A 108793-nucleotide genomic window follows, 5' to 3' on the forward strand; every position below is an offset into this window, starting at 1 on the left:
CATCTGGCTAGGCATGCAGCGAATAGTGGACTTCGTTGCCGGCATCAGGTACATGCGCGAGGTCGAGCAACAGACTTGTGTGTAATGGAATGCGTTTACCCCTCCATGGGGCGACTAAGTGTCTGATTTGGGTCAAAATTGTGAAGATGGTTCACTGCTTTCGTGCGAGCAAAAAGGATTTTTTTCTGTCAGGCTCTGGGTGGGCCGTAAGGGAAGCACGTGGGACGGGGGACGGCAAGCGGATCGGTTTGGTCGCTTTTGCCGTAGAATGTCCGACTTGTTTTAATTTTGCGACCATTCATGGCGAAGACCGCATCGAAAGATACCGCTGCAACGGCCGCCGAGGGCGCTGACAGCACACCGCTGCCCGAGAACTACGAAGCGGCGCTGGCGGAGCTGGAAGGACTCGTTGCGCGGATGGAAGGCGGCAGTCTGAGCCTCGAGGAATCGTTGTCCGCCTATCGGCGCGGCGCGACCCTCGTGACGTTTTGCCAGCAGCAACTGGAAAAGGTCGAGCAGCAGGTACGGGTTCTCGATGGCGAGACCCTCAAGCCGCTGCCCATGAGTGGCGCAGGCACAGCCGCTACAGAGAGCGGGGACGACCTATGACTTTCGAACAATGGATGCACTCGGTACTCGGGCGCGTCGAGACGGCACTTGAACACTATCTGCCGGCGCCTTCTGTCGAACCGGCGCAACTGCATGAAGCCATGCGTTATGCGGTGCTGGGCGGCGGCAAACGGGTGCGCCCTTTGCTGTGCCACGCGGCTGGGGAGCTGACGGGCGCACGCGCCGAATGTCTCGATGCGGCAGCGGCGGCGCTGGAAATGATCCACGTGTACTCGCTGGTGCATGATGACATGCCGTGCATGGACGACGACGCGCTACGGCGCGGCAAGCCCACCGTGCACGTTAAGTATGATGAACCGACGGCGCTGCTGGTGGGCGACGCGCTGCAGTCGCAAGCTTTCGTTGCGCTGACGGCCGAGGTGCTGGCGCCGGCGCAACAGGCCGCGCTGGTGCGCGAACTGGCGCTGGCGAGCGGTTCGGTCGGCATGGCCGGGGGCCAGGCCATCGATCTGGCGAGCGTCGGCCATAAGCTGACGCGGCCGCAGCTCGAAACGATGCATCGCATGAAGACCGGCGCGCTGCTGCGCGCCGCGGTGCGCATGGGCGCACTGGCCGGCGAAACGCCCAGCGCGGACGCGATGCGTTCGCTCGACGCTTACGCGGCTGCGGTAGGCCTCGCGTTTCAGGTGGTGGACGATATTCTCGACGTCACGACCGATTCCGCGACGCTCGGCAAAACGGCAGGCAAAGACGCGAAGGACGGCAAGCCGACCTACGTGTCGATCATTGGGCTCGAGGCGTCGCGCGAACTCGCAGCGCAACTGCGCACCGATGCCCACGCTGCGATTGCGCCATTTGGCGCGCGTGCGCAGCGTCTTGCCGAACTGGCTGATCTGGTGGTGAACCGGGTTAGCTGAACGCGAAAGCCCGCCGCCGCGCGTTCGTTACGACGAATGCGTGAATGAAGTGCGGGCGCGTAAGTTTTCCTACAATGGAACGACGATGTACGACTTGCTGAAAACCATCGACGACCCGGCGGCCTTGCGCCGCCTCGATCGCCGCCAATTGCAACCGCTTGCAGACGAGTTGCGTGCCTTCGTGCTCGACAGCGTCTCGCAGACGGGTGGGCACCTGTCGTCGAATCTTGGCACGGTCGAACTGACGATTGCGCTGCACTATGTGTTCGACACGCCGCGCGACCGGATCGTCTGGGATGTCGGCCATCAGACCTATCCGCACAAGATCCTGACCGGTCGCCGCGACCAGATGCACACGCTGCGGCAGTACGGCGGCATCTCCGGTTTTCCGCGCCGCGACGAATCGGAGTACGACACGTTCGGCACCGCGCACTCCAGCACGTCGATCTCCGCGGCGCTTGGCATGGCGATCGCCAGCAAGCTGCAAGGCCAGAACAACATGGGCATCGCCGTGATCGGCGACGGCGCGATGACGGCCGGCATGGCCTTCGAAGCCATGAACAACGCGGGCGTCGAAGACGACGTGCCGCTGCTCGTGATCCTGAACGACAACGACATGTCGATTTCGCCGCCGGTGGGCGCGCTGAATCGCCATCTGGCGCGCCTGATGTCGGGCCGCTTCTACGCCGCAGCGCGTGCCGGTGTGGAGCGCGTGCTGCGCGTCGCACCGCCGATGCTCGACCTCGCTCGCAAGCTCGAAGAGCACGCGAAGGGCATGATCGTGCCGGCTACGCTGTTCGAAGAGTTCGGTTTCAACTACATCGGCCCGATCGACGGTCACGACCTCGATTCGCTGATCCCGACGCTGCAGAACATCAAGGAACTGCGTGGTCCGCAATTCCTGCACGTCGTGACCAAGAAGGGCCAGGGCTACAAGCTGGCGGAAGCGGATCCGGTGCTGTACCACGGCCCGGGCAAGTTCAATCCGGCCGAAGGGATCAAGCCGTCCACGGCGCCTAGCAAGAAGACGTACACGCAGGTTTTCGGCGACTGGTTGTGCGATGCGGCCGAACTCGACTCGCGCGTCGTCGGCATTACGCCGGCCATGCGCGAAGGCTCGGGCATGGTGGAGTTCGAGAAGCGCTTCCCGGACCGCTACTTCGACGTCGGCATTGCCGAGCAGCACGCAGTGACGTTTGCGGGCGGCCTTGCAGCGGAAGGCATGAAGCCGGTCGTGGCGATCTACTCCACGTTCCTGCAGCGCGCCTATGACCAGTTGATTCACGACGTTGCCCTGCAGAACCTGCCGGTGGTCTTCGCGATCGACCGTGCGGGTCTGGTCGGCGCGGACGGTGCAACGCACGCGGGTGCTTACGATCTGGCGTTCCTGCGCTGCATCCCGAACATGACCGTGATGGCGGCGTCGGACGAAAACGAATGCCGTCAGATGCTCTACACGGCGTTGCAGCAGCCGAACCCGACGGCGGTGCGCTATCCGCGCGGCGCCGGCACCGGCGTCGCGACGGTCAAGCAGATGGCCGCGCTGCCGCTGGGCAAGGGCGAAGTGCGTCGGGAAACCGCGCAGCCGGCCGGCAAGCGGGTCGCGATTCTGGCGTTCGGCACGATGGTCGCGCCGTCGCTGGCCGCCGCCGAGCAACTGGACGCCACCGTGGCGAACATGCGCTTCGTGAAGCCGCTCGACGCCGAGCTGGTACGCCAACTGGCGGAGACGCACGACTACATCGTCACGGTCGAAGAAGGCTGTGTGATGGGCGGCGCGGGTTCGGCTTGCGTCGAAGCCCTGCTCGCCAGTGGGGTTATGCGACCCGTACTACAATTGGGCCTCCCCGATCGTTTCATTGATCATGGGGATCCGGCCAAGCTGCTCGCGGAGTGCGGTCTGGACAGCGCGGGCATTGCTAAGTCGATCCGCGAACGCTTCCTGGATCACGCTGCCGGAAAGTCGGTCAAGCGCGTCGCTTAACAGCGTCAGTGAGCGCGTCGTAGGGCCGAGCCGGGCGCCGGGTTTGCGGGCGCTATCGCGGCTATAGCAATCTCCAACTTGAATCGGTGGGCCCTCGGGCCCATCATGCAACGCCGGCTTCAGCCGGCGTTCGCCGTTGCGTGCGTCGATCCGCCCGGCGGCCGAGCACCCCAATCTGTCGCTGTGCGACAGGCCCGTAGCGGGCAATTCCCTCGCGGGACTTCCTGCGGAGCGGAAATCCTGGGGCGGCTTGGCGCTTTCTAAAGGACAAGAAGATGAATCAGATGAATCCCGCCTTCGTGATGCCCGACGTGCAGAGTACGGTCGACACCCGCCAGATCCCGATTCAACGGGTCGGCGTGAAGGCCGTGCGCCATCCGCTGACGGTGCGTACCCAGGGCGGCGACGTGCAGCCGACGGTCGGCACGTGGAACCTCGATGTCCACCTGCCCGCCGATCAGAAGGGCACGCACATGTCGCGCTTCGTCGCGCTGCTTGAAGAGAACAAGGCGCCGCTGGAGCCGTCGACGTTCCGCACCATGCTGGCTGCAATGCTCGAGAAGCTCGAGGCCGAAGCGGGCCGGATCGAAGTCTCGTTCCCGTACTTCGTCAACAAGACTGCGCCGGTGTCGGGCGTGCAAAGTCTGCTGGACTACGAAGTGACGCTGACGGGCGATACCCGCAACGGCGTGACGCGCGTGTTCCTGAAAGTACTGGTGCCGGTCACGAGCCTGTGCCCGTGCTCGAAGAAGATCTCGCAATACGGCGCGCACAACCAGCGCTCGCATGTGACGATCAACGCTGAACTGGCTGGCGACGTGCCGGTGGAAGAGTTGATTCGGATTGCCGAAGAAGAGGCATCGTGCGAATTGTGGGGCTTGTTGAAGCGGCCGGACGAGAAGTTCGTCACCGAGCGCGCGTATGAAAATCCGAAGTTCGTGGAAGACCTGGTGCGCGATGTGGCGCAACGTCTGAATGCGGATGCGCGGATTGTCGCGTATGTGCTCGAAGCCGAGAATTTCGAATCGATCCACAATCACAGCGCTTATGCTGTGATCGAGCAGGACAAGCGGGTCGCTCGCTGAGTCGCACTTCTCTGCCTTGATGTGAAAACGGCCGCTTAAGCGGCCGTTTTGCTTTGCTGCGAGGTATTTTCGTTCGATGCGGTTGGCTGCCACGCGTGACTAGCGCTCGCCGTCGCGGTTGCCTTTGCCCTTGGCCGCCTCGCGATTCGCTCAGCGTGCGAGCGAGGTCAGATCCCAGCGCGGCTTGACCGTGAACGCGTAGTCCTTGGCCGATTGGTCAGGCCAACGCTGTAACCGTAACGCGCCGGCGAGCGCGATCATCGCGCCGTTGTCGGTGCAGAGTGCGAGATCGGGGTAATGCACGTCGAAACCGCGTTTCTTCGCAGCGGCGGAAAGCGCTTCGCGCAACTGCCGGTTGGCGCCCACGCCGCCCGCTACCACCAGGCGGTTGAGCTTCGTCTTCTTGAGCGCGGCCAGCGATTTGGCGGCCAGCACATCGACGGCCGCATCGACGAAGCCACGCGCCAGGTCGGCCTTGGCCTGTTCGCAGATATTTGCGCCGCCGAGCTTCTTCACATGCGTCAGCACAGCGGTTTTCAGGCCGCTGAAGCTGAAATCGAGGTCGCCAGAATGCAGCATGGGGCGCGGCAGAACCACCGCTCCAGGCGTGCCGAATTCCGCCAGCCGCGAGACTTCCGGCCCGCCCGGATAGCCGAGGCCAAGGAGCTTGGCGGTCTTGTCGAAGGCTTCGCCGGCCGCGTCGTCGAGGGTCTCGCCCAGTGTCTCGTAGACACCCACGTCTGTGACGCGCATCAGTTGCGTGTGACCGCCCGACACCAGCAGCGCCACGAACGGAAACGGCGGCGGCTCGTCGACCAGCAGCGGCGACAGCAAGTGCCCTTCGAGGTGGTGAATGCCGATGGTGGGTTTGTCCCACGCCATGGCGAGCGCATTGGCGATGCTGGCGCCGACCAGCAGCGCGCCGGCCAGCCCCGGACCTTGCGTATAGGCAATTGCGTCGATCTCGCCGCGCGCCGTGCCGGCGCGTTCCAGCACTTCTTCGAGCAACGGCAGCGCGCGCCGGATGTGGTCGCGCGAGGCGAGTTCGGGCACGACGCCGCCGTACTCCCGGTGCATGGCAATCTGCGAATGGAGTGCGTGCGCAAGCAGGCCGCGCTCCGTGTCGTAGAGCGCCAGGCCGGTTTCGTCGCAGGAGCTTTCGATGCCGAGAACGAGCATGATTCGAGGGCCGAAGGGCGCGGCAACATGCGGCTGAATGGCTGCCCGCGTGGACTCGCGTGCATGTTCAGGCGCCCTAAAAAGTGAAAAGGCAAGCCTGAAAGTATAGCAGTGCGGGGCAGGGGCCGCAGGTACAATGCGCGCCATGGAATCCTTCGATATCGCGGTCATCGGCGCGGGCGCGGCCGGCATGATGTGCGCGGCGGTTGCCGGGCAACTCGGACGGCGCGTCGTGCTGATCGACCACGCGCCTCGCCTCGCGGAGAAAATCCGTATTTCCGGCGGCGGCCGCTGCAACTTCACGAATCTGTACGCGGGACCGGCAAACTATCTGTCGGCGAATCCCCATTTCTGCCGCTCGGCGCTCGCGCGCTACACGCCGCGCGACTTCATGGCGTTGCTCAAGCGCCATCACGTCACGTGGCACGAGAAGCACAAAGGGCAACTGTTCTGCGATCAGTCGAGCGACGCGGTCATCGACGTGCTGAAGCGCGAGTGCGACGCCGGCAATATTGCGTGGCGCAGGCCGCTCGCCGTGGAGCAGGTGCGGCACGACGCAACCGAGGGCTATACCCTCGACACGCAGGCTGGCCCGATCCGAGCCCGGGCGGTCGTGGTAGCGACGGGTGGCCTGTCGATTCCGAAGATCGGCGCGACGGATTTTGCCTACCGGCTGGCCAAACAGTTCGGCCACAAGCTGATCGACACCCGCCCGGCTCTCGTGCCCCTCACGTTCGCGGCAGCCGACTGGGAGCCGTTTGCGGCGCTCTCGGGCGTCTCGGCGGAAGTGCAACTCGCGACCGGCAACAAGAAGACCGGCGCGGAATTCGTCGAAGACCTGCTGCTCACACACCGCGGGTTGTCCGGGCCGGGCGTGCTGCAGATCTCGAGCTACTGGCAGCCCGGCGAACCGATCCACATCAACCTGCTGCCGGAGCGGGACGCCACGACCGCGCTGCTGGAGGCGAAAACCAGCACCAAACGGCAGATCGCCAACCTGCTGGCCGAATGGGTGCCGACGCGCCTCGCCCACGTCTGGCTGGAGACGCACCAGATCCCGGCGGAGGCGCGCATCGCCGATTTGCCGGACAAGACGCTGCGCCGCGTCGGTGAGGCGTTGTCGCGCTGGACGCTCACCCCCAACGGTACCGAAGGCTACCGCAAGGCCGAGGTGACGCGTGGCGGGATCGATACGCGCGACCTGTCCTCGTCGACCATGATGAGCGCCCGCGCTCCCGGCCTGTTTTTCATCGGCGAGGCGGTCGACGTGACCGGCTGGCTGGGCGGTTACAATTTCCAATGGGCGTGGGCCTCGGGCGTGGCGGCAGGCCAGGCGGCCGCGGAATACGCCAGGGCCGGTGCGAGCCCGTCATAAGCGCGAACCGGCTCCAGGGGGCTTGACGCGGGCGTCTCTTTATGAGAAAGGTCTGCTATACTCCCCAACCTTTACGAAGTTCCGTTATTGAAAAATGACGATCATCCGCGTAAAAGAAAACGAGCCATTTGAAGTCGCAATGCGCCGCTTCAAACGCACGATCGAGAAGAACGGTCTCTTGACTGAACTGCGAGCGCGCGAGTTTTACGAAAAGCCCACGGCTGAGCGCAAGCGCAAGAAGGCATCGGCGGTGAAGCGCCACTTCAAGCGGCTGCGCAGCCAGATGCTGCCAAAGAAGTTTTATTGATTCTGACGTCGCTGCGGTTCCTACGGAGCGTCGGCACGCAACCGGTGGCGGCACAAAAGGCTGCCCCGTGCGGACAACCTGGCCTTCACGGCCACCTGGTCAAGCCGCATCTACTCCGCGCATATGCGTCAACCCGCGCGCCAACCCGCTTGAGGAAGCAGTCCCAAGCGGGTTTTTGTGTTGATGCACCGGGCATGGCCAGACCTTTTTCACATTCCAACGCATTCAGGTGAGTAATGAGTCTCAAGGATCGGATCAACGACGACATGAAGGCCGCCATGCGGGCCCGCGAAACCGAGCGTCTCGGCACCATCCGCCTGCTGCTCGCCGCGATCAAGCAGCGTGAAGTCGACGAGCGCATCGTGCTCGACGACGCCGCCATCACCGCGGTCATCGACAAGATGATCAAGCAGCGCAAAGACTCGATCAGCCAGTTCGAGGCCGCGGGCCGCACCGACCTGGTCGAGAAGGAAAGCGCCGAGCTCGCCATTCTCTCGGCCTATATGCCGGAGCAACTGTCTGACGCGGAAATCGCCGCCGAAGTGCAGGCTGCGGTCGCGCAAACCGGCGCTGCCGGCCCGCAGGACATGGGCAAGGTGATGGGCGTGCTCAAGCCGAAGCTCGCCGGCCGCGCCGACATGACCGCCGTGTCCGGGCTGGTCAAGGCTGCGCTCGCGAAGTAATGCGGTTTTCCCGGTCTGTGCGGCCTGTTCCTGGACAGGCGGGCCGCGCAGCCTTCTGGCTTTCAAGGTAGTGCCCCCACTGTGATTCCGCATTCGTTCCTGCAGGATCTGCTGAACCGCGTCGATATCGTCGACGTGGTCGGCAAGTATGTGCAACTGAAGAAGGGCGGCGCTAATTTCATGGGGCTCTGTCCGTTTCACAACGAAAAGAGCCCTTCGTTTACGGTTAGTCCGACTAAGCAGTTCTATCATTGCTTCGGTTGCGGCGCGCACGGTACGGCGATTGGCTTCCTGATGGAGCATGCCGGGCTGACGTTCCCCGAAGCGGTCAACGATCTGGCGCAGTCGGTCGGCTTGACGGTGCCGCAGGAGCCGTCGCCGAATCAGGGCGGCGGAGGCGGCGGGTATGCGCCGGCGGCTTCCAAGGCTGTGACCACCGCGCTGTCGGATGTGATGCAGACCGCATGCGACTTCTACCGCAAGCAGTTGCGCGGCGCGCCCAACGCGATCCAGTACCTGAAAAAGCGCGGCTTGACGGGGCCGATCGCGGCCCATTTCGGCATCGGTTACGCGCCCGACGGCTGGCAGAATCTCGAGGATGCGTTTCCCAATTATCGGGACGAAGCGCTGGTGGACTCAGGGCTCGTGATCGTCAGCGAAAAGGCCGACGCGCAGGGGCAGAATCGCCGTTACGACCGCTTTCGCGAGCGGATCATGTTCCCGATCCGCAATGTCAAAGGTCAGGTGATCGGCTTCGGCGGCCGGGTGCTGGATGGCGGCGAGCCCAAGTATTTGAATTCGCCGGAAACGCCTCTATTTAACAAGGGCAGCGAGTTGTATGGGCTGTTCGAGGCGCGTCTGGCCATTCGTGAACAGCACTACGTGCTGGTGGTCGAAGGGTACATGGATGTGGTCGCGCTGGCTCAATTAGGGTTCCAGAACGCTGTCGCCACGCTGGGTACCGCCTGTACGCCGATTCATGTGCAGAAATTGATGCGGCAGACCGATACGGTCATTTTCAGCTTCGACGGCGACTCCGCGGGCCGGCGGGCCGCGCGCCGGGCGCTGGACGCGTGTCTGCCGCATGCGGCGGACAACCGGACGATCCGCTTCCTGTTCCTGCCGTCCGAGCACGATCCGGACAGCTACGTGCGGGAATTCGGCACGGAAGCGTTTGCCGAACAGGTCGAGCGGGCCATGCCGCTGTCGCAGTTCATGCTTAACGAAGTGCTGGCCGGCAAGGAGCTGGACCAGCCGGAAGGCCGGGCGCGCGCCCTGTTCGACGCCAAGCCGCTGCTGCAGGCGCTGCCGGCCAACGCGCTGCGCGCCCAGATCATGCATATGTTCGCCGACCGGCTCGACGTGCCGTTCGACGAGGTGGCCGCGCTCTGCGAGGTGGATTCCCGGATCGCCGCCGCCGCAAGGCAGGCGCCGGCCCGCAAGGACCGCCGCAGCGTGACCGGGATCGAGGAAAAGACCCTGCGCAACCTGGTGATGCATCCCCGGACGGTCGCCGGGCTGGACGAAGACTCGGAGCAAGCGTTACTGACCATTACACGCCACGGCGAGCTGTTTGAGGAAGTTACGACGCATGCCCGCGCGCTGGGCGACGCCGCGGAGTTCCAGTTGCTGTCGGATCTCTTGAGAAACGGCGCCAATGCCCCGACTTTCGAGGAAATCTTTCGCAAAATTCTGGACTATGATGAAAACGTTCGGGATTTGTTGCTGAAGGATCCGACGGATGCGGCCGTCATAGAGGAACGGCGCGAGCAGGAACGGATTGTCGGCGAGGAGTTGAAGGCGGCGATCCTGAAGATGCGTTACGACGCCTATTGCGAGCGGCTCGAGCAACTGTCGCGGCAATCCAGGCATACCGCCGAGGAATTTGCGGAATTGACGGATCTGAATCAGAAACGGGCTGACATGAAGCGTCAGCTCGGGCTGTAGCAGGGGCGGGCTGGACCTAAGCTATAATAAAAGGTTTTCAGCGGTTTGTTTTCCAGGCAAAAGGCGAAAGGCGATTGCAATGGCAAAGACTACAGGCGGAAAGAAAGCGGCAGGCACAGGCTCTGATGAGCCGACCACGAAGGTCACCGGGGCCAGGTCCGTTTCTTCCGCGAAAAGAGGGTCTGCCGAGGTCGCCGTGAGCGTGACACCTGTTGCCCGGAAGAAATCCTCGACTTCTTCCGCTGCGAAAGCGGCGTCGGTGAGTACGGTGAAAGCCGCCAAGCCGGTCACGAAGCAGCCGAGTACCAGAAGCGCAAGGGAAGCGGTTGCCGCCCAGGACGATGCGGTAGCGCGCGAGTCTTCAGTATCCACGGTTCTACCGGCTGTTGTCCAGCAGCCGCGAGTCGAGACTACAGCCGGTACGGCGAACTCCATGACGAAAAAGCTGAACGAAGTATCCGTCGATGACGACGCAACCCCGAGCGAGGAAACTACTGCAGCTCCGGGCAAAGGCGACAAGGCCAAGGCACGCGACCGCCGCGCGAAGGAAAAAGCGCTGCTGAAAGACGCGTTCGCGTCCTCCCAACCGGGCACCGTCGAAGAGCTCGAAGAGCGCCGCTCGAAACTGCGCGCGCTGATCAAGCTCGGCAAGGAGCGCGGCTTCCTGACGTACGCCGAAATCAACGACCACCTCCCGGACAACTTCACCGAGACCGAGGCGATCGAAGGCATCATCAGCACGTTTAACGACATGGGTGTGGCCGTCTACGAACAGGCCCCCGATGCGGAAACGCTGCTGCTGAACGACAACGCGCCGGCGGCTTCGTCGGACGACGAAGTTGAAGAGGAAGCCGAAGTTGCGCTGTCCACGGTCGATTCCGAATTCGGCCGCACTACCGACCCGGTCCGCATGTACATGCGTGAAATGGGCACGGTGGAACTGCTGACGCGCGAAGGCGAAATCGAAATTGCGAAGCGCATCGAAGACGGCCTGAAGCACATGGTGATGGCCATCTCCGCATGCCCGACGACGATCGCGGACATCCTGGCCATGGCCGAGCGTGTCGCGAACGAAGAGATTCGTATCGACGAACTGGTCGACGGCCTGATCGACGCCAACGCGGAAGACGCGGACGGTTTCTCCGCGCAGGAAGCGGAAGCGATCGAGAGCGAAGACGAGGAAGTCGAAGAGGAAGAAAGCGAGGACGAGGAAGACGACGACGGTGCTGCGCAAGCCACCGCCAACGCCGCGCAAATGGAAGCCTTGAAGCGTGCCTCGCTCGAGAAGTTCGCCATGATCAGCGAATGGTTCGACAAGATGCGGCGTGCTTTCGAGAAGGAAGGCTACAAATCGAAGTCGTATCTGAAGGCTCAGGAAACGATCCAGAACGAGCTGATGACCATCCGCTTCACCGCACGCACGGTCGAGCGTCTGTGCGACACGCTGCGTGCCCAGGTGGATGAAGTGCGTCAGGTCGAGCGTCAGATCCTGCATACGGTGGTCGACAAGTGCGGCATGCCGCGTGCCGAGTTCATCGCACGTTTCCCGGGCAGCGAAACGGACCTCGAATGGGCCGACAAGATCGTGGCCGAGGGCCATGGTTACAGCGGGATTCTCACGCGTAACATCCCGGCGATTCGCGAACAGCAACAACGTCTGCTGGATCTGCAGGCGCGCGTCGTGCTGCCGCTGAAGGACCTGAAGGAAACCAACCGCCAGATGGCGGCAGGCGAACTGAAGGCGCGTCAGGCCAAGCGTGAAATGACCGAGGCCAACCTGCGTCTCGTGATCTCGATTGCGAAGAAGTACACGAACCGTGGCCTGCAGTTCCTGGATCTGATTCAGGAGGGCAACATCGGCCTGATGAAGGCGGTGGACAAGTTCGAATATCGCCGCGGCTACAAGTTCTCGACGTACGCCACGTGGTGGATCCGTCAGGCCATCACGCGTTCGATCGCGGACCAGGCGCGCACGATCCGGATTCCGGTTCACATGATCGAAACGATCAACAAGATGAACCGCATCTCGCGTCAGATTCTGCAGGAAACCGGTCTCGAGCCGGATCCGGCGACGCTGGCTGAGAAGATGGAGATGCCGGAAGACAAGATCCGCAAGATCATGAAGATCGCGAAGGAGCCGATCTCGATGGAAACGCCGATCGGTGACGACGACGATTCGCATCTGGGCGACTTCATCGAAGACACCAACACGGTGGCGCCGGCCGACGCTGCATTGCACGCCAGCATGCGCGATGTCGTGAAGGACGTGCTCGACTCGCTGACGCCGCGCGAAGCGAAGGTGTTGCGTATGCGCTTCGGTATCGAGATGAGCACGGATCACACGCTCGAAGAAGTCGGCAAGCAGTTCGACGTGACGCGTGAACGGATCCGTCAGATCGAGGCTAAGGCACTGCGCAAGCTGCGTCACCCGAGCCGCTCTGACAAGCTGAAATCGTTCCTCGAAGGCAACTGATCGAGGGGCATCCGGCTACTGCCGCGGATACAGGGGCTTTCCGGTCGTTTTGCTGACGCGAAGCGGTCACGAAAGCCCCTTTTTCGTGTAGTATGTCGGCCAATCAGCGAATAGGCCCGGCCTTTTTTAGACCGGGTCTTTTTGTTGGTTTCAAATCATCTTAGGGCCGGACGCCGTGCTGGTTGCAGGCAGCGGACTCATAATCCGCCTCCGAAAGGACACCGTGGGTTCGACTCCCACCCGGCCCACCAGGGCTTTCAGCGGCTTTTGATCTTAAAGTCTGCCCCGCACATTACCCTCCGCTTCGCAATTCACCTCTATCGGGTCGGTCTGACCTTGTCTTCGCGGCGCTTCCAAACGTAGTGCTCCGTCATCACGAGCGCCCTCTGCCCGATGTCGCGCCCGTCATGCGTCGAGAACCCACCCCAACTCAACCACGACCATCACAGGTAGGGTTATCGCGGATAGCAACCATCGAACAGGTGGCTATAGTTCGTAAACTGAAAAAAAATACAGCGAGCGAAAAAAATATCACTTCGCTCCTGGATGTGGAGAAGACATGACGAAACCCGGTGCCAAACGTGACGCCGAAGACAGTCTCGCCATCCGCGCGGCGTGGTTGCACTACGCCGCGGGGATGACCCAGGCGGATGTCGCTGCGCGGCTTGGCGTCAGCAATGTCAAGGCGCATCGGCTCATCACGCGAGCCAATGAGAGCGGCGCCGTGAAGGTCACGATCGACGGCGACGTGGCCGAATGCATTCTGCTGGAAGCGGCCCTTTCTCACCGCTACAGCCTGTCCCAATGCGAAGTCGTGCCGGAATTGCACGAAACCGGCCTGCCGTTGCGCGCACTCGGCATTGCCGGCGCGCACTTTCTGCAACGCGAGATCGCCGCCCGTCAGGGCGGAACCATCGGTATCGGCCATGGCCGCACGCTGGCCGCGCTAGTGGCCGAGATGCCGCGCATGGACGCCGGCAAGGTCCGGTTCGTTTCGCTGCTGGGCGGCGTCACACGCGACTACACCGCAAATCCCTACGACGTGATCCACCGTCTGGCGGAGCGAACCGGCGCGATGTCGTATGTGATGCCGCTGCCGTTTTTCGCCAATACGGCGGAAGATCGCGAAGTCCTGCTGGCGCAACGCGGCGTGCGCGAAGTGTTCGATATCGCCGCGCATGCGGATCTGATGATCGTCGGCATTGGGACGGTGCTGCCCGACGCGCAGCTCGTTGCTTCGCAGATGATCGCGCCGGATGAAATTCGCGAGGTGCGCGATGCAGGTGGCCACGGCGAGGTGCTCGGTCACTTCTTCGATCAGCACGGCAAGTCGGTCGAAACCTCGCTGGCCGCGCGCACCGTGGCGCCGCAACTTGCCGATCTGACCGGGCGGCGCATCGTCGCCATCGCCGGCGGCCTCGAAAAAGTGGACGCGATTCGTGCTGTTCTCAACAGTGGCCTGCTCAGCGGCCTGATTACCGACGAGGCCACCGCGCTCGCCCTGAACGACGGCGCTATCGAGGTGGGGGCGTCATGATGGCCAACCCCGGTGGTGATCTGGTGATCGGCATCGACGCCGGCACTTCGGTGATCAAGGCTATCGCATTCGATCTCGCAGGACGGCAGATCGCGGCTGCCTCGGTGCCCAATCATTACACGACGCATGCCGATGGCGCGGCGTTTCAGTCGCTCGACCAGACATGGACCGATTGCGCGCAGACGCTGCGCAATCTCGGCGCCAAAGTCGAAGGACTCGCGCAACGCACGAGGGCGATTGCCGTGACAGGGCAGGGCGATGGTACGTGGCTCGTCGGCGCTAACAACCGGCCTGCCACCGACGCCTGGCTGTGGCTCGACGCGCGCGCTGCGGATACCGTGCGGCGGTTGCAGCAAAAGCCGGCCAACCGGGCCCGCTTCGAAGCCACCGGCACAGGACTGGCGGCATGCAGCCAGGGCGCACAGATCGCCCATATGGCGGTCACCATGCCCGAGGTGCTGGACCGCGCCGAAGTCGCGCTGCATTGCAAGGACTGGTTGTACCTCAACCTCACCGACGTGCGAGCGACGGACCCGTCGGAGGCGAGCTTCACGTACGGCAACTTCCGCACGCGCCAGTACGACGACGTCGTGATCGACGCGCTCGGACTAACGGCGCGGCGCGGGCTGTTGCCGGAGATCGTCGACGGCACCGAACTCATGCATCCACTGACGTCCGAAGCGGCCGCGGCCACGGGACTTCTGGCCGGAACGCCGGTGTGCCTCGGATTCGTGGATATCGTGATGACGGCGCTCGGCGCGGGCATTCACACCGCCAACGCCGATGGCGCGACCTGCTCGATCATCGGCTCGACCGGCATGCATATGCGCGCGGTGCAGAACACCGCCGTGCGCCTGAACGACGAGGGCACGGGCTACGTCATCGCATTGCCGGTGCCGGGCATGTCGGCGCAGGTGCAGTCGAACATGGCGGGCACGCTGAACATCGACTGGATCCTGAATCTTGCTTGCGATCTGCTCGCGGAGTTCGGCACGGAGTTGTCGCAAAGCGACCGCGTCAAACGCATCGACGGATGGCTGCAATCCAGCCGGCCGGGTGCGCATCTGTACCACCCCTACATTGCCGATGCGGGCGAGCGTGGACCTTTCGTCAACCCCAATGCGCGCGGCAGTTTCATCGGCCTCACCAGTGAAAGCCGTTTCCCCGATCTGTTGCGCTCGGTGGTGGAAGGGCTCGGGATGGCCGCGCGGGACTGTTATGCGGCCATGGGCGGCGCGATGCCTGCAGAGTTGCGCCTGACAGGCGGTGCGATGCGTTCGCGCGCAGTGCGCTCGGTGCTCGGGGCGGTGGTGGGTGCGCCGGTTCGTATCTCGCAGCGCGAAGAGGCCGGCGCGGCGGGCGCGGCGATGATGGCGGCGGTCGCGCTCGGCGCGTATCCCGACATGCAGGCGTGTATCGCCGAATGGGTTACGCCGCTGCTGGGACAACCCGAGGCGCCGGATCCCGCGCTGATGCAAACCTACGCGCGCGCGTTTCCGGCGTACCAGAAGGCGCGACGCGCTCTGGAACCGGTGTGGGAGGACATGGCGCAGCAGGCTAAAGCCAGGTGCAGTCCCGAAGCCTGTGCATCCGACAACGCGGTCGAACTGAGGGCGGTGCAATGAGTGACAGTCAGATGATCGACCTCGTCGTGGTGGGTGGCGGCATCAACGGCGCAGGCATTGCACGCGATGCAGCCGGTCGGGGATTGTCGGTGGTGCTGTGCGAGAAAGACGATCTTGCGCAGGGCACCTCGTCGCGTTCGGGCAAGCTGGTGCATGGTGGGCTGCGTTATCTTGAGTACTACGAATTTAGGCTGGTTCGCGAAGCCTTGATCGAACGGGAAGTACTCCTCAACGCAGCGCCGCACATTATCTGGCCGATGCGCTTTGTCCTTCCCCACAGCCCTGATGATCGCCCGGCCTGGCTCGTGCGTCTGGGCCTGTTCCTGTATGACCATCTTGGCGGCCGCAAGAAGCTACCCGCCACACGCACCCTCGATCTGCGGCGCAGTCCTGAAGGCGCGCCGATCAAGGACCAGTTCCGCAGAGGCTTCGAATACTCGGACTGCTGGGTCGATGACGCACGTCTTGTCGTGCTCAACGCCGTCGATGCAGCGCAGCGCGGCGCACAGATCCTCACGCGTACGGCGTTCGTGTCGGCTCAACGCGAAAACGGCGCGTGGCGCGTCGAGTTGCGCGATACGCGCAACGGTAAAAGCCGCATTGTGATGGCGCGTGGGCTGGTGAATGCGGCCGGGCCGTGGGTGGCGGACATCATCGGTCGCGTGACCGGTGGCCAGTCGACCCGCAAGGTGCGCCTTGTCAAAGGCAGCCACATCGTCACGCCGAAGTTCTGGGACGGCCCGCACTCGTACCTGGTGCAGAACCACGACAAGCGTGTGATCTTCGTCAATCCGTACGAAGGCGACAAGGCGCTGATCGGCACCACGGACGTTCCGTGGGACGGCGCGCCGGAGAGCGTGTCGATCGACGACGCGGAGGTCGATTACCTGCTGGCCGCGGTGAACCGCTATTTCAAGCAGCCATTGCGACGCCTGGACGTCGTGCAGAGCTTCTCCGGGGTACGCCCGCTATACGACGACGGCAACGGCAATCCCTCGGCGGTGACGCGCGACTATGTGTTCGATCTCGACGCCAACGACGGCGCGCCGCTGCTCAATGTGTTCGGCGGCAAGATCACCACGTTTCGCAAGCTGTCCGAGGCGGCGATGCAACATCTGCGGCCGACATTCCCCGCCATGGGACCTGACTGGACCGCGACCGCCACCCTGCCCGGCGGCGAGATCGAGGACGGCGACGTGCCGCGGTTCATCGCGCGTCTGCAACGCGAGTATCCATGGCTCCCGCGCGAATTGACGGGCTACTACGCGCGGACCTACGGTGCACGCACGGCTCAGGTGATCGACTCTGCCCAATCTCTCGCCGATCTTGGCCGTCAGTTCGGGCCGAATTTTTACGAAGCCGAAGTGCGTTACCTGGTGGAGCAGGAGTGGGCCGAAACGACGCAGGACATCCTGACGCGGCGGACCAAGCACGGACTGCATATGAACGCCGAGCAGACGGCAGCGTTCGGCGCCTGGTTCGAAGGACTCGACCGGAAATCCGCGTAAGCCGGACCACGACGACCCACATCAACACGAGATAAGAGACACGAGACGAACATGGCTTTCACGCTCGCACTCAACACGAATCCGCTGGTGAACCGCTTCGCGGAACCGGACGATCTCATCGACGCCATTGCGTACCAGATGAAGATCCGCGACGTGCAGCTCACGCACGAGTTCATCAACCCGTCGTGGCCCGCGGCGGTGACGCGGCGTCTGACGCGCCAGATGCGCGCAGCGATGGCGCGCACCGGCGTGCGCATCACGTCGGGCATGACCGGGCCGTATGGGCGGCTCAACCATTTCGGCCATCCGGACGCTGACGTGCGGCGCTATTACGTCGACTGGTTCAAGACCTTCGCTGATATCACGGCGGAGCTTGGCGGCCACTCAATCGGCACACAGTTCGCCATTTTCACGTATCGCGACTACGACGACGCAGCGAGGCGCGAAGCCTTGATCCAGACCGCGATCGACTGCTGGTCGGAAGTGGCGGAACACGCGAAATCGGCGGGATTGCAGTACGTATTCTGGGAACCGATGTCGATCGGACGCGAGTTCGGCGAGACGATCGCCGCGTGCCTTGCGCTGCAAAAACGGCTGAACGACGCCGACATGGCCGTGCCGATGTGGATGATGGCCGATATCGATCACGGCGACGTGACGAGCGCCAATCCCGACGACTTCGATCCCTACGCCTGGGCGCGTGCGGTGCCGCGCGTCTCGCCGATCATCCATATCAAGCAGTCGCTGATGGACAAGGGCGGCCACCATCCTTTCACCGCCGAGTTTAATGCTCGCGGCCGTATTCAGCCTGAACCGCTGATCGCCGCGCTTCACGACGGCGGTGGACGGGACAACGAGATCTGCCTCGAGTTGTCGTTCAAGGAACGCGAACCGAAGGACCGGCAGGTGGTCGAGCAGATCGCCGAGTCGGTCGCGTTCTGGGCGCCGCATTTCGACACCGGCTTGTCCGATCTGAACCTCTAACGGAACGAGGCTGCGATGCACGGAGCAATGATCGGAGACGCGGACCAAGGCATCGCACTTCGGCCACCTGACGCGGCGACGTCACCGGTCAAGGCGCGTGCATCCGGCCCGCTTTCGTTGTGGTTTCGTAGTTCTGAAGTTCAGGAGGTGTCCTCATGAGCGCAGTTGCATTTACGGTGAATAAACGGCCCCGTCACACTGCTCGCGCAGTGACCGCCGTCGTGGCGCTGGTGGCCGTGGTCGTGGCGATGGCTTTTAGCGTCAAAGTCGTGAAGATCGGCGCAAGCGGCGATGCGGAAGCGAAGGTTTTCGATCCCGCTGCCTATGGCATGGCGCAATTTCCGAAGACGCAGGCGGCGATCGAGAGCCGCGCAGTCAGTGCCGATACGCTGGCCGCGGCAATTACCAAAGATCAGGATGCGGCGGGCAAGCAATACGGTGTGGCAGGCGGCGGCGTAGGTCCCGAAATGTCGGTCAAGTTCACCGGCGTAGCGGATAAGGACGATTCCGGCATCTATACCGTCAAGGTGCCGAACCTGCCCGACTCGCTGAGCATCCGCGTGCAAACCGGTCCGGCCATCAACGGCACCGATCTGCGCGACGCTACCGGCACCATCAGCTTCGAGCAGTTCACCAATCAGATCGACTACCAGAACGCCGGTTACGCGATCAACACGGCAATGAAGAAAGCGGTGCTGGCGAAGGTCGATACCAGCAAGCTGGCGGGCAAGACCATCTCCGTGGTGGGCGTGTTCCAGCTGGTCAACCCGAATGGCTGGCTCGTGACGCCGGTCAAACTGGACGTGAACTGATGAGTGCGCTCCAGAGTGAACCGCTGGCGAGCGACGTGTTGCTGTCGGCGCGTGACGTCGTCAAGTCGTACGGTGGCGTGCATGCGCTGAAGGGCGTCAACTTCGATATCCATCGCGGCAAGGTCACCACGCTGTTCGGCGAGAACGGCGCGGGAAAATCGACCTTGATGAAGATTCTCGCGGGCGTGGAAACCCCCACGTCGGGAACGATCGAACTCGATGGCGAGCGCGTAGCGTTTGCTTCGGCGAACGATGCGCGCGATCACGGCATCTCGATCATCCATCAGGAACTGAGTCTTGCGCCCAACCTGAACGTGCGAGACAACATCTTCATGGGACGCGAGCTGCGCGCCGCGACGGGTGTCAATTTTGCCGAAGAGGCGCGCCAGGCGCGTGCCCTGATGGCAGACCTAGAAGAAGAAATCGATCCATTGACGCGCGTCCACGACTTGCGTCTTGGTCAGCAGCAGGTGGTTGAAATTGCACGCGCTCTATCGGTGCAATCGCGCATCCTGATCATGGACGAACCGACTTCTGCGCTGAGCGCTTCCGAAGTGGAAGTGCTGTTCAAGGTGATCCGCGACCTGACGAGCCGTGGCGTGTCGATCGTGTATATCTCGCATCACCTCGAAGAGGCGTTGCAGATCACCGACTACGCAGTCGTATTGCGTGACGGCAGGATCACGGCCACGGCCGAAGCCAAAGACATCGACCTGGCGTGGATCGTGCGCCACATGGTCGGAGAAAATTTCGATCTCGGCTCGCCGCCGACCGGCTACACGTTTGGCGACGTCGCGCTGTCGATCAAGGACGTCAGCGTCGCCGACGCATCCGGCTCCGATATGTCGGTCGTCGATCATCTCTCGCTCGATGTGCGGGCCGGCGAGATCGTGTGCATCTACGGCTTGATGGGAGCAGGGCGCACGGAACTGCTCGAGGCGGTCGCGGGCCGTTTTCCGACCTGCGGCGGGCAGGTTTTGCTCGAAGGCGAGGACGTCGCGTCGCTGAGCATTGCGGGGCGCATTGCGAGAGGTCTCGTGCTGGTGCCCGAGGATCGTCAGCGCGATGGACTGGTGCCGACGATGAGCGTCGGCAGCAATCTGTCGCTTGCGAGCATCGGTACGTTCGTCCGGGGCATGCTGCTGTCGTTCCCACGCGAACGTGAACTGGTCGATCAGTCGATCCGCAACGTCCGCGTCAAGACGGCCGGCGCGGGCGCGAAGATCGGCTCGCTGTCGGGTGGCAATCAGCAAAAGGTCGTGATCGGCAAGATGCTCGCTACGCACCCGAAAGTCATTTTGCTCGACGAACCTAGCCGCGGCATCGACATTGGCGCCAAGGCCGAAGTTTTTCGCCTGCTGAGCGAGAGCGCCAAACAAGGCCTCGCGGTGGTGTTTTCCACGTCCGAAGTGGGTGAATGCCTGAGCATCGCGCACCGGATCGTCGTCATGCGACGCGGCAAGATTTCCGCAGAATTCGGCACCGATGCCACCAAAGACCAGATCATGGCTGCCTCGGGCGAAGCCGTGGTGATCTGATCGTCGAAATGCCTGGAGACCTAAACATGAATCACTCTGCCAAAACTTCCCCATCGCACCGCACCGGCTGGTTCGGCGACGGTTTCGACCTTGGCAAGATGCTGCTCGAAGGTCGCGCGTTCTTTGCGCTGATCGTGATAGTCACCGTCTTTTCGTTTCTGTCACCCTATTATTTCGCACTGGAAAACTTCCTGACGATGGCCTCGCACGTGGCTATCTACGGCATTCTCGCCATCGGCATGCTGCTTGTGATCATCAATGGCGGCATCGATCTGTCGGTGGGTTCGACGCTCGGGCTTTCCGGGGTGGTCGCCGGCTTCTTTCTGCAGGGTGTGACGCTGAACCTGTTCGGTGTCGTGCTGTATCCGGCGGTGTGGGTCGTGGTCGTGCTGTGCTGTCTGCTCGGCGCGTTCATCGGTCTCGTCAACGGTGTGCTGATTGCGCGTTTCAAGGTGCCGGCCTTCGTCGCCACGCTCGGCGTGATGTACGTGGTGCGCGGCCTCGCACTCCTCATGACCAATGGCCTGACTTACAACAACCTTGGCGGTCGTGAGGATCTGGGCAACGTCGGCTTCAACTGGCTCGGCTTCGATCGACTGTTCAACGTTCCGGTCGGCGTGCTGATCCTGACGGTCATCTCGATTCTCGGCAGCCTCATGCTGACCCGTACTGCGTTTGGCCGCTGGCTCTATGCGTCGGGCGGCAACGAGCGCGCCGCGCAACTCTCCGGGGTGCCGGTGAAGCGCGTGCAGATCAGCGTCTACATGCTGTCTGGCGTCTGTGCGTCCATCGCCGGGTTGATCCTGTCCTCGCAGTTGACCTCAGCGGGTCCGACCGCCGGCACGACCTACGAACTGACGGCCATTGCCGCGGTGGTCATCGGCGGGGCCTCGCTGATGGGCGGCACGGGCAATATCCGCGGCACGCTGCTCGGCGCTTTCGTGATCGGTTTTCTGTCCGATGGACTGGTGATCATCGGCATCTCTTCATATTGGCAGACGGTTTTCACCGGCGCAGTCATCGTGCTCGCGGTGTTGCTCAACGCCATTCAGTATCGCCGCCGTGTCAAGCGCCCAGCGCCGGCCGCCGGTCAACCGACTTCTCCGTTAGGCGGCGGCAAGGCTTGAGTCGCGCTATCGGCCAGCAAGAAGATGCCGGATTCCGGCGCTATTACTAACTGAAAACAGGAGACTTACCATGAAGAGCAAAAGAAGAACTTTGGTACTCGCCGCCGCCGTTGCACTGGCCGCGCCGCTGTTCGCAGGGCAGGCGCATGCGGCGGGCGGACTCGTGACGATCATCGTCAACGATCCGTCCAACCCTTACTGGCTCACCGAAGGCAACGTCGCCGCCGCCGAAGCGAAAAGGCTCGGCTACACCGCGAACGTGGCCGCCTCGAAGGGCGACACCAACGCGGAAAGCCAGCTCATCGACACCGCGATCACCAATAAGTCCGTCGCGATCATTCTCGATCCCGCGAACGCGAGCGGTTCCGTCGGCGCCGTGAAGAAGGCTGTCGCCGCCAACATCCCGGTGTTCCTCGTCAATGCCGAAATCAACCAGGAAGGGCTGGCCAAGGCGCAGCTCGTATCCAACAACGCCCAGGGCGCAGCGCTCGGCGCGCAGCAATGGGTGAAAGACGTTGGATCGAAGGGTAATTACGTCGAGTTGCTCGGCTCGCCTTCCGACAACAACGCTGCGACGCGCTCGAATGGCTATACATCGGTGCTCAGCCAGTATCCGGACCTGAAGAAGGTTGGCTCGCAAGTGGCGAACTGGGACCGTACGCAAGGCTTCAACGCCATGCAGAGTCTGCTTCAGGCGCATCCGGATATCGTCGGCGTGATCAGCGGTAACGACGAAATGGCACTCGGTGCGATTGCGGCGCTCAAGCAGTCGGGCAAGCTCGCGAACATCAAGGTAGGGGGCTTCGACGGCTCGCCGACCGCAGTGGCAGCAGTCAAGGCAGGCGAGTTGCAATACACGGTGCTGCAGCCTGTCGCTACGTTTTCCGTCAAGGCAGTGCAGGAGGCCGACGAATTCCTGAAGACCGGCAAGACAGGCGCCAAGAATGAAAAGCAGCTGTTCGACTGCGTCCTGATCACGAAGGCGAACGTGGACAAGTACACGTCGGCCTTCACGTTGTCGAAATAATAACGCGCTAAACATGTAGGAATCCGAAATATTATTGCGGATTTTGCATGTAATCGACCCGCGCGCCGGCGTGACTCGAAGCATTCCGGCGCGACTCACCTCATTTCGAGTGTATATGTCCGCATGAAGAAACGATCATGACCCATTCCGCTTTCTGGATCGGCACCAGTTGGAAGATGAACAAGACGCTGGCGCAGGCGCGCGCGTTCGCCGAGGGTTTGCTTGACGCCGACGCTCGCGCCAACGCCGACTCACGGCTGCAGCGCTTCGTCATTCCACCGTTCACCGCGATCCGCGAGGTCAAGACAATCCTCGCGAACACGACGGTGAAGGTCGGCGCGCAAAACATGCATTGGGCCGATCGCGGCGCGTGGACCGGCGAGATTTCGCCGTCAATGCTGGTCGATTGCGCGATGGATCTGGTTGAACTCGGTCACTCCGAGCGGCGCGAACATTTTGGCGAGACCGACGAAACGGTGGGGCTAAAGGTCGAAGCGGCGGTCCGTCATGGACTGACACCGCTGATCTGCATTGGCGAGACACTCGCCGACCGCGAACGTGGGCGCGCTCCTGAGGTGCTGGCAGCCGAGGTCCGGGGCGCATTGGCGCGCTTGAGTCCGCAACAGCACGCCGCCCCGATTTTGCTCGCGTACGAGCCCGTCTGGGCCATCGGCGAACACGGCATACCGGCCAGCGCCGACTATGCCGACGCGCGTCAGGCCGAGATCATTTCGGTGGCGCAAGCCGTTCTTGGCCGCCGCGTACCGTGCCTGTATGGCGGCTCGGTCAACCCGGACAACTGCGCCGAACTCGCCGCTTGCGCGCATATCGACGGACTGTTTATTGGACGTTCTGCCTGGGACGTCGCCGGCTATCTCGACATCCTGGACCGCATCAGGGCAGTCCTCTGACCTGACCGCATGCGTGTAACTCAAACATCACGGAGTTGAACATGAAACTTGCAATTGCGGGAGACAGCGCTGGCGCGGCACTGGCCCAGGTGCTGGCCGAATACCTGAAGGACCGTTATGAAGTGTTCGAACTGTCGACCAACGAAACGGACCCAACCGAGTTCTATGCCGAACTGTCCGATCGGGTCGCTACAGGCGTCATCCATGGCGACTACGACCGCGCCATTCTGATTTGCGGCACCGGTATCGGCGTGAGCATTTCGGCCAACAAGGTGCCGGGCATCCGTGCTGCGTTGTGCCACGACACCTATTCCGCGGAACGGGCGGCGCTCTCGAACAACGCGCAGATCATCACGATGGGCTCGCGCGTGATCGGCCCTGAGCTGGCCAAATCCATCGCGGATGCCTTTCTCGCGCAGACGTTCGACGAGCATGGCCGAAGCTCGGGTAACGTGGCGGCGATCAACCAGGTCGATTCGAGGCACCGTCGGTAGACGCCTTTCCGCTCGCCAGATAACACGCGCGCCTTCGGACACGGCGTAATCGGATCGGAGACAGGATGGAGAAGTATCTGCTGGGCCTCGACAGTGGCTCGACCGCAACCAAGGCTGTCGTCTTCGACACCACGGGTCGGACCGTGGCGGTGGGATCGCGGCGGGTCGAGCAGCGGCAGCCGCGCGCCCGTCATGTCGAACGCGACATGGAAGAAACGTGGGCCGCGGCGAGTGGCGCGATTCGTGACGCACTTGCGCGCGGCAAGGTGTCCGCGAGCACCATCGCGGCGGTCGGCGTAACGGGGCACGGCGACGGGCTGTACCTCGTGGATCAGCATGATGCCCCACTCGGCCCTGGCATTCTGTCGCTCGATAGCAGGGCGGTCGCCGTTCGCGATCAATGGCGCGACGCGGGCGTCTTGCCACGGGCGTTGGCGCTAACCGGCCAGCAGCCGTATCCTTACGCCGCGGTTAGCCTGCTTAAGTGGATCCGGCTCAACGAACCTGAGCGTTACGCAAAAATCGGTCATGTGCTGTTTTGCAAGGATTGGCTCCGCCTGCGTCTGACCGGCCTCGCGGCAACCGACCCGACAGAAGCCAGTTCGTCCTTTACCGACGTCCGCACGCAGCAGTACAGCCGCGAGGTGCTGGATCTATACGGCCTCACGTCGATTGGCCGCGCGTTGCCGGAAATCGTGCCGTCTACTGCGTCCGCCGGACGTGTCACCGCGCAGGCCGCCGCGCAAACCGGTCTGATGGAGGGCACACCCGTTGCCTGTGGATTGCACGATGTCACCTCGAGCGCCGTGGGCATGGGCATCACTGAACCTGGCGTGCTGTCCATCACGGCAGGGACTTTCAGCATCAACGAGATCCTCTCCGATCGCCCGCAAGCGGATCCGCGCTGGTCGTGCCGCAACGGCACACGGCCTGGCCAGTGGATGAACATGTCGATTTCGCCGGCGTCGTCCAGCAACGTGGACTGGTTCATGCGCGAGTTTTTCGCTCACGAAGCGCAACAGGCTGAACAACGCGGTTGCTCGCTGTTCGATCTGATCGAAGACGAATTGCAGGTTGCGTTCGCCGAACCGAGTTCCGTGATGTTTCATCCGTTTCTGTTCGGATCGCCTTTCGAACAGGCCGCGAGCGCGTCGTTCTTCGGCATCCGCAGTTGGCACCGTCGCGCCCATCTGGCGCGTGCGGTGCTCGAAGGCATGATCTTCAATCATCGATATCACGTCGAAGCCCTAACCAGTGTGTTTCCCGCGAAGCGGGCGGGCCTGACCGGCGGCGGTTCGGCGAGTCCCATGCTGGCACAGATGTTTGCCGACGTTCTAGGAATGCAGATCGATATTCCCGACAGTCAGGAAGCCAGCGCGCTCGGCGCTGCGCTCTGTGCTGGCGTGAGTGCGGGGGTGTTCGCCTCCCTGCCGGAGGCGGGCGAGCGCGCATGCCGCATCCAGCGGACGCACGGGCCAGACCCGGAAAGTCACGGCCGGTTCAACGATGTGTACGAGCTCTACCTGCAGCTCATTGCAAACATGAATTCATCCTGGCCGGCGCTCGATCGCGCAGCCATCACACACTCATGACGAGCCAGACGATGACTCAACGATCCCGTGAATTTTTTCTCGAACGGCTGACGCAGCAGAGCCGTGTCAGCGTGCTGATTGTGGGGGGAGGGATCAACGGCGCAGGGCTATTCCGTGATCTGTCGTTGCAACAGGTCGATTGCCTGCTGATCGACAAGGCGGACTTTGCTTCAGGCGCGAGTTCTGCGCCGTCCCGGCTGATTCACGGCGGGCTTAAGTACCTGGAAACCGGCGAGTTTCGCCTTGTTGCCGAATCGACGCTGGAGCGCAACCTGTTGCTGAAAAACGCGCCACACTTCGTGCTGCCGCTGGAGACAGTCTTGCCGATCCATTCGTACTTTGGCGGCCTTGTTGCGTCCGCGCTGCGGTTTTTTGGCATCCGGTCGAAGCTTGCCGATCGCGGCGCGATCATTTCGAAACTCGGGCTGATGATCTACGATTTTCTGGGCCGTCATGACCGCACGATGCCGCGCCACCACGTCGCGTTCAGAAATCGTTCGCTTCGAAACTTACCGCTGCTCGATCCCGCGATCAAGGCAACGGTGACGTATTTCGATGCACAGGTGACACAGGCCGAACGATTGAACTACGAACTGGTTGCCGACGGCCTGGCCGCGTGCGACGAAGCCGCAGCAGCGAATTACGTCACGGTCGATCATGTGGACGGGGAGACGGTGTGGCTACGCGACCTGGTGTCGGGGAAGGGCTACGCGGTCAAACCTGCTGTCGTCATCAATGCCGGCGGCGCGTGGATCGACAGTGTCAACCGGTCGCTGGGCATCGAACGAAAGTACATTGGCGGGACGAAAGGATCGCACCTGATACTGAGGCATCCTGAACTCAAGGCCCAGCTACGAGGCCGCATGGTTTACTTCGGCTCCAAGGACGGTCGCATATGCCTCGTTTACCCGTTTATGGGTCAGCTTCTGGTTGGCTCGACCGATCTGCGCGTGAGCGATCCCGACCAGGTTCGCTGTGAGGACAATGAAGTTGACTATATGCTCGGTGTACTGCGGGAGATTTTTCCCCGATTGAAGCTCGACGTATCGGACATCACGTTTCGCTACAGCGGTGTGCGGCCGTTACCTTTTTCCGATGCGGCAAACCCGGGCGACGTGAGTCGCGATCACGTGGTTCATGTCGATCTTCTGCCTGAAACCCGCATTCCCGTGCTTTCGCTGGTGGGTGGCAAGTGGACGACCTTCCGGGCATTCGCCGAATCGGTTGCCGACGATACGCTCAGACGCCTCGGACGCTCACGTAAGGTCAGTACTCGCAACGAACCCATCGGTGGCGGCCTTAACTTTCCACTTGCTCCGGTGGACCGGGCTGCATGGATCGACGAACTCGCTGCGCGCTGCGGTGTTTCGGTGGAACGCGCTAGAACTTTACTCTCGCGGTACGGGACACGTGCGTCCGCGATTGCTGAGTTTTGCTCGCCGGCGAACGATGAGGTTCATGATGAGCCGCTCACCAGTGAGCCAGATTACACGGTCCGGGAAATTCAATACCTCTGTGAGCAAGAAGCCGTCACGCATCTTTCGGATCTACTTTTTCGCCGGACGACGATTGCGCTTTCCGGTCAATTGACCGGCGCGATGCTCGCCGAAACTGCGGCGATTGCCGCACGTGCGCTGGGATGGGAATCGGTTCGCGTACAAGAGGAAATCGAGGCAGTCTGCGATGTCGGTCGACAGCGTCATGGAATGGTGCTTCGCGATGCCGAGCTTGCGCATTAGCCCGGTCATCGAAGGGGGCCTTCCACAGCAACCGAAGGCGTTGTTCATTGGCACGTGCCGGTGATCGGGAATCGAGGCCCGACCCCGGCTCGCAGTCGTCCGTGCCGTTCATGCAGGTACCACACAATAAATCCCCGTTGCCTCGAATACTGTATAAATGTACAGTATCGGCAATAACGCGAGAACGGAGATTCACCGACATGCCTGCTTTATCGTCTCGGGCGCATCATGCCTGACCAACTCTGGTTGCCGGGGCTGGAGGCGCCGCCCGTCCCAACAGACGGCCTGTTCTTCGCAGTCATGCCCGACGTCAATACAGCGGGCAGCATCGCGAAGCTCGCACAGCAGATCTGCGGTGAGACCCGCTCGAAGAGCAAGCCGCTTGCCGCCAACCGCCTCCACGTCACGCTGCAGCATCTTGGGAATTTCGCAGGTGGTCTGCCGCAAGAGCGAGTCGATGCCGCGATCAAAGCCGCCGCGTCAATCAGAATGGAGCCGTTCAGCGTCGAGTTCGACCATGCTTTGAGTTTTGCATCGAAACCTAGGCCCGGACCCGTGGTGTTGGGAGGCGGTGAGGGCGTGGTCGGCCTCCACGCGCTCCACGAGGCGCTAGCACGGGCATTGCAAAACGAAGGATTCGGCGATCGCGCCGTTGTGCCGAACGCGGCGCATTACACGCCACACGTTACGCTCGCTTACGGCATGCCCTGGATCGCGGCCCGTCCCGTTGACGCGGTCAGTTGGAACGTGCGCGAGTTTGTCTTGATGCACAGCCTGCTCGGCCGTACCCGGCATGTTGCGCTGGCGCGGTGGCCGTTGGCAGGATAGGCGAGATACGACGGGGTGGTATCGCTCGCAATCTGGCGGTGGGGGATCCACCGCGCCTACTCATCGTATCGAGGCAGGTGAACTTCGACAGAGCGGCATACGCCAGCAGTACCGACCCGCGTGGCCCCGATCAATGGGGTGAACTGAACTTCATCAACCACATAGCCGCCGCCGCACCAAGCGATGCTACCGCGGTCGTGCTGAACAACGCTGCGGTGCCCATGCCCGCGTCCAGCAGCAGGCCGCCTAAAACCGGACCGCAGATCGCACCGACGCGGCCAATGCCCATGGCCCATCCCACACCGGTGGCGCGCAGGTGCGTTCCGTAAAAGCTCGCACAGAACGAAACGGTGCACATCTGGGCTCCGATGCTTAGCATGCCGGCCACAAAGGCGGTCACGCAGAGCAATGTGCCGGACCCTTGTACTTGCCCCATCAGGAAAATCGCAACCGCACCGCCACCGTAGGCGCAGCCGATGACGATCGGCGGGGCAAAACGGTCTGCGAGTCGTCCGATTCCAACGCAGCCGAATACCGCACCCAGATTCAGCATCGACACGGCGATGACCGCCAAGCCGACGTCGGCGCCCGTGCTTCTCGCCACCAGGGGAATCCAGTTGATCAGAAAATAGGTGAGTAGAAGGCTCAGGAAAAGCGTTGCCCAGAGTAGTAGCGTTCCCAATGCACGACGGTCGGCAAAGAGGCCGGCGATCGAGATGCGCTCCGGTGGCGACAGCGCCGTCAGATCGACATCCCAGTCGCGGTCATTGCCGAGGCGGGTCAGGATGCGCTGCACTTCGGCGTGTTTCCCACGGCGGGCAAGATATTCGATCGACTCCGGAACGACTGCCATGAAAACCGGCATGATCAGAATCGGCAAGGCGCCACCCGCGATGAAGGCGCTTTTCCACCCCCATTGGACAACGAGCTTTCCACAAAGCAGTCCACCAATCACGGCGCCTACGGGGAACCCGCAGAACATCAACGACACGAGCGACTCGCGGCTTCGCTTCGGCGCATACTCGGAGGCGAGCGAGATAAAGCACGGCAGCGCGCCGCCGAGTCCAAGACCGGTTCCAAAGCGCATCGCTGCGAGTGAGTGAATGGAGCCGGCCAGTGGTGTCAGCAGCGTTCCCACCGCGAAGATCAGCACGGAAATAAACAGCCCCGGCTTGCGGCCGATGCGGTCGCCAAGCGGTCCCAGCGTAAGTGCCCCGACGAAGCTGCCCAACAGACCCGCGCCGAAGACCGGTCCAAACGACGATGCCGGGATGTTCCACGCGTCAGCAATATGGGGCGCGACGAATGCAATGGACTGCGTATCAAATCCGTCGATCATTGCAATGGCCGCGCACAACACCATGATGACGATTTGCAGGGAGGAAAGCCGGCTGACATCGATAGCCGACTCGGGCGAGACATGATGGCTGCTGCTCATCGTAATCCTTTTTATATACTGTCGACGCTAGTGCAGCAGTGCCGGAGGAGCGCTGCGATGCATCGGCGGCCCCGTGTGCACGTAGTGCCCGCCGACACTCAATTCCGCTTACGAACCCGTTGATATGGGTGCTCCCCCATTGAGCGCCAATTCGCGCTTGATGACGCGTCGTTCGATGAACCATACGCCCGCATCGTTCCGGTGCAGCGTGTCGAAAAGGTCATTGATCCGCGTTTGCACCGTGCCCTCCGGAAGGCGCTGTTCGACGGTCACCTGTATCGCTGTTGTCTGCACCAGGGTGGCGTCGTCTTCCTCTTCGATCCGCAGGTTGGACCAGATGTGCCTCGTCTTGCGGCCATATTCCGCATGGCGCCTTTCGCAATCGCGTGCGATCGCGTCCCGTCCGATCAACTCTTGCCCTCCAACATGCAATACGCCGCGCGGTGAGAACAATGCCGCCAGCGAATCGCCTTCGCCACGGTCCGCATACCACGCAAAATCGCTCAGCAATCGTTCGATTGCGTGGATATCATCGTGTTCCACAGCTCAATCCTCCTAAGTTAATGACGGCGGTGAAGAGACGTCTAAATAAGGTGCGTTGGTGAATGAGTGTCTCTAGAAGCGGAGTGTCATACCCACGCGTCCGAGCGTTTGCGTACTGCCCGATGAGGTTCCACCTGAGCCGATGATGGTTGCCTGCACGTTTGCCGAATCGCCACCCGCCCATTGCCGCACCAACGTGGCATAGATGAAGGTGTTCCTCGAGAGGTCATGCGCAAGCGTCAGTCCCACTTGATTGGCTTTGTTCTTTTCAAGAACCGCGTTGCCCTGGTCAAACTGATAATCGAGTACGACCTTATCGACGGAGGTGAGCGGGTAATAGCCGCCTACCTCATAGACGTTCACCTGGCCACCGGTATAGGTGTTTTCGGTGTTGGTAAACATGGCGTCAATGTACCCACCGTTGAACACCGCCACGCGGCCTCCCACGCCCCAGTTTCTGATGCCGTTATTGCCGTCGTTGATGCCGGGGAATTTCGTATAGGTGTACGCCGCGTCCAGCGTGACAGTGCCGTTGGTGTAACGCATCCCGTAACTCTGCGTGCTGTCCTGACTGGTGCTACCCGCCTGACCGCCGAATGCATACATCGCGCCGAACCGGAAGCCGCCATAGTTCGTACTCTCGTAGGCAACCGAATTGTTCGTGGTGATGGACCCGGCCGTTCTGTCGAAGTCCATTGCGCCATTGGGCAAACCCAGTTTTGCAAAGGGCCCTTGCTGCGTAAAGTAGACCGGGCTAATACGAAGCTCGGCCCCCCAGCGATCGATGGTCATGTACTTGAACATGAAATCGAACTGGTTGCCCAGCGTGAGTGCACCGAGCTTATCGTCCTGCAAGCCCACCCAGGATTCTTTGCCGAACAATAAGCCGTTCGTCATCGCACCTGTGCCGGAATTGAAGTTATCGACCAGCTTGAAGATGGCCTGTGTCCCGCCGCCCAGATCCTCCACGCCTCGCAGACCCCACACGGTCGGCACCATGGTTCCGCCCTGGAAGAACAGGTTGCCTTTGCCGCTCTGATTGGATGTGTAGGTCAGGCCGGAATCAATAATGCCGTACAACGTCACGCTGCCCTGCGCAAAGACAGATGGGCTCGCAGCAGCACCTAACAGGCAAACTGATACTCCCATCAGGATTCGTGCGCGAGCTTTGCCCCTTCCTGAAAAGCCGGCGCTCGCAGCCCTGTGGCGTTCCGTGTCGCGTCGGCGTTCTCTTCGCTCGGCACGGGACAAAAAAGCAAACATCGGCAATACGAATTTCATTATCACATCGGTCTCCTAACCACATCTAATTTGAGTATTAATATATTTGGGGAAAACATCTCTTCTGTACGCGTAAAGCACGACGCCCTGCGTTCCCGATCGTTCAGGAACGCAACAACACTTCCATGATTGAGATGCAGGCGGTTGCGGGCGCGTTAGCCGGCGTCCGCCTTCAGACCGACGCTTTCGACTGCAAAGACGGCACAGATCTCGTCGACTTCCGACTTATCCCCGCTAATCCCTATTGCACCCACAACGTCGTTGTTTTCATCGCGCACGAGCACACCGCCGGGCACGGGAGCAATGCGTCCACCAGAGATATCACCTAGCGCCGCAAAGAACGCGGGGGCGGCTAGAGCGCGCTCCGCGAGTACGCGGCCACCCAACCCCATGCCGAGCACTCCCCACGCTTTGGCCTGAGCGATCTGCGGGCGAAGAATGCCGGAACCGTCTTCGCGCTTTAGCGCCAGCAAATGTCCTCCGGCATCCAGGACCGCTACCGTCAACGGCATACAGTTGATCGCCCGTCCTTTCTCCAGCGCCAGATCGACGATTCGGGATGCTTGACTCAACGATAGAGCTGGCATTGTTGAACCTTTGAAATAAGTTGATTGATTTGCGCCGGCCCGGTTAGTCGGATGCGTCCTCGGCCACGACCTCTTCGGGACTATCGAACAGACCCGAGTCGACAACAGGAACTTCGACAGGCGGCAGACCGACGAGGAACAGGGTCATCTCGCGCGTCGCGCTCACGCTCAGCGCTTCGTCCGACTCAACCTGCAGTGCGCTTAAATAGCTGATCGCTTGCCCGTGTGCCATCCCATCGCCTTCAAGGACCACAAGCAAACGGCGCCCGCGCGGATCGGAGGAGTGCCACGCGGCGCCGGGCTGTAGCCTGATCATTTCCATCCAGACGCCTCGCTCCGAGAACGCACCCATAAACTTACGGTCGACGCCGCGCTGCGCGCCGAGCGGGAGCCAATTGCAGGATTGTGGGTCGACGACAATGACTTTTTTGTAGCGGGGGTGGGGATATCGCAACTTCGAACCGAACACGTGCTCCCATATCGCACTCAGCGCCCAGTCTTTTTTTCCATTCGGTTTGCGGTAGAACGCCCCTTCAAATTGGCCGATCTCCGCAAGTTCATCCCGGGCCTTGCGGCGCTGTTCGATACTCATGAACCCATAGCCCGATGCTCCGCCAAACTGCAGAACGAGTTGCCGGCGTTCTCCGGGCAACGCATTGCCAAGCGGGTCCTCCTGTGGTCCGTAGGCGAGCCCTTCGGGGAAGTAGCCAATCTCGTTCTCGCGAAGTACGCCGGCGCGGCCGAGATTCATGTCGCCGCGAAGGGGAAGGCGAATCTGATCGAAGTTGTGTCGATGGACCGGCATTGAAAAGTCACCGTCCTGCCTGCCGACGATGTACATGAAATTGTCCGGCGAATCGGGTTCGCCGCTAAGAAGATGCTTGAACAGCACCACGCCGAGCGGGTGGTCGTTCATCCAGTTGCTATCGTCAAACGGTACTATCTTCATCGTATGCTCTGCCTTTAGTTACGTAATGATCTGTCGCGTTGCATCAGGTCAGCTTGTGCGCCGCTTCCGTCACGTTCAGGGGTTTGCGCGAGCGCGGCTGCAAGACAAAGAATCCCATCGTCAATGCCGCAGCGGCAGCGCCGAGCGACGTCATACCTGCGATGATGAACAGGGACGGTGCGCCGATGCCCGCGCCAAGCAGCATGCCGCCCAGCAGCGGTCCGACGATCGCGCCCACGCGCCCGGCCGCCATCGAGCAACCCACACCCGTTGCCCGCAAAAAGGTCTCGTAGAAGCTTGCCGCCAGGGCCACCGTGCACAGTTGCGCGCCAAAGCTGAAGAGCCCCGCCAGGAAGGCGGCTACGCAGAGCGACAAGCCCGAATGCACGGTATAGCCGATCGACGCAATGGCTGCGGCGCCCGCACCGTACGCACAACCAATCACGATCGCCGGGCCGAAGCGATCCGCGAGGCGACCTAGCGCTGTGCTGCCGAGGATGCCGCCAAGATTCAGCATGGAAACCGCGATGACCGCGCTTTCGATGCCGAGTCCGTTGCGCCGCGCCACCATCGGAATCCAGTTGATCAGCAGGTACAACATGAACATGCTCAGGAAGGTCGTGATCCAGAGCAGGATCGTGCCGGGCGCACGGCCCTCGGTCAGCAAGCTCGCGACAGACGATCGACCATGTGCGGTCGCGCCGACTTCGCCGTTCCACAGATCGGCACACCCCATCCGCGTCAGAATGCGGGTAATCGCCGCGTGATCTCCACGCAACGCGAGAAAACGGGCGGACTCCGGAACGAAGAAGGCGAACAGCGGCAGAATCAGGAGCGAAAATGCCGCTCCAACCGTGAAGACGCTGGTCCAGCCGAACGCCGGAATGAGCTTGGCCGAAACCAGTCCGCCAATTACCGCGCCGAACGGGAAGCCGCAGAACATCAGTGCGACGAGCGTGGCCCGGCGTGCCGCAGGGGAATATTCCGAGGCCAACGAAATGAAATTTGGCATCGCTCCGCCGAGGCCGACACCGGTAAAAAAGAGCGCAGCGACGAGTGTCGCAACGGATGTCGAGAACGGCGTCAAAAGCGAGCCTATCGCCACCAGTAAGACTGCGCACAGCAACGTCCACTTTCGGCCGAGCCGGTCACCCGCCCGGCCGAAGACCACTGCGCCGATCAGTCCGCCCAAAAGTCCTGCGCTGAATACCATGCCGATCACAGCGGGCTGAATGTGCCACGCGCTGACGATTTCGGGGGCAACGAACGCTATCGACTGCATATCGAAACCGTCCATCATGGCGACGAGCGCGCAAAATCCGATGACGACTTGTTGAAGGCGGCTGACGGCCCTCGAGTCGATGATCGCCTCCAGATCAAGCGTTTTGTTCAGGTTCACATGTCCTCCTTTTTTTGACGCGAGTACCCGCTAAACGTGGCACTCGCGTCATTCATGCATCTATTCGACAGACAGGGTCGCGCCGCAAAGGCGTCGAAGGGCAATGCCGGATTCCCATCTCCCAACCGGCACCAACATCGGATACCTAAATGTTTGTACCTGGGTTCTGTCTTAACGTGGGTGGCTGTGCAAGCACCCATGTTCCACGCGATGCGCGGATGGTTCGACATTAGTCATGTCATGCATGTTTGTCTCGGTTTGTAGTTTTGTCCGTGGCTCGAGCTATACGGGTTAACCGTTATCTGGTCACACCGTGACGGTGTGCGTATAGTTCACTGAATATAGTTCATCGAAACATGAAGGTTGGCCTCGCAGTAGATCTCCGTATTACAGATCGTTTCGTTCCGCCATGACCCGTCTCCAACGGTGGGGCCAGTGTAGGGAGCCCAACCGCGGCTGTCCATGCAGGGGACTACATTTCTAATATTGACGACATGAATATCTATTCCGTCGACCTCAATCTCCTCAAGGTGTTCGAGGCGATCTATGTCGAGCGCAGCGTGAGCCGCGCAGCGATTCGGCTAGGACTGACCCAACCGTCAGTCAGCCATGGACTCATGCGTCTGCGCTCGCTATTCGGCGATCCTCTGTTTGTGAGGTTGAACGGAGGGGTTGAACCTACGGTAGCGGCTACCCGTATTGCACCGTCGATACAGCAGGCGATGCGCAACCTGCAGGTGACCCTCGACGAAGGGTCGCGCTTCGATCCCAGCAGCGGCCGCCGCACCTTTCTCATTCACATGAGCGATTTCGGCGAAGTCGTCTTTCTGCCGCCGTTGATGCGTGAACTGAAAGCACGGGCGCCGGGCATTCGCATCGAGACCTGCCAGTTGGACGGCATCGAGCTGACCCACGCGCTTGAAAGCGGGCAGATCGATTTCGCGTTAGGCCATCTGCCGATGCTGGCCGATCAGTTCCAGTCCGAATATCTGTTTGCCGAGGAGTACGGGATTCTCGCGCCATCGTCGGGGGCGCCTGACGCGCCGTTCGACGCTGCTTCCGATCAGTCGGAGTTCGTCGTCGTTACGTCGCATCCGGAAACGCTGAAGATTCTTGTCGCACATGGGTTGCAGGACCGCGTGCGGCTGTCGGTTCCGCACTTCATGGTTCTGCCGGCGATTTTCGCGGCGACAGGGTTTGCCGCGGTGGTGCCGCACTACGTCAGCGAAGTATTCGACAAGATCGATCAGAAGCATGCATACCGCTATTCGACGCTCTCGGGCTCACGTCATGAGATGAAGATCAGCGTGTACTGGTTTCGCCGCTATTCAACCGACCCCGGCAACATCTGGTTGCGCGACCTGATGATCGAACTGTTCAAAACGTCCACCCGAGCGCGCAAAGGACAGATGCGATCGGTGCGGTAAGAGAGATACCCATACCAATTTAGTGAAGGAGAGCTTATGAACGACTCGCCTGAAAAACTCTGGCAACCCTCGATGCTCCCGGAGCGCGGCGACGCTGCTGAGCAGGTCATGGAAGATATCCGGCGACGTATTCTCGGAGGGCAGTTAGCACGCGGCGAGAAATTGCCTTCCGAGAGGCAATTGGCCGAAGGCTACGGCGTAAGCGTTTCCACGATCCGCGAGGTGAAGCGCGCACTCCTTAAGGCGGGGCTTATTGAGATCAAGCAGGGCAAGGGAGCGTACGTCACCGCGTCAACTGAGGAACTGATTGCCACGTCGCTCAACTCGATGATTGAGCTGGAGCGGATCGGCATTGTGCAGGTGCTAGGCGTTCACGGTGCATTGAATGGCTACGCGGCCGAACTGGCGGCGACAAAGGCGACCCGGGAAGACGTTAGCGCCATGCGTAAGTCATTGGCTGAAATCGACCACAGCGTTAGTCCGGAGGCCATTGCGGAAGGACTGATACGATTTCTCAATGCGCTGGTGGCCGCGTCCGGCAATCCTTTGCTGATAGCGCTTTGCCGGTTTCTGGCGAGTGTGCAGATCGGTCTGGTGAAGGAGATCCAGGGGCGGCGATTCGAAGCCTGGCGCAAAACGGCTGCACGTCTCGCCAACGAGCGGCAGCGTCTGGTCGATGCAATCGAACTGGGGGACACAGAGGGCGCGCGTGCCGCGGCGCGCGCTTACCACGAACGCTCCATGAAGGTGATCACCGCCCTGCCGAGCGCTAATACACCCCAGGTGTCCGACGTCGCACTCTCGACATTGTTTGTGTCGCTGTTGAAACACCAGTCTCAGTGATGTGCTTCGCGACTGTCACTGAGTCACCTCGACGCACGGACCCACCGATGCCGTCGCACGGTGTCGCAGCCATCGCTCCAGATGCCGAACGATTGCAACGACATTCTCCCTGCCCATAATACTGTGATGATCGCCCGGCACGTAGATCACTTCCAGGTCATCGACCAGCGTGCCCCAACCAAGGTCGGGTTCGGCAAACTGCCGTGAGAAACCGTCATCGCCGCAGCAAAGCAGCACGCGCCCCGCATAGGGCGCCGGACGGTAGCTCCGCAGCGCTTCGTCGTTCGCATCGGTCACGGACAGCAGCGTGCGCAACTGCCGGTCACCCGTGCCCGGTGGTAGCAATCCCTGCTTCATGGCAGCCTCGAGCACACGTGATCCATGCGCGTCTACGGCGACGTCACGCAAGCCGTCCCAATCGAAAGAGAGCGTGGGCATCAGGATGCCAAGCATCACGGCGTCGTCGCTCAGCCACTGTCGGGTCGCCATCTTGCCGTACGTACCATTGCGATAGAGCGGGCGAGCGCTGGCATTTTGCGCGCGTGCGTCAAGCAACGCCAACAGTTCGATGTGCTCGTCCCGGTGCCTGAGTTGCTGGGCCATTTCATAGGCAATGCACCCACCCATCGAATGCCCCACCAGTCGATAGGGCCCATGCGGCTGCACGGATTTCATCAAGTCGATGTAGTCGGATGCCATCGCTTCGATGCGCCGCAACGGCGCCGATTCCCCTTGCAGGCCACCCGCCTGGATGCCATAGACAGGCTGTTCGGCGCTCATGCTACGCGTCAGTTCGGCATAGTTGGTGGTGTGTCCGCCATAGGGATGAATACAAAATATCGGCGTGGACGATCCCGAGGTTCGCATGCCGACCAGCTGATGACTGCGTGGTGTCCGGACGGTCCGCAAAGAGGCAGCGAGCGCCTCGACCGTGGGGCTTTCCAGTAAGGCCGCAGCAGAGAGTTGATGGCCGAAAATCTGCTCCACCTGCAAGATGACGCTCAGCGCGGAAAGCGAACTTCCTCCGAGCTCGAAGAAGTTGTCGTTGAGCGCGATGGACGATATGCCTAACACCTCCTCGAACACCTTGATTAATTGGGATTCCACAGCATCGCGTTGAACCATGATGGATGGATGCCGGTCTCGCGTATCGGCTGGGGGTATGGGGTTCTCAGGACGATCCGCTACCTCAGGCAAGGCTCCCCGTGCCGGCGCTTGTGTGCGTTCTTGCGGCCAGAACCGCCGCTTCTCAAACGGATAACCCGGCAATGCCGCGCGACCGCGCGGCGCGCCTTCATGCAGCTTCTCCCAGGCCGGAACCGCGCCGGCGACCCAAAGCCGCCCAAGGCCCATTGCCAGTGCGCCACGGTCGGACCACCCAGGCGCGTTGGACAGCGTCGGCGCTGCCACCCGGACATGCGCGCCGTTCGGATGTCGCCGGATAATGGAAGTGAAGGTCTGCCCAGGACCTACCTCAAGGAACATGGGGTCCGCTGCTTGCAGCAGGGTCTCCAGCCCCTCGGCAAACCGAACCGTTTCGCGCATATGACGCACCCAGTGGGCCGGATCGGTTGCCTGCTCATGCGTGACCCACGAGCCCGTCACGTTCGTGACGTACGGAATACGCGGCACTCGCAACTCGACTTCACTGACAATCGTCCTGAACTGTTCGAGGATCGGGTCGAGCATGGCGGAATGAAACGCGTGCGAGGTCGCCACACGTCGGCAGCGCAAGCCGGCGTTTTCCAGGCGGATCTGAACCGCTTCGATTTGCGCGTTTGTTCCTGCCAGCACGCACGAACGCGGCGCGTTGACAACCGCCAGATCCACGCCGCTGCTGACGAACGGCGCGACCTCTGCCACCGACGCCTCCACGGCCAACATCGCTCCGCTGGGCAGTTGTTGCACCAGTTGTCCGCGTGCGGCAACCAACTTGAGCGCGTCTGCCAACGACATGACGTCGGCGAGACATGCAGCGACGTATTCGCCGAGACTGTGTCCCATCATCGCACTTGGGCGAATGCCCCAATGCGCCAGTTGCTGAGCCAATGCATACTCCACGACGAACAACGCCGGCTGCGTGATGGACGTTTGCATCAGGCGTTGCTGCGCGTTGCCTGTTTCATCCGGTAGCGGATACAGTACCGTGCGGATGTCGAGATCCATCAGGGGTTGCAGAAGCCGGGCGCAACGATCGACACAATCGCGGAACACCGCTTCCGATTCGTAAAGATCGCGGCCCATGTCGACCTGCTGTAGACCCTGACCGGGGAAGATGAAGGTGATGCGTGCCTCGGCTGCGCACACACCCGTGCTGCTGCGTCCGGATGGTAGGGACGTCAAAGCATCGACGGCGCCGGATACACTGTCGCACACCACAACGCGCCGGTGGCGAAACGGCGTGCGTCCCACCTGGAGCGTGTAGGCGACATCGGTCAGATTCGCGTCGGAATGGCTTTGCAGGTGACGGGCGAGATTGTCCGTCATCGCATTCAATGCAGGCTCGGATTTCGCAGACAACGCGAGTATCTGAAACGACGATTGATCGCGCTGAGCTGGGTTATGGCGTGGCGCCGCCTCCAGGATCACGTGCGCATTGGTGCCGCCGATTCCGAACGAGCTGACAGCCGCGCGCCGGGGCGAAGCGGTGGTGGGCCAGTCGCTCAAGGTATCGTTGACCCAGAACGGGCTGCTCGCAAGATCGAGCTTGGGATTGGGCGACTGGAAATGCAGGGTCGCCGGAATCTTGCCGTGATGCAGCGACAACGCGGCTTTGATCAGGCCGGTGACACCGGCCGCGGCGTCGAGGTGACCGACATTCGACTTCACCGATCCGAGCACACAGAATTGCCGCGCGTCCGTGTAGCGGCGCCAGGTCTGGGTTAGCGCACCGACCTCGATGGGGTCCCCAAGCGGCGTTGCCGTACCGTGAGCCTCGACGAATCCGATGCTGGCAGGATTCACCTTGGCGCGCTGAAGCGCCCGCTCGATCACTTCGGCCTGGCCCTCCGTGCCTGGTGCAGTGAAGCCCACTTTGGCGTTGCCATCGTTGTTGATGGCCGATCCCTTGATGACTGCCCAGACATGATCGCCGTCCGCCAGTGCAGCAGACAGGCGCTTCAGGACCACAATGGCGCCGCCGCTGCCGCGTACCGTGCCCTGCGCACGCGCGTCGAACGGACGGCAGCGTCCATCGGCTGCGAGGATGTGGCCTTCCTGATGCAGGTAACCGCTGCCATGCGGCACCTCGATCGAGACGCCCCCGGCCAGTGCGATGTCGCATTCGCCCAGCATCAGTTGCTGACAAGCCAGATGGACGGCGACGAGCGAGGTCGAGCACGCGGTTTGTACGGTCAAGGCGGGACCGCGCAAGTTGAGCTTGTAGGCGAGACGCGTGGAGAGAAAGTCCTTCTCGTTCAGGATGGTGGTCTGAAACAGCTCCGCAGCGCTTTGCGGATTGGTGTCCAGGTAATGAAGCAGATAGCCGGACCGTCCTGTTCCGCCGAACACGCCGATCGTGCCGGCATAGTCCGGGTTGGCATAACCCGCGTGTTCGAGCGCGTGCCAGCCGGTTTCGAGGAAGAGGCGCTGCTGCGGGTCCATCAACAGGGCTTCTTTCGGCGGGTAACCGAAAAAGGCGGCGTCGAATTTGTCCACGTCGTCGAGCACACCCTTGCGTTTGACGTAGCGCGGATCGCTCAGCAGGGCGGTATCGACGCCTGCTGCAAGCAACTCCTCGTCGCTCAAGTCCTTGACCGATTCGATACCGGCAACGAGATTGCGCCAGAAGTCCGCGACGTTCGCCGCGCCCGGAAACCGGCCGGCCATGCCGATGATGGCAACGTCCGTGTCCGCGGTTTGAACGGCCGAGGCAGGCGACGCTTCTCGCGCTGGTCGAACCGCATGTGTCCGCGAGACAGATTCGCTTTGTTCCTGCGATGCGTCACGCAGATAGTCCGCCAACGTGCGGATGTTCGGAAAGCGGAACAGATCCATCGTCGCTACGCTACGCCCCAATACTTTTTCCAGCTCCATTTCGACGCGCACGAGATCGAGCGAATGACCGCCGACCTCGAAGAAGTTGTCGTCGATGCCTACGGCTTGCAGTTGCAGAACCGTTTTCCACACATCGGCAATCTGCTGCTCGAGCGTATCGCGCGGCGCGAGCATATTTTGCGTGGCTACGCGCTCGCCTGGATCGGGCAATGCGGCCCGGTCGATCTTGCCGTTCGGCGTCAACGGCCATGCGTCGAGTAGCATGATCGCCGACGGGACCATGAACTCCGGCAGTTTTCCTTGCGCATGGGCGCGGATGTCGTTGATCGTCGTGGCGCTCGCGTCGTGCGCAATCGCATAGGCCAGCAGCGACGGCGCATTGCCCGCCGTGCCGCGCGCAATCACCAGCGCCTCGCGCACGCCGGCACACCCGGTTATCACGGCCTCGACTTCGCCCAACTCAATCCGGAAGCCGCGAATCTTCACCTGGTGATCGAGACGCCCCAGATACTCCAGCGTGCCGTCGGGCAGATAACGGGCAAGGTCCCCCGTCTTGTACATGCGCGAGTCCGAACCCTCAAACGGATTGGCGACAAAGCGTTCGGCCGTGAGGTCAGGGCGGTTCAGATAACCACGCGCCAAACCGACGCCTGCGATATGAATCTCACCCGCTATGCCGACCGGTACTTGCTGCAAGTGCGCATCGAGCAGATAGATCTTCGTGTTTGCAATAGGGCGTCCGAGCGAGACGCGTTTCGTATCTGCCGGCAGATGAGCCATGGTCGCGCAGACCGTTGCTTCGGTCGGCCCGTAGGCGTTCAGAAAGCGGCGCCCATGGGCCCATCGTTTGACGATCTCAAGACTGCATGCTTCGCCTGCCGCTGCGACAGTGCGCAGGGTCGGCACGTCTTCCGGCTGCAACAAGGCCAGCACCGATGGCGGCAGTGTGATCACCGTGACCGCGTGGCGGGCGATCGTGTTGATCAGGGCGGAACCGGGCATGACGTCCGCTTTCGGCGCGAGGCAAAGCGCAGCACCCGCGCACAACGCTGTGAATATCTCCGAGACGGAGGCGTCGAAGCTAGGCGACGCAAATTGCAGGACCCGGCTACTCGGGCCTATCTCGAACGCGCTGATCTGCGCCTGCACCATGTTCGACAACCCGTAGTGCTCCAGCATCACACCCTTCGGACGCCCAGTGGAGCCGGAGGTGTAAATGACGTATGCGAGGTCCGTTGGCTTCGACGGCGAGTCCAGATTGTGTGCGGACTCGGCTGCGATGTCTGCCGCGTGCGCATCGACGCACACCCTTCGCACATTTGCACCCGGCGCCAGCGTGGCGGAACGCCGATGCGTAAGCAGCAACGTCAGGCCCGAATCGTCCTGCATGTAAGCGAGACGCTCCGCGGGATACGCGGGGTCGAGCGGCAGGTAGGCGCCTCCTGCCTTCAATACGGCAAGGATGCCCACCACAAGTTCCGGGCAGCGCTCCATGCTCACACCAACCGGCTGTCCCGGCTTCAAGCCATGATGGTGCAGATAGTGGGCAAGCCGGTTGGCGCGCTCGTTGAGTTCCGCATAGGAGATGGCCCCCGCTTCGTGCAATAGCGCGACGGCTTGCGGCATCTGCTCTGCCAGTCCTTCGAAGAGCCGATGCACGGGGGTCTGCAGGAACGGCGTTTCGGTAGCGTTGCACACCGCGTAACGAGTGCGCTCTTGCGTGGTTAGCATCGAGAGGTGCTGAAGCTTTTCTAGCGGCGTGCGGACGGCGCTCGCGATTAGCGCCTGGTAATGATCGACCAGATATCCGATGCTCTCAGCGTCCCAAAGCGCGGTGTTGTACCAGCACACGGCGCGTAGCCGGCCGTCGACCTCTTCGACCACGAAGTCGAGATCGAATTTGACGCCGTGCTGTTCCAGCGGATACGACTCCAAGGGTAGGCCAGCCAGCTCGAGCGAGGCGCCGCCCAGACCCATGCGGGCGGCAGCCACGCCTCGCATATGCGCCAGATGGGACTTCTGATACGTGAACGACACCTGAAAAACCGGGCTTCGACTGGTATCTCGCGTTACGCCCAGCCGCTCCACCAGCAACGGAAACGGGAAATCCTGATGTTCCTTCGCGCCGACCAGCACGGTGCGGACGTGCTTCAGGAAATCAGCGAACGTGCTGTCGCCGTCGGGCCGTGCCCGCAACGCACACGGACTCGCGAAGTAGCCGACCGTGCGCTCGTAGCCTTGCGGCGGCCGCCCGAAACGCGGCGAACCGACAACGATGTCGTCCTGACCGGTATAGCGGTACAGCAGCACGTAAAATACCGCGAGCAACACGGTGTAGAACGTCACGTCCTCGTCACGCGCGAGTGCCCGGATCTGCTGCGTGAGCGCTTCGTCGAGTTCGAACGAATGACCGGCGCCGACATGGGTCTGCACGCGTGGGCGCGGCCGGTCCGTGGGCAGGTCCAGCACCGGGAGCCGGCTGAGTTCCGTCTGCCAATACGCCCAATGCTGATTACCCAGCGAAGAGTCGAGCATGTTTCGTTGCCACTCGACATAGTCGACATAAGCCAGTCCGGTGGGCGGCAGCTCGGCGGTTTTTCCGGCGACACGCGCCTGATACAGCAGTCCCAGCTCGTCCATCATGACGATGAGCGACCACGTGTCGCTCGCGATGTGATGGCTGTTCAAAAACAGCACGTGTTCGTCGGGACTACGAGAGAAAAGGCGAGTGCGAAAGACTGCTCCGCTTTTCAGATCGAATCCCGCGTCGGCCTCTCGCGTCAGGCGGGCATGCAGTTCGGCGGGCGCCCACTGCGAGGCGTCCTCGTGCAGGAAGTCGGGCCGGCCGTGGGCATGAATCATCTGGACCGGCTCGCCCTGCGGCGCCGCATACGTCGTGCGCAAGACAGGGTGTCGGTCGATCAGGTCTTGCAGGGCAACGCGAAAAACATCGACGTCGATCGCATGGCGGATCGTCCAGGCCATGGGCAGTCCATATTCCGCACCGGACGGATTCAGGCTCCACAAAAACCACATGGCTCGCTGGCCGCGAGAGAGGCTGGCCGTGACGGGTTGAGCTTCAAGGCCATTTGCGGCGGGAAGTGCTATGTGCTGTGGGCGTTCTGTTTGCATGTCGAAAGCGATTGCGAATCTTGTGACTGTGTCATCAGCATGACGAATTGCTGATGCGTGGCTGGCGGTGAGCGTGTGTCAGGGAATGCGCCAGCGATGCTGATGCAGGTTGACGGGAGATCGTGACAAGAACCCGTCTGATGCTCGAATGCGTCGAAGCCCTGCCGCGCACACCCTGTGGCCCTGATTCAAGGGGCGGACTTATTCGGCTTGTCCTCTTCAACTTATTACGGCATGGCAGGCACGGACTTTAGGACATGCCCCATATATATAAATTGCCCATCGCGGGACAGCTTATTTTTCATTGGCGGCATCCTGTCCGAGATCTCAGGCCGAGCTCGAGCGCGTCGGCGATGTACGATCGGGACGCGATGTGTCCCGAACCGTGCTTATCATCCTCTTCACACAACCGTCGATGCGACGGCAGGTTCGCCGGATGCCGCAACGAAAACACGGCAGTCGGCAAGGTACTCATGTGAAAGGAACCGCTATGGTCAACAACACCTCTCCGCTCGAAAGCCTCGCGGCATTCGCAATCGTTTTTGCCGTGGGCATTGTGTCGACAGTGGCGCTCGGCAAGTACATCGACAAGGTGCGCCGCGATGCCCAAACGGCTGCTGCTTGCCCGGATTAGAGGGAGATCAGAACGTGTTGGAGAAACAGACCAATGTGTTGAGACAAGCCGTCGACTGGCTGCGGGACGCGGATGGCCTGCTCGTGACTGCCGGTGCGGGCATGGGCGTGGACTCGGGGTTGCCGGACTTTCGCGGTAACGAAGGTTTGTGGCGCGCCTATCCCGCGTTGGCCGCGGCGCGACGCAGTTTCGAATCGATGGCCAATCCGAGTGCCTTCGACGAAGACCCGACGCTCGCGTGGGGTTTCTATGGACACCGTCTGAGCCTCTATCGCGAGGTAGAGCCTCATGCGGGCTTTGCCGTGCTGCAACGCTGGGTGGCCCGTATGGAGCATGGCGGCTTTGTTTTCACCAGCAACGTCGACGGTCAGTTCCAGCGTGCGGGTTTCGCCGCGAACCGCGTTGCCGAGTGCCACGGTTCGATTCACTCTCTTCAATGCACGGTGCCGTGCTGCTCGCGTATCTGGCCTGCCACGGATTTTGTTCCACAGGTCGATGAGCTGGCGTGCCGTCTTACCGGTCAACTGCCACGTTGCCCCGAATGCGGCGCGCTCGCGCGGCCCAACATTCTGATGTTCTGGGACACCGGCTGGTTATCGCAGCGAACCGACGAGCAGGAGGTGCGCCTGCAGCGCTGGATTCCATCGGTGAAGCGGCTCGTGGTGGTCGAACTCGGCGCGGGTACCGCGCTTCCGACGATTCGCCGTTTCAGCGAACGACACGGGCCGCGTGTCATTCGCATCAATGTGCGCGAACCGCAGATTGATCCGGCATGTGGCGTGGGGATTCAGGGCGGTGCGCTCGCAACACTGATCGCGCTTGATGACGTTTTGCGCGAGCAGACGGAATGAAGCGATGCGCGCCCGCTCTTGAGTGAAGTGGGACGGCTCCTGCTTTATGGCTGATAGCGTTCCGCCAGCCTGCGGTAATCCGCGGCGAATTCCTCGCGCAACGACGCCGGCGCGAGGATTTCGACATTGGCACCCAGCGAGCGCAACCACCAGCGCAGTTTCAAACTGGGAACAACCGTGCCGGACACTTTCAACCGGCCATCAGGCAACACCTCGAGCGCCTGGTCGAGCGACATGGGCGTTTCTTTAAGGTGGTTGCCGGCGTTGCCATCGAATGCGATGCTTAGATGCACCGGCGGTTCGGTCAAGAAGTTGAATGCCTGCTCGGCCTCGATATAAGTGCGCAGCTTAAAATCGTCCGGATACGCGAAGTCTTTACCTGACTCGACGGCTTCGATGATCCGGTCGAGCCGGTAGAGGCTCCGTAGCCACTGGCTCTTGCCCTTGTCCTTGCGCGGAATGAAGGCGGGGTCCTGGGCGACCATATACATGACGCCGGCGGACTCCACGAGTGCCAGCGGCCAGAGCGCCTTCGCTTTAACGTCTTCATCGTTGGTCTTGCCTGCCGGGCGATACTTCAACAGCACCTCCCGTTCGAAGAACGTCGCGGTGGCGATGATGTGGAAGATATCCTCGCGCAGCTTCGGGCGAATCAGCGCGAACGTACCGTCGACGGAGTCCACCTTGTCCGGCCACGCCCGATACACCCGGTTATCGATCTTCTCCTGCGACATGCGCAACTCGGCCGCCTTGAAGAGCGGCTCGATATCCTTGGTCACAGCGTCCGGCAGCTTGTTGCCCGCAAAGCGCTGCAGGATGTGGAAGGCCACGGCCTCTGCGGCCGACATCAGGCTCGCACTGTCCCGCGCGCCATGCATCCACTGTTTGCGCTGCCAGAGAATTTCGCGGCCGCCGGATGTCGTCGAAAGAACGAACTTGTCTTTCTGCAGCCCCTCTAGCCGGCGGCGCACTTTCTTCGGATAAGGGATGCGGTGCCCGCGCTCTTCCAGCCGCTCGATCACGCTGGGTGTCGCCATCCAGGGGGGACTGTCACGCTCTGAAGGCAGGACACGCAGAATTGCTTCATCAAGGCTATCGGTCATTAATCTTGTGCTCTCGTTCTTGTTTACGTTGTGCTGACGCCCGCAGCATCAGGTGACATTCTAAGTGCGATCGGAACAATGTGTGGAGCGCAACCCACGTAGGCAAGCTGCCGGCTACCGCCCAATGTCCGGCGCGACGGCGCGGCAATTGATCGGCGGTGCCGGCGAACAGGACCATTTCAGTGCGTGACGTTTCCAACGACCGCACCATCGCGCGGTTCGCGCCCAGACAGTTCCAGCAGAATGCGCCCGGCGCCGGGCGCGAGGGATTGACGAGGTGCAGGACCATATCGGCGCCCTCGGCGTTTGGGCTATGGGCGATCTCCCAGGACACTAAGCCGTTTAGGGCGGGCAATTCATTCATCCGTGCTTTCACGATGGATTCGTCGAATCCCCATAGTCGCAACGCAATGCGCAAGCTTCCGTGGTTGCGGTGTGTGATGTCGAGTGTGGGCATTGTGTCGAAGTGAAACGAGCGTGACGGAACCGACATGGGAATGTGACCTCCAGGCTAAGTGATGGATAGCATTTTGCTGATCGATCGAGTCAAATCGTGTCCCTGTGGACTAACGATCGATTCGATCAGGAATGACGCAAGACCCGCGCGCATGCGCGATACTCGGTCGGCGTTGTTGCGAGATGTTTGCGGAAGAGCTTCGCGAGCTGTCCGCCGCTGCCGATGCCGCAGCGACGCGCAATCTTGTCGACAGGTAAGTCGCTATCGAGAAGTAGGCGGCAACTCATGTTGAGGCGCACATGCAGAAGATAGTCGGATGGCGTTAGCCCCATTTCCTCCTTGAAGCGCCGCAGGAAATTGCGCTCGCTCATGGCGGCAACCTGTGCTGCGTCATCAATCGCAATGGAGCGGTTACCGTTTGCCTCCAGCCATCGCGCCGCTGCCTGAATCTTTTCGCTGACCCTGACCGACGAACTGTCCCGCACACTCGCGGTGAACGGTGTCTCCATGGGCGGCGCGACACAGTCGACGATCTGGCGTGCAATCTCGGCGCCCAGATCTTCCTCGACCACGCCGAGCGCGATATGCAGAGGACGTGTGGGTGTCGCAAAGCGGTCGTCCCCCGGGTTGTTCCACTTGACGGGTTGGGCGTGCTCGAAAGAGCGGCCGCGGGTGAAGGGTTGCGCACATCCGGCGGCTTCGAGCAGCAAGCGGCCCTCGGCGATGGGAAATACGCGTCCGCCGCACGAATACGTCTGGTTTAACCACGTCATCAGGCGTTCGTCGCGCATTGCATTGCGTGCGCCCACTCCGCCGGCAATGAAGAGTGCACGGAGGTTGTCTGCGCGATGACGCACATCCATACTTTCGGTCCAGACAAAGACGGACGAGGACGTGGCGATCCGCCCACCAGCGGCGGACAGCAGGCAGACTTCATAGCGAGGCGCGCCGTCGCGGCCGGCATGGGATAGCGTATTCGCCGACTGGAAGACTTCGATGATCGACGCGGTTTCAGGCAGCGCGAAGCCATTGAACAAGACGATGCCAATGTGCTTGATAGTGCGGGTGTCCGGCAACACGGGTGGCTTTGGCATCATGCCGCTTCGAACGGCGGAAAAACATTCCATCTGATCTTCCCTAAAGATTGCGTGACCTCTGGCTGACCTGGAGCCAGATTGCTTCACCTGGCAATGTTCGGTTCATCCCGATCACGCGAAGTCGGCAAGGCGAGAAGATATCGACCACTTCGGACAACTGCTGTCCCATTCGATTTCTGGGTTTGGCCGTCGTGTTGAGACACGGTTTGTCTCAATCAGGAGGTAGTGGGATTGCCCCGAGTGGGCAATTTCAGCGTGGAGAGAACAAAAAAAAGCCTGCCGGACAGAAGTGCGGCAGGCAAAACATCCAGGAGGTAGGTTCGCCGGGGCGGTGTTCCTGAGAGAACCCCCTGGATGAGTCAATGGACCACATCGACATGATTCGAGTATAGGTTGGCAAGCGGGCGAGATCGACGCACCGGCGTCTACGGACCACGTGTTGGCCGGGCAAGACGAGCCATCTTTCTATATATCCAATCCAGATTCCCGTAAAACGATATGCAATCCTATGAATACGATTTAATTTCACCAGGAGATACTGGGTGGCTACTCAAGCCAGGACGTTGACGGTTTGCGCCGATGTGAGAGGCGATGAACCATGATACGTTTTGATACCGCTTCGCATGCCTATTTAAAGAGAGCCGTATGCTGATTGCCGCTTCCGTCATTTGTGCCGTAGGTATTTCGGCGATCTTTGCCTTTGCGCGGCGGGTCGACCCGCATACCGGCAGTCTGAAGCTGAAAAAAGGCCTGCTCGCCCCTGGGAGGCGGCAGGCGAAGGCTCAGCGGGCGCTACGGGGGTAGCCCCTGAGATGACCAGACACGATCATAGATCGACAGGGACCGACCGCGGTGAGCGTGGCGGACGAGACCACGCATTTGGCAGCATGCGACGCTTAAGAGTATCTGTATCGCAATGTATCGCAGAACGAAAGAGGGCGGAACGCCTACAGATCGTCGGGTGCCCTTCCATCACCGACGGAGAATCGTTCGTGGATGAGCAAGGCCACGCAATTGCTATAGATTTCGGCCACGGCCTGAGACCGATAGTTGAGATTCAGATGATCCAGAAACGCGTTGCCCAAGGTTTTGGCATCGAACGTTCCTGCGCTGACGTTCGCGACACGCGCTGCCAGATCTTTGGCACGGCTGGCGAGAGAAACACGTTGCACCAGGCCGATGAAGTGGCCGTTAACATGCATCCAGAGATGGGTCGATTCGACCAGATGCTCGACCGTGAGCCATCCACCGCTCAGATGACGCTTAACCAATTGAGACACCACGAGATAGGTCAGGAATTCGGCCTGCGCGCCAATGCTGGGATAGGATGACAAAGGCATCATGAAATTGACTCGGTCGGAACGGCCCATCAATCGTTGAACAGAGCGGCTTGCGCGAAGTCGACTGCAGAACGAAGGCTGGTCGGCTCGTGGGGAAGTGGGCAAAGACTCTGGGAGAGCCTCGGCCGACACGCTGAACCTCGAAGGTCCGACGCGATCATAGTGTGAAAAAATTGCGCGGCGACGTGAGCGGCGGAAGAGGCCACGCTATTGACTGAACACGACAAAAGAGAAGGCCCGATCGCGACGTCCGCAGCCAATACCATGTTCCGGCTTGCCGATACCGGCGGCTAAGGCTGACCCCGCACAAATGGATGGAAAGAAAGGCGGCGGATAAGGCCCAAACGTTGTCCTACCCAACGTGCTGCATTGCAGCGTACGCTGCATGATCTGCTTAGCCTACGCTCGTCTTGTGAGCGAACCACACAGCACGGGATGACATGAATATCACTCTTTCCATTCTCTCCAAGCTTTGCTTTGCGTGGGTTTTTGTTTACCTCGTATTCAGCTTTCAATCGGCCTTATGGGCGGGCGCAAGACATAGTCGCGGATGGGTCTCCCTTGAGTTTCAGCCGTATCGTGCCCGCGGCAAGAGGGAAACCGCGAGGGCAAGATTGCTGCGGCGCATGGCGCTGTTGGCGGCTGTGGCATTGCCGCTGGGGATCGTCTCGACGGTGGCGGGCCTGATGACATCGTAGAGATTCCGCGGCCCTTTACGAGCTAACAGCGCGTATTTATCGACGTGTCTACCTGTCGCAGGGGCGAAGAAGGGTTAGATCGCGGCTCCTCTGCAATTTTACGTGTCATTGTCAAATCTTCCCGGATTTTTCAAGTTTTGGCATTCTTGTCGCGCATTTTCGCGTAGACTCCGGTCGTCAAAGTATCCCCGCCGTTCTGTATTGCGCGGCAAGGGAAGTTCATGGAGCTGCGCGCCCGAACTGCCCTCGTCGCTGCTCAGCGGCCGCCCATGTTCATATGAAAATCGCGATACTAGAATCCGATCTCAAAGCACTTGATTGCGCACTCGAAACGTTGTCATCCGCCGGGCACATCTGTTTTGGCGTGGTGAGCGACAAAGCATTACGCGAATTGCTGGGAGAGGTGTCCATTGACCTGGTCATGCTCGATTGGGCCGCTCCGGATTTCGCTCGATACGATACGCTGTGCTATCTCTCCCGCCATAGGTCCGAAACGCCAGTCATTCTGTGCGTCACACCGCTTACGTCGGAAAAGGCGATTCTCTCCGGGATGGAGCGCGGCGCGAAGATCTGTCTCGAGAAGCCAGTGAACACCGACCAGTCCCTCGTGCATATCCACGCCTTGGAATGTCACGGCCATTCGTACCCCGCTTTCGCTACTTCCTGAACTACCCGCACGCTCTCCGGCGAACCGACTGCTGACGATCGTCTCGGCTCAGTGCAACGCACTTTCGGAAAAGCATTGCTGTATCCGTCAACATGATGGTGGATTCAGCCATTCCGCGCCCGGCGTGATCGCAGCCGGATACCATCTGGTGGTCGATTGCGCAGCTAAGCGTCTGTCAAAGCATGTGTCTAATTGCTTGTGACTAAACGTTTGTTATCCTAAGTTACACAACCTGCCGCAACGACGTGTCATTCGGGGTAGCTATAGCCCGCCACTCCGATTCTGCAACTGACGACGTCCTGGATGTGCAAGAAATGGATGAGTTTCTTCCGGCATATTTGATCCGCGAACAAGCAGCGGTGGGCGCACTTGTGACGTTTGGCGTACTGCGCATCATGGGCGCAGCCGTCGCCGTCTCGAAGGGCTGGCGCATCGCGACGGTCGAAAGATGCTTCATTGCGATTGCGGTGCTGTATTGCTTTCCGCAATTGTTCGATCTACTGACGCAGTTGTATCGGGCGCGCGTCGCGGCTGCAGAGTTCGAAGGCAAAGCGATCGGGTGCGCGGTCGCACTCTTCTGTGCGCCTATTCTCAGTCATCGGCTGGGTTTCGAATAACTGCGGATCATTGGGTACATGCCCACACGGTGAGCGCCGAAACGTTATGCTGACGCAGTCGACCGGCGCTTGATCAAGCGATACTCAGTCGGTGTCGTACCAAGATATCTGCGAAAGAGCTTCGAGAGACGCCCGCCGCTGCCAATACCGCAGCGCCGCGCTACCTTGTCGACCGGTAGATCGCTTTCAGCAAGCAGGCGGCAGCACATGTCCAGCCGGACGAACAGAAGGTAGTCAGAGGGCGTCACGCCCATTTCCGTCTTGAAGCGCCGGAGGAAGTTGCGCGAACTCATAGAGACGACTTTGGCGACGTCATCGATCTTGATTGCGCGTTCACCATTCATCTCGAGCCAACGTGCCGAGCTGCGTATTTTCTCGCTGACACCGACTGATGCGTTTCGGCAAACGATCGCCGTGAACTGCGTTTCCAGCAGCGGCTCGATACCGCTGGCGATGTTGTGTGCGATTCCGGCGCCGAGATCGCTTTCGACTACCGCCAGCGCAGCATGGAGCGGATGGATAATCTCGGGAGACGGCCGGGATTTTAGTCCGTCATGCAACACCTGAGTGCGTGGCGCGCCGCGACGCGGATCGGCTGCGGTCGGTCCCAACCCGGCTGCGTCGAGCAGGAGGCGTCCTTCGGCGATTGGAAATATCACTTCCGCGCAGGGGGAAGTGCGCCGCAGCCAGTCGACGAGGCGTCCATCGCGAAGCGCGGCATGCACACCCGTGCCGCCTGCGATGAACAGTGCGTGGAAATGGTCGCCATCATGACGCGTGCCGATCGTCTCGGTCGAGAGCAAGGCGGACGAGGAACTCGATATCCTGCCGCCAGTGGCCGACAACAGGCAGACCTCGTATCGAACCAGGGAACTCCGGGTAGTCTCGCCCACGGCATTGGCTGACTGGAAGATCTCTGCGACCGCGGCTGCGTCGGGCAATGCGAAGCCGTTAAACAGGACAATGCCAATGCGCTTCACTGGGCAGCCGTTCGGCATGACCTGAGATTGCGCGGCACGCTGCCAGTCGCGAGCCGGATAACCTGCCATCTGAGCATCCCCCGAAGATGGTGACCTCCTCCGGCGATAGCGCCGGTGCTTGTTCGGCGGCCATGCTACACACAGAATCCAGACAACATGAATGCATGGCTGAATTGGCTAATACGTTGGCGGGGATGGGCGAATTGGTTAGGAAAGCAGAGTGTCGTTCCGGTGCGCTGGTAGAGGAAATACGCTACCCTGGGCGACCTCGCCATACGGTGATGAAGAGAAACAGCTCGGCGTCGTTAGTAGACTTCGGCCGAACTGAAGCTGACGCCTTTCACATTCCCGGGGGCGGGAAGCGGAGGGCGGTCGAGATTCCACACGATGTTGACGTCAGGATCGTCCCACTGCAACGTCCGTTCATGTTCGGGAATCCGGCGTTCGGTGGTCTTGCACAAAATCTCCGCGACTTCCGATAGCACCACAAAACCGTGCGCAAAACCGGGCGGTATCCAAAGCTGATGGCAATTCGCTGCCGATAGCCGTGCGCTGACCCAGCGGCCAAATGTGGTCGACCAACGTCGCAGGTCGACAGCGACATCGAGCACCTCGCCCGATACGACCCGGATCAGTTTGCCCTGCGGGCGCTGGATCTGATAGTGCAGGCCGTACAGGACGTTGTTGGGTGAAACAGTGTGGTATTCCTGGGAGAAGGTGTAGCCGCGCGCCACCTTTTCGTCGAACTCGTGTTGGTCGAAGCTTTCGAAGAATGCGCCGCGAGCGTCGCTGGAGATGTGTGGCTCGATCAGCTTGACGTCGCGAATCGATGTGTGTTGAACCTTAATGGTCATGACGGCGATCAGGCTGAAAACAGAAAGGCAGCGAAAAGCACTGTGTATGACGCTTGATCTTACCAGGCTGGCTGGGTTCGTTTCCGCCAAATCAGTGGAGTAGAACGCCATACGGCGCAAACGCTACACACCTATTGCAATGCCGCATATTTTCCGGATCCGTGATGCCGTTGGCGGACTAGCGCTAGCAGTCTTCTTCCTATACGACGCGGCTTATGCGCGGCCGATGCATTAATTACCGCATCGGAAAAATTGCCCCGCATAGAGCATAAGCACATCTTCGGGTGAGTGTTCACGCAACGTTCAGCAGCCACGCATAGTCCGCGCAGCCGCGTGTCCAGCGCCTTAGCGTGTGTCCTTAAGCAAAACCATGAGTGGCGCGAACGGCATGGCGTGAACGACCACCTGGGGTCCTGTGGGCTAATCCGCCAACATGTTGGCGCTTTCCGTCAGCCACGTTACGTCATTTGGCGGTCTATGTATGATGCGCTGCAACTCGCAAGAATTATCGTTGCGAATGAGACGTCGCTAAACCGCTTAACGCTGAGGGAGTTCTATGGTGTATGCAGGTCTCGACAATCCGGATAACGGAGCGGCGTCTGCCTCAGGGAAGAGGCGAAGACGCACGGTTCGAGACATTGGCGTTGTGTTGTTCGAAGGATTCTCGTTGCTCACGGCTGGTGTGATCCCAGAGGTATTCCAGGTGGCAAACGAGATCTGCGTTGCCCGATCGAGAGGGGATGTGCTGTATGACGTCCGTTTTTACTCGGCCGACGGGGGCAACGTGGCGTGTTCTTCATCGATCAACGTCTGGACATACGCCTGCGATGCACGAAACGCCATCGGCTTTGACGCTCTGTTTATCGTGGGCGGAGAGGGCGCGCAAAAGGCGGCGCGTGACGAGCGAGTCGTGGGATGGCTCCGGGAGGTCCTGCCGTTGAGCGAGGTGGTGAAGCCGATTGGCGAGGGGCGCTTGCTGCTGGAGGCCGCAGGTGTTGTCAGTTCGGGACAGTCGCACAGCCCGAACGGCTGGCCGCCGAATCCGGCTGGGATTGCGGATGACGATGTGCACGAAGACGCCGATCGTTATGAGCCGGCCAAGACGGCGCTGATGCTGGTCAAGCGCGATCTTGGCATCGACGTTGCGCGGGAAGCCGTTGGGCGCCTCTCGCTCAATGGTTCCCCGATCGTCGCATCGGTATTGTCGGATTCGAGTACACCGACCCGGGCCGAGAAGGTGCGGGCGTCGGCGCGGTGGCTAAAAGAGAATTGTGGCCGGCCCATCTCCGTGAGCGAAGCGGTACGGGTGGCGGCGATGAGCGAGCGGAACTTCCTGCGGTGTTTCAAGCAGGAGATTGGCGTGACACCTTCGGAGTTCCTGTTGCGGACCCGTCTGGAGATGACGTCCCGGTTGCTGGCGGAGACGGATTCTCCCATCGACAGGATTGCGAAACGCTGCGGGTGGATCAACGGTGACCGGCTTGCGAAGATTTTCCGCAAACGGATGGGTCTCACGCCTTCGGAATATCGCTTGCGCACCCGTGGCTCGGTGCCCAGCGACGTCTCAGAGTTGAAAGGACCTTTGACCACGTAGTTTCTATCGATTGAGCGCACGTTGTCGGCTCGCCGGCGCATGAGAATAGGAGTACTTATCGTGTCATCGTTGAAAGATGAAGTCGGCCAAGACAACGGCGCTAGCGAGCCATTCCACAAGGAAGAAGATCGTAGCGGCCGATTGAGGGCGTCAGCGCGTCTCGTGCCGGTCGTTCTGGCCGGTGGAGCCGGTTCGCGCTTGTGGCCGATGTCGCGCGAGCAATATCCGAAGCAACTGATTGGCGTGCTTGGCCCCGACTCGTTGCTGCAGGAAACCGTTGGGCGCATGAAGGGCTTCTCTTCCGAGGCGGGTGTGGCATGCGCGCCGATCATCGTGTGCGGGGACGAACACCGGTTCGTGACGGCGGAACAGCTTCGCGCAAGCGGCATCGATGCGCGCATCGTAGTCGAGCCGATGCGGCGCGACACCGCACCGGCGTTGACGCTCGCTGCTGCAGTGGCATGTGCGGACGGTGAGGACGCGATTGTGATTGCGATGCCGGCAGATCACGCTATTGCCGACGTCGTTGCGTTTCAGCGGGCTGTTGCGCTTGCCATGGAGTACGCGCAAGCCGGCGCGATTGTCACGCTTGGCGTGCCGCCGACGCGGGCTGATACCGGCTTTGGTTATATCAAGCTGGGTGCTGATCTCGGCGCAGGTGCTCAGCGGATTGAGCGCTTTGTGGAGAAGCCCGCATTGGAGCTTGCTACGCAGTACCTCGCGTCGGGACAGTACTGGTGGAACAGCGGGATTTTTGTGGTGCGAGCAAGCGTATGGCTCGAGACCATTGCCAAGCTGCAACCGGCGATGCGTGACGCGTGCGCGTTGGCGTTCGTGCAGGGGATAAACGAAGGTCAATTTTTTCGACCGAGCGCCGACGCCTTCAAACAGTCGCCGTCCGACTCGATCGACTACGCGGTTATGGAACGACTCGGATCGGATGAGGAACTGCCGTCGGGTGTGGTCGTGCCGCTCGAAGCAGGATGGTCGGATCTTGGTTCATGGGATGCCGTGTGGGATGCGCTGGACAAGGATGGGGATGGCAATGTCGGACGCGGCCGTGTGGTGTTCGAAGGGGCGACGTCGAGTTTCGCGCATTCGGAAGGGCGGCTGGTTGCGTGTGTGGGGGTGACTAATGTGGTGGTGGTGGAGACAGCTGACGCGGTACTGGTAGCTGATCGCTCACGCGTGCAGGACGTGAAAGGCCTGGTGTCGCGAATTCGCGCCCAGCAGGCGCCAGAAGCTGAAACGCACCGTAAGGTGCGTCGCCCTTGGGGCTCATACGACTTGATCGATCACGGCGACCGCTTTCAGGTTAAGCGGATCGTTGTGCAGCCGGGCGGTCGCCTCTCGCTGCAACTGCATCACCATCGCGCCGAACACTGGATTGTGGTGAGCGGCACGGCGCGCGTCACCTGTGGCGAAGAGCAGTTTTTGCTGTGCGAGAACCAGTCCACCTTCATTCCGCTGGGCGTGCGTCATCGCCTCGAAAACCCGGGCAAGTTGCCGCTCGAACTGATCGAAGTTCAGTCGGGATCCTATCTCGGCGAAGACGACATCCTGCGCTTTGACGACACATACGGGCGTGCCTGAACGGCGTCTGACCGAGTTCGTATTCATCGAAGGAGGCTCGAAATGCCTGGCTTACAAGGTTTGATCGCTCGGCTAGTGGATGTCGCCCTCATCGTCGCCGGCGCCATGCTGGCGGCGCACGTACGGTACGAAGATTTCGGGCAGAACCGGCTGGATGCCGCTTTCATCACGTTTTCGGCGGCCTTTGCACTCGCGACGTTCCCGGTATTCGGGTTGTACGACTCGTGGCGCGGACGTTCCATGGTGAGCCTCGTGGGCAAGCTGGCGCTCGCCTGGATTGTCGTGCAGCTTTGCGGCCTTGCGCTGATGTTCTGCGTACACCGCACCGATTTCATCTCGCGCCTATGGTTCGCGTACTGGACGGGCATCACAGGTAGCGCGCTGATCGCCTTGCGGGTGACGACGTACAGCGTGCTACGCGAAGTACGCCAGGCGGGGATGAATTTACGCCACGTGGTAGTGGTGGGACACGGTAAGCATTGCGAGGACGTGTTGCGCAAGATCAACGCTTCGCCCTCCGATGGTTTCCTCATTTCGGAGGTGTTCGACTCGCGCAGGATTTGCGGAAGCGTGGAGGGAGACGACGGTCAACAGGACGACCTGAACGCACTGCTGCAATACGTGCGCGCCAACGATGTGCAGGAGGTGTGGCTGGCTATGCCACTCACCGAGGAATCAATAATCCTGCGCGTCGTGAACGGATTCCGCAACGAACTGGTCAACGTGCGCTTCATTCCGGATGTGCAGAGCGTGGCGCTATTCGACAGCGGCATGATCGATCTGATCGGGGCGCCTGCCATTAACCTGATGGCGTCGCCGTTACCGCCGCACGCACTGGTGAAGAAAGACATCTTCGATCGCGTCTTTGCCGCTGTGGCCTTGCTTGCCCTGGCTCCGGCGATGATCGTCATAGCGGTCGCAGTGAAGCTCTCGTCGCGTGGGCCGGTGTTTTTCAAGCAGTACCGCAAGGGTGCGGATGGTCGCGTCTTCCAGATCTACAAGTTCCGCTCGATGCGCCCGCATATGGAAAAGGCGGGTGTAGTTACACAGGCGACCAAGGGCGATCCACGTGTGACCAGCGTCGGCCGGTTCCTGCGGCGCACGAGTCTCGACGAACTTCCGCAGTTCATCAATGTGCTGCGCGGTGAAATGTCGGTCGTAGGGCCGCGTCCGCATGCGATCGAGCACGACGAAATTTATCAGGAAGTGGTGAATGGATACATTCATCGCTATCGCATCAAGCCGGGCATCACCGGCTGGGCACAGGTCAACGGCTTCCGTGGCGAAACCGATCGACTTGAGAAGATGGAGAAGCGGGTTGAGCACGACTTGTATTACCTGCGGAACTGGTCATTTGTGCTCGACATGCGGATTGTGCTTGCGACCGTAGCGAAAGGGCTGGTCGGCAGTAACGTGTACTGAGTGCGTCTTGAAGGCATCAGTGCGGTCGATACAAGTAGACGTTTTCATAATGCATCGTAAAGCGATGTGAGTTTAGGGCTAACGGATGAATTACGCGGAAGTTGTTCTAGTGACGGTACCAGGAAAGTGTCGCGAGAAGATCAAGCGCGCCAATCGGGCCTATCGCCTGCGAGCACTAGCACTGCTGGCATCGTGCGCTGCGTTGTCGGCCTGTTCGGTTGCACCCGGCATGCGGATGCAAACGCCGGCGTCGATCCCGGTTAGTGCCGGAAGCGGTAAGAATCCGCCGGAGCGGGCTGACGTGCCCATCACGGAAATCACGATCGATCTGATCAAGCAGCTAAGAAATCAGGCGACGATTCCCTCCGTCTCCGCGGACGCCGGCCTCTTCGCAACACCGACACCGTACCTGATTGGTCCTGGCGACGTGTTGCAGATCACGGTCTGGGACCACCCGGAACTGGTGGAGGCCCAGGGGCCGCAGGTTTCGACGCCAAGCTCGCGGGCGTACGACCCCGCACCGGGGCACATCGTGGATCAAAACGGTGATCTTCAGTTTCCCTATGTTGGAAAGATACACGTTGCTTCCCTTCAGCCTGATGACGTGCAGAAGAAGTTGACCGCCGCGCTTGCGCAAGTGTTTCGCGATCCGCAGGTGACGGTCAGTGTGGCGTCGTTTCGCTCCAAGCAGGTGTATGTAGACGGCGAAGTGCGCGTACCCGGTTCGGTTCCGGTAAATGACGTGCCCATGACGCTGTACGAGGCGGTCAGTCGTGCAGGCGGCTTTAGTGCGACTGCGGATCAGAGCCACATGGTGCTCGTGCGGGGTGCGAATTCGTACCGCATCGATCTCTCGGCGATGATTGCACGCGGTGAGAATCCGTCTCGCATCATGTTGCGCAATGGAGACTTGCTGCGTGTACTGCCTCGCGATCAGAACGGCGTCTATGTGATGGGTGAGGTGAATAAGCCGCTGACCGCCCTTCCCATGCGAGACGGCTCGCTCTCGCTCAGCGACGCCATTTCGCAAGCGGGCAGTATCAACTCGAATACGGCCGACGCCGCTCAGATGTATGTCATTCGTGGAGCCTTGAACGCGGAGCCGCACGTATTTCATCTTGATGCACGCTCACCGGTTTCGATGGTGCTCGCCAATCAGTTTCAGCTTCAACCGAACGATGTCGTCTACGTCGACGGCAACGGCCTGGTGCGGCTGAATCGCGTGTTGAGTCTGTTGTTGCCCGCAGTCAATGCTGGCCTGACAGCCGCCGTGCTGACCAAGTAATTCGATGCGGGCATTGCTTCGATGCTGCGATCGCTTCAGGCGCGCGATTTGGCAAGCCGCTTGGAAATGCACCGGGATAGTTGAGAACGATCTCGATAGCGAATATTGGATATGGAGCTGAATCATGACACGTAAAGTTGCGTTGATTACCGGTGTGACGGGGCAGGATGGATCGTACCTGGCGGAATTGCTGTTGGACAAGGGATACGAAGTGCACGGCATCAAGCGTCGTGCCTCGTTGTTCAATACCGATCGAATCGATCACCTTTACCAGGACCCGCATGTATCGGACCGCCGGTTCGTCTTGCATCACGGCGATCTTACGGATTCGACGAGTATCGTGCGCGTTATTCAGCGAGTGCAGCCGGACGAGATCTATAACCTCGCGGCACAGAGTCACGTCGCGGTTTCGTTCGAGGAACCCGAGTACACGGCGAACGCAGACGGGATTGGCGCGTTACGTATCCTCGAGGCAATTCGCATCCTGTCGCTTGAGAAGAAGACCCGGTTCTATCAGGCATCGACATCCGAGCTGTATGGTCTCGTCCAGGAAATCCCGCAACGGGAGGCCACCCCATTCTATCCGCGTAGCCCGTACGCGGTGGCGAAGCTCTACGCGTACTGGATTACCGTCAACTATCGGGAAGCCTATGGCATGTACGCCTGCAACGGGATACTTTTCAATCACGAGTCACCGGTACGTGGGGAGACGTTTGTCACACGCAAAATCACACGTGCGCTCTCGCGAATTGCCGTTGGCTTGCAAGACTGTCTGTACCTCGGAAATCTCTCGGCCCTTCGAGACTGGGGCCACGCGCGCGATTACGTCGAGATGCAATGGCTGATGCTCCAGCAAGAGCAGGCGGAAGACTTCGTCATTGCGACGGGGGTCCAGCACAGCGTCCGGACGTTCGTCGAGCGCGCCGCGATGGAGCTCGGCATCGTCCTGCGTTTCGAACGTTCAGGCGTCGACGAGATCGCGGTCGTGGAGGCGGTTCAGAAACCCGAGGTCAAGGTCAAGCCGGGTGACGTGATTGTGCGTGTCGACCCACGCTATTTTCGTCCGACTGAGGTCGAAACCTTGCTGGGCGACGCCACGAATGCGAAGACGAAGCTGGGATGGACCCCGAAAATCTCGTTCGAGAGCCTGGTTAAGGAAATGGTGCAGGGAGACTACCAGGCGGCAAAACGCGATGCCCTGGTCAAGCTCGCAGGCTTCGCGACCTTTGCGTACAACGAGTAACAAAATGAGCAAAGAAATCAGGACCTTTGTGGCCGGCCATAACGGTATGGTAGGGCGCGCCGTTGTTCGACACCTGGCAGCGCTGGAGTTCTGTACCGTTGTCACTCGCAAACGGGACGAACTCGATTTGACCGATAAGTATGCCGTCGAATCTTTCTTCCAAAGCGAGGATATCGATCATGTGTATCTCGCCGCAGCGAAGGTTGGGGGCATCAAGGCCAATTCGGTCTATCCCGCCGAGTTCATTTACGACAACCTGATGATCGAAGCGAATGTGATCGACCAGGCATATCGTGCGGGTGTGGACAGGCTCATGTTCTTCGGTTCGTCATGCATCTACCCGAAATTTGCCGACCAGCCGATTTCGGAGCGTGCGCTTCTGTCGGGCTATCTGGAGCCGACCAACGAGCCCTACGCGATCGCAAAGATTGCGGGGCTGAAACTCTGCGAGAGCTATAACCGGCAGTACGGAACGGATTTCCGTAGCGTAATGCCGACCAATCTCTACGGCCCCGACGACAACTACCATCCGGAGAATAGTCACGTTGTGCCGGCCTTGATACGCAGAATGCACGAGGCCAAAGTGCGGGGCCAAGCGTCGGTGATGGTTTGGGGAAGTGGAACGCCTCGCAGAGAACTGCTCTATGTGGACGATCTGGCATTCGCGGCCGTCAAGATCATGCAGATTGCGTCCGAGGAATGGAAACAGGAGTGCGAAGCGTCGACATCGCACATAAACATTGGGACGGGCATCGATTTGTCGATCGCAGATCTGGCCCGGAGCATTGCCAGGGTAGTGGGATACGAGGGTGAAATCCGCTTTGACCCGTCGAAGCCGGACGGTACGCCCCGCAAGCTGCTGGATGTGCGGCGCTTGCATGCGCACGGAATCAGGGCGACGACAGAGCTTGAGGATGGCCTGGCTGTCGCATACGCGGATTTCTGTGAGCGACACGGAGAGCAGGTATCTGCGTAAAGCGCGCGAAGCGGAATCGTGACGGCCGATGCGAAGGATCTCGCATCGCTTCAGGACTCGCCCGCTACTTCGACAAACAAAACATGTATTCCGTTCGGACGTTGATGATGGTGGGTGGGTTAAGCGTTGAACGAGAGGTTACCGGGAAGACTCGATGATTCGTTCCATTTTGACTATTTGCATCGGAAACATATGCCGTAGCCCGATGGCCGAAGCGTTGCTAGCGAGCGAATTGCCGAATTGCGTTGTGCAGTCAGCGGGTGTAGGTGCTTTGGTAGGGCAGCAGGCCGATCCTCTCGCGCGCGAGTTGATGCAGATGAAAGGGCTGGATATCGAACATCATCGGGCGAGGCAATTGTTGAGGTCGCATTGCATGAGCGCGGATCTTCTGCTTGTGATGGACCTTGAGCAAAAGCGTTACGTGGAAAGATTCAGTCCGTGGTCGAGAGGGCGAATATTTCGTTTGGGTGAGTTTGATAATTTTGACGTCCGCGACCCCTTTGGAAGGGGGCGTGCGGAATTCGTCATCGCGCTGGATTCAATCGAACAGGGCGTGCGAGCTTGGGCGGCCAAGATTGCAACTTCCAATGGATGGAATAAAGAGTCGGAAACGAGAAAGCCTCTTTGTCACGAGTAGCCGCACGCCGGACGTGGTTGCAACCAGCCATTGAGGCCGTTCGATCGGCACACATTCAGTAACTAACATATTTAAGCCAAGCACATGCAAGAAGCAGATGAATTCCTGACCAGCCAGCGCACTTCACCACCCGACGAAGGTACGAGCCTCGGGGAGCATTTGGCTTCGCTACTGGAGTATCGAAATGTGATTCTCGGATTTGCGCTTGGTATGGCGGTGCTAGGCCTGGTGTACGCGCTCATCGCCAAACCAGCATACGAATCGAATATTCTGGTTCAGGTTGAAGAGAACGGCAATTCGATCGGTTCCGCTTTGGGCGATCTGGCCAGCATGTTCGAGTTGAAGACGGCCTCGACCACCGAAATCGAGATTCTGCGATCGCGCATGATTCTCGGCCCTACCGTCGACGCGGTGCATCTGGATATCGACGCCAGACCGAAATACCTGCCGCTGCTCGGCCGGTTTTTAGCATCGCATCTTCCTGTGCCCGTCTCCGCCGCTGCGCGTTTCAACTTGCCGTCGTACGCTTGGGGCCCGGAAGCGATCGAGGTGACGAAGATGGAGGTGCCGTCGGCATATAACGGCGCAATCTGGACGCTCGTTACCCAACTGGGCGGCAAGTACAACCTTCTCTCACCAGACGGCGACCTGGTCGTGGAAAATGCTGAGGTCGGCCGGGAAATCCAGGCTACCACGTCGGCCGGCCCCATCGCCATCACGGTGAGCCGCCTGGTTGGCCGGCCGGGCAGCAAATTCCAGCTGGTTCATTCCAAACGGCTGGACGTCATCAACCGCCTTCAGAATTCGTTGAACATCTCGGAGCAAGGCAAGGACTCCGGAATCATCAGTACCGTCTGGCGTAGCGACGACCCACGCAAGACGCAAGCTGTCCTGAATGAAATCGGGCGATTGTACGTCAAACAAAATATCGACAGAAAATCCGCCGAAGCCGACAACATGATTCAGTTCCTCGATCATCAGCTTCCGGGGCTCAAGGAAAATCTGAAAGAGGCGGAAACCAAGTACAACAACTACCGAACAAAAAATGCCATCGTCGACCTTCCCCTGGAAGCCCAGACGTTGTTGAACGAAGTCGTGCAGGCGGAAGTTCAGAAGAGCCAGCTTGTGCTTCAGCGCGATCAGCTGCTTCAGCGATTTACTCCGCAGCATCCAAACGTCGATGCGGTTAATCGGCAACTGGACACCGTCAATGCGCAACTCGACAGCTTCAATCAGAGACTGAAGGCGATCCCGTCGAACGAACAGGATGTCGTGGGCTTGGCGCGGGACGCGATGGTCTCGCAGGAAATCTATACGACGTTATTGAACAACGTCGAACAGCTTCGTGTCCTGAAAGCCGGCAAGACAGGTAACGTCCGTCTGTTGGATGACGCCGAAAACAATACGGTGCCGGTATGGCCTCGGCCCGGCTTGATCATGCTGGTGGCGACGACGCTCGGCTTGTTCCTGGGAGCCGGCGCAGCGTTTGGACTCAAGGCGCTTCGCAGCGGCATCGAAGATCCGAACGAGGTGGAAGAAAGGTTCGGCCTTCCGGTCTATGCGACGGTTCCGCATAGCGATCAGCAGTCGTCGCTCGGACGTATCGAGCGGTCAGCTGCGACTGATGCTCCCCTGTTGGCGAATTCCTCGCCTAACGATCTTGCGGTCGAAGCGATTCGCGGCTTACGCACCGCGTTGCAATTCGCAGAGTTCGATGCCAGGAACAATGTCGTGATGCTGACCGGCCCGGCACCGGGCGTCGGCAAGTCCTTCATTTCGATCAACCTGGCCGTCTTGATGGCGAACACCGGCAAGCGGATTCTCCTGATCGACGGTGACCTTCGTCGTGGCTATTTGCACCGTTACGTTGGGGAGACACGCGAATCCGGATTGACCGAGCTTATCCGCTCAGGCGGCGACCGTACTTCGATCATTCGGAAGGACAAACTGGTCAAAGGCCTGGACTTCATCCCTACCGGCCAACTGCCGCCGAATGCCGCAGAACTGCTGTTGCATCCGAACTTTGAAGCGGTCTTGAAGGAACTGTCGGCCGAATACGACAACGTGATTATCGACACCTCGCCAGTGTTGGCGGTAACGGATCCGGCCATTATCGGACGGCTGGCGGGGGTCACGTTACTGGTATTGCGCTTTGGCGCAAACCCGGTAAGAGAGGTCGAATTGGCGGTGAAGCAATTGCGGCAATGCGGCAGTCCGCTGAAAGGGGTGGTGTTCAACGACTTCCCGTTGAACACCGGCGGTTACGCATATGGAAAGTACAAGTATGCGTACCAGTACGAGTACGCGCCGCGTCATTGATCGCAAAGCCTGACATGAAAGGCGGGTCATGTCGGGCACACAAACGGGTTCAGCATGTCGGCACAACGTATTGTCAGGGCGTTCTTCGCGCATGGCCTCGGTCAGGCCGTGAGTGTGTTTGCGCAAGTCGTATCGGTTCCTTTGTTTCTGTCCGTATGGGGTGCGGCGAAGTATGGAGAATGGATCCTTATCTCGACGATCCCCACCTATCTGGCATTGAGCGATCTTGGTTTGTCCACCGTCGCGGCAAATGAAATGGATCAACGCGCGGCAGTGGGGGACTACGACCGCCTTCAGGTCATCTACCGGACGCTCACCGCGACGGTTGCGCTGTTTGTCTTTGCCGTATTGATTGCGTCTGGATTGGCATGGTGGACGTTCGGAGGAGGATTTCATGTCTTCCGGTTCATGTCGTCGAACGAGGTGCGGCTCGTCGCGCTGATTCTTATCGGCGACGTCTGCTTAAGCGTTATGTATGGCCCTCATACGGCTGCGTTGCGCAGCGCCAATTGCTACGCGTTGTCGGTTGGCATCCTGAATGTGACCCGATTCATGGCGCTCACGCTCGGACTGGTTGCGCTTTTGATCTTCAAGACGCCCATTGCCGTTGCCTTGGGTATGCTCGCCGCACGGCTGATCGGCTATGTGGCACAGCAGATCGTTAAGAATCGATATTGCTCATGGGCGACCTTGTTCCCGCTCACGATCGATTGGAGATGGCTCAAGAAGTCACTGATCCCGTCTTTGGCGTTCCTGGGGTTTCCGTTGAGCAACGGGCTGAATTTTCAGGGGATCTTGTGGGTCATCGGGACCGCGCTAGGGCCGGCGCAGGTCGCGGTGTTTTCAACGATGAGAGCGCTGACCCGGGTTGCCGTGCAAATGATGAACCTGCTGTCCAACTCGGTGTGGTCAGAGGTATCGAGGCTATTCGCTGTCGGCCGAAAAGGCGACGTAAAGAAGATCAAGCGCAAGCTGACACTCGTGACAATCATGGTGGCGACCGCGGCGGGCATCGCGATGAGCCAGTGGGGTGGACGATTCTATGCAGCGTGGACGGGAAAGCACATAACCTTCGACGCGCCGCTCTTCGACGTGCTGCTGCTCTCGATGGTCGCGAACTCTCTATGGCAATCGAGTTCCATCTTCGTTATCGCGATCAACCGTCATATGCGGTTTGCCTTTGCCTATCTCGTTGCCGCGATTGGGGCTATCGCCATCGGGCTATTTGCCGTTCGACACGGTGGGCTCGTCTCCGTTGCGATTTGCCTACTCGGACTCGATGTATTTCTGGTCGCGTTTGGTGAATACGAAGTCTCTCAAGAATACAGCGAGAAAAGCCATGAAGGTGCTGTTCTTAACGGGTAGTGTCGGGGACTATCACTCGGCTCGCCTTAGAAACATGGGCGATCGTCTGTCGCGCGACGGTGTGGATTTTCAGGTTTTGGTGATGAGCCGCGAATCCGCAGACTATCTTCATCGTAGCGCCCATGGCGTTGGGCACGACCGGTGGGAAAGTCGATGGCGATATCTTGGAGGAAAGGGGGAAAAGCGCACAAGCGTGAAATTTTCGCTTCGACTGTTCATGGAAATCTCGCGAGAAAAGCCGGATCTGATCGTGACGATCGGATACAACTTCCACTACTCCGTTGTCGGACTGGTTTACCGATTGCTCAAACGGCACCCGAGGATTGTGTTTTGCGCTGACAGCAAGTTCGACGATGGCATGCGGCGACCCGGTCGCGAGTTCTTCAAGGCATTGCTTGCACGCATGTACGACGGTGCGATCGTGGCTGGTCGCCGCCAAAGCATCTACTTCCAGTTCCTGGGAATTCCCGTGGAAAATATTCGAGTCGGCTACGACGTCGTGGATAACAGTCTTTTTCGGCAGGCGGCCCAGGTTGCTCGTCAGCGTGAAGCCGAATACCGGGTTCAGTTGGGCTTGCCGGAGAAATATATCGTTTGCGTTTCGCGGCTTGTTGCGCGCAAGCGGGTCGACAAGGTGATCGATGCGTACGCACGCTCGCAAGCGAGGGCGAGCGGGGTTTGCCTGCTCGTCATCGGCTCAGGAGAGCTGGAGCAGGATCTGCGGGCGCACTGTGACCGCTTGGGACTATCGGATTCCGTCATGTTCAGGCAGCTTGTCCCCAATCGCGACATGCCGATCTTCCTGTCGCTGGCAATGTTCCTGGTTCTCCTTAGCGATTACGACCAGTGGGGCCTGTGTCTGAACGAGGCGTTGGCATGCGGGACACCGGTCCTTTGCACGGATCGCTGTGGGGCTGCTCATGAGTTGGTCAGGCACGGCGAGAACGGTTTCGTAACCGACGGGACGGAGTCCGACATAGACCTGGGTATCCGTGCACTACTCGATAGCAGCAATATTGTCAGGATGAAAAGCAAGTATCCATGGAATCTTCCTGACTGGGACTTGCTGCGGTTTTCCGAAAACGTGTTGAATTTCGCGAACGGGTTCTCAAAATGGAAGTGATCAAGATCGTTGTGGCGAATGTCTTCGGCGCCGTCAACAAGGGCGATGCGGCGCTGATCGAAGTATGCATTGATGAAATCTATAGTGCGTTTCCGGGCGCATCAGTCAGCGGTATCGCTTATCAACCATCGACACAGCGTCGTCACCTGCCTCAGGTGACATGGCATGAACGCCTCGGCAATTGCCTGTCGAGAAGCGTGTGGCGGCGGCGCCTTTGCAATGTGGTTCGCCAGGGCGCGACGATCTGCTATGTCCTTTTCGGACGGCCATGGCCATTGGGTCTTCTTATTCCGCGAGAACAACGGCGCGCGATTAAAGCGCTCAAGGATGCCGACATTGTTATTAGCTGCCCAGGCGGGTATCTCGAGGATTCGAACCCCTCGTACTACGCTAACCTGATTCAAATCTGGGCCGCGGCCAGATTCGGAGCAAAGGTCGTATTGGCGCCGCAAAGCGTCGGTCCCATCAGGTCACGACGCGGACAGTGGTTTGCGAAGAAGATTCTCTCGAAGGCGAATCTGGTTTGCGTGCGAGAGAGCGAGTCATACAATTTTGCAGTCCAAACGTTATCGTTGCCGGAGAAGCGTGTTGTTCGGACCGGCGACCTGGCGTTTTGGCATGAATCGACACCGGCCGCCAGGGAACTGCTCAAGACGGAATTTGGCATTGAACCGGATGAGCCGTATATCGCCGTTTCGGTGATCGAATGGGCGTTCCCTCTCGCGGCGGATCAGACGGAGGCCAAGCAACGGTATGTGCGCAAGATTTGCCAACTGCTAAGTATCTTGCATGAGACGCTGGGGGTCCGCGTTGTCATCGTGAACCAGGTTGCCGCCGATTTACCTGTTGGGCGCGAGATCGCGTCGCGGCACCCGGATTTCGTCATTCTGGATCAGAGGGACCGCCCGGTAGCGGATGTAAGAGGAATCATCGCGGGCTCTGCGGTGTTTCTCGGGAGCCGCTTTCACTCGTGCATTTTCGGCCTGCTCGCGGGGCAGCCACTGGTTGCGCTTTCATACTTACCCAAGACAAGCGGCATCATGACCGACCTCGGGCTCAGCGCGCGTGTCCACGATATCGACACCTTCGACGTACAACGAGTCGCAGAAAGAATGATCTTCGATTACAAGGATCCGACCAGCGGACGGGAGGAGGTCAATCGTGCGGTTCAGCGCTATAAGGATCAGTACCCGCGATTTTCTGACTTGTTGCGGGAGGCGGCGTGAAATTGCAGGCCGACATCCATGCAGAAAGTTGTGCGAGCCATCAGGTCGGGTTTGTGACCGCCTCGGCCTCTCGTACGGGTGGGGGGCTGTTCGACGCGATGCGTGGTCTCGCACTTGAACTGCCTGCCGCCGGATTCATGCCTCGCGTGTTCGCCCTGAAAGACGCTCATACGGAGGACGACCTTCCGCAATGGCACGGCACGCAGGTGACGACGTGCGACCGTGTCGGTCCGGCGATGCTGGGCTACTCTCCGGCACTGCGTGCGGCGTTGTTGGCGTCCGATGCACAAGTCATTCATACGCACGGAATCTGGATGCATCCGTCTGCCGACGTCGTCGCGTGGCATCGGCGCCAAAGCAAGCCGTACATCATTTCGCCACACGGCATGCTCGATCGTTGGATTCTCAATCGTTCGAAGTTGAAGAAGTGGGGGGCGCTCGCCGCCTATGAACGTAGCCATTTGAAGCGCGCGGCCTGCTTGCACGCCCTCAATCTTGAAGAGGCTCACGCGATCCGTGCAGCCGGGCTCAAGCAACCGATCGCTGTCGTGCATAACGGTGTGACGATTCCGAGCAATGAGAGTCCCGGGTTACCGTCCTGGTGGAACGCCGGTTTCGCATCGAGAAAGCTATTGCTCTATTTTGGCCGGTTGCACCCTAAGAAAGGCGTAGAGAACCTACTCGCAGCCTGGAAAGAAAGCGTCACCGCCGATTCGGTCAACAAGCGCTGGAACCTGATCATCGGTGGTTGGGGAGATCCGTCCTATATCGCTCAACTGCGAGGCATGGTGAACGAAGGTATAGACGCCGATGGCGTCCATTTCATCGGCGCTCAATTCGGCGACGACAAGGCAAAAACGTACGCGGCGTGCGATTGCGTGATCTTGCCTTCGTTCAGTGAAGGGTTGCCGATGGTGCCACTCGAGGCCTGGTCCTTCAGGAAGCCAGTCGCGCTCACCCGCGAGTGCAATCTGTCTATCGGGTTCTCGCAACACGCTGCGTTCGAAATTCTGAACTCCATTGATGGATTGCGGGAGTTTCTCGGTGACCTTTGCAACGTCAGCGATGCACAGATCGAAAAGATGGGCGGGAACGGCAGATCTCTGGTTGAACGCCATTTCACCTGGAATTCTATTGCCGAACAAATGGCAGGCGTATATGGCTGGCTGATGGGAACTCGTGAAAGACCCGTTTGCATCATCGACTAAAGACTCGCTCGGCGAAGAACTGATATGGAAATCGTAGGTTATATTGCGGTAATTAATCTTCTTTGTTGGGCGATGTGCTTCGCATTTGTAGTGTCAATGCGAATGCCTGTTTACCATCCGATATTTTTGTATTTGATATATCATTTTCTCGGATACGTGATTCGTCCGTTCAATGTATTTCTGATTGGGAAATCATTTCTGTGGAACACTATTGGTTTGATTCCATCGGACGGAACGCTGTGGCTGACGTGTCTCAACATAAATTGCGCGTTGTTTGCTGTGGTCGTCCTGCCGGCGCTCGTTGAACCGCGCAATCTTAGAGAACTCAAGATACCGCCGACTCGATTCGTGATTTCGGACAAGGTTCGATTTTTCTCCGTTTTGATCGTCCTCGTGGCGCTGGGACTGTATTCGACCCACGTTGCATATGGCTCCGCCGGCGTCGATTCGGTTCAATCCTTCGACGTGCAGGTTGACGCGAATGGCGGTCAGCGGTTGGTCGGGGTTTCGGGTTACATGATGGCTTTCGCGGAATTCATCCCGGCGGCGCTGTTGATCCTGATTCTCGCCTACGGAATGACGCCGACGATGGTGGCGGCGACGGGTTCGTTTGTCTTGTTGCGCATTCTTGTCGGAGCACAGCGGTTGTCGTTCGTGATTGTTGTGGTAAGTGCGTTGACGATCGGATTAATGAGGCGTGGTCGGAGAAGCTTTGCCGTTAAAACGATTCTGATAGGGTTCATTTTGGTACTCCTGTTCGATGTCGTGGGTTCGGACCGACTCGCGGCACGAAAAATCCTGACCGGCGATACGAGTGTCGCGGAGATCGTCAATCATTACGAACAGGCGAGATCGGCCGGGGCTGGAACGAGCGATTTTCAGGAGTTCGATGTGTCGTCGGCGATCTATGAGCTGGTGCCCGACAGAACCGGTTTTAACTGGGGAACGCAATACCTTCGCTTGCTGACCTGGCCTATTCCACGTGGAATCTGGCCCAGCAAGCCAACCACAACACAGCGCATAAATCTGTTGAAATATGGAAATTTCTTTGCGTTGACATGGTCGCTGCATGCCGACCTGTATTCGATATTCGGATTTCCTTCATTGGTGGGTGGGATGTTTATCGTCGGATTGTTTTTGTATCGATTTCATAATCGTGTCATCTACACGGCCAATCCGAAGCTGTTCGCATCGTACTGGATTTTCAATGGGTATATTTCAACCTTGTTTCGCGACGGCGGCGTCCCGATGGCCTACTTTTTCGGGTTCTCGTTCGTCGCCATCTATATTCTGGTGAAGGCGGGCAAGATAAGGATGGCGCGAATTGCGCTGCCTGCTCCAAATCGCGACAAGGTACGTCAAGGTGGTGCCGGTTCGACTGCCCGGTTGTCGATTCAAACGCTGTCTGATCGACCGTGACGGGCGGGCTCTTCAGTTCATTAGCTACTGTGACGAGGGCTTTTGCGCGGAAATGAACTTCACCAAACAATCCCGACGGGAATTCCTAAGACTGCTTGCGACCGTCCTCGGCGCGGAGGCGGTGTCGGAAAAGTCTTTCGCATCAGGTTTGGCGTCGGCATCCATGTCGCGCGAAGTCATAGAGGCGGCAGCATACGGTGTATCTGCGCGAGCATCCGCAGAAGAGAATTCCACGGCGCTATTGAAGATTCGCGCCAGAATGCAATCGTCCGATTCGACCTTCGACCTCATCCTGCCGGACGGGAGGCTGGATATCCTGACCGGCAGGTGGCTGCAGGGAGTGAGGGATGTCCGCGTTCGTGGCGGGAGGAGCACCCAGTTGCGCAATATCGCGGTGTCTGAGAAGACGACAGAGTGCGTCCCGCTAGTCATCAATCAGGACTATTTTTTGAATAATGCCGGATCGATTCCAGGATTTGGCGAGTTCACCAGTGGCGACCGCATCCGCTCGGTCGCGGCCAAATCGTCCGTGATAAGGCTAGTGAGTCCGGATGGTGCGGGAAGTTATAGACCGGGCATGCCTATATTGATCTACGGATACAACCAGGATTCTCAGGGTTACCCACCGTCTATTCGATATTTCGAGCGGAACAGTGTCGCGAAGGTCGGTGTGAACCTGATCGAGCTGGTCACGCCGCTGCAATACGACTACGACGCACGCTGGGCGGACATCGCGCAGAACGCGGATTCCGTTGCGGGGAACAACGAGACAGGCGCCGCCCGGGTCTTGAGCCTTGATCGACCCGGTTTTAGGGTAGCGAGAAATATAGAACTTGACGATCTGGAGTTCTTATCATCTCGCGAGCACCGCGACGAGAATGACGTTACGTCTCTGGATGGCAGCCTCTATGCATTTTCCGCTGACAGAGTCGTGTGCAACCGGGTGCGGATCAATGGATACTTTTATCCCTCTGCAAGCGGAACCATCATTGTCAACGATTCGTACATCAGATTCGTCGAAAATGACAAATTGGTCGATTACATCGAATACAACCGATGCGAGATCGGCTTCTTCTCGAATGGTCCTGCCGTTAACCGAATCGTTGTGAACGATTCAACGATAGAAGAGCCGATCCCGATCATCAGTTGCAGGGCCGCGGAATTCAATGACGTGACGTTTCTGGGTGAAAGACGGCCCGCAAGTGCATTCGTAACGTTGAGCTTTTCAACACCAATGGATTCGATTGAATTCAACCGGCCGAGGCTTACCTCGTCCGCAGGTGGCGTACTGCCGTTGACAAGCGGTGGCGGGGTGGTTCGCGTGAAGGTCGCCGCTGTCAAAGGTGATGTTCTATACACGAGCTTTTCCGGCATCAACGATCCCGTCCCTAGAGGACTTTCGGTTGGATCGATTCTTCGGAACGAAAGCGGAGAACCGCTATTCGATGTGGCGGGCGTATGGTTTGAGAATGGCGAGACGGCGATAGGTGTCAAAGCCAGGAACGAGGTGGCGGCAGGCCAGGTCGGCCAGATACTCCTGGCGAATATCTGCAAGAGATTGTCGATTAGCGATCCGGTCATAGTGGGGACATTGGCAAGTGCAGAAGAAAGATTTTCTAGCCCTCGAAGCAATGCCAACTCCTCTCTCGACATCGCGGTTCAGTTGAAGGCCGATGATACGAAAATTCTCGACGCTCACCACAATGACAGCGCGATCGTTGGCAGGTTTGATTTTGGCGCGAGCGCAGAACAACAGACGTTCGACGTAACGATTCATCGGCGAGCTCGGGAATTGATCGTATCGGTCGGTGACGGGGACGGCGTGACCGAACCCGGCGATGGCGGGACACTGCTCCTGAGTGGGCTGGATTACACCGGGCGCGCCGTCTGGCGAAGTTCGATTGACATGACGGCGCCGGGTATGCGGACCATCCGGGAAGATCAAGTAGTGGCGATGGCACAGGACAAAGTGCAATCATTACCTGGCGTGCGGATCGTACGCTTGCGGGCGATGTGTAGCGGCCATCATTCTGCTAGGGCAAAAAACGTCGATTTCAAAATACTATTTTGATGTGGAGATGAGATGGTCAAGTTTTTCGAAAATTTCGTTGCCCGGAAGCTTCTGAGAATTCTGGCGGTCGCTGCGGCCATAGGTATAGTGGGTGCGCCGAAGACTTCGTTGGCGGCATGCACATTGCCCGGTTGTGAGGGGGCCGTCAGTCAGGATCCGGGTGCCCAGTTAAACCGAATTTATGATAGTTCGGATAGCGAGTCGTTGAAAAGTCATTCCAATGCCTACTCAAGATCCGCATCGAGTCCGGACGAATTGGCGACATTGTCCGCAGTCGGTGCGGAGGCGGCGAACCCGTATGCCGTAGTCGTGGGCCGGATGGGGTACGAGCGTAGCAGCACCTACTCCGGGTTGGGTGCAGTATCGAACCTGAGCCGTAGCGGCGGTATGCGCGCAGGTGTCGGCTCGTCGACATCGAGCGCACTGCCTAACGTAAGCGGTCTGTCGACACAAATGCAGGGTGCAAGATCGGGAGGCAACTGGTAGGCGCTGCGTGAAAGGCGCCCTGCGGTAGTTAGCGCAGGCAGTCGGAGTAGACGCCGCGCAATCTGTCGACGTACTGGTTCCAGTTATGCGTGCGGGTAGCGGCAACCGTCGCATGGCTGGAAAATTCGTGGACCTTGTCGGGAGAGTTTGCCAACTCGGCGATAGCGTTAGCCAACTGGGTAGCGGAGCTGGCCGAGACGATCTTGCCGCTACGGTCGTGCTCGATAATCTCTGCTGCGCCGGACTCACGCGTAGCGATAATGGGTAGTCCCGTTGCTAGCGCCTCGCATAGAACGACGGCCAAACCCTCCTCGAGTGAGGGGAGTACGAAGACATCCGCCCAGTTGTAGTACGCGTTGAGTTGAGCATTGTCCACACGAGGAATATGCGTGAAGAGATGTTGATACGGTGCCAATAGCGCTTCGATCCGCGGCTCGATTTGCCCGATCAGTGTGACGTGCAAGCGCTTGTCGTTGATTTGCTTCACCGCTTCGAGGAGGTAGAGCTGACCTTTTCGCAGGCTGATGTGTCCGACACACAATATGTTGAAGCGGTTCGTGTCCTTTTCTTGTTTCTCCAACGGATGGAATCTTTTTACGTTGGCCGCGTACGGAATCACTTTGATGATATCCGGGGGCACCCCTTGCTGGATGAACGACTCCCGCACGATGGAAGAGGGTGCGAGGACATAGTCGTACATTTTCACTTCTTCGATCAGTCTTTGTTGCTGCCGATTGATCCGCGTTATATGTGGAATGCCGCGCTTGTTCTCTTCATCGGTGAGGAGTCTGTCTCGATGAATGGGGTGCGTATTGACTACCTCTCCAATCACGATTGAACCTTCTCGCTTTGTCTTTTCGATAAGCTGTCGTGAAGTACCGTGTGCCATGACGTGCAGCAAGGGTGTCGGTCGCCAATTGAGTCGCACCCCGAGTTGCCAGAGGTCGTGATAGGCGGGGTAAAACAGGTCGCTCAGTCGCTCCTTGAGCAGCTTCGCGTGCGCTCGTACGGCATATTCCTTTGCCCAGATGTTGACGGCTCGACCCCGTGCCAGCGAAAACGTCGATGCGCGTGCCTTATGGGAATAATAAAATGTGTCGAGAATCCCGAGCTCGTCCAGCCGCTCAATGTAGTTGTGAAAATGAAACCGGCCGCACACTGCTACGCTAACCTTCATGATTCAGTTCCCTGTGAAAATGGCCCTGGCCGGTACCACGATGCCGCCGCGATGTACGAAGGTGTTGTCATCCATGTCAACGAGACTCAGGTGTATATTCCAGCTCCTTCAAGGAGATGAGATATTCGTAGAAGCATTGCAGGAAGGTGTAGTTGATTCCGGGCACTCCATCCAGAAAGGCCCTTCTTACGATCATCATGTAGCCAAATTTCAGAAACGGTCGACAAGGTAGTCGATAGAACAGCGCCTTTTGGTGTTTCCGCCGCACGTTAAAGTCCCGCTCAAACAATGCCGACCGTAGCGAGGCAGGCGTGCTCAACCGATTCCTGAGTTGAACGGCCTCCATTGATGAATACACGTTATGCTTCGCGATCCAATGTGTGAGGCCCTTCGAAAACGGAAAGTGATCCAGGTGTTCCGAGAGCGATATGATCTCGCCATCCACCATCATGACCTCGTTTACTTCACGCTCATACCTGACGCGAGATTGTCGAACCAGCCGAATGAAGTACGGGGATATTTGTGCGTGCTTTAGCCAACGGCGCATGAAATAGTCACGCCTTTGGAGGCGCCCTGCAGCAGCCTCAGGGGGCGCAGTTTTGATGACACTGTGGATCTCCGCCGCAAGATGTTTTGTTACCCGTTCATCGGCATCCAGAATAAGGAGCCAGTCGTGTTTGAATGCCAACTGGTGAAGCCCAAAGTTGCGTTGGGAGGCAAACCCGTCAAAGGGCCTGACGTGCACATGAGCACCATAAGCCCTGGCAACGTCAACTGTCTTGTCGTGGCTTTCTGAGTCCAGCACCCAGACGTCATTGCACCATGCAACGCTCTCCAGGCAACCCGGTAGATCTGCTTCTTCGTTTTTTGTCAGTATAAGAACCGAGACATTACATAGCATGGATTCCAGGCTCCCTCTAGGTCGGAAAGCAAGCGTCATGGATGAAACGCGACGCCCGCTCAATCGAAGCTTTGTTCAGGCAACAGGACGGGCGGCACGGCTTCGCTAAAACGACACGGATTCAAGTCTGCTTTTGACGTGGTCCTATCTTCCGGGCCGGCATGCCCGCGTATACGGACCATGATGTCGAAAGCGATCGTGCAACCACAGATCGAGCACCGACAACAGCGCCCTCCGGTATCGTTACTCCGGGTCCAACGAATGCGTCCGCGCAGATCCAGGCAAATCGTCCGACTTCAATAGGCTTTGCGAACAACTGGAAAGTAGGGTCGTTGTAATCGTGGCTTCCCGCGCAGAGGTGGGCACCTTGCGATATCACACATCGTTCACCTAAGGATATTGTTGCCATAGAATAGATGCTTACGCCGTTTGCTACACCGGCAAAATCGTCGACGACGAGGTTCCAGGGAGCCCATATGTCCACCTTGGGGTAGATGTGAACGCCAGTTCCGATCTTGGCGCCAAACAGTCTCAGGAGACAGCTTCGCCAGGCGTGCAAAGGTATGGGGCTCGGACGGAACAGGGCGAGATAAGTAAGGCGCCATGCGACACGTGCAGCGCGATTGCCTAGCGAAAAGGACGGTTGTCGAGCCCCGTCGATTCCTTGCTGAATCATGTGAACGCACTCCCCAAATCGCGAGATCCGTAACCGCAACTTTCTGAAAATAAAGCGTCGCATTGCTACGGGAGTGATTGACCCGTTCGTAGCTGTTCTTCGACGAGACACTTGCAAGGTCGCCATCGGTATTGGCGGATCCACTCGCCTGGAGACGACGGAAGTCGAGAGGCCGCGCTCCGGAAAGCGGCTGTGGAGTCGACATTGTGCCGTGATCTATGGGCCTGCGCGTATGGCGATCGGAGAAGCGGTGATGATTGTCGGACTACGCCAATATCGTGGCCGACCCATGCGATGGGTATCGCGGGTCGCAGCTTAACTCGTTCGCCAAAGCTTCCGGCGACGACGATTGGCGGACTGCGCCAATGTCATGGCTGACCCGCTCGATGCGCATGCTCAAGATACCGTGCAATATGCACTGCAGCATTTTGCAGCGATATCGCGCTGGAGCCCGATGAAAATTCTTCTATATGGCATCAACTACGCACCGGAATTAACCGGCATCGGCAAGTACACCGCCGAGATGGCGGAAACGCTCGCCGCATCCGGCCACCAGGTACGCGTCGTTTGTGCGCCGCCCTATTACCCCGAATGGCGTGTGGCGACGGGATTTTCTGCATTTCGCTATGCAAACGAGTGGCGCAACGGCGTGCATATCTGGCGTGCGCCGCTATGGGTACCGTCGCGGCCGAAAGGCGCACGGCGCATTGCTCACCTGGCGAGTTTTGCGCTATCGAGCTTCCCGACGTTGTTGCGTCACGCGTTCTGGCGGCCGGATGTGGTCGTCTGCATAGCGCCTAGTTTGATGAATGCGCCCGCCGGCTGGCTGGTTGCTCGTCTGACCGGAGCGTATGCGTGGTTACATATCCAGGACTACGAGGTTGACGCGGCATTCAGTTTAGGAATGCTGACAGGATCGTTGCTAAAACGTACGGCACTCGCGTTGGAGCGGGTGCTGCTTAAGCGATTCGATACTGTGTCTACGATCTCGGGAAAGATGGTCGAGCACGCGCTGCGAAAGGGGATCGAGCAAGGCAAGGTGGTGCGCTTCTCGAACTGGGCCGACACCGAATCGATCTATCCGCTTGAGCGGCATAGTTGGCTGAGGGAAGAATTGAGTATCCATGACACCGCGACGGTGGTCCTCTACTCGGGAAACATGGGTGCAAAGCAAGGCCTCGAAGTGCTCGCGGCGGCTGCGATTGCGTTTGCCAAACGCGACGACGTGGTTTTTGTGTTCTGCGGCAACGGCCCCGCACGCGAGGGCATCGCAGCGTCGTGCAGCAATCTGCCCAACTGTCGCTTCATTGATTTGCAGCCGCTTGAGAGACTGAACGAGCTATTGAACCTGGCCGATATTCACGTGCTACCGCAGCGCGCCGATGCGGCGGATCTGGTGATGCCATCAAAGTTGACGGGCATGCTCGCAAGCGGCCGAGCGGTCATCGCGATGGCTAGCCCGGGCACCGAATTGTATGAAGCCGTGTCCCCCCGTGGTGTAGTGGTACCGCCGGGCGAAGCGAGTTCGCTTGTCTCTGCCATTGAAAGACTGGTTGGCAACACGGCCGAGCGGGCGCGCCTCGGGGCGGCGGGTCGGGAATTCGCTCAAGCGGTCTTGTCGCGCGATGCTGTACTGAGCGATTTCGAGGCAAAACTATGCGCGCTGCGTGCCGATGCTTCCGGCTCTTCAGCGTTGGCGGTAAGGCGTTCGGATTCTTGACGTCGTAAGCCGGCTGTCGTGACAAACGGTCGGGATCCTCCCGGAGTCGGATGGCATTGGCTTAGGGTGGCATGACGTATGTGAAGTATTTTTCCTAAAGGAAGATCGATGCCACACCCCCCCTCCCGCATAGAAGACGAAAGCACCCAACTGGTCGAAGCCACCATCGAACTACTGTGGGCGCATCGACATGACGTGCTAAACGGCAGGGTTGCATCAGACCGGGCACATGCTTACGTCGGGTTAGTCAAAAGCGCCTGCGAGGCATTGCCTTTGAGTGCAAAGGACCTGGCACGCTTAAGCGCGGTATGCGAGGCAACCCATCTTGCCGCCGCATCCGCGGCCGCATCCGAGTGCGAGGTCTAACACTACCGCTGCAACCCATCGCCAAAATAAACTCGCGTGTTCAAATGAACCCCTGAGTCTGCGAGGATTTCTTCCCCGGTCGCCCAACGGTAGGCGGTGTGCTGGGTGTTAGGCAAATTGTCGAGTTTGAGCGGGCGGCGCAGCTTGTATCCCAATACGACGTAGTGAGTCGAGATCCCGGGGTGCCCGCTGACGTTGTCGTCATACAGGTGTTCGTACACGCCCACGAGATCGGCATCGGCGCGCTCGACGCCGGTGTGCCCGAGTTCATCGCGTGCAATCCGGCGAAACGCTTCGTCGAGCCGCTCGTTCTTGCGGATGCGGCCGCCCGGCACAAACCAGAACCCCTGTGCCGGCTTGTTGACGCGGTGTCCAAGCAGATAACCGCCGTTCTCGTTCGGAACAATCAGATCGATAGCGACCAAAGGGGTGGCGTCGATCGTCTGCAGGAATTGCTCGATGGGAAGCATGATGACTGTGTGTGAGCTCCTGCTGCGAGTGACCGCTGCAGGGGCGGGTCGGAAGAGTGCGCATCGTGATGGAAAAAAGCCGGCCTGTGAGGAACCTGGCGAAACACGACAAGGTAATTTCGGCATACGACAAACGTTCATTTCCTCACATGGAGCATTGAATTGAACCGTAAAGCGTTTGTGAATCTTTCCGTTCATTTCGGTCAAGTAAAAATTGCACAATTTTCGATTGTGAGCCCATGCGGCGAATTGAATTCACCGTCGCGTTGATTGAATCCGCCAACATGTTGGCAGATTCCGCCAGTGCATAATGGCGACACGGAATCTTTTGTACGATCAATTCAATGAATAAATTCAGCTCCAAGGAAGCTGGAGGACCTACTAAATTCCCGGGGATTCAAATGATGGAGTGCTTTGAGGCGGTTCACAGGAAAGGCGTAGAGCTGCCAGGTGTTTTACAGGGCGTGCGTACGACGAGAAATATCGGAATAGTTTTGTTCAGCGGCTTTGCGCTGCCGGAGGCTGCTGCGGTTCTGGAAATCTTTCAGTCGGCGAATGCGCTCACAGGCGCGGATACGTCTCCGAGCGGCCAGGCACGTTACAAGGTTTGCCTGCTGTCCGCGGTCGGCGGCCGTGTCGACAGTTCGTCATCCGTGTTTGTCTGGACCGAAGGTGTCGAAGAGCGTCGCCATTCGGACGCTTTCCACGCGCTATTTATCAGCGGCGGCGGTGGGGTGCGCAATGCCATACGTGACGAGCGCCTGACGACCTGGTTGCGTCGCGAATGCCCGCGCAGCGAGCTGTTGGTGCCGATCGGCGAAGGGCGCTTGCTGCTCGAAGCCGCAGGATTCGGACGCGCGGGCACGACCCCGCGGCTGGGCGGTCGCGCTTCGGATATCTGTCAATACTGTCCGCCCGACATCGGTGTTTCGACGGTCTTTCCGAGTCCGCTGCAAAGCGCGCTGGCGCTGGTCGAAGAGGATTTTGGCCCTGAAATCGCGCGCCAGATTGCCGACTACGTCCTGCCCCGGCCTCAACGGGCGCGCTTTACGGCGACGATCCGGGAGAACGCGCCCACTTACGTGAGCGAAAAGATTCAGGCGTCGGCTCGCTGGCTGGAGGCAAACGGCGACCGGCCGATCGCCATCGACGAGGCCGCACAGGTTGCCGCCATGAGCGAGCGAAACTTCCTGCGCCGCTTCAAGATCGAAATGGGCGTCACGCCGTCGGAGTACCTGTCGTATGTGCGGCTCGACATGTGCTGCCGTCTTCTGGTGGAAACCGATCTACCGGTCGACAAGATCGCGCGCCGTTGCGGCCTGGGCGGCGGTGGCTGGCTCTCGAAACTTTTCCGCAAACATCTTTCGACAACGCCAACTGAGTACCGCGCCAGCAAGCGTCTCACGAACGCGGCGTCATAACAGACAGCCTCTGAATGGCGGATTAGCCGCCTTAACGCCGCGGATTACGAATCGGGCGTAGTGGGGTGAGTTTTTAAAACGCCTTATTCCATTGATCCAGACACATCGCTTTTCGACCAAAAAAGATTAGAAAATCAGATTGGCATATATGCAATCTGGTAGAAATTGCAGGATGCGATATAAGCCGGAAAATTAATGAAATAAATGGATAAAGCATAAATCATGATGCGCAAACGATTGCGACGTCAAAAATTGTGTGATTCGAGCGTGCCCGTATGGTTCTCTATAAGGAAGGAAGATCAGCGGTTTCGACTATGGTAAGGCGGGTGCAAACGTGCCGCATGCTGCACTGCCAAAATAATGATGGTTTCCGCCACTCGCTGTTGCGCCACTTTTGACTAGCCTATTCTGTCTGCTGGTCGTCCGGCGGACCGGCAAATGTACGAGGTCTGAACGACGAGCAGATGTGCCTCGGAACTTGAGCCTGTTCTCCGTTAGGAGAGCAGGCTTTTTTAATGTTCCGGTGCCAGTGTGTTGCTGCGGGCGGACCGGCGATGTCCGGGCGAACAGCGCTCGGTCGCGGGCTTGAGATCGACACTGGACATCCGCACGGAATTCATCAACCCCACTTGGAATCTCTCATGCTGAAAGTCACAAAGGCAGTCTTTCCGGTAGCAGGTCTTGGCACCCGGTTCCTCCCCGCCACCAAGGCGAGCCCGAAGGAAATGCTGCCCATCGTCGACAAGCCGCTGATCCAGTACGCGGTCGAAGAAGCGATGGCCGCCGGCATCACCGAAATGATCTTCGTCACGGGCCGCAGCAAGCGCGCCATCGAGGATCACTTCGACAAGTCCTACGAAATCGAAGCCGAGCTCGAAGCGCGCGGCAAGGACAAGCTGCTGGAACTGGTGCGCAGCATCAAGCCGAGCCATGTGGACTGCTTCTACGTGCGTCAGCCGGAAGCACTCGGCCTCGGCCACGCGGTGATGTGCGCCGAAAAGCTGGTGGGCGACAACCCGTTCGCCGTGATCCTCGCGGACGACCTGCTGTACGGCAAGCCGCCTGTGCTGGCACAGATGGTCGAGGTGTTCGACCATTACCACAGCTCGGTGATCGGCGTCGAAGAGATTCCGCCGTCGGAGACGAAATCGTACGGCGTCGTCGACGGTAAGCAATGGGAAGATTCGATCATCAAGATGTCGGGCATCGTCGAAAAGCCGGCGCCGGAAGTGGCGCCGTCGAACCTCGGCGTGGTAGGCCGCTACGTGCTCAAGCCGCGGATCTTCGAACATCTGCGCGCGCTGAAGCCGGGTGCCGGTGGCGAACTGCAGTTGACGGATGCGATCCAGTCGCTGCTCGCCGACGAACAGGTCCTCGCCTACAAGTATCACGGCACGCGTTTCGACTGCGGCAGCAAGCTCGGTTATCTGAAGGCGACGGTCGAGTTCGCCCTGCGCCACCCGGAAGTGCGCGCCGATTTCCAGGCGTACCTTGAAGAGCATCTGGCTTTGCGGCAGCCTGTTTAATCGCTGCATCCGGCGCGGCACCTGGAGGCCGGTTAGACGAAGGCCTGCGCGTCCCTGGGACGGCAGGCAAACATCCGGCTCGTAGCGGTTTAGGTTCCCGCGCCGCCTGTGCCACCGGTGCCACCGGTGCCACCGGTGCCACCGGTGCCGCCGGTCGCCGCCCCCGAACCGCCGGCTGAAATCGGCGCTGCGGCACCCGCGGCAACGGCCGCGGCCGCCAGAGTCGCAGCGGGTTGACCATCGCTGGTAATTGCTCCGGCTGCCAGCAGGGCGTCGAGATCCGCGTCCTCTCCAGGTCGACCCGGCGTGAACGATACGGTCAAAAACGAGTTTGTGGACAGCGTGATGCCGTACGTGCTTTTGATCAGTTGTGCTATAGCGTTTTGCGCGTTCGCGATGACCGTGCTGTTCGTCAGCGCGTTCTGGTAGGTGGTGTTGCTCGTGAGACCGGCAAGCAAGCCGTTCAGCGTGGTGCCGAGTTGTCCGGCGAGGTAGCTGAGCAGCAACTGCGTGAGCGACGTAATGTTGTAGGTGCCGGCGCCGGCGGCAAACGAATTGAGCACGATTGAACCGCTTGTCGCCGTAAGCAGACACGGGCCATCGAATTTGAACGTATCCGAATAGGCTCCGCTCGAATTCGACGTCGCGCTGCCCGAGCCGTTCTTGCAGCTCATCTGGACGGTCGCATTCGTTACTGCCGCGCCGATTGCCACGGTTCCCTGAATCGTGCCATTGGCGGAACTGCCGCCTCCCCCGCATGCGACGAGCGCGCCGCTGGCCAGCGCGATCGATCCGAACTGCAGCGTGCGCCAGACACTGGTGTCAAATAGCTTCATCGTTCTCTCCGAAAGAAAGTCACTCACAATGGGCAGGTGGTTGCGCCTGCATCCTTTTTATGTCCTGCAAACCGGCTTCACACGCGTCGGGCGAGCCCACGGTTGCTGCAGCAGAAGGACCGGGCGGTTCACCTTGACGATCCGGTTTCGACTGAACGTCGTCAGGTCTCGCGTAGCGGTCGTACGCGTCGCGCATGCGATAGAGTTGCGTCGAGAAATAGGCTGCGCTGAAGCGTCCGTCGTTCAGGCGATTCTGGTCGGTGCTATAGGGAAAGCTGAGGTTTTCCGCCGCGTCAGGCGTGAGGTAGTTGGTCGAACCCACGCGCGTGCGGAAGTTCAGGGCAAACTGTTCGGAACCGTCGACCTGCGCAATACCGGGCTTCATGCCCTGGCGCGGCGTAAGTGGGAAGCTGATGGCGGCGCCCGCAAAACTGCCGCGACCGCTATGTTCGCCGGAGACGCTGACCGATACGTCGTCGAACCAGCGCGTCAGGGTGATGAGCGGCCCCTTGTCGCCGCCCACATAGCGCGCCACGCCGGCCTCGATCCATACCTTCCACGACGGTTGTACCCAGCGGTAGGTGAGCATCGCGTTCGTTTCGTGCGGCAACGTATCGTGGCCGGGTTCCTGGTGCAGATACGCAAGGCGCAGACGGACGATGTCGGGACGGCCGGGGACGAACGCCGTGGTTTCGTTTTCGATGCCGAGGTAGTCATAGTCGAACTTGCCCACGGCCGCGACGTTCAGGACCTGCGGCAGGAGCCAGAAACTTTGCGTCAATGCGGCGGTGTAGAGGCCGCCGCGCAGGCGGTACTGACTGAATATTCGACCTTCGTCCATGTTCGTCGTGTTGTACAGTGGCGCGATATAGCCTGCATACAGTTCAGCGCCGCGCCAAAGCGGCACGAATCCCGCGACGAGCGCGCCCAGCGAAATGTCGAAGTTTCCATACTCCGTGCCGTATAGATAGCTCGTCACGGGAGAGACCTGAATGCGCATGAGACCGTGGCGTCGTTCGTCGCCGTGCCATGCGATCGAATCGGCGTCATAGCTTGGTTGCATGCGCAACGTCATCGATGCGCTAGCCGCCGCGGGCGAACCTCCGGCGAGGAATTGTGCGTAGGCGTCGCGATCCACCGAGACGTCGGCGAGCACTTGATTGGCCTTCTTCACGACCGCATGGATTCGCTCGATGCCGCGCGGCGCATGCAGGCTCGCCACGCCCAGCACGATGCCAAGCGCGTCGGCCTCATTCTGGTTGTAGCGGTGGTTCTCGTATTCGACGATGAGATCCTGCCCGCTGATTCCCACACGCACGCGTTCGAGGCCCGCGGCAAACAGTTGCGCGGCGATCGAATCGAGCGCGGTGGGATCCTGTGCCTCGGGAATCACCGGTGCGTGTCCGGTGGGCGCGTGGGATGCATCATCGGCCAGGACGGCCGATGCGTAGGATTGCAGCGGCGAGACAAATGCAATCGCCTGTTCGGCGACGTCATTGGGTTGTGCAGCCGCAGCCGCCCTCGCTCTCGCCGGCAGGGGCGCCGGCAAGCTGCGTAGCGGGATGACACCACCTACGTCCGCACTTCCGAGCATCGGTTGCGTCTGCGTGTCAGTGCTGCCGCACAGACCGCCTGCACAGCGCGGCGCACTGAAGCGCTTGCCGAACGGGATCTGAATGCCCACCGAGATCGACGTACGCGGCGCAACGCCGTCCGTCGATTTCAGCGCGCGCGTGAGGGTCCCGATGATATTGGCGTCGGCGAGCCAGCTAATACGTGGCGACTGATAACGCACACCGGCGTAAGGTGTCTTCGAATCGTCTTCTGCCAGCAGCGACAGGCCCGTATGCCACAGCGAGAGCTGGACGCCGCCGAACACCCCATCGAGCCGATCGCCCTCGCCATAGCCGACGGTCAGGTTGAGGGGGCCGAAGGGCTGTGACACTTCACCGTATCGGGAGCGGAAGAAGTGGGTTTGTCCGCCGATATCGGTCATGCCGAACGCAATGGCCGGCTGATAGGTGAAGAACTTCGGCACCTCGAGCTTAACGTCGGCCATCAGGTGACGAAGAATGATGTGATCCGCGCCCGGGTACGGTGCCGGCACGTTCCCCGGATAGTTCGCCAGGCCGCCGGCCAGCTCGACATACGGCAAGACTCCGAACGCTCCCCAGTAGACTTGCGAGCCCGTCGCCTGATTGCCGTATCGCGGGTCGATATAGTCGTTGTACTGGGCTTCGCCCACGCCCTCCGGCAATGCGAATGCATAGGGGATAACGAGGCCGCCTGCCTGGCCCAGCGAGTTAAGCGCGGGATCGACCGCATGCGCCGACGCGGAAAATGCCAATGCCGCGCCGAGTGCCAGCGCGTGCGGAGCGAGTCTAGGTCGATTGGCGTGCAATCTGCTGGATCCTTTTGTACGGACGTGAGCGATCCGGCGCCCGCGTGACGAACTGACGGGATCCGTTCCAATGGTGTCGAGTTGACCTGGCTTACGGAATAGAAGAGGACGCGGCCCCGACGATCCCGCAGCAGGTCTTTCGGCCGCTGCGATGGTCGGGTCTTTAGTAAGGAGTTCTAGTCGATGAATCGATCGTATAGAACGATCAAAACTTCCGCCATCAGGTGTCGGAATACGACACGAAGTTGGCGGCTGTGGCGAGGCTGGGAGCCACCAACTTACCGTGATGATCACGCATGCGATTGGCCGAATATTTCATTGTTTTGGCCAACGTCATGAGACTGAAGATGAGACATTCAGTCCCAGGCGCCTTGAGCAGGGCACGGAGACGATATGGCTAGCGCTTGGTCGGCGATTTTCACTTTTTGCTTTGTCTGGGTCGCGGTCTATCTCTTCCTGAGATTTCTTCACGCGGTATGGACCGTGACCGAACATTTCAACTGGGCGTTGAGTCCGGCGTACCGCTCCCGTCATAAACGGGGGGTAGCGGACCTCGCCCTCGACCGTGCGGCGAAGCTGATGGGTTGGGGAGCAACGGTGGCGTTGCCGGTTGGCACCGTTTCGCTTCTTGCCGCGCTATTCCAATGATGCATGGAGGAGACACCCGCTATGAACAGCGCGTGGAGTTCGTCCATTTCGCGGCGCGCGGGCCCGCCAGCATTCTGATCGCTTTCAAATACCAAACCTGACCAAACTTGACCGGGCGTCCCAGCTTCTGGAAATGCCTCGCTTCAATCCTTACCGAGACTTTCGTGAGGGTGGTGCGAGCGACGCTTGCGACTTCATTCTCACTCCATCTAATCTGCTTATCGGTAGGCCGACGCCGCAACTCGGTGCATATGCCGCAGCCGATCCGCATCGCGGCTCGCCATTGCCTTGACAGGTAGGGCTTCGAGCGAATCACCGCCTCGCCAAACGAACCATGGAACCATGGGAACCCGTGCGTTTTGGCTATTTCATCTGGTTAACCCGCCCTTTCTAGTCGCGGACCACCTGGTTACCTTCGACGCAATCAGGCGGTGGTGCAGTTCGCCTGGCCGGTTCAAATGCGTCTTTGAAGGAGTACAGGTATGGCACGGATCATTGGAGGCATTGCTGCCTCGCACACGCCCACCATTGGTTTTGCTTTCGACAAGAACAAGCGGGACGATCCCGTTTGGGCACCGATCTTCGAAAATTTCGCACCGGTCGCAGACTGGCTCGCCGAGAAAAAGCCCGACGTCATCCTGGCCATCTACAACGACCACGTCACATCGTTTTTCTTCGACCACTATTCGGCGTTCACGCTAGGGGTCGGGCCGGAGTGGCAAGTCGCGGACGAGGGCGGAGGCGCACGCGATCTGCCGGCCATCAAGGGGCATCCGGGCCTGGCTGCGCACATCGGAAGCTCGCTGATGGCCGACGAGTTCGACATGTCCTTCTTCCAGAACCGGGCGCTCGATCATGGCTGCTTTTCGCCCCTGTCGATGCTGTGCCCGCACAAGCCCGAATGGCCGGTGAAACTGGTGCCGCTCCAGATGGGTGTTCTGCAGTTGCCCGTTCCGAGTGCACGTCGTTTCTACAAGCTTGGAAAAGCGCTGCGACGCGCAATCGAAAGTTATCCTGAAGATATCAAGGTCGCGATACTCGCGACCGGTGGCCTGTCGCATCAGGTGCATGGCGAGCGGGCGGGGTTCAACAATGTGCAATGGGACCAGCGTTTCCTCGATCTGTTCGAACACGACCCGGAGCAACTGGCGGAGATGACCGTTGCCGAATACGCCGAACTCGGCGGCTTCGAGGGCGCCGAAGTGATCATGTGGCTGACGATGCGCGGTGCGCTCTCCGCCAACGTCACCTGCAAACATCGCAGCTACTACCTGCCGTCGATGGCAGGCATCGCGACAGCGATCTACGAAGGCGAGGAGGGCGGCACGGATCCTTCGATCGTTGAACGCCACCGGGCTCACATGGAGAGCCAGACAGCCGGCATCGAGAAGCTCGCAGGCACCTACCCGTTCACGATCGAAGTGGCGGTACGGGCTTACCGCATCAACGACTTTCTGCACCGGATGGTGGAACCCGAGCATCGCGCCGCGTTCCTGCGCGACCCCGAGGCCAGCTTCGAAGCCGCAGGCTTGAGCGAGGAAGAACGTGACCTCATTCGCCGCCGAGACTGGCGCGGCCTGCTGCACTACGGCGTGATCTTTTTCATGCTCGAGAAGCTCGGCGCCGTGATCGGGGTCTCGAATCTGCACATCTACGCGGCGATGCGCGGAGAAACGCTGGAAGCGTTTCAGCGCACCCGCAATGCGCCCGGCGCCCTGTACTCGGTAGCGGGCAGGACGGGCGGGAAACTCGATTGGGATAGCGCGGAGAAAACGAAGACCTAAGAGGCGGACGGTCCGCCCGGTATTTAACGACGACGACGGTGGTCACAAAAGCCAACCGGCGCAAGGAGACAGGAGAATACAGATGGCAAACGGAAAGACGATTGATATCAAGGCCTTCATCGACGCGCGAGCTATCTCGCCGTACCAGTGGCTGCTGGTAGCGCTGTGTTTTCTCGTGGTGACGACCGACGGCATGGACGTCGCCATCATGGGTTTCGTTGCGCCCTCAATCATCCACGACTGGGGCATCTCGCGCCCGGCCTTTGGTCTGGTGATGAGCGCCGCGCCGATCGGGCTGGTGATCGGTGCTCTCGCGGCGGGGCCGGCGTCGGACCGCATCGGGCGCAAGTGGGTATTGATTACGTCCATTTTCCTGTTTGGCGTGTTCACCATCGTGACGGCCTTTACCTACTCGCCGGTGACGATGGCGCTGTTGCGACTGCTGGCCGGCATTGGCCTTGGCGCTGCGATGCCTAACACGACGACGTTGCTGTCGGAGTACGCTCCGCAGCGCAAGCGCTCGCTGCTGATCACCATCATGTTCACGGGCTTCAACCTGGGTTCGGCGCTGATCGGTTTTGCCGCAGGATGGCTGATCCCCGAGCATGGCTGGCGCTCTGTGTTGATCTTTGGCGGCGCGCTGCCGTTGGCGTTGATCCCGCTGCAAATCTGGCTGCTACCGGAGTCGGCCCGTCTGCTGGCGGTGCGCGGCGCGCCGGCCGCACGGATTGGCGCGGTCCTCGGCCGGGTGTGCGGCGCACGGTTTGCCGGCGACGAGACCTTCGTCTCCAACGAGCCGCCACTGCCGACGCGCAAGCCGCTCGGGGTGTTGTTCTCGCACGGTTATGGCCTCATGACCGCGGCGCTTTGGGTGACCTATTTCATGGGCCTGCTCGTCATCTATCTGCTGACCGGCTGGTTGCCTACGCTGATGAAGGATGCCGGCCTGACGGTCAGCACCGCGGCCAATGTGACCGCCATGTTCCAGATCGGCGGAACGCTTGGCGCGATTCTGGTGGGCTGGATCATGGACAAGGTCCGGCCGGCACCGGTAATCAGCGCGGCCTATGTGGGCGGCGCGCTGTGCGTGCTGGCGCTCGGATGGATTGGCGCGCTGTCCTCGTCGCTCACCTTGCTGGTGTTCGCCGCGGGCTTCTGCATGAGCGGCGCACAGACGGGCTTGAATGCGTTTGCGCCTGGCCGCTATCCGACGGTTGCACGCGCAACGGGTGTCAGCTGGATGCTGGGAGTGGGACGCTTTGGCAGCATTTTTGGCTCAGCGATCGGCGGCGCGCTGCTCGGCCTCGGATGGCAATTCGGCGCCATTCTGGCGATGCTGGCCATTCCCGCCACGCTGGCTGCAATCGCCATCCTGCTGGCTCAGCGCACGCGCGTCGGCGAGGCGGCTCCCCAGCCGACGACAGCACACTAACCACCTCGGCGCAGACAGCACGCATGGAACGCGTAGCGCTGCGTCGTTAATCGGACCAGTTTTTTGGAGCGACGATGATTATCGACATTCATGGCCATTACACCACCGCGCCGAAGGCGTTGGAGACGTGGCGCAACCGTCAGATCGCGGGCATTGGCAATCCGGCCGAGCGGCCGCAGGTGGCCGAATTGCAGATCGGCGACGATGAGTTGCGCGAATCGATTGAAACCAACCAACTGCGACTGATGCGCGAGCGCGGTCTCGACCTGACCATCTTCAGTCCGCGCGCGAGCTTCATGGCGCATCACATTGGCGACTTCGAGGTCTCCAGCACCTGGGCGGCGATCTGCAACGAGCTGTGTTACCGCGTGAGCCAGCTATTTCCCGATCACTTCGTTCCGGCCGCCATGTTGCCGCAAAGTCCCGGTGTGGACGTTGCCACCTGCATCCCCGAACTGATCAAGTGTGTGGAGCAGTACGGCAACGTGGCGATCAACCTCAATCCTGATCCGTCGGGCGGTCACTGGACGAGCCCGCCGTTGTCGGATCGCTACTGGTATCCGATCTACGAGAAGATGGTGGAGTACGACCTCCCCGCCATGATTCATGTGAGCACCAGTTGCAACGCGTGCTTCCACACCACCGGCGCGCACTATCTGAATGCCGACACTACGGCCTTCATGCAGTGCCTCACGTCGGATCTGTTCCGCGATTTCCCGACGCTGCGCTTTGTGATTCCGCACGGCGGCGGCGCGGTGCCGTACCACTGGGGCCGCTTCCGCGGACTCGCGCAGGAGATGAAGAAGCCGTTACTGCAGGACCATCTGCTGAACAACATTTTTTTCGACACCTGCGTCTACCATCAGCCGGGGATCGATCTGCTGACTCGAGTGATTCCCGTGGACAACATCCTGTTTGCCAGCGAGATGATCGGCGCCGTGCGCGGCATCGATCCGGAGACAGGTCACTATTTCGACGACACGAAGCGCTACGTCGAGGCCGCGCACATCGATGCCGATGAGCGGTACAAGATCTACGAGGGTAACGCGCGTCGCGTCTATCCGCGACTCGATGCAGCGCTGAAAATCAAGGGGCACTAAACATGTATGAACTAGGCGTGGTGTATCGCAACATTCAACGTGCGGACGGCGACGTTGCCACGAAGCTCGGTGAGCTCGGCACGGCGACCGTGCATGAGGCCATGGGCCGTACCGGTCTGATGAAGCCGTATATGCGTCCGATCTATGTCGGCGCGCGTGCCGGCGGCACGGTTGTGACGGTCCTGTTGCAGCCGGGCGATAACTGGATGCTGCATGTCGCGGCGGAGCAGATCCAGCCCGGCGATATCGTCGTGGCGGCTGTGACGACAGACTGCACCGATGGCTTCTTCGGCGACCTGCTGGCGACGAGTTTCCAGGCACGCGGCGCGCGAGGGCTGATTATCGATGGTGGCGTACGCGACGTGCAGGTGCTGACCGAGATGAAGTTTCCGGTGTGGAGCAAGGCCATTTCCGCCAAAGGAACCGTCAAGGCGACGCTGGGTTCCGTGAACATTCCGGTGGTCTGTGCCGGCGCGCTGGTGAATCCGGGCGACGTCATCGTGGCGGACGACGATGGCGTGGTCGCAGTGCCTGCTGCCCAGGCGCAGAAGGTGTTGGAAAAGGCCGCTGCGCGCGAAGCATTCGAAGGCGAGAAGCGGGCCAAGCTTGCCTCAGGCGTGCTCGGTCTGGACATGTACAACATGCGCGAGCCGCTGCGGCAAGCGGGACTGCGCTATATCGATTGAAGAAGGGCGGCAACCATGGCCATGAATGACACCCTGAGTCAGCCGATCACCGGCATCTCTTCGATGGCCACGCGAAACCTGCTGGCGGAGTTGGTTGAGGAATACGCGCGGCGTGTTGGCGAGCGGGTCGCGATCGAGTCAGTTGGCGGTGTCGCGGCCGCTCGACGCGTGCAGGAGGGCGAGCCTTTCGATATCGTCGTGCTTGCAGCCGACGCAATCGAGCGGCTCGCGGCCGACGGCCGGATCGTGCCGGGTAGCCGCGTCGATCTGGCCCGTTCGGGCGTGGCGATCGCGGTGGCCGCCGGCGCGCCGCGGCCTGACATCAGCACGGCAGCAGCGTTGCGCGAGGCCGTTCTGGCTGCGCGCAACGTTGGTTATTCGACGGGGCCGAGCGGTACGCAGTTGATGCTTTTGTTCGAGCGCTGGGGCATTGCCGAGACGCTCGCGCCGCGCCTAGTCCAGGCGCCGCCTGGTGTGCCGGTCGGCACACTAATCGCGCGCGGCGAGGTCGAACTCGGCTTTCAGCAATTGAGTGAGTTGATGCACTTGCCCGGCATCGACGTTATCGGCGCTTTGCCGGCTGACGTCCAGATCGTGACGGTGTTCTCCGCTGCGGTCTGTGCGGCGTCCGAGCAGCGTGAAGCTGCGCAGGCATTGCTTGCCTTTCTGGCCTCGCCCGAGGCTGCCCGAGCCAAGCTCGATCACGGAATGGAACCGGTGTGACCGCTGCGCTTGCCCTTTAAGTTCTGCCTCAAGAGCTCGTCGGCTCGACGAAAAAAACACCAGGCTCAAACCACGCAATCAGCTTTGTTGCCCGGATAACGATCTCCGTTACCCGGGCCAAGCCGTTGCGTCAGAACAGATGACGAATGCCGATCTGTGCGCCGGTTTCGCTCTGACCCGCGCCAGGCGTCAGGAACGCTCCCGTTGTGATGCTGGCGCCCGTCATCTTGTACTGCGCCGAGTTGGAGTTATTCAGCCTCGACACGACGGCGTAGAGTCGCGTGGCCTTTGAGAGGTCATAGTTGACGATGGCGCTGAATTCGCGCGCGGTGTTGTCCAGCGACGAGCTATCCGTGATGAACGCGTATCCGGCACCTATGCTCAGGAACGGACTGATGTGGTAATCGGCAGAGAACGAATAGGTGTTGTGGTAATTGCCCGCTACGTTGCCGACCGGACCCGTTGCCGGATTGTATTTGCCGGCGGGATTGGCCAGGGCGTTGCCGGTCGTGGCGGAGATGATGTCATTGGCCCTGAAGAAGCCGAAGTAGATCTTCCCCCAACCGTAGTCGTAGTTCGCCCCCGCCATGATTTCCTGAACACGGACGGTGTTCGTGGAATTGGCTGCATTCAGATAGGCCAACGCAAGATAGACCGGCCCCACGTTCGACTGGACCGCAGCCTGGTAGACGGCATCTTCCGCCAGCGAGCCTGGCTGCCCCCCAACCGAATAGTGAAGCTCGACCTGGGTGCCCGAAATTTTCGGGGAGATGTACGAAATGTCGTTATCGACGCGAGCCAGCCAGTTGGCAAAGTTGTTATAGCCGGAGCCATACGTTGCCGCGCTGAACGCATCCAGATTGCCGCTCCAGGCGAACATGGGGGTGTTTTGACGGCCAAGTCTCACTTCACCATACGGCGCGGCAATACCCACCCACGCCTGTCTGTCGAAGAAGCGGTAAGCGTTCTGGACATTGCCTGTACCCGGATCGAAGCCGTTCTCCAGGTCGAAGACGGCGCGGTATCCACCGCCCAGATCCTCAGATCCGCGTATCCCCCAGCGGCTCGTCAGCTCTCCGTTGTTGCCGAGGGCAACCAGCGATGTGCTTTTCCCGCTGACCTTGGTCGACTGGTAGCCCACGAACTCGTCGAGCACCCCGTACAGCGTGACGGACGATTGTGCGCGGGCCTGACCGGCGAACGTCAGTTCCAATGCCAGCGCGGTAAGTAGTACTATTTTTCTTCGATTCATTGTCTGCCTCGTCTCGTTTTATTTAGTGCATCAGATCCAGCCTTGTCGGATTACGCCTCCGGTTTCGATGCCAGGATTCGTTTGACGGTCAGCGCGAGGGGGACGGTGAAGCAGAAGTGCGACATGAAGCCGCCAATGATCACGTTGGGATCGTAGTAGTTCGGGTGATTGTCCGAGGTGATCATGATCGCCACGTGCATCGCGACCCAGGCGAGGATGGCGTAAAACAGGGCAACGAACGTGGCTTCGTAGCCGCGTCGACGAAAGTACGGCCAGATCACCGCAAACAGGACCCCCCAGGCGATCGCAAACACAAAGTGGATAGCTGTGCCGAGCAAATAAGCCCAGATGCCTAGCGCCTCCTGAAAGGCCTTGCCGAAAACGAGGCCGGTGGCATTGCGTGGAATGCCTGCGAGCGGCATCAGGTGCTGCACGCCAACCCAGATCAGCGCCTCGTAAATCCAGATGCATACCGCGCCGGTCACGCCACCCATCGCGCCCGCGCGAATGATGGTCTTGAGATCCTGCTTGTCTGAAGTGTTCGACGTCGAACCGTTGACGTCATGACCGCTCACGCTGAAGTTGCCACCCATGTTGTTAGTCTCCTCAAGAAATTCATATAGAAATGTCGTACGCAAAGGGGCCGGGCCGGTTTCGTGTGCCTACGTCTTTAGCCGGACCCATGCCCGTATTCGATACGTCGCCGCCGCCGGACGAGCAAGGAAGCGGATCGGTTGGGAGACCACCATATAGAAAGGAGGCGGATCGCTGAAAGTTGGGGTTAACCAGTCGCGAGGCCAGTAAAAGTACCGATTCCACGAGGTTTTGCGTTTGCTGTGGGGCAGAGTATGCTGCTGGAATCCGCGCGGTGTAAGGTTCCGTTGGTATCCCGAAGCTTCGGCGCAGGCTTGGATCGAAGGTGATTCGATCGTCAGGTCATAAAGAGATCAGATGGCAAAAGAACGAAGTCGCAAGCGCGGCTGTACCCGTGGTGCAACAGTCACGAGCGCGCCGCCGATCGGCTTCGCGAGGCCCGCTCGTCGTAGTGGCGGGATAACGTGGACTTGGGCCCCCCTTGCTGAATGTCACGCTCTACTCTTTGACAGGTCACCGTGAGCAACAACGAACTACTTAACCTGGCGCATCTGCGTGCGTTCAAGCTGGTTGCCGAGACCGGCAGTGCGACACGGGCTGCCGCCGATCTGTTTCGTGCGCAATCCGCCGTGACGCGATCCGTCAAGGAACTGGAGTCGGCGCTTGGCGAAGCGCTCTTCGAGCGCAAACCGTCCGGCATGTTGCCCACGCCAACCGGGCGCGCCGTACTCAAGCGTTGCGAGCGAATCTTTGCCGAGATCGGCGCGCTGGCGCTATGGAGCGCGGCGCGGCAGGCGCGCCGTCGCGCCCCTGCCGAAGGCACGCTGCCGGCGTATCTGCTGAACACGCGAAGGCTGCAGATTTTCGTCGCACTGGCGCGCCATCGCCATATGCCGACCGCGGCCAGCTCGTTCGGCATCAGCCAGCCTGCGGTGAGCAGCGCTATCCGGGTTCTCGAGAGCGGGTCGGGTCTGCGGCTGTTCCATCGGAGTCCGCGCGGCATCTTGCTGACCACTGAGGGTGAAACCTTTCTGCTGCACGTAGGACGGGCGCTGAACGAGTTGCGCCATGTCCCGGATGACATCGCCGAGTTGCACGGCAACATCCAGGGCGCGGTGACGGTGGGCGCGCTGCCGCTTGGCCGTACGCTGATCCTTCCGAATGCGATTGCGCGTCTCACTGCGCGGCATCCCGGCGTGCGTGTGGTGACCGACGAGAGCGCCTATGAAACGCTCGTTGCCAGGCTACGGGCCGGCGACATCGATTTCATCCTCGGGGCGTTGCGTGACAACGAGCCTGCTAGCGGCCTGCACAATGAGCGCTTGATGACGGAAGACATGGTCGCACTGGCGCGCCGCGACCACCCCCTCGCGAATGTGCGTGGACTCACGATAGCGGATCTGCGCCACGCACAATGGATTCTGCCGCGCAGCAACGCGCCGGCGCGCGGGCTGTTCGATTCGCAATTTCGACGGGCCAAGATCAAGTCGCCGATGCCGACCGTCGAAACGGCAGACCTCGCGGTCATTCGTGGGCTGCTGCTGCGTACCGACATGGTGGCGGCGGTCTCCGCGCAGCAATTGCATTACGAGTGCGAGTCGGGCGAACTCGTCGTGCTCGATGTACCGTTTCATCACACCGGGCGCGATATCGGCTTGACGATGCGAGCGGAGGGGACCCCCTCGCCGGCGGCGCGGGCGTCGATCGATGCAATTCGCCTCGCGGTGGCGGAGCTGACACCGCCGGGGGTCATACGCCACTACAGCGACGAGCGAGTCAGCCAGGTCTTTGATCTCGACCCGCAGAAAGTCCGATAGTGCAAGCAGGTTGGGGCGGCAGCAGACGCAAGGGTGCGCCGGGAACCCGAACCGTGCTTGAGGCTCAGGCCGTGATCAATGGTCTCAGCTCACGAATATCCGCCATCGTCTCCAGCTTGTTGATTCGCTCGCCCCGACACCTGCTGGGCAGAATACGAGATCGCGAAACGCATACCTTGCTCGTCGAGTTGCGCCAGCGAAGCGGTCGCGCCGAGCGCGCCGAAAGTGGATGCGGTCCCTTCAGCGCTGCGGTGCGCGCCGCGTACCAGATCGGGCCCGAGCGCCATCAACAGGCGGCACGCCAGGTCATACCCCAGCGCCACCGCGCGAATGAAGTCCTGACCGCTACGTCCCTCACTCTCGGCCATCGCCAGCGCGGCCGGCACAACCGAACTGCCGGGATGCGCCTTGGTGACCGGCTCGAAATCGTCGGTCTCATCCGAGTGTGCGCACATCGCATTGGCTAGCGCCGCGTTGACCGTCGTCGTGCGAAAGCTTGCGCCGATCACCGAGGCCTGCGGCGTGCCGCCGAGTCCCTGCACATAGTGCACGGCCATTTCACCAGGCTTCATGCGCGAGCCCGAAACCATCGCACCGAAAGTGTCGAGAATGCGGTGCTTGCATTCAAGCAGCACCGGATCGGGCAGCGGGTTGTTCCGTGCTGCCACCATGTAGCGCGCGAGCCGCCCGGTGATGTCGGCGCTTTCGGCTGCGCGAATGCAAACAGGCGTCGCGGCCATGGCGGCGAGGGCGCCGGCATACTGCAGCACGCGGCGGCGCGACAGCATCGGATGTCCTGACATGTCACCTCTCGTGGTTGTGTCTCGCTGGAGCCGGGTCCGATCTCGCTCAGTCCAACGAAATCCAATGCGTACCCAGGTTCCCCATGATCGCAAGCGCGTCGAACCGGTAGGCCATTAGCGCAGCAAACGCGCGGCGGCCGTCAATCGAGGCGGGCGCACTGGTGAAGCCATGCTTGGCGAGCAGCGACGCTTCGACGGCATCGGCTGCGGCCTTGCCGGTTTCGATAGCCGCGATCGATTCCTGAGCATTGCGCGCGAGTCCGGCGGCCTGGGTGGCGGCGATGCCGAGCGCGTGACGCGTGCGCGTTTCACCAAGCGCCAACAGGCGCGAAACGGCGAGTACTGCACCGAGAATGCCCACCGTGGACGCAACGTTCCAGCGCGAACGAAACGCCTCGCTATCGACGGCAGCGAGCACGCGCGCCGCGGCTTCCATACCGATGGCGGCTGCCGCTGCGATCTCGTCGTCGGCTGCCGCAAGCTTTTCTCCCACGGCTATCGCCGCGGCAAGAACCGGTGTCGCCGTCGATGCGGGCGACTGCGTCGCCAGTGCCGCGCCGAGCACCCAGGCGCGCACGCGCGTGTCGTTCGGCGCACTGCCTTGCGATTTCAGAAGATCCGCAATCTTCTGCCGGGCATCACCGGCGGCAGCAACACGCCTGCGCGCCTGTGCAAGCGCATCGCCTGCGGCGGTCTGCACACGCTGATCGGTCAGTGGGGTGCAGGCAAACTTCACAAGCGCATCGGAGACGGCGGAATGAGCGACGGGGTTATGCATGGTTCTATTCCTCGTTAGGGACGCAAAGTTTGAACAGCGCAGCGAGATCCGGCGCGGTGTCCAATCCGGCTACCGCCGTTGCGAGCCGCGCGGTCGTGCCGTCGCCCAGATGGGGGTCCACCAGCAAGCGAACCTTGTCCATCAGTTCGTCGTCGGTCAGCGGGCGTGCAAGACTGCCGCGCGCATGTTCGACATGGTGTTTCAAAACCGAGCCGTCCCTCAGGCGCGCTTCGATGAACACTTCGTCGCGATTGACCGACGCATCCGGCGTGAGCGTCGTCCTTGAGCGGATCGCCTTGACGTCGTCCTGCACCACCCGCGCGTCCTCGTATTGCGGGCCGCGGAACGGCGTTAGGAAAGGGGATGCAATGGATGAGCCAGGCGGCAAACCGGCCGAGGCGGATGAAGTAGACGCGTCGCCGGTAGCGGACATCGTCGACTCGGTGGCGCGCGGCATTATCGAGGGCCGGCTGCGTCCGGGCGACGACCTGAACTCGGTCGATCTCGCGAAACGCTTCGGCGTCAGTCGCACACCGGTACGCGAAGCATTGTTCGTGTTGAGCCGCGAAGGTCTCGTGGACTGGCCGCCGCGCAGGCGGCCACGGGTGTCCGCTGTCAATCTGAAGGACGTCCGCGAAATCTACCAACTCCGGGCCATCCTGTATGCGCAGGTTTCGCTGGCCATCGTCGAACAAGCGAGCGCCGACGATATCGATTCGCTGTGGCGCGCGCATCGGCGTCTCGCAGAGGTGGCGGCCAAGGGGGACGTCGACGGTTATTTCTGGGCCAATGTGGCGTTTCGCGACGAAGAACTGCGTGTCAGCCGCAACGGCATTTTCAAGGAAGTGCTGGATTCGATGCGGATGCGGATCAATCGCCTGCGTCACCTCAGTACGACGCTGCCCGGCCGTCTGCAGCGTTCATGCGCGGATCATCAACGGCTGTGCGAGGCGTATGCCGAACGGGATGGGACGCTGGCTGCCGCGTTGAATCGCTCGATCGTGCTGGGTGCGTTGCAGGCCATCGAGCACGCCTGGGGGACCGAAACGGTTGGAGAGAACAGCGGGGAGAACAGCAACGGAGCGGGCAATGAAACCGGCAGCCTTCGATAGGCTGCCGGACCCACGTTAGCGTATCGAGCTTACTTGCTACCGCCTTCGTAGCCGTCGTTGAGCGTCTTGACGAACGCAATGATGTCGTTGATGTCCTGATCGGTCATCGCGGGCTTGTCGCCGAACTTGCGGTCGAACGGCGCATCCGCTACGTCGATGTTCGCACGGTATTGCGCAGGCAGATCGTCGTACACCATGACCTTGCCCGACGCGTCACGCGGATAGATCTTTTCCGGGCTCGTGTTGCGCAGGTTGTAGAAATCCATGACCTGCTTGAGGGTGCGGTACACGCCGTTGTGGAAGAACACACCGCGCGTTGCCGAGTTGCGCAGCGTCGGCGTGAGGAACATGCCGCAATACTGCGTCTGTTTCGCCATGTCGCTGCGGAACGGGCCGCAGATACCCATGTCGTAGAACTTCGGATCCTTGTTCTGCGCCAGTTCGCGATTGCGCGGGGCGCCCAGCGCTTCGTACTGGGTATCCGTGAACAGCGGCGGAAGTCCGTCCGAACCCGGTTGGCTCAAATGGCAGCCTGCGCAATTCGCTTTGTCTTTGTTGTTGAACAGGCGCAGGCCACGCAGTTCGGCCTGCGTGAGGCGGGCATGTCCTTCGAGCCATGCATCGTACTTGCTCGAGAACTCATGGAACGCCGGATCTTCGAACTGGTAGCGGCCAATCGCGAACATGGCCTCCGAGACCAGCAGGTTCGGGTCGCTGACGACGCGCGGACCGAACAGTTGCTTGAGCGTCCCGATGTACTTCGAATGCTTTAGCTTGTCAGCCACCGAAGCCACGCTCGGGTTCGCCATTTCGACCGGGTTCGTCATCGGTCCCAGCGCCTGTTCCTGCAGCGTGCTGGCGCGGCCGTCCCAGAAGAGCCCGCCTTGCGGGACCATGGCAGGCGCGACAGGCGCGACGCCGGCATTTTTCTGCGCGCGTTCCACACCTTGTGCGTCGGAGGCGAGGACATCGAGGCTGATCGGCGCGGCGTCGGTATCGCCCTGGTCGGGACCGATGCTGAACGGCGCCTGGCGGTACAGATAGGCGATCGAGGGCACGGGCCGATAACCGGCGTCCGTCATATGGGGGCCGCCGAGCTGGACGGCGAGATCGTTAGGTGGCCCAAACGCATGGGCGGCGCTATGGCACGACGCGCACGACTGCTTGCCCGACGCCGAAAGCGACGGATCGTTGAACATTTCTCTGCCGAGTATGGCGACCGTGCTAAGCGGCGCGACCGGCGGACGTAAAAGTTTGATCGGGTGGGCATTGGCCCCCGTCAGGTCCTCAACCTTGTCACCGATCGCCGCGGGCATACGCTCCGGATAGATCAACGCATAGCCCACTACAACGACGGCTGCGAGTACGATGCCCAGTAGTATCCACAGGATCCGGCGCCGCAAGGAGCGCTTGGCGGCTTCGGGAGAAGGGCCGCTTCCGGTGGGCAGTTGCGAAGGCAAGGTGGCGTTCGAAGGAAGATTCATGGCGATAGCGGTAGCAAAGCTGAACTGCAAATAAGCAAATCGAGCCACCGTACCGGCTGGCTCGACGCCCCTACTGATTGTCTGTTATCAGGCTGCCCAGAAAACGTCACGCCGCAGGACCGAACAGCACCTGCGGCATGACGGACAGATCAACTGAGCAAACCTGTGTGGCTACTTAGTCCGTCGTCGTCGACACTGCCGGCGGAGCCGAGAGCTTGGTGCCCAGGTTCGTGTCGAGGTACAGCGGCGGCGTCGAACCGCCATTCGAGAAGTTGAACAGCGACATGATGCTGCCCGTCGTTGCGTCATGCGAACCGTTGCCGAGACGCGTGCTGCCGAGCCAGTTGTCTTCGATAAACTTGACCACCGAAGCCTGCGTGATCTGCGTATGGTCGATGTAGTTGACCTTGGCATACGGCGAGATCACGATCAGCGGAATACGCGTGCCCGGACCGCAACGGCCGTTGACCAGCGCGCCCGTCACACCGACACCTTGCGTTGCGCCCGCCACGTTACACGTACCGGCGCCGTTCAACTGATCGGCCGTCGCGTCGAACGACGACGTGGTCGGTGGCGTATAAGCGTGGTCGTACCAGCCGTCCGAATCGTCGTACGTGATGATGATGGCGGTGTTCTTCCAGTCCGGCTGCTGCTCGATGAAGTTCACGAGGTTCGTTTCGAACGCCTGCTCGTCGAGCGGATCCGAATTGCCCGGGTGCGCGTCGGCGATAGCCGGTGCCTTGATGTAGCTGACCGACGGGAAGTTACCCGACGAGACAGCGGCGAAGAAGTCGTTCACGTCGTACTGGTGGTGAACCGGCGTAGCCGTCGCATCGAGCGGATCGGTGAAGCCGATCAGCGCGGTCGACGTCGGGCGCGTGTGCAGCAGGTTCTGCGTCGTCGCGAAGTACTGGAACCAGTTGTGGTGCGGCGTGTAGTCCGTCTTCGGCGTGCTGCCGAGGATCGGCGAGTATGTACTGCGACTGCAACCCGTGGTGCCGTTCGGGTTCGTGATGGTCAGGTTGAAGCCGCCCATGAAGCCGCCCCACGTGATGTTCTTCGCGTTGAGCAGGTCGCCGATGTTCTTGTTGTTCGAGCTCAGCACGGCGTTGTCCGTGGTCGACGTCGACGAGCACTTGTCGCCCGTCGGATCGGAGTCGCCGTTCATCGTGAAGCCGCCGGCGCCGTCGGCGATGACGTTGTCGCTTTGCGCTGCGCCGTTGGCCGGAATCGCACCGTTCGTCTGGCCCGAAACCACTTCGAGTGCGCCCGGCGTCGACGGACCGTACGTGTCCGTGTACATGTTGTCGCTCATCGCGAAGTTCTGGGCATAGTTCCAGAGCCCCGTGACCGTGTTGCCGTCGAAGTAGCCCATCACGAGACCCGGCGTACCGAATTCCGAGCCGTTGCTGGCGCTGTTGTTACCCGTGTACTTCGGGAACAGGTCGGCTGCGCCGTTGTCGTAGGCGAGCTGTTCGTTGCGGTAGTCGTGCGACTGACCGTTCGTGTTGGCCTGGCTGCGGTCGAGGCGGAACGGGTTGATGCCGCTGCCCGCGGAGAACGCGTTGTTCGCCGTGTTCAGGAAGTTCGGGTTGGCCGTCAGCAGCGAGAGTTGATTCAGGTTGTTGATCGTAGTCGGGGTGTTCGCTGCTGCCGTGAACGTCGGTTCGCCCACCGGGTTTTGCGCGGTCGGGTAAGTACCGAAGTAGTGGTCGAACGAACGGTTTTCACCGAAGATCACAACCACGTGCTTGATCGGCGTTGCCGTCGGCAGCGCGTCTTGTGCGGAGATGGCGGCAACCGGCGCCGACGCGGCGGGCGCAGAGGCGGCCGGCGTGCTGACGTTGTTGCTTCCGCATGCGCTCAGCACAAATAGTGCGGCGGCAAACGGAATGGGCAAAAGGGTTCTACGAAACATTTGTGGGGCTCCAGATTCGCTGCCCAGCCCTTCCATCAATGCGTGTGTGGATGGGTGCTGGGGATTGTTGTTAGAAACGCGACCGCCTCGACTACGGGTTAAAGCTCGGCGAATTGGACCACCAAAGGATGAAAGTTTTCGGACACGAACCTGACTATTAGCCTTCAGTGGGCAAACACGTGCAAGTTTTTAGGAAGCGCGAGCCGGGTTTTGACGAATCCTGGCGGCTATCGGGAGTTTTCTGCGGGGGATCGGCGCGGCCCACGCGTCGCGCAGGCATTTATTTGTAGTGTATGCTCTCGAATTGTTGAGGGGACCGATCCACAACGCCATATAAAGTATCAACAGCATTTGCCGTAGACGCGCGTATTCGCTTACTCCTGCAGAGACGTCATGCGTATGCTCACATTCAAACAGCGGTTGTGGATTCCTTTAGGCCTGTCGCTCCTGTGTCTGGTCTGCGTGGCGGCCTTCGGCGCCTGGCAGGCGTATCAGGCTCGCCTGCAGGAGCGTGAGCGCGCGCTAAAGGATGCCGGCGACATCGCCATGCAGATCACGCTCAGATACGCGGCGCTGGCGGACAAAGGCACGTTGCCGCTTGCCGAGGCGAAGAAGCAGGCGCTGGCCGAACTGCGGATCATCCGCTACGGTCAGGACGGCTATATTTCGATTGTCGATTCGGCGTCGCACGCGGTGATGAATCCGTCCAAGCCGGAGACCGAAGGCAAGTACTTCGGCGACTATCGCGACGCTAACGGCAAATACGTTTACCGCGCCATGGCCGCGATCGCGCAAGGCTCGGGCGAGGGTTTCGTCGACTACGCGACGCCGCGTCTGGGATCGTCCAGGCCGGTACGCAAGCGTAGCCATGTCTTGACCTATAAGCCTTGGGACTGGTCGTTCATCACGGGTGCGTATCTCGACGATATCGACAATGCGTTTATTGCCTCGCTGATCCAGTTGGCGATTGCGGTGTCCGTCATCGGCGCGGCGTTGTCGTTTATCGTCTACCTGGTCAACCGGAGTCTGTTCCGCACCATCGGCGGTGCGCCCGAATACGTTGCCGAGGTCGTGCAGGCCACGGCCAGCGGCGATCTGAGTTATCCAATCAGGTTGAACGAGGGCGACGCCCACAGCCTCCTGTTCCGGGCGCGCGAGATGCAGACACGTCTGCGGGAAACCGTCGTGACGATCGTCGAAGCCGCTCAAACGATCGGGACCTCGACCAACCAGATCTCCGCCGGCAATGCGGACCTGTCGGCACGCACCGAGCAACAGGCGGCATCGCTGCAGGAGACGGCTGCCAGTATGGAACGCCTGACCGCGGTAGTCAGGCAGAACGCCGAGAATGCGCAACAGGCTTCGCTGCTGGCCGGGGGCGCGTCGAGCTCGGCGATTCGCGGCAGCGAGGTGGTGTCGGAAGTGGTCGCGACGATGGATCAGATCCAGACGAGTACCGAACATATCAACGAGATCCTCGGGATCATCGAAGGCATCGCTTTCCAGACCAACATCCTCGCGCTCAACGCGGCGGTCGAGGCCGCGCGTGCCGGCGAAAACGGCAAAGGCTTCGCCGTGGTCGCCGCCGAGGTGCGCAATCTGGCGCAACGTTCCTCAGTCTCCGCGAAAGACATCAAAAAGCTGATTGACGCGTCCGGTTCGCACGTGGAGAAAGGCGCGACGCTGGTCGGCAACGCAGGCCGGTGCATGGATGAAATCCTGGTCTCGGTGCAACGGGTAGCGGCGATCATGCAGGAGATTGCGTCGGCCTCCGCCGAGCAGAGCGACGGTATCGTGCAGGTCGGACACGCGGTCGCGCAGATCGACGAAGCGACGCAGCGCAATGCGGCGCTTGTCGAGGAATCGGCCTCCGCGTCTCTTTCGATGCGCGAGCAGGCGCAGGGTCTGGCGGAGAGCGTCTCCACCTTCAAGCTATAGCGTCCGTCCGGGGCGTGGCCTTGATGCGCGCCGGTTGTCGCGGCAGGGCTGCCGCGACGGTTCATGGCACGCTTTATGGAGGCGGGGATGAAGAGCGTACACTGTATATATTCCGCTTTGGCCATGCACCATGACGTCCAGCCACGATAACTACGACTTCCATGATCAGATAGGTCATCTGCTGCGGCGGGCCTATCAGCGCCACGTCGCCATCTTCCAGGAAGCGATTCCCGACTCCGATCTGACCGCTGCGCAGTTCGTGACCTTATGCGCCGTGCGCGAGCATAAGGCCTGTTCCTTGAACGAAATCGTCAAGACCACCGCCATCGATCAGGCCACGATCCGTGGCGTCGTCGAGCGGTTGAAGGCGCGCGGTCTGGTCGTGGTGTCCGCGGACCCGAGCGACGGCCGCAAATTGCTGGTGCGCGCAACGCCCCAGGGGCTGGCGCTGATCGAGCGCACCGTACCCTTCGCCAAAGATGTGACCGAGCGGACTTATGGCGAACTGAATCCGGCGGAGCGCGTCGCGCTGACGTTTCTGCTGCGCAAGATGATGGGTTCCGACGCGGAATAACGGCTCGCGGATTCCCGCGGCGCTTCTTCCTGCCGATTACGTTCATACCCGCAACTCAGCGGCGTCCGCCGCTGCCCTTCACATTCGTGAAATAAATAGCGCATGCACTATGAGCGGAGCCGCGCATCCTGAATGGGGATGGAGGCTCCGCTTCCTGCTATCGCATTCCAGCCGCTAATTGGTCAGAGAAATCGGCTTCGCGCTGCCACACGAGTCTCTGTGGAAATTTTCTTGTTGACGAATATTGAAGCGTGTACGCTATGAAAACATTGATCGCGCAGACGATCGAGCGAGGGCCTTCATCTATCAGGAGTTGTCATGTACGACCAATTTGCGGTGGATCGGTTGATCGACACGTGGTTGTTGGAAGACATCGGCTATTGCGACCTGACGGCGCAGACCATGATCGACGCGGGCGATGTGGGCGCGTTCGTGATGAATGCGCGTGAGCCGCTGATCGTCGCCGGCATCGAGGTCGCCGCGCGGATCTTTGCCCGCTACGATCCTTCATTGCAGATCGACGTGCGCGTGCGGGACGGCGAACGGATTGGCCGCGGCGGCATCCTGCTCGCGGTGCGCGGCTCAGCCCGCAGCATCCTGACGGCAGAGCGCACGGCGCTCAACATCGTGCAGCGCATGAGCGGCATCGCCAACGAAACGGCCCGCTACGTCGAGGCCATCCAGGGGACGAAAGCGCGTCTGCTGGACAGCCGCAAGACAACGCCGGGCCTGCGAATGCTCGAAAAGCATGCGGTGAGCTGCGGCGGCGGCCTCAATCATCGGCTCGGGCTCGATAACGGCGTGATGATCAAGGACAACCACATCGCGGTGTGCGGAAGCATCAAGTCGGCGGTCGAGCGTGCACGCCGGCAGTTGCCGGTGCTGACCAAGGTCGAAGTGGAATGCGATCGGCTCGACCAGGTTGCCGAAGCGCTGGAGACCGAGGTGGATGTGATCATGCTCGACAACATGTCCGTTGCCGACATGATTACGGCGGTGCAGATGGTGGCGGGCAAGGTCAAGGTGGAAGCTTCGGGCGGCATCCGCATCGACACGATTCGCGCCGTAGCCGAAACCGGCGTGGACTATATCTCCACCAGCAAGATCATGCAGTCGGCGCCGGCGGTCGACATCGGCCTTGACGACGGCGAGTAAGCCATGGCCAATGGCGGCGTGTTCTTTTTCGTGGTGGGGCCGAGCGGCGTCGGTAAGGACACGCTAATCGACGGCGCGAAAGCGGCGCTGCGCGACGATGCTCGCTACGTCTTCGCCACCCGCACGATTACCCGTCCGGCCGGTGCACCCGGCGAAGCACATGTGGGTGTCAGCGAGGCGGAGTTTGCCGCACTCGATGCCGCCCAGCAATTCCTGATTACCTGGGACGCGCATGGTCTGCGTTATGGCCTGCCGGTTGAACTGAAGAAGGCATTGGACGACGGCCGCCATGTCATCGCGAACGGCTCGCGTGCGGTGATCCCCTTGCTCGTCGGGCGCGTGGACCTGTTAGTGGTGATCGAAGTGAACGCGCCGGTGCAATTGCTGGCGCAGCGGATTGCCGCGCGAGGGCGGGAGAGTGCGGCCGAGATCGAGGCGCGCCTCGCGCGCGCGGTCAGCGCGCCGCCGGCGGGCGTGACGGTCATCGAGGTGCTCAACGATTCGACCAGCGCGGTCGGCATCGAACGATTTCTCGCGGCTATCCAGGAGGGCGTGGCGCTGCTCGAGCGAGTCGCGACGCGCAAGTCCACGAGCGCCGACGCCTACCGCGCGAAGCTGGCCGGCGCAACGCTCGACGAGGCGGCTTATGCCGCCCTGATCGACGATCTCGCCAGGTATCGTTATTGCGCTGCCGACCGCCAGCAGATTCTTTGCGCGCTGATCACCGGCTTGCGTGACGAAGAGGTTGTAGCGCTTGCGCGGGTGCGCACGCGTTGCATGCCACGTCTGGACTGGGGCGAGAAGATCGTTGCCGACAAGCATTCGCTGGGCGGTGTGCCTGGCAGCCGCGTCACGCTGATCGTCGTGCCGATCGTTACTGCATACGGCCTGTTGATGCCGAAGACGTCTTCGCGCGCGATCACTTCAGCTTCGGGCACGGCCGACGCGATGGAAGCGGCCTCACGCGTCGACCTGGATGCGGTGGAGATGCGAGCGGCGGTCAAGGCGGCGCGCGGTTGCATCGTGTGGAACGGGCGGCTCAATCATTCGCCGGTGGACGATGTGACGAATGCGATGGTTCGTCCGCTGGGACTGGACACGCGTCGTTGGTCGGTGGCGTCGATTCTCTCCAAGAAGTATTCGGCCGGCGCCACGCATGTGGTCGTCGATCTGCCCTATGGCCCGCGAGCCAAGCTCAGCACGCAGGAGGATGCGCAGCAGCTTGGGCAACTCTTCGAGCGCGTCGGTGCGGAGCTTGGCATGCAGGTGGATGCGCTCGCAACCGATGGGCGCGTGCCGATCGGCCGCGGCATTGGCCCCGCGCTCGAACTGCGCGACGTGCTGCAGGTGCTCGACGGCGATCCGGATGCACCCGGCGATCTGCGCGACAAGGCGCTGAAGTTCGCTTCGCGCATTCTTGCCTGGGACCCTGCGATAGGGGACGTTCAAACGGCACGTGCGATTGCGGAGCGCCTGCTCGACGAAGGCGCCGCCCGTCGCGCGTTTGACCGGATCGTCGATGCGCAGGGACGCCGCGAGTTTGCACCACTTTCGCCGCATGTGGAGACCGTGCACGCCGAGCGGTCCGGCGTGATTACGGACATTGACGGCTGGCGCATTGCCGGACTCGCGCTCCAGGCCGGCGCGCCCGCCTGCAAGGGCGCGGGCATCGATCTACGCTGCCGGGTCGGCGATACGGTCAGCGCGGGCGACACGCTGTTGCGCATTCATGCCTCGCAACCCGGCATCCTGCGCGAGACGGCCCAGGCCGCACGAGAAAAGTTGGGAATCCGTATCGGCGACGCGCTGCACGAAGAGGCGTTTTCGTGGTGACGCGGTAGGCTGCCTTCCCCTGGATCACGAGCAGTGCCAAGGAGCAAAGACATGTCGTTTCATACAGCGAATCTGCGTTGGAAGATTGTGACGTTCCTTGTTGCACCGATCACGTTCGTGATGACGCTCGACCGCGCCGCCATGACGGTCGCCGCGCCTACGATCCAGAAAGAGTTCGGCTTGTCGATCGTGGAGATGTCCATGATCCTCACGGTGTATTTCTGGACCTATGCGTTAGGGCAGATTCCGGCAGGCCGGTTGGCCGAGCGTCGCGGCTCGCGCAAAGTTTTGTTTACCACCAGCGCGCTTTGGTCGGCCATGATGATCGTCACGCCGCTGGGGGCGAGCTTCGCATGGTTATTCGGTTGCCGCGCGGTGCTGGGTGGGGCGCAGTCCGCTGACTGGTCGAGCGGGGTCGTCGCCCTCAAACGCTGGTTTCCGCACAGCGAACGGGCGAAAGGCAACTCCATCCTGCTCGCGGGCCTCTACCTGGGACCGATCATCTCCGCACCGCTGACGGCGTGGACGATTGTGAATTTCGGCTGGCATGCCGTCTTCTATGGTTTCGGCGCTATCGGCTTGCTGCTGGGTCTCGTCTGGTGGACGGGGTATCGCGATACCCCCGCCGAGCATCCGTTCATCACGCAGGAAGAGGCGGCATTGATCGCTGCTGGGCAGCCGCAGGAAAGTGCCGCGGTGAAAGGCGAATTCCTGCAATGCTTCCGTCAGCCGCGTTTCTGGCTGTTTGGGCTGCAATATTTTCTTCTGGTGCTGATCCAGAGTTTCTACACGACCTGGTTGCCCACCTATCTGATGCGGGCACGCGGGTTGTCGCTCAAGGCGATGGGTATGTACGCGTCGTTGCCGTGGGTCGCAGTGTTTCTTGCGGTGTTCGTCGCGGGCGCCGTTTCCGACCGGATTCTCAAGAGGACGGGCTCGGTGTTCTGGGCGCGCACGCCGGTGGCGATGGCAGGCTTTGTCGTCAGTGCGCTGGCGCTGATCGGCGCGTCCCGGGCGGCGCACATGCCGACGGTGATCGCGCTGCTTTGCCTGTCCTTCGCCGCCGTGGGGTTCGTCCAGGTGGTGGTGTGGTCGGCCGCTCAGGATCTCGGCAAGGCCTACACCGGCGTCATGTCGGGCTGGACTAACCTGTGGGGCGCTGCGTCGAATGTCGCCGGTCCCATGGCGGTTGCTTTTACGGTGAAGGTCACGGGCAGTTGGGAAAGCGGCCTGTTTCTGATCGGAGCCGCCGCCGCGTGCGGCGCCGTGCTGTGGATCTTCCTGCATCCCGAGCGGCCTCTGCAGAGAAAGCCGTCAGCGGATAACGCGGATTTTGCTTCTGTTCCGGGTGCGGTGTAAAAACCGGTTGCAAACGAAATGGGAGGTCAGCTCAATCTGGCTGTGCAAACGTTGAAGCGTTGAGCGATCATTGAGTTTTCTGTATGCGTGTCCAGGAGACTAGCCCATGCAAACAACCGTCGTTTCGAGCTGGAAGCAGTTTATGGAGCTGTCAGCAACGCTCGACGGCTGGGCATTTCGAGGACAACAGGACGCAGAATGGCCGCTGCTGAGTTCCCTGTCGCGCTACATGCTTGCCTATGTGGAGGATCGCTCGCAGTGGCGTGCACGTGAGGAGCGCGCGATTCGCATCTTCAGGCGCAAGGCGCATAACTTTGTGCAACATCCTAGTCTTTTGGACGACGACCTGCGCTGCCTGAGCCTCATGCAGCACCATGGCGCACCCACGCGACTGCTCGACTTCACGAAGTCCCCTTTTGTGGCCGCATTCTTCGCGTTGGAGCGCTCGGTTTCCGACGTCGCGATCTTCGCGCTCAATACGCCGGTGTTATGGAACAACCGGGCGCTGCCGAAGGGAACCCCCGAATTGACCCGGACGTTGATCGATCCGCGGGTGGACGGCAATCTCGAGAAGTACTTTCTCGACAACAGCAATGCTGTCGTCTGGTTCGGCGAGCCGGAGGAGATGGATGATCGCCTGATCGCGCAATCGGGCACGTTTGTCGTTCCAGGCGTGATCGACCGGCCGTTGCCCGATATTCTCGACGGCTATGCGAGTGATGATGAACTGCTGCGCAAGATCGTGCTGCCATCCTCGGTGCGTGGGGATGCCATGAAGTGGCTGTACCGGATGAACATTACGAACGCGTCGCTGTTCCCGGGTCTTGACGGGCTGGCCCGTTCCATTGCGGTGGAGATCGAGATGGTCTGGCCGGCTGCTCCGCTTGGTTAAATGAACGGATCGTGTGGGCATGGGTCTCGGTGCTCCATCCATATAGTGCAATAGCCAAAATCGGTCTGCAATTCATAAGGATTGCTATGAAATTGGCTGACCGGGAGATGCCATCCCCATCTCTTAGGTCAATCTTCGTCTTAGCGGGGCTTAACGACGGCCTCCTTGAAGCCGCAATCTAACGGCTAAAACTTTTTTCTCAAATACGCTTGACGTCCCCTAAAGGGCATCGCATAATTCGCCTCCCGTTTGATGACGGACGCGAAGAAAGCAGAGCTTCTGAGCGAATGATCTTTAAAAATTAACAGCCGATAA

At 60.4% G+C, this 108793-nt stretch carries 87 protein-coding genes and 1 tRNA gene; 62 read left to right on the forward strand and 26 right to left on the reverse strand.

Annotated features, from left to right (window positions below):
• Nucleotides 1-300 precede the first annotated feature (300 nt).
• From P3T42_RS34745 to folE2, 4 genes are all read left to right on the forward strand, one after another.
• A complete protein-coding gene (locus P3T42_RS34745) occupies nt 301-609 on the forward strand; it encodes an exodeoxyribonuclease VII small subunit (protein WP_074294137.1) in 309 nt (102 codons plus the stop codon).
• Nucleotides 606-1487 (forward strand): polyprenyl synthetase family protein, encoded by an 882-nt coding sequence (locus P3T42_RS34750; RefSeq protein ID WP_074294138.1) that lies wholly within the window; start codon nt 606-608, stop codon nt 1485-1487. The genes P3T42_RS34745 and P3T42_RS34750 overlap by 4 nt, the downstream gene beginning before the upstream one ends.
• Before the next feature lie 85 nt (nt 1488-1572).
• Nucleotides 1573-3471 carry a 1-deoxy-D-xylulose-5-phosphate synthase gene (gene dxs, locus P3T42_RS34755; protein WP_429308550.1) on the forward strand — a complete coding sequence of 633 codons (1899 nt, stop codon included), beginning with the start codon at nt 1573-1575 and terminating at the stop codon, nt 3469-3471.
• 275 nt (nt 3472-3746) lie between these two features.
• Nucleotides 3747-4556: a GTP cyclohydrolase FolE2 gene (gene folE2 / locus P3T42_RS34760; RefSeq protein WP_074294140.1), complete on the forward strand. Its 810-nt coding sequence runs from the start codon at nt 3747-3749 to the stop codon at nt 4554-4556.
• Nucleotides 4557-4706: 150 nt separating this feature from the next.
• Here folE2 and tsaD read toward each other — a convergent pair whose 3' ends face one another.
• Entirely contained in the window at nt 4707-5735 is a 1029-nt protein-coding gene (gene tsaD / locus P3T42_RS34765; protein ID WP_074294141.1) for a tRNA (adenosine(37)-N6)-threonylcarbamoyltransferase complex transferase subunit TsaD, read from the reverse strand.
• A gap of 145 nt (nt 5736-5880) precedes the next feature.
• Here tsaD and P3T42_RS34770 point away from each other — a divergent pair, with 145 nt between their 5' ends.
• The 19 genes from P3T42_RS34770 (at nt 5881) to P3T42_RS34860 (ending at nt 28242) form a co-directional block, all read left to right on the forward strand.
• The gene (locus tag P3T42_RS34770; RefSeq protein WP_083640210.1) at nt 5881-7110 is read left to right on the forward strand and encodes an NAD(P)/FAD-dependent oxidoreductase; all 1230 of its coding nucleotides are present in this window, start codon (nt 5881-5883) and stop codon (nt 7108-7110) included.
• 94 nt (nt 7111-7204) lie between these two features.
• The gene (gene rpsU, locus P3T42_RS34775; protein ID WP_074266548.1) at nt 7205-7417 is read left to right on the forward strand and encodes a 30S ribosomal protein S21; all 213 of its coding nucleotides are present in this window, start codon (nt 7205-7207) and stop codon (nt 7415-7417) included.
• A gap of 236 nt (nt 7418-7653) precedes the next feature.
• On the forward strand, nt 7654-8100 hold the full coding sequence (locus tag P3T42_RS34780; RefSeq protein ID WP_074294143.1) for a GatB/YqeY domain-containing protein: 447 nt from the start codon (nt 7654-7656) through the stop codon (nt 8098-8100).
• Between the two features lie 81 nt (nt 8101-8181).
• Nucleotides 8182-10047 (forward strand): DNA primase, encoded by a 1866-nt coding sequence (dnaG, locus tag P3T42_RS34785; protein ID WP_074294144.1) that lies wholly within the window; start codon nt 8182-8184, stop codon nt 10045-10047.
• A gap of 79 nt (nt 10048-10126) precedes the next feature.
• Nucleotides 10127-12520: an RNA polymerase sigma factor RpoD gene (gene rpoD, locus P3T42_RS34790; RefSeq protein WP_429308551.1), complete on the forward strand. Its 2394-nt coding sequence runs from the start codon at nt 10127-10129 to the stop codon at nt 12518-12520.
• A gap of 163 nt (nt 12521-12683) precedes the next feature.
• A tRNA-Ile gene (locus P3T42_RS34795) sits at nt 12684-12771 on the forward strand.
• Nucleotides 12772-13079: 308 nt separating this feature from the next.
• Complete coding sequence (locus P3T42_RS34800) at nt 13080-14057, forward strand: sugar-binding transcriptional regulator (protein WP_429308552.1); 978 nt, start codon at nt 13080-13082, stop codon at nt 14055-14057.
• Nucleotides 14054-15682 carry an FGGY-family carbohydrate kinase gene (locus P3T42_RS34805; RefSeq protein WP_216352689.1) on the forward strand — a complete coding sequence of 543 codons (1629 nt, stop codon included), beginning with the start codon at nt 14054-14056 and terminating at the stop codon, nt 15680-15682. Before P3T42_RS34800 ends, P3T42_RS34805 begins: the two co-directional genes overlap by 4 nt.
• Nucleotides 15679-17190, forward strand: coding sequence for a glycerol-3-phosphate dehydrogenase (locus P3T42_RS34810; protein WP_429308553.1), 1512 nt, complete (start codon nt 15679-15681; stop codon nt 17188-17190). The genes P3T42_RS34805 and P3T42_RS34810 overlap by 4 nt, the downstream gene beginning before the upstream one ends.
• 51 nt (nt 17191-17241) lie before the next feature.
• Nucleotides 17242-18174, forward strand: coding sequence for a sugar phosphate isomerase/epimerase family protein (locus P3T42_RS34815; RefSeq protein WP_429308554.1), 933 nt, complete (start codon nt 17242-17244; stop codon nt 18172-18174).
• 155 nt (nt 18175-18329) lie between these two features.
• Nucleotides 18330-18986 (forward strand): DUF2291 family protein, encoded by a 657-nt coding sequence (locus tag P3T42_RS34820; protein ID WP_429308555.1) that lies wholly within the window; start codon nt 18330-18332, stop codon nt 18984-18986.
• Nucleotides 18986-20524 carry a sugar ABC transporter ATP-binding protein gene (locus tag P3T42_RS34825; protein ID WP_429308556.1) on the forward strand — a complete coding sequence of 513 codons (1539 nt, stop codon included), beginning with the start codon at nt 18986-18988 and terminating at the stop codon, nt 20522-20524. Before P3T42_RS34820 ends, P3T42_RS34825 begins: the two co-directional genes overlap by 1 nt.
• Nucleotides 20525-20550: 26 nt before the next feature.
• A complete protein-coding gene (locus tag P3T42_RS34830) occupies nt 20551-21651 on the forward strand; it encodes an ABC transporter permease (protein WP_429308557.1) in 1101 nt (366 codons plus the stop codon).
• 70 nt (nt 21652-21721) lie between these two features.
• The gene (locus P3T42_RS34835) at nt 21722-22678 is read left to right on the forward strand and encodes a D-ribose ABC transporter substrate-binding protein (RefSeq protein ID WP_074294153.1); all 957 of its coding nucleotides are present in this window, start codon (nt 21722-21724) and stop codon (nt 22676-22678) included.
• Between the two features lie 137 nt (nt 22679-22815).
• A complete protein-coding gene (locus P3T42_RS34840; protein WP_074294154.1) occupies nt 22816-23589 on the forward strand; it encodes a triose-phosphate isomerase in 774 nt (257 codons plus the stop codon).
• A 41-nt stretch (nt 23590-23630) separates the two neighbouring features.
• Nucleotides 23631-24083, forward strand: a complete 453-nt coding sequence (locus tag P3T42_RS34845; RefSeq protein ID WP_429308558.1) for an RpiB/LacA/LacB family sugar-phosphate isomerase — start codon at nt 23631-23633, stop codon at nt 24081-24083.
• Nucleotides 24084-24148: 65 nt separating this feature from the next.
• Entirely contained in the window at nt 24149-25675 is a 1527-nt protein-coding gene (locus P3T42_RS34850) for an FGGY-family carbohydrate kinase (RefSeq protein WP_429308559.1), read from the forward strand.
• Nucleotides 25676-25686: 11 nt separating this feature from the next.
• Nucleotides 25687-27414, forward strand: coding sequence for a glycerol-3-phosphate dehydrogenase/oxidase (locus tag P3T42_RS34855; RefSeq protein WP_429308560.1), 1728 nt, complete (start codon nt 25687-25689; stop codon nt 27412-27414).
• Between the two features lie 228 nt (nt 27415-27642).
• The gene (locus P3T42_RS34860) at nt 27643-28242 is read left to right on the forward strand and encodes a 2'-5' RNA ligase family protein (protein ID WP_074294157.1); all 600 of its coding nucleotides are present in this window, start codon (nt 27643-27645) and stop codon (nt 28240-28242) included.
• A gap of 130 nt (nt 28243-28372) precedes the next feature.
• Here P3T42_RS34860 and P3T42_RS34865 read toward each other — a convergent pair whose 3' ends face one another.
• From P3T42_RS34865 to P3T42_RS34890, 6 genes are all read right to left on the reverse strand, one after another.
• Nucleotides 28373-29680 (reverse strand): MFS transporter, encoded by a 1308-nt coding sequence (locus tag P3T42_RS34865; RefSeq protein ID WP_429308561.1) that lies wholly within the window; start codon nt 29678-29680, stop codon nt 28373-28375.
• 108 nt (nt 29681-29788) lie between these two features.
• A complete protein-coding gene (locus P3T42_RS34870; protein WP_429308562.1) occupies nt 29789-30223 on the reverse strand; it encodes a nuclear transport factor 2 family protein in 435 nt (144 codons plus the stop codon).
• Nucleotides 30224-30295: 72 nt separating this feature from the next.
• Entirely contained in the window at nt 30296-31504 is a 1209-nt protein-coding gene (locus P3T42_RS34875; RefSeq protein WP_429308563.1) for a porin, read from the reverse strand.
• 155 nt (nt 31505-31659) lie between these two features.
• A complete protein-coding gene (locus P3T42_RS34880; RefSeq protein WP_074294161.1) occupies nt 31660-32091 on the reverse strand; it encodes a GlcG/HbpS family heme-binding protein in 432 nt (143 codons plus the stop codon).
• Nucleotides 32092-32134: 43 nt separating this feature from the next.
• Nucleotides 32135-33040, reverse strand: coding sequence for a hypothetical protein (locus tag P3T42_RS34885; protein WP_429308564.1), 906 nt, complete (start codon nt 33038-33040; stop codon nt 32135-32137).
• A 43-nt stretch (nt 33041-33083) separates the two neighbouring features.
• Nucleotides 33084-34439, reverse strand: a complete 1356-nt coding sequence (locus P3T42_RS34890) for an MFS transporter (RefSeq protein WP_429308565.1) — start codon at nt 34437-34439, stop codon at nt 33084-33086.
• Between the two features lie 494 nt (nt 34440-34933).
• On the opposite strand from P3T42_RS34890, the gene P3T42_RS34895 reads away from it, so the two are divergent.
• Entirely contained in the window at nt 34934-35866 is a 933-nt protein-coding gene (locus tag P3T42_RS34895) for a LysR family transcriptional regulator (RefSeq protein ID WP_083640213.1), read from the forward strand.
• Between the two features lie 36 nt (nt 35867-35902).
• Nucleotides 35903-36709: a FadR/GntR family transcriptional regulator gene (locus P3T42_RS34900; protein ID WP_074294165.1), complete on the forward strand. Its 807-nt coding sequence runs from the start codon at nt 35903-35905 to the stop codon at nt 36707-36709.
• A 15-nt stretch (nt 36710-36724) separates the two neighbouring features.
• Here the strand turns inward: P3T42_RS34900 and P3T42_RS34905 are convergent, their stop codons facing one another.
• Nucleotides 36725-43837: an amino acid adenylation domain-containing protein gene (locus P3T42_RS34905; RefSeq protein WP_429308566.1), complete on the reverse strand. Its 7113-nt coding sequence runs from the start codon at nt 43835-43837 to the stop codon at nt 36725-36727.
• A 490-nt stretch (nt 43838-44327) separates the two neighbouring features.
• On the opposite strand from P3T42_RS34905, the gene P3T42_RS34910 reads away from it, so the two are divergent.
• Nucleotides 44328-44471 carry a hypothetical protein gene (locus tag P3T42_RS34910; protein WP_171991583.1) on the forward strand — a complete coding sequence of 48 codons (144 nt, stop codon included), beginning with the start codon at nt 44328-44330 and terminating at the stop codon, nt 44469-44471.
• 17 nt (nt 44472-44488) lie between these two features.
• Nucleotides 44489-45322 (forward strand): SIR2 family NAD-dependent protein deacylase, encoded by an 834-nt coding sequence (locus P3T42_RS34915; RefSeq protein ID WP_074294167.1) that lies wholly within the window; start codon nt 44489-44491, stop codon nt 45320-45322.
• A 44-nt stretch (nt 45323-45366) separates the two neighbouring features.
• Here the strand turns inward: P3T42_RS34915 and P3T42_RS34920 are convergent, their stop codons facing one another.
• The 3 genes from P3T42_RS34920 to P3T42_RS34930 form a co-directional block, all read right to left on the reverse strand.
• Nucleotides 45367-46425, reverse strand: coding sequence for a helix-turn-helix transcriptional regulator (locus tag P3T42_RS34920; RefSeq protein WP_074294168.1), 1059 nt, complete (start codon nt 46423-46425; stop codon nt 45367-45369).
• Complete coding sequence (locus P3T42_RS34925; RefSeq protein ID WP_429308567.1) at nt 46415-46918, reverse strand: hypothetical protein; 504 nt, start codon at nt 46916-46918, stop codon at nt 46415-46417. Before P3T42_RS34925 ends, P3T42_RS34920 begins: the two co-directional genes overlap by 11 nt.
• An 89-nt stretch (nt 46919-47007) precedes the next feature.
• Nucleotides 47008-47979, reverse strand: coding sequence for a GlxA family transcriptional regulator (locus tag P3T42_RS34930; RefSeq protein WP_429308568.1), 972 nt, complete (start codon nt 47977-47979; stop codon nt 47008-47010).
• A 645-nt stretch (nt 47980-48624) separates the two neighbouring features.
• On the opposite strand from P3T42_RS34930, the gene P3T42_RS34935 reads away from it, so the two are divergent.
• Nucleotides 48625-48783 (forward strand): hypothetical protein, encoded by a 159-nt coding sequence (locus P3T42_RS34935; protein WP_429308569.1) that lies wholly within the window; start codon nt 48625-48627, stop codon nt 48781-48783.
• Between the two features lie 143 nt (nt 48784-48926).
• On the opposite strand, the gene P3T42_RS34940 is transcribed toward P3T42_RS34935, so the two are convergent.
• Nucleotides 48927-49322 carry a hypothetical protein gene (locus P3T42_RS34940; protein WP_429308570.1) on the reverse strand — a complete coding sequence of 132 codons (396 nt, stop codon included), beginning with the start codon at nt 49320-49322 and terminating at the stop codon, nt 48927-48929.
• 437 nt (nt 49323-49759) lie between these two features.
• Here P3T42_RS34940 and P3T42_RS34945 point away from each other — a divergent pair, with 437 nt between their 5' ends.
• The 3 genes from P3T42_RS34945 to P3T42_RS34955 all read left to right on the forward strand — a co-directional run bounded on the left by P3T42_RS34945 (nt 49760) and on the right by P3T42_RS34955 (nt 51301).
• On the forward strand, nt 49760-50017 hold the full coding sequence (locus P3T42_RS34945) for a hypothetical protein (protein WP_429308571.1): 258 nt from the start codon (nt 49760-49762) through the stop codon (nt 50015-50017).
• Nucleotides 50018-50294: 277 nt separating this feature from the next.
• Nucleotides 50295-50684, forward strand: a complete 390-nt coding sequence (locus P3T42_RS34950) for a response regulator (RefSeq protein ID WP_429308572.1) — start codon at nt 50295-50297, stop codon at nt 50682-50684.
• A gap of 314 nt (nt 50685-50998) precedes the next feature.
• A complete protein-coding gene (locus P3T42_RS34955; protein WP_429308573.1) occupies nt 50999-51301 on the forward strand; it encodes a hypothetical protein in 303 nt (100 codons plus the stop codon).
• Nucleotides 51302-51345: 44 nt separating this feature from the next.
• On the opposite strand, the gene P3T42_RS34960 is transcribed toward P3T42_RS34955, so the two are convergent.
• On the reverse strand, nt 51346-52350 hold the full coding sequence (locus tag P3T42_RS34960; RefSeq protein WP_429308574.1) for a helix-turn-helix domain-containing protein: 1005 nt from the start codon (nt 52348-52350) through the stop codon (nt 51346-51348).
• 236 nt (nt 52351-52586) lie between these two features.
• Complete coding sequence (rfbC, locus tag P3T42_RS34965) at nt 52587-53135, reverse strand: dTDP-4-dehydrorhamnose 3,5-epimerase (protein ID WP_429308601.1); 549 nt, start codon at nt 53133-53135, stop codon at nt 52587-52589.
• A gap of 703 nt (nt 53136-53838) precedes the next feature.
• Between rfbC and P3T42_RS34970 the strand changes: the two genes are divergently transcribed.
• The 14 genes from P3T42_RS34970 (at nt 53839) to P3T42_RS35035 (ending at nt 72616) form a co-directional block, all read left to right on the forward strand.
• On the forward strand, nt 53839-54729 hold the full coding sequence (locus P3T42_RS34970; protein ID WP_429308575.1) for a helix-turn-helix domain-containing protein: 891 nt from the start codon (nt 53839-53841) through the stop codon (nt 54727-54729).
• Between the two features lie 141 nt (nt 54730-54870).
• Nucleotides 54871-56322, forward strand: a complete 1452-nt coding sequence (locus P3T42_RS34975; RefSeq protein WP_429308602.1) for a mannose-1-phosphate guanylyltransferase/mannose-6-phosphate isomerase — start codon at nt 54871-54873, stop codon at nt 56320-56322.
• A 42-nt stretch (nt 56323-56364) separates the two neighbouring features.
• Nucleotides 56365-57744 carry an undecaprenyl-phosphate glucose phosphotransferase gene (locus tag P3T42_RS34980; protein ID WP_429308576.1) on the forward strand — a complete coding sequence of 460 codons (1380 nt, stop codon included), beginning with the start codon at nt 56365-56367 and terminating at the stop codon, nt 57742-57744.
• Nucleotides 57745-57829: 85 nt separating this feature from the next.
• A complete protein-coding gene (locus P3T42_RS34985) occupies nt 57830-59029 on the forward strand; it encodes a polysaccharide biosynthesis/export family protein (RefSeq protein ID WP_074294178.1) in 1200 nt (399 codons plus the stop codon).
• A gap of 124 nt (nt 59030-59153) precedes the next feature.
• A complete protein-coding gene (gmd, locus tag P3T42_RS34990) occupies nt 59154-60272 on the forward strand; it encodes a GDP-mannose 4,6-dehydratase (protein WP_429308577.1) in 1119 nt (372 codons plus the stop codon).
• 4 nt (nt 60273-60276) lie between these two features.
• Complete coding sequence (locus P3T42_RS34995) at nt 60277-61248, forward strand: GDP-L-fucose synthase family protein (protein WP_429308578.1); 972 nt, start codon at nt 60277-60279, stop codon at nt 61246-61248.
• Nucleotides 61249-61402: 154 nt separating this feature from the next.
• Nucleotides 61403-61885 carry a low molecular weight protein-tyrosine-phosphatase gene (locus tag P3T42_RS35000; protein ID WP_367117593.1) on the forward strand — a complete coding sequence of 161 codons (483 nt, stop codon included), beginning with the start codon at nt 61403-61405 and terminating at the stop codon, nt 61883-61885.
• An 84-nt stretch (nt 61886-61969) separates the two neighbouring features.
• Nucleotides 61970-64204 (forward strand): polysaccharide biosynthesis tyrosine autokinase, encoded by a 2235-nt coding sequence (locus P3T42_RS35005; protein ID WP_429308579.1) that lies wholly within the window; start codon nt 61970-61972, stop codon nt 64202-64204.
• Between the two features lie 54 nt (nt 64205-64258).
• Nucleotides 64259-65569, forward strand: coding sequence for a lipopolysaccharide biosynthesis protein (locus P3T42_RS35010; protein ID WP_429308580.1), 1311 nt, complete (start codon nt 64259-64261; stop codon nt 65567-65569).
• On the forward strand, nt 65544-66692 hold the full coding sequence (locus P3T42_RS35015; RefSeq protein WP_171991585.1) for a glycosyltransferase: 1149 nt from the start codon (nt 65544-65546) through the stop codon (nt 66690-66692). The genes P3T42_RS35010 and P3T42_RS35015 overlap by 26 nt, the downstream gene beginning before the upstream one ends.
• Entirely contained in the window at nt 66683-67918 is a 1236-nt protein-coding gene (locus P3T42_RS35020; RefSeq protein ID WP_429308581.1) for a polysaccharide pyruvyl transferase family protein, read from the forward strand. Before P3T42_RS35015 ends, P3T42_RS35020 begins: the two co-directional genes overlap by 10 nt.
• Nucleotides 67915-69126 carry a glycosyltransferase gene (locus tag P3T42_RS35025; protein ID WP_429308582.1) on the forward strand — a complete coding sequence of 404 codons (1212 nt, stop codon included), beginning with the start codon at nt 67915-67917 and terminating at the stop codon, nt 69124-69126. The genes P3T42_RS35020 and P3T42_RS35025 overlap by 4 nt, the downstream gene beginning before the upstream one ends.
• 24 nt (nt 69127-69150) lie before the next feature.
• On the forward strand, nt 69151-70545 hold the full coding sequence (locus tag P3T42_RS35030) for an O-antigen polymerase (protein WP_143788243.1): 1395 nt from the start codon (nt 69151-69153) through the stop codon (nt 70543-70545).
• A gap of 52 nt (nt 70546-70597) precedes the next feature.
• Nucleotides 70598-72616: a hypothetical protein gene (locus P3T42_RS35035; protein WP_429308583.1), complete on the forward strand. Its 2019-nt coding sequence runs from the start codon at nt 70598-70600 to the stop codon at nt 72614-72616.
• Between the two features lie 514 nt (nt 72617-73130).
• Here P3T42_RS35035 and P3T42_RS35040 read toward each other — a convergent pair.
• Together P3T42_RS35040 and P3T42_RS35045 are read right to left on the reverse strand one after the other, a co-directional pair.
• Entirely contained in the window at nt 73131-74279 is a 1149-nt protein-coding gene (locus P3T42_RS35040; protein ID WP_074294187.1) for a glycosyltransferase family 4 protein, read from the reverse strand.
• A gap of 76 nt (nt 74280-74355) precedes the next feature.
• Nucleotides 74356-75219, reverse strand: a complete 864-nt coding sequence (locus tag P3T42_RS35045) for a glycosyltransferase family 2 protein (RefSeq protein ID WP_429308584.1) — start codon at nt 75217-75219, stop codon at nt 74356-74358.
• Between the two features lie 1091 nt (nt 75220-76310).
• On the opposite strand from P3T42_RS35045, the gene P3T42_RS35050 reads away from it, so the two are divergent.
• Complete coding sequence (locus tag P3T42_RS35050) at nt 76311-77576, forward strand: glycosyltransferase WbuB (protein WP_429308603.1); 1266 nt, start codon at nt 76311-76313, stop codon at nt 77574-77576.
• 368 nt (nt 77577-77944) lie between these two features.
• Here P3T42_RS35050 and P3T42_RS35055 read toward each other — a convergent pair whose 3' ends face one another.
• The gene (locus P3T42_RS35055) at nt 77945-78412 is read right to left on the reverse strand and encodes a GDP-mannose mannosyl hydrolase (protein ID WP_074294189.1); all 468 of its coding nucleotides are present in this window, start codon (nt 78410-78412) and stop codon (nt 77945-77947) included.
• A 404-nt stretch (nt 78413-78816) separates the two neighbouring features.
• Here P3T42_RS35055 and P3T42_RS35060 point away from each other — a divergent pair, with 404 nt between their 5' ends.
• Nucleotides 78817-79833 carry a GlxA family transcriptional regulator gene (locus P3T42_RS35060; protein ID WP_429308604.1) on the forward strand — a complete coding sequence of 339 codons (1017 nt, stop codon included), beginning with the start codon at nt 78817-78819 and terminating at the stop codon, nt 79831-79833.
• Nucleotides 79834-80474: 641 nt separating this feature from the next.
• Nucleotides 80475-81359: a UTP--glucose-1-phosphate uridylyltransferase GalU gene (gene galU / locus P3T42_RS35065; protein WP_074294190.1), complete on the forward strand. Its 885-nt coding sequence runs from the start codon at nt 80475-80477 to the stop codon at nt 81357-81359.
• Nucleotides 81360-81448: 89 nt separating this feature from the next.
• Here galU and P3T42_RS35070 read toward each other — a convergent pair whose 3' ends face one another.
• Together P3T42_RS35070 and P3T42_RS35075 are read right to left on the reverse strand one after the other, a co-directional pair.
• Nucleotides 81449-82195, reverse strand: a complete 747-nt coding sequence (locus tag P3T42_RS35070) for a carboxypeptidase regulatory-like domain-containing protein (protein ID WP_429308585.1) — start codon at nt 82193-82195, stop codon at nt 81449-81451.
• A gap of 19 nt (nt 82196-82214) precedes the next feature.
• Nucleotides 82215-84542: a YjbH domain-containing protein gene (locus P3T42_RS35075; protein ID WP_429308586.1), complete on the reverse strand. Its 2328-nt coding sequence runs from the start codon at nt 84540-84542 to the stop codon at nt 82215-82217.
• A gap of 447 nt (nt 84543-84989) precedes the next feature.
• Between P3T42_RS35075 and P3T42_RS35080 the strand changes: the two genes are divergently transcribed.
• From P3T42_RS35080 to P3T42_RS35105, 6 genes are all read left to right on the forward strand, one after another.
• Nucleotides 84990-85244: a hypothetical protein gene (locus P3T42_RS35080; protein WP_429308587.1), complete on the forward strand. Its 255-nt coding sequence runs from the start codon at nt 84990-84992 to the stop codon at nt 85242-85244.
• 482 nt (nt 85245-85726) lie between these two features.
• On the forward strand, nt 85727-87028 hold the full coding sequence (locus P3T42_RS35085; protein ID WP_429308588.1) for a gallate dioxygenase: 1302 nt from the start codon (nt 85727-85729) through the stop codon (nt 87026-87028).
• 82 nt (nt 87029-87110) lie between these two features.
• The gene (locus tag P3T42_RS35090) at nt 87111-88460 is read left to right on the forward strand and encodes an MFS transporter (protein WP_074294195.1); all 1350 of its coding nucleotides are present in this window, start codon (nt 87111-87113) and stop codon (nt 88458-88460) included.
• Nucleotides 88461-88534: 74 nt separating this feature from the next.
• Nucleotides 88535-89560, forward strand: a complete 1026-nt coding sequence (locus P3T42_RS35095) for an amidohydrolase family protein (RefSeq protein ID WP_429308589.1) — start codon at nt 88535-88537, stop codon at nt 89558-89560.
• 2 nt (nt 89561-89562) lie between these two features.
• Nucleotides 89563-90246 (forward strand): 4-carboxy-4-hydroxy-2-oxoadipate aldolase/oxaloacetate decarboxylase, encoded by a 684-nt coding sequence (ligK, locus tag P3T42_RS35100; protein WP_074294197.1) that lies wholly within the window; start codon nt 89563-89565, stop codon nt 90244-90246.
• Nucleotides 90247-90267: 21 nt separating this feature from the next.
• The gene (locus P3T42_RS35105; protein WP_429308590.1) at nt 90268-90969 is read left to right on the forward strand and encodes a substrate-binding domain-containing protein; all 702 of its coding nucleotides are present in this window, start codon (nt 90268-90270) and stop codon (nt 90967-90969) included.
• 130 nt (nt 90970-91099) lie between these two features.
• Here the strand turns inward: P3T42_RS35105 and P3T42_RS35110 are convergent, their stop codons facing one another.
• Together P3T42_RS35110 and P3T42_RS35115 are read right to left on the reverse strand one after the other, a co-directional pair.
• Nucleotides 91100-92182, reverse strand: a complete 1083-nt coding sequence (locus P3T42_RS35110) for a porin (protein WP_429308591.1) — start codon at nt 92180-92182, stop codon at nt 91100-91102.
• A gap of 89 nt (nt 92183-92271) precedes the next feature.
• Nucleotides 92272-92814, reverse strand: coding sequence for a hypothetical protein (locus tag P3T42_RS35115; RefSeq protein ID WP_429308592.1), 543 nt, complete (start codon nt 92812-92814; stop codon nt 92272-92274).
• 519 nt (nt 92815-93333) lie between these two features.
• Here P3T42_RS35115 and P3T42_RS35120 point away from each other — a divergent pair.
• Nucleotides 93334-94632 carry a LysR family transcriptional regulator gene (locus tag P3T42_RS35120; RefSeq protein WP_083640219.1) on the forward strand — a complete coding sequence of 433 codons (1299 nt, stop codon included), beginning with the start codon at nt 93334-93336 and terminating at the stop codon, nt 94630-94632.
• 89 nt (nt 94633-94721) lie between these two features.
• Here the strand turns inward: P3T42_RS35120 and P3T42_RS35125 are convergent, their stop codons facing one another.
• From P3T42_RS35125 to P3T42_RS35135, 3 genes are read right to left on the reverse strand one after another with little or no spacing between them, the layout of a single operon-like run.
• Nucleotides 94722-95435, reverse strand: a complete 714-nt coding sequence (locus tag P3T42_RS35125) for an MmgE/PrpD family protein (protein WP_429308593.1) — start codon at nt 95433-95435, stop codon at nt 94722-94724.
• 46 nt (nt 95436-95481) lie between these two features.
• The gene (locus P3T42_RS35130) at nt 95482-96213 is read right to left on the reverse strand and encodes an MmgE/PrpD family protein (RefSeq protein WP_429308594.1); all 732 of its coding nucleotides are present in this window, start codon (nt 96211-96213) and stop codon (nt 95482-95484) included.
• A gap of 4 nt (nt 96214-96217) precedes the next feature.
• Nucleotides 96218-96670 (reverse strand): hypothetical protein, encoded by a 453-nt coding sequence (locus tag P3T42_RS35135; RefSeq protein ID WP_429308595.1) that lies wholly within the window; start codon nt 96668-96670, stop codon nt 96218-96220.
• Between P3T42_RS35135 and P3T42_RS35140 the strand changes: the two genes are divergently transcribed.
• A complete protein-coding gene (locus P3T42_RS35140) occupies nt 96582-97325 on the forward strand; it encodes a GntR family transcriptional regulator (protein ID WP_429308596.1) in 744 nt (247 codons plus the stop codon). The genes P3T42_RS35135 and P3T42_RS35140 overlap by 89 nt on opposite strands.
• A gap of 29 nt (nt 97326-97354) precedes the next feature.
• Here the strand turns inward: P3T42_RS35140 and P3T42_RS35145 are convergent, their stop codons facing one another.
• Together P3T42_RS35145 and P3T42_RS35150 are read right to left on the reverse strand one after the other, a co-directional pair.
• On the reverse strand, nt 97355-98809 hold the full coding sequence (locus tag P3T42_RS35145; protein WP_429308597.1) for a cytochrome-c peroxidase: 1455 nt from the start codon (nt 98807-98809) through the stop codon (nt 97355-97357).
• A gap of 175 nt (nt 98810-98984) precedes the next feature.
• Nucleotides 98985-100727 (reverse strand): phospholipase C, encoded by a 1743-nt coding sequence (locus tag P3T42_RS35150; RefSeq protein WP_429308598.1) that lies wholly within the window; start codon nt 100725-100727, stop codon nt 98985-98987.
• Nucleotides 100728-101120: 393 nt separating this feature from the next.
• On the opposite strand from P3T42_RS35150, the gene P3T42_RS35155 reads away from it, so the two are divergent.
• The 6 genes from P3T42_RS35155 (at nt 101121) to P3T42_RS35180 (ending at nt 108478) form a co-directional block, all read left to right on the forward strand.
• Nucleotides 101121-102665 carry a methyl-accepting chemotaxis protein gene (locus P3T42_RS35155; RefSeq protein WP_074294203.1) on the forward strand — a complete coding sequence of 515 codons (1545 nt, stop codon included), beginning with the start codon at nt 101121-101123 and terminating at the stop codon, nt 102663-102665.
• A gap of 130 nt (nt 102666-102795) precedes the next feature.
• Nucleotides 102796-103239 (forward strand): MarR family winged helix-turn-helix transcriptional regulator, encoded by a 444-nt coding sequence (locus P3T42_RS35160; RefSeq protein ID WP_074294204.1) that lies wholly within the window; start codon nt 102796-102798, stop codon nt 103237-103239.
• 318 nt (nt 103240-103557) lie between these two features.
• On the forward strand, nt 103558-104394 hold the full coding sequence (nadC, locus tag P3T42_RS35165) for a carboxylating nicotinate-nucleotide diphosphorylase (RefSeq protein WP_074294205.1): 837 nt from the start codon (nt 103558-103560) through the stop codon (nt 104392-104394).
• A gap of 3 nt (nt 104395-104397) precedes the next feature.
• Entirely contained in the window at nt 104398-106227 is a 1830-nt protein-coding gene (phnN, locus tag P3T42_RS35170) for a phosphonate metabolism protein/1,5-bisphosphokinase (PRPP-forming) PhnN (protein ID WP_429308599.1), read from the forward strand.
• A gap of 51 nt (nt 106228-106278) precedes the next feature.
• Nucleotides 106279-107586, forward strand: coding sequence for an MFS transporter (locus P3T42_RS35175; protein WP_429308600.1), 1308 nt, complete (start codon nt 106279-106281; stop codon nt 107584-107586).
• A 106-nt stretch (nt 107587-107692) separates the two neighbouring features.
• Nucleotides 107693-108478, forward strand: coding sequence for an FRG domain-containing protein (locus P3T42_RS35180; protein WP_074294208.1), 786 nt, complete (start codon nt 107693-107695; stop codon nt 108476-108478).
• Nucleotides 108479-108793 lie beyond the last annotated feature (315 nt).

The organism is Paraburkholderia sp. GAS38, from assembly GCF_050434965.1.
Lineage (GTDB): Bacteria > Pseudomonadota > Gammaproteobacteria > Burkholderiales > Burkholderiaceae > Paraburkholderia > Paraburkholderia phenazinium_A.

Excerpts from the sequence above, each read along its gene's own strand:
- P3T42_RS34745 (WP_074294137.1), top strand. The coding sequence starts at position 301 with ATGGCGAAGACCGCATCGAAAGATACCGCTGCAACGGCCGCCGAGGGC.
- P3T42_RS34750 (WP_074294138.1), top strand. The coding sequence starts at position 606 with ATGACTTTCGAACAATGGATGCACTCGGTACTCGGGCGCGTCGAGACG.
- dxs (WP_429308550.1), top strand. The coding sequence starts at position 1,573 with ATGTACGACTTGCTGAAAACCATCGACGACCCGGCGGCCTTGCGCCGC.
- folE2 (WP_074294140.1), top strand. The coding sequence starts at position 3,747 with ATGAATCAGATGAATCCCGCCTTCGTGATGCCCGACGTGCAGAGTACG.
- tsaD (WP_074294141.1), bottom strand. The coding sequence starts at position 5,735 with ATGCTCGTTCTCGGCATCGAAAGCTCCTGCGACGAAACCGGCCTGGCG.
- P3T42_RS34770 (WP_083640210.1), top strand. The coding sequence starts at position 5,881 with ATGGAATCCTTCGATATCGCGGTCATCGGCGCGGGCGCGGCCGGCATG.
- rpsU (WP_074266548.1), top strand. The coding sequence starts at position 7,205 with ATGACGATCATCCGCGTAAAAGAAAACGAGCCATTTGAAGTCGCAATG.
- P3T42_RS34780 (WP_074294143.1), top strand. The coding sequence starts at position 7,654 with ATGAGTCTCAAGGATCGGATCAACGACGACATGAAGGCCGCCATGCGG.
- rpoD (WP_429308551.1), top strand. The coding sequence starts at position 10,127 with ATGGCAAAGACTACAGGCGGAAAGAAAGCGGCAGGCACAGGCTCTGAT.
- P3T42_RS34800 (WP_429308552.1), top strand. The coding sequence starts at position 13,080 with ATGACGAAACCCGGTGCCAAACGTGACGCCGAAGACAGTCTCGCCATC.
- P3T42_RS34805 (WP_216352689.1), top strand. The coding sequence starts at position 14,054 with ATGATGGCCAACCCCGGTGGTGATCTGGTGATCGGCATCGACGCCGGC.
- P3T42_RS34810 (WP_429308553.1), top strand. The coding sequence starts at position 15,679 with ATGAGTGACAGTCAGATGATCGACCTCGTCGTGGTGGGTGGCGGCATC.
- P3T42_RS34815 (WP_429308554.1), top strand. The coding sequence starts at position 17,242 with ATGGCTTTCACGCTCGCACTCAACACGAATCCGCTGGTGAACCGCTTC.
- P3T42_RS34820 (WP_429308555.1), top strand. The coding sequence starts at position 18,330 with ATGAGCGCAGTTGCATTTACGGTGAATAAACGGCCCCGTCACACTGCT.
- P3T42_RS34825 (WP_429308556.1), top strand. The coding sequence starts at position 18,986 with ATGAGTGCGCTCCAGAGTGAACCGCTGGCGAGCGACGTGTTGCTGTCG.
- P3T42_RS34830 (WP_429308557.1), top strand. The coding sequence starts at position 20,551 with ATGAATCACTCTGCCAAAACTTCCCCATCGCACCGCACCGGCTGGTTC.
- P3T42_RS34835 (WP_074294153.1), top strand. The coding sequence starts at position 21,722 with ATGAAGAGCAAAAGAAGAACTTTGGTACTCGCCGCCGCCGTTGCACTG.
- P3T42_RS34840 (WP_074294154.1), top strand. The coding sequence starts at position 22,816 with ATGACCCATTCCGCTTTCTGGATCGGCACCAGTTGGAAGATGAACAAG.
- P3T42_RS34845 (WP_429308558.1), top strand. The coding sequence starts at position 23,631 with ATGAAACTTGCAATTGCGGGAGACAGCGCTGGCGCGGCACTGGCCCAG.
- P3T42_RS34850 (WP_429308559.1), top strand. The coding sequence starts at position 24,149 with ATGGAGAAGTATCTGCTGGGCCTCGACAGTGGCTCGACCGCAACCAAG.
- P3T42_RS34855 (WP_429308560.1), top strand. The coding sequence starts at position 25,687 with ATGACTCAACGATCCCGTGAATTTTTTCTCGAACGGCTGACGCAGCAG.
- P3T42_RS34860 (WP_074294157.1), top strand. The coding sequence starts at position 27,643 with ATGCCTGACCAACTCTGGTTGCCGGGGCTGGAGGCGCCGCCCGTCCCA.
- P3T42_RS34865 (WP_429308561.1), bottom strand. The coding sequence starts at position 29,680 with ATGAGCAGCAGCCATCATGTCTCGCCCGAGTCGGCTATCGATGTCAGC.
- P3T42_RS34875 (WP_429308563.1), bottom strand. The coding sequence starts at position 31,504 with ATGAAATTCGTATTGCCGATGTTTGCTTTTTTGTCCCGTGCCGAGCGA.
- P3T42_RS34880 (WP_074294161.1), bottom strand. The coding sequence starts at position 32,091 with ATGCCAGCTCTATCGTTGAGTCAAGCATCCCGAATCGTCGATCTGGCG.
- P3T42_RS34885 (WP_429308564.1), bottom strand. The coding sequence starts at position 33,040 with ATGAAGATAGTACCGTTTGACGATAGCAACTGGATGAACGACCACCCG.
- P3T42_RS34895 (WP_083640213.1), top strand. The coding sequence starts at position 34,934 with ATGAATATCTATTCCGTCGACCTCAATCTCCTCAAGGTGTTCGAGGCG.
- P3T42_RS34900 (WP_074294165.1), top strand. The coding sequence starts at position 35,903 with ATGAACGACTCGCCTGAAAAACTCTGGCAACCCTCGATGCTCCCGGAG.
- P3T42_RS34905 (WP_429308566.1), bottom strand. The coding sequence starts at position 43,837 with ATGCAAACAGAACGCCCACAGCACATAGCACTTCCCGCCGCAAATGGC.
- P3T42_RS34910 (WP_171991583.1), top strand. The coding sequence starts at position 44,328 with ATGGTCAACAACACCTCTCCGCTCGAAAGCCTCGCGGCATTCGCAATC.
- P3T42_RS34920 (WP_074294168.1), bottom strand. The coding sequence starts at position 46,425 with ATGACCGATAGCCTTGATGAAGCAATTCTGCGTGTCCTGCCTTCAGAG.
- P3T42_RS34925 (WP_429308567.1), bottom strand. The coding sequence starts at position 46,918 with ATGTCGGTTCCGTCACGCTCGTTTCACTTCGACACAATGCCCACACTC.
- P3T42_RS34930 (WP_429308568.1), bottom strand. The coding sequence starts at position 47,979 with ATGATGCCAAAGCCACCCGTGTTGCCGGACACCCGCACTATCAAGCAC.
- P3T42_RS34935 (WP_429308569.1), top strand. The coding sequence starts at position 48,625 with ATGCTGATTGCCGCTTCCGTCATTTGTGCCGTAGGTATTTCGGCGATC.
- P3T42_RS34940 (WP_429308570.1), bottom strand. The coding sequence starts at position 49,322 with ATGATGCCTTTGTCATCCTATCCCAGCATTGGCGCGCAGGCCGAATTC.
- P3T42_RS34945 (WP_429308571.1), top strand. The coding sequence starts at position 49,760 with ATGAATATCACTCTTTCCATTCTCTCCAAGCTTTGCTTTGCGTGGGTT.
- P3T42_RS34950 (WP_429308572.1), top strand. The coding sequence starts at position 50,295 with ATGAAAATCGCGATACTAGAATCCGATCTCAAAGCACTTGATTGCGCA.
- P3T42_RS34955 (WP_429308573.1), top strand. The coding sequence starts at position 50,999 with ATGGATGAGTTTCTTCCGGCATATTTGATCCGCGAACAAGCAGCGGTG.
- P3T42_RS34960 (WP_429308574.1), bottom strand. The coding sequence starts at position 52,350 with ATGGCAGGTTATCCGGCTCGCGACTGGCAGCGTGCCGCGCAATCTCAG.
- rfbC (WP_429308601.1), bottom strand. The coding sequence starts at position 53,135 with ATGACCATTAAGGTTCAACACACATCGATTCGCGACGTCAAGCTGATC.
- P3T42_RS34980 (WP_429308576.1), top strand. The coding sequence starts at position 56,365 with ATGCCTGGCTTACAAGGTTTGATCGCTCGGCTAGTGGATGTCGCCCTC.
- P3T42_RS34985 (WP_074294178.1), top strand. The coding sequence starts at position 57,830 with ATGAATTACGCGGAAGTTGTTCTAGTGACGGTACCAGGAAAGTGTCGC.
- gmd (WP_429308577.1), top strand. The coding sequence starts at position 59,154 with ATGACACGTAAAGTTGCGTTGATTACCGGTGTGACGGGGCAGGATGGA.
- P3T42_RS34995 (WP_429308578.1), top strand. The coding sequence starts at position 60,277 with ATGAGCAAAGAAATCAGGACCTTTGTGGCCGGCCATAACGGTATGGTA.
- P3T42_RS35000 (WP_367117593.1), top strand. The coding sequence starts at position 61,403 with ATGATTCGTTCCATTTTGACTATTTGCATCGGAAACATATGCCGTAGC.
- P3T42_RS35005 (WP_429308579.1), top strand. The coding sequence starts at position 61,970 with ATGCAAGAAGCAGATGAATTCCTGACCAGCCAGCGCACTTCACCACCC.
- P3T42_RS35010 (WP_429308580.1), top strand. The coding sequence starts at position 64,259 with ATGTCGGCACAACGTATTGTCAGGGCGTTCTTCGCGCATGGCCTCGGT.
- P3T42_RS35015 (WP_171991585.1), top strand. The coding sequence starts at position 65,544 with ATGAAGGTGCTGTTCTTAACGGGTAGTGTCGGGGACTATCACTCGGCT.
- P3T42_RS35020 (WP_429308581.1), top strand. The coding sequence starts at position 66,683 with ATGGAAGTGATCAAGATCGTTGTGGCGAATGTCTTCGGCGCCGTCAAC.
- P3T42_RS35030 (WP_143788243.1), top strand. The coding sequence starts at position 69,151 with ATGGAAATCGTAGGTTATATTGCGGTAATTAATCTTCTTTGTTGGGCG.
- P3T42_RS35035 (WP_429308583.1), top strand. The coding sequence starts at position 70,598 with ATGAACTTCACCAAACAATCCCGACGGGAATTCCTAAGACTGCTTGCG.
- P3T42_RS35040 (WP_074294187.1), bottom strand. The coding sequence starts at position 74,279 with ATGAAGGTTAGCGTAGCAGTGTGCGGCCGGTTTCATTTTCACAACTAC.
- P3T42_RS35045 (WP_429308584.1), bottom strand. The coding sequence starts at position 75,219 with ATGACGCTTGCTTTCCGACCTAGAGGGAGCCTGGAATCCATGCTATGT.
- P3T42_RS35050 (WP_429308603.1), top strand. The coding sequence starts at position 76,311 with ATGAAAATTCTTCTATATGGCATCAACTACGCACCGGAATTAACCGGC.
- P3T42_RS35055 (WP_074294189.1), bottom strand. The coding sequence starts at position 78,412 with ATGCTTCCCATCGAGCAATTCCTGCAGACGATCGACGCCACCCCTTTG.
- P3T42_RS35060 (WP_429308604.1), top strand. The coding sequence starts at position 78,817 with ATGGAGTGCTTTGAGGCGGTTCACAGGAAAGGCGTAGAGCTGCCAGGT.
- galU (WP_074294190.1), top strand. The coding sequence starts at position 80,475 with ATGCTGAAAGTCACAAAGGCAGTCTTTCCGGTAGCAGGTCTTGGCACC.
- P3T42_RS35070 (WP_429308585.1), bottom strand. The coding sequence starts at position 82,195 with ATGAAGCTATTTGACACCAGTGTCTGGCGCACGCTGCAGTTCGGATCG.
- P3T42_RS35080 (WP_429308587.1), top strand. The coding sequence starts at position 84,990 with ATGGCTAGCGCTTGGTCGGCGATTTTCACTTTTTGCTTTGTCTGGGTC.
- P3T42_RS35085 (WP_429308588.1), top strand. The coding sequence starts at position 85,727 with ATGGCACGGATCATTGGAGGCATTGCTGCCTCGCACACGCCCACCATT.
- P3T42_RS35090 (WP_074294195.1), top strand. The coding sequence starts at position 87,111 with ATGGCAAACGGAAAGACGATTGATATCAAGGCCTTCATCGACGCGCGA.
- P3T42_RS35095 (WP_429308589.1), top strand. The coding sequence starts at position 88,535 with ATGATTATCGACATTCATGGCCATTACACCACCGCGCCGAAGGCGTTG.
- ligK (WP_074294197.1), top strand. The coding sequence starts at position 89,563 with ATGTATGAACTAGGCGTGGTGTATCGCAACATTCAACGTGCGGACGGC.
- P3T42_RS35105 (WP_429308590.1), top strand. The coding sequence starts at position 90,268 with ATGAATGACACCCTGAGTCAGCCGATCACCGGCATCTCTTCGATGGCC.
- P3T42_RS35115 (WP_429308592.1), bottom strand. The coding sequence starts at position 92,814 with ATGGGTGGCAACTTCAGCGTGAGCGGTCATGACGTCAACGGTTCGACG.
- P3T42_RS35125 (WP_429308593.1), bottom strand. The coding sequence starts at position 95,435 with ATGTCAGGACATCCGATGCTGTCGCGCCGCCGCGTGCTGCAGTATGCC.
- P3T42_RS35130 (WP_429308594.1), bottom strand. The coding sequence starts at position 96,213 with ATGCATAACCCCGTCGCTCATTCCGCCGTCTCCGATGCGCTTGTGAAG.
- P3T42_RS35140 (WP_429308596.1), top strand. The coding sequence starts at position 96,582 with ATGGATGAGCCAGGCGGCAAACCGGCCGAGGCGGATGAAGTAGACGCG.
- P3T42_RS35135 (WP_429308595.1), bottom strand. The coding sequence starts at position 96,670 with ATGCCGCGCGCCACCGAGTCGACGATGTCCGCTACCGGCGACGCGTCT.
- P3T42_RS35145 (WP_429308597.1), bottom strand. The coding sequence starts at position 98,809 with ATGAATCTTCCTTCGAACGCCACCTTGCCTTCGCAACTGCCCACCGGA.
- P3T42_RS35150 (WP_429308598.1), bottom strand. The coding sequence starts at position 100,727 with ATGTTTCGTAGAACCCTTTTGCCCATTCCGTTTGCCGCCGCACTATTT.
- P3T42_RS35155 (WP_074294203.1), top strand. The coding sequence starts at position 101,121 with ATGCGTATGCTCACATTCAAACAGCGGTTGTGGATTCCTTTAGGCCTG.
- P3T42_RS35160 (WP_074294204.1), top strand. The coding sequence starts at position 102,796 with ATGACGTCCAGCCACGATAACTACGACTTCCATGATCAGATAGGTCAT.
- nadC (WP_074294205.1), top strand. The coding sequence starts at position 103,558 with ATGTACGACCAATTTGCGGTGGATCGGTTGATCGACACGTGGTTGTTG.
- phnN (WP_429308599.1), top strand. The coding sequence starts at position 104,398 with ATGGCCAATGGCGGCGTGTTCTTTTTCGTGGTGGGGCCGAGCGGCGTC.
- P3T42_RS35175 (WP_429308600.1), top strand. The coding sequence starts at position 106,279 with ATGTCGTTTCATACAGCGAATCTGCGTTGGAAGATTGTGACGTTCCTT.
- P3T42_RS35180 (WP_074294208.1), top strand. The coding sequence starts at position 107,693 with ATGCAAACAACCGTCGTTTCGAGCTGGAAGCAGTTTATGGAGCTGTCA.